Source organism: Pseudomonas sp. NFX98 (assembly GCF_047784845.1).
In the GTDB taxonomy this organism is placed as follows: domain Bacteria; phylum Pseudomonadota; class Gammaproteobacteria; order Pseudomonadales; family Pseudomonadaceae; genus Aquipseudomonas.
The window spans coordinates 1-111264 of sequence record NZ_JBLNNF010000018.1; the positions used below are offsets into that span (position 1 = coordinate 1).

General features: G+C 59.5%; 111 protein-coding genes and 3 pseudogenes (1 of these 114 only partly in view). 54 read left to right on the forward strand and 60 right to left on the reverse strand.

What is annotated here, in order from left to right; genetic code table 11:
* Positions 1-281: 281 nt before the first annotated feature.
* The 6 genes from ACM110_RS22340 to ACM110_RS22365 form a co-directional block, all read right to left on the reverse strand.
* On the reverse strand, positions 282-1022 hold the full coding sequence (locus ACM110_RS22340) for a hypothetical protein (protein ID WP_416129483.1): 741 nt from the start codon (positions 1020-1022) through the stop codon (positions 282-284).
* Between the two features lie 67 nt (positions 1023-1089).
* The gene (locus ACM110_RS22345; RefSeq protein ID WP_003229509.1) at positions 1090-1470 is read right to left on the reverse strand and encodes a RidA family protein; all 381 of its coding nucleotides are present in this window, start codon (positions 1468-1470) and stop codon (positions 1090-1092) included.
* Positions 1471-1491: 21 nt separating this feature from the next.
* Positions 1492-3597 carry a bifunctional GTP diphosphokinase/guanosine-3',5'-bis pyrophosphate 3'-pyrophosphohydrolase gene (gene spoT / locus ACM110_RS22350; RefSeq protein WP_416129484.1) on the reverse strand — a complete coding sequence of 702 codons (2106 nt, stop codon included), beginning with the start codon at positions 3595-3597 and terminating at the stop codon, positions 1492-1494.
* A 57-nt stretch (positions 3598-3654) separates the two neighbouring features.
* On the reverse strand, positions 3655-3918 hold the full coding sequence (gene rpoZ, locus ACM110_RS22355; RefSeq protein ID WP_007921129.1) for a DNA-directed RNA polymerase subunit omega: 264 nt from the start codon (positions 3916-3918) through the stop codon (positions 3655-3657).
* Positions 3919-4085: 167 nt separating this feature from the next.
* Positions 4086-4706, reverse strand: coding sequence for a guanylate kinase (gene gmk, locus ACM110_RS22360; RefSeq protein WP_416129485.1), 621 nt, complete (start codon positions 4704-4706; stop codon positions 4086-4088).
* Positions 4707-4718: 12 nt separating this feature from the next.
* Entirely contained in the window at positions 4719-5582 is an 864-nt protein-coding gene (locus ACM110_RS22365) for a YicC/YloC family endoribonuclease (protein ID WP_416129486.1), read from the reverse strand.
* A gap of 267 nt (positions 5583-5849) precedes the next feature.
* Between ACM110_RS22365 and rph the strand changes: the two genes are divergently transcribed.
* From rph to gltS, 3 genes are all read left to right on the forward strand, one after another.
* Positions 5850-6572 carry a ribonuclease PH gene (gene rph / locus ACM110_RS22370; RefSeq protein ID WP_047535109.1) on the forward strand — a complete coding sequence of 241 codons (723 nt, stop codon included), beginning with the start codon at positions 5850-5852 and terminating at the stop codon, positions 6570-6572.
* A 28-nt stretch (positions 6573-6600) separates the two neighbouring features.
* Positions 6601-6969 (forward strand): DUF4870 domain-containing protein, encoded by a 369-nt coding sequence (locus ACM110_RS22375; protein ID WP_416129487.1) that lies wholly within the window; start codon positions 6601-6603, stop codon positions 6967-6969.
* Positions 6970-7286: 317 nt separating this feature from the next.
* Positions 7287-8495 carry a sodium/glutamate symporter gene (gltS, locus tag ACM110_RS22380; protein WP_416129488.1) on the forward strand — a complete coding sequence of 403 codons (1209 nt, stop codon included), beginning with the start codon at positions 7287-7289 and terminating at the stop codon, positions 8493-8495.
* Between the two features lie 78 nt (positions 8496-8573).
* Here gltS and ACM110_RS22385 read toward each other — a convergent pair whose 3' ends face one another.
* On the reverse strand, positions 8574-9353 hold the full coding sequence (locus tag ACM110_RS22385; protein ID WP_008062840.1) for an exodeoxyribonuclease III: 780 nt from the start codon (positions 9351-9353) through the stop codon (positions 8574-8576).
* A gap of 82 nt (positions 9354-9435) precedes the next feature.
* On the opposite strand from ACM110_RS22385, the gene pyrE reads away from it, so the two are divergent.
* Positions 9436-10080, forward strand: a complete 645-nt coding sequence (gene pyrE, locus ACM110_RS22390; protein WP_007954442.1) for an orotate phosphoribosyltransferase — start codon at positions 9436-9438, stop codon at positions 10078-10080.
* A 52-nt stretch (positions 10081-10132) separates the two neighbouring features.
* Here pyrE and ACM110_RS22395 read toward each other — a convergent pair whose 3' ends face one another.
* The 7 genes and pseudogenes from ACM110_RS22395 to coaBC all read right to left on the reverse strand — a co-directional run bounded on the left by ACM110_RS22395 (position 10133) and on the right by coaBC (position 15761).
* Positions 10133-10516 carry a hypothetical protein gene (locus tag ACM110_RS22395; protein ID WP_416129489.1) on the reverse strand — a complete coding sequence of 128 codons (384 nt, stop codon included), beginning with the start codon at positions 10514-10516 and terminating at the stop codon, positions 10133-10135.
* Positions 10503-11075: a hypothetical protein gene (locus ACM110_RS22400; RefSeq protein ID WP_338583879.1), complete on the reverse strand. Its 573-nt coding sequence runs from the start codon at positions 11073-11075 to the stop codon at positions 10503-10505. Before ACM110_RS22400 ends, ACM110_RS22395 begins: the two co-directional genes overlap by 14 nt.
* Before the next feature lie 17 nt (positions 11076-11092).
* Positions 11093-11305 (reverse strand): hypothetical protein, encoded by a 213-nt coding sequence (locus ACM110_RS22405; protein WP_416129490.1) that lies wholly within the window; start codon positions 11303-11305, stop codon positions 11093-11095.
* 191 nt (positions 11306-11496) lie between these two features.
* Positions 11497-12402: an acetylglutamate kinase gene (argB, locus tag ACM110_RS22410; protein WP_053163877.1), complete on the reverse strand. Its 906-nt coding sequence runs from the start codon at positions 12400-12402 to the stop codon at positions 11497-11499.
* Positions 12403-12441: 39 nt separating this feature from the next.
* Positions 12442-13845, reverse strand: a pseudogene (locus tag ACM110_RS22415) (phosphomannomutase/phosphoglucomutase); the annotation flags it as partial.
* 246 nt (positions 13846-14091) lie between these two features.
* Positions 14092-14547: a dUTP diphosphatase gene (gene dut, locus ACM110_RS22420; RefSeq protein ID WP_007975171.1), complete on the reverse strand. Its 456-nt coding sequence runs from the start codon at positions 14545-14547 to the stop codon at positions 14092-14094.
* A gap of 5 nt (positions 14548-14552) precedes the next feature.
* Positions 14553-15761, reverse strand: coding sequence for a bifunctional phosphopantothenoylcysteine decarboxylase/phosphopantothenate--cysteine ligase CoaBC (coaBC, locus tag ACM110_RS22425; RefSeq protein ID WP_416129491.1), 1209 nt, complete (start codon positions 15759-15761; stop codon positions 14553-14555).
* Positions 15762-15896: 135 nt separating this feature from the next.
* Between coaBC and radC the strand changes: the two genes are divergently transcribed.
* Positions 15897-16571, forward strand: coding sequence for a RadC family protein (gene radC / locus ACM110_RS22430; protein WP_150702380.1), 675 nt, complete (start codon positions 15897-15899; stop codon positions 16569-16571).
* A 132-nt stretch (positions 16572-16703) separates the two neighbouring features.
* On the opposite strand, the gene ACM110_RS22435 is transcribed toward radC, so the two are convergent.
* Entirely contained in the window at positions 16704-18290 is a 1587-nt protein-coding gene (locus ACM110_RS22435; protein ID WP_416129492.1) for an ABC transporter substrate-binding protein, read from the reverse strand.
* A gap of 445 nt (positions 18291-18735) precedes the next feature.
* Between ACM110_RS22435 and rpmB the strand changes: the two genes are divergently transcribed.
* Both rpmB and rpmG read left to right on the forward strand, forming a co-directional pair.
* Positions 18736-18969 (forward strand): 50S ribosomal protein L28, encoded by a 234-nt coding sequence (gene rpmB, locus ACM110_RS22440; protein WP_034147715.1) that lies wholly within the window; start codon positions 18736-18738, stop codon positions 18967-18969.
* An 11-nt stretch (positions 18970-18980) separates the two neighbouring features.
* Positions 18981-19136 (forward strand): 50S ribosomal protein L33, encoded by a 156-nt coding sequence (gene rpmG, locus ACM110_RS22445; protein WP_007894709.1) that lies wholly within the window; start codon positions 18981-18983, stop codon positions 19134-19136.
* An 85-nt stretch (positions 19137-19221) separates the two neighbouring features.
* Here the strand turns inward: rpmG and ACM110_RS22450 are convergent, their stop codons facing one another.
* From ACM110_RS22450 to ACM110_RS22460, 3 genes are all read right to left on the reverse strand, one after another.
* Positions 19222-19497: a peptidase inhibitor gene (locus ACM110_RS22450; RefSeq protein ID WP_416129493.1), complete on the reverse strand. Its 276-nt coding sequence runs from the start codon at positions 19495-19497 to the stop codon at positions 19222-19224.
* 209 nt (positions 19498-19706) lie between these two features.
* Positions 19707-19925 (reverse strand): peptidase inhibitor, encoded by a 219-nt coding sequence (locus tag ACM110_RS22455; RefSeq protein WP_416129494.1) that lies wholly within the window; start codon positions 19923-19925, stop codon positions 19707-19709.
* 172 nt (positions 19926-20097) lie between these two features.
* The gene (locus ACM110_RS22460; protein ID WP_416129495.1) at positions 20098-20460 is read right to left on the reverse strand and encodes a cupin domain-containing protein; all 363 of its coding nucleotides are present in this window, start codon (positions 20458-20460) and stop codon (positions 20098-20100) included.
* Positions 20461-20694: 234 nt separating this feature from the next.
* On the opposite strand from ACM110_RS22460, the gene ACM110_RS22465 reads away from it, so the two are divergent.
* Together ACM110_RS22465 and ACM110_RS22470 are read left to right on the forward strand one after the other, a co-directional pair.
* Complete coding sequence (locus tag ACM110_RS22465) at positions 20695-22188, forward strand: aldehyde dehydrogenase (RefSeq protein ID WP_338583871.1); 1494 nt, start codon at positions 20695-20697, stop codon at positions 22186-22188.
* 186 nt (positions 22189-22374) lie between these two features.
* Positions 22375-23517 (forward strand): MFS transporter, encoded by a 1143-nt coding sequence (locus ACM110_RS22470; protein WP_416129496.1) that lies wholly within the window; start codon positions 22375-22377, stop codon positions 23515-23517.
* Positions 23518-23595: 78 nt separating this feature from the next.
* Here ACM110_RS22470 and ACM110_RS22475 read toward each other — a convergent pair whose 3' ends face one another.
* Together ACM110_RS22475 and ACM110_RS22480 are read right to left on the reverse strand one after the other, a co-directional pair.
* Positions 23596-25164: a phospholipase D family protein gene (locus tag ACM110_RS22475; RefSeq protein WP_416129497.1), complete on the reverse strand. Its 1569-nt coding sequence runs from the start codon at positions 25162-25164 to the stop codon at positions 23596-23598.
* A gap of 60 nt (positions 25165-25224) precedes the next feature.
* On the reverse strand, positions 25225-26658 hold the full coding sequence (locus ACM110_RS22480) for a PLP-dependent aminotransferase family protein (RefSeq protein ID WP_338583867.1): 1434 nt from the start codon (positions 26656-26658) through the stop codon (positions 25225-25227).
* A gap of 179 nt (positions 26659-26837) precedes the next feature.
* On the opposite strand from ACM110_RS22480, the gene ACM110_RS22485 reads away from it, so the two are divergent.
* Complete coding sequence (locus ACM110_RS22485) at positions 26838-27083, forward strand: DUF1127 domain-containing protein (RefSeq protein ID WP_416129498.1); 246 nt, start codon at positions 26838-26840, stop codon at positions 27081-27083.
* 127 nt (positions 27084-27210) lie between these two features.
* Here the strand turns inward: ACM110_RS22485 and ACM110_RS22490 are convergent, their stop codons facing one another.
* The gene (locus ACM110_RS22490; RefSeq protein WP_416129499.1) at positions 27211-28503 is read right to left on the reverse strand and encodes an NAD(P)/FAD-dependent oxidoreductase; all 1293 of its coding nucleotides are present in this window, start codon (positions 28501-28503) and stop codon (positions 27211-27213) included.
* Between the two features lie 147 nt (positions 28504-28650).
* Here ACM110_RS22490 and ACM110_RS22495 point away from each other — a divergent pair, with 147 nt between their 5' ends.
* Positions 28651-29004, forward strand: a complete 354-nt coding sequence (locus ACM110_RS22495) for a YkgJ family cysteine cluster protein (RefSeq protein ID WP_416129500.1) — start codon at positions 28651-28653, stop codon at positions 29002-29004.
* Between the two features lie 79 nt (positions 29005-29083).
* Here ACM110_RS22495 and ACM110_RS22500 read toward each other — a convergent pair whose 3' ends face one another.
* Positions 29084-29572 carry an AsnC family transcriptional regulator gene (locus ACM110_RS22500; protein ID WP_416129501.1) on the reverse strand — a complete coding sequence of 163 codons (489 nt, stop codon included), beginning with the start codon at positions 29570-29572 and terminating at the stop codon, positions 29084-29086.
* A 157-nt stretch (positions 29573-29729) separates the two neighbouring features.
* Here ACM110_RS22500 and dadA point away from each other — a divergent pair, with 157 nt between their 5' ends.
* From dadA to ACM110_RS22530, 6 genes are all read left to right on the forward strand, one after another.
* Entirely contained in the window at positions 29730-31034 is a 1305-nt protein-coding gene (gene dadA / locus ACM110_RS22505; RefSeq protein ID WP_416129502.1) for a D-amino acid dehydrogenase, read from the forward strand.
* Positions 31006-31359, forward strand: coding sequence for a RidA family protein (locus ACM110_RS22510; protein WP_416129503.1), 354 nt, complete (start codon positions 31006-31008; stop codon positions 31357-31359). Before dadA ends, ACM110_RS22510 begins: the two co-directional genes overlap by 29 nt.
* A 96-nt stretch (positions 31360-31455) precedes the next feature.
* Positions 31456-32529: an alanine racemase gene (gene alr / locus ACM110_RS22515; RefSeq protein WP_416129504.1), complete on the forward strand. Its 1074-nt coding sequence runs from the start codon at positions 31456-31458 to the stop codon at positions 32527-32529.
* A gap of 128 nt (positions 32530-32657) precedes the next feature.
* Positions 32658-33206 (forward strand): cupin domain-containing protein, encoded by a 549-nt coding sequence (locus ACM110_RS22520; RefSeq protein WP_007947433.1) that lies wholly within the window; start codon positions 32658-32660, stop codon positions 33204-33206.
* A 182-nt stretch (positions 33207-33388) separates the two neighbouring features.
* Positions 33389-33802 (forward strand): c-type cytochrome, encoded by a 414-nt coding sequence (locus ACM110_RS22525; protein ID WP_416129588.1) that lies wholly within the window; start codon positions 33389-33391, stop codon positions 33800-33802.
* A gap of 236 nt (positions 33803-34038) precedes the next feature.
* Positions 34039-35961 (forward strand): acetyl-CoA hydrolase/transferase C-terminal domain-containing protein, encoded by a 1923-nt coding sequence (locus ACM110_RS22530; protein WP_416129505.1) that lies wholly within the window; start codon positions 34039-34041, stop codon positions 35959-35961.
* Positions 35962-36090: 129 nt separating this feature from the next.
* Here the strand turns inward: ACM110_RS22530 and ACM110_RS22535 are convergent, their stop codons facing one another.
* Positions 36091-36663, reverse strand: a complete 573-nt coding sequence (locus ACM110_RS22535; RefSeq protein WP_008022089.1) for a xanthine phosphoribosyltransferase — start codon at positions 36661-36663, stop codon at positions 36091-36093.
* Between the two features lie 58 nt (positions 36664-36721).
* Positions 36722-38731, reverse strand: a complete 2010-nt coding sequence (rep, locus tag ACM110_RS22540; RefSeq protein ID WP_416129506.1) for a DNA helicase Rep — start codon at positions 38729-38731, stop codon at positions 36722-36724.
* A gap of 264 nt (positions 38732-38995) precedes the next feature.
* Between rep and ACM110_RS22545 the strand changes: the two genes are divergently transcribed.
* Positions 38996-40666, forward strand: a complete 1671-nt coding sequence (locus ACM110_RS22545; protein ID WP_416129507.1) for a putative bifunctional diguanylate cyclase/phosphodiesterase — start codon at positions 38996-38998, stop codon at positions 40664-40666.
* A gap of 76 nt (positions 40667-40742) precedes the next feature.
* Here ACM110_RS22545 and ACM110_RS22550 read toward each other — a convergent pair whose 3' ends face one another.
* Positions 40743-42140, reverse strand: coding sequence for a NorM family multidrug efflux MATE transporter (locus tag ACM110_RS22550; protein ID WP_416129508.1), 1398 nt, complete (start codon positions 42138-42140; stop codon positions 40743-40745).
* 158 nt (positions 42141-42298) lie between these two features.
* On the opposite strand from ACM110_RS22550, the gene ACM110_RS22555 reads away from it, so the two are divergent.
* Both ACM110_RS22555 and ACM110_RS22560 read left to right on the forward strand, forming a co-directional pair.
* Positions 42299-43219: a LysR substrate-binding domain-containing protein gene (locus ACM110_RS22555; protein WP_416129509.1), complete on the forward strand. Its 921-nt coding sequence runs from the start codon at positions 42299-42301 to the stop codon at positions 43217-43219.
* A gap of 184 nt (positions 43220-43403) precedes the next feature.
* Positions 43404-45380 carry a methyl-accepting chemotaxis protein gene (locus ACM110_RS22560; RefSeq protein ID WP_416129510.1) on the forward strand — a complete coding sequence of 659 codons (1977 nt, stop codon included), beginning with the start codon at positions 43404-43406 and terminating at the stop codon, positions 45378-45380.
* A gap of 129 nt (positions 45381-45509) precedes the next feature.
* On the opposite strand, the gene ACM110_RS22565 is transcribed toward ACM110_RS22560, so the two are convergent.
* The 6 genes and pseudogenes from ACM110_RS22565 to ACM110_RS22590 form a co-directional block, all read right to left on the reverse strand.
* Entirely contained in the window at positions 45510-47003 is a 1494-nt protein-coding gene (locus ACM110_RS22565; protein ID WP_338583850.1) for a YifB family Mg chelatase-like AAA ATPase, read from the reverse strand.
* 316 nt (positions 47004-47319) lie between these two features.
* Positions 47320-49008, reverse strand: a complete 1689-nt coding sequence (locus tag ACM110_RS22570) for a UvrD-helicase domain-containing protein (protein WP_416129511.1) — start codon at positions 49006-49008, stop codon at positions 47320-47322.
* Positions 49005-50930, reverse strand: a complete 1926-nt coding sequence (locus ACM110_RS22575; RefSeq protein WP_416129512.1) for an ATP-dependent nuclease — start codon at positions 50928-50930, stop codon at positions 49005-49007. The genes ACM110_RS22570 and ACM110_RS22575 overlap by 4 nt, the downstream gene beginning before the upstream one ends.
* Positions 50931-51446: 516 nt before the next feature.
* The gene (locus ACM110_RS22580) at positions 51447-52100 is read right to left on the reverse strand and encodes a hypothetical protein (protein ID WP_416129513.1); all 654 of its coding nucleotides are present in this window, start codon (positions 52098-52100) and stop codon (positions 51447-51449) included.
* A gap of 21 nt (positions 52101-52121) precedes the next feature.
* Positions 52122-52670: pseudogene (locus tag ACM110_RS22585) on the reverse strand (ATP-binding protein); the annotation flags it as partial.
* A 48-nt stretch (positions 52671-52718) separates the two neighbouring features.
* The gene (locus ACM110_RS22590) at positions 52719-52925 is read right to left on the reverse strand and encodes a hypothetical protein (protein ID WP_416129514.1); all 207 of its coding nucleotides are present in this window, start codon (positions 52923-52925) and stop codon (positions 52719-52721) included.
* Positions 52926-53120: 195 nt separating this feature from the next.
* Between ACM110_RS22590 and ACM110_RS22595 the strand changes: the two genes are divergently transcribed.
* A complete protein-coding gene (locus ACM110_RS22595) occupies positions 53121-53384 on the forward strand; it encodes a HigA family addiction module antitoxin (RefSeq protein WP_416129515.1) in 264 nt (87 codons plus the stop codon).
* An 11-nt stretch (positions 53385-53395) separates the two neighbouring features.
* On the opposite strand, the gene ACM110_RS22600 is transcribed toward ACM110_RS22595, so the two are convergent.
* Both ACM110_RS22600 and ACM110_RS22605 read right to left on the reverse strand, forming a co-directional pair.
* Entirely contained in the window at positions 53396-53920 is a 525-nt protein-coding gene (locus tag ACM110_RS22600) for a Bro-N domain-containing protein (protein WP_416129516.1), read from the reverse strand.
* 380 nt (positions 53921-54300) lie between these two features.
* Entirely contained in the window at positions 54301-54561 is a 261-nt protein-coding gene (locus tag ACM110_RS22605; RefSeq protein ID WP_046038993.1) for an accessory factor UbiK family protein, read from the reverse strand.
* A gap of 419 nt (positions 54562-54980) precedes the next feature.
* Here ACM110_RS22605 and glnK point away from each other — a divergent pair, with 419 nt between their 5' ends.
* From glnK to sutA, 4 genes are all read left to right on the forward strand, one after another.
* On the forward strand, positions 54981-55319 hold the full coding sequence (glnK, locus tag ACM110_RS22610) for a P-II family nitrogen regulator (RefSeq protein ID WP_002555808.1): 339 nt from the start codon (positions 54981-54983) through the stop codon (positions 55317-55319).
* Positions 55320-55354: 35 nt separating this feature from the next.
* Positions 55355-56692: an ammonium transporter gene (locus ACM110_RS22615; protein ID WP_338583844.1), complete on the forward strand. Its 1338-nt coding sequence runs from the start codon at positions 55355-55357 to the stop codon at positions 56690-56692.
* A gap of 215 nt (positions 56693-56907) precedes the next feature.
* The gene (locus ACM110_RS22620) at positions 56908-57333 is read left to right on the forward strand and encodes a secondary thiamine-phosphate synthase enzyme YjbQ (RefSeq protein WP_416129517.1); all 426 of its coding nucleotides are present in this window, start codon (positions 56908-56910) and stop codon (positions 57331-57333) included.
* Positions 57334-57434: 101 nt separating this feature from the next.
* On the forward strand, positions 57435-57758 hold the full coding sequence (gene sutA, locus ACM110_RS22625; protein WP_416129518.1) for a transcriptional regulator SutA: 324 nt from the start codon (positions 57435-57437) through the stop codon (positions 57756-57758).
* Between the two features lie 152 nt (positions 57759-57910).
* Here sutA and ACM110_RS22630 read toward each other — a convergent pair whose 3' ends face one another.
* Genes ACM110_RS22630 through lptM form a run of 6 tightly spaced genes read right to left on the reverse strand, consistent with a single transcriptional unit; the run spans position 57911 to position 62521 of the window.
* Complete coding sequence (locus ACM110_RS22630; protein WP_416129519.1) at positions 57911-58618, reverse strand: HAD family hydrolase; 708 nt, start codon at positions 58616-58618, stop codon at positions 57911-57913.
* The gene (gene xerC, locus ACM110_RS22635; protein WP_416129520.1) at positions 58615-59514 is read right to left on the reverse strand and encodes a tyrosine recombinase XerC; all 900 of its coding nucleotides are present in this window, start codon (positions 59512-59514) and stop codon (positions 58615-58617) included. The genes ACM110_RS22630 and xerC overlap by 4 nt, the downstream gene beginning before the upstream one ends.
* A 2-nt stretch (positions 59515-59516) precedes the next feature.
* On the reverse strand, positions 59517-60242 hold the full coding sequence (locus ACM110_RS22640; RefSeq protein ID WP_416129521.1) for a DUF484 family protein: 726 nt from the start codon (positions 60240-60242) through the stop codon (positions 59517-59519).
* 13 nt (positions 60243-60255) lie between these two features.
* On the reverse strand, positions 60256-61086 hold the full coding sequence (gene dapF, locus ACM110_RS22645) for a diaminopimelate epimerase (protein ID WP_338583835.1): 831 nt from the start codon (positions 61084-61086) through the stop codon (positions 60256-60258).
* A 4-nt stretch (positions 61087-61090) separates the two neighbouring features.
* On the reverse strand, positions 61091-62338 hold the full coding sequence (gene lysA, locus ACM110_RS22650; protein WP_338583834.1) for a diaminopimelate decarboxylase: 1248 nt from the start codon (positions 62336-62338) through the stop codon (positions 61091-61093).
* A gap of 9 nt (positions 62339-62347) precedes the next feature.
* Complete coding sequence (gene lptM, locus ACM110_RS22655; RefSeq protein ID WP_338583833.1) at positions 62348-62521, reverse strand: LPS translocon maturation chaperone LptM; 174 nt, start codon at positions 62519-62521, stop codon at positions 62348-62350.
* Positions 62522-62829: 308 nt separating this feature from the next.
* Here lptM and cyaY point away from each other — a divergent pair, with 308 nt between their 5' ends.
* The 3 genes from cyaY to rnk all read left to right on the forward strand — a co-directional run bounded on the left by cyaY (position 62830) and on the right by rnk (position 64027).
* The gene (gene cyaY, locus ACM110_RS22660; RefSeq protein ID WP_338583832.1) at positions 62830-63162 is read left to right on the forward strand and encodes an iron donor protein CyaY; all 333 of its coding nucleotides are present in this window, start codon (positions 62830-62832) and stop codon (positions 63160-63162) included.
* A gap of 4 nt (positions 63163-63166) precedes the next feature.
* Entirely contained in the window at positions 63167-63391 is a 225-nt protein-coding gene (locus tag ACM110_RS22665) for a DUF1289 domain-containing protein (protein WP_416129522.1), read from the forward strand.
* 225 nt (positions 63392-63616) lie between these two features.
* Positions 63617-64027 carry a nucleoside diphosphate kinase regulator gene (gene rnk / locus ACM110_RS22670; protein ID WP_075946457.1) on the forward strand — a complete coding sequence of 137 codons (411 nt, stop codon included), beginning with the start codon at positions 63617-63619 and terminating at the stop codon, positions 64025-64027.
* A gap of 7 nt (positions 64028-64034) precedes the next feature.
* Here rnk and ACM110_RS22675 read toward each other — a convergent pair whose 3' ends face one another.
* The 3 genes from ACM110_RS22675 to ACM110_RS22685 form a co-directional block, all read right to left on the reverse strand.
* Positions 64035-66881, reverse strand: coding sequence for a class I adenylate cyclase (locus ACM110_RS22675; protein ID WP_416129523.1), 2847 nt, complete (start codon positions 66879-66881; stop codon positions 64035-64037).
* Between the two features lie 194 nt (positions 66882-67075).
* On the reverse strand, positions 67076-67321 hold the full coding sequence (locus ACM110_RS22680; RefSeq protein WP_057712785.1) for a TIGR02647 family protein: 246 nt from the start codon (positions 67319-67321) through the stop codon (positions 67076-67078).
* A 250-nt stretch (positions 67322-67571) separates the two neighbouring features.
* On the reverse strand, positions 67572-67856 hold the full coding sequence (locus ACM110_RS22685) for a hypothetical protein (protein ID WP_338583829.1): 285 nt from the start codon (positions 67854-67856) through the stop codon (positions 67572-67574).
* Between the two features lie 124 nt (positions 67857-67980).
* Here ACM110_RS22685 and ACM110_RS22690 point away from each other — a divergent pair, with 124 nt between their 5' ends.
* Positions 67981-68640, forward strand: a complete 660-nt coding sequence (locus ACM110_RS22690) for a glutathione S-transferase (RefSeq protein ID WP_416129524.1) — start codon at positions 67981-67983, stop codon at positions 68638-68640.
* A gap of 118 nt (positions 68641-68758) precedes the next feature.
* On the opposite strand, the gene argH is transcribed toward ACM110_RS22690, so the two are convergent.
* Entirely contained in the window at positions 68759-70153 is a 1395-nt protein-coding gene (argH, locus tag ACM110_RS22695) for an argininosuccinate lyase (RefSeq protein WP_416129525.1), read from the reverse strand.
* A gap of 454 nt (positions 70154-70607) precedes the next feature.
* On the opposite strand from argH, the gene ACM110_RS22700 reads away from it, so the two are divergent.
* The 7 genes from ACM110_RS22700 to rsd all read left to right on the forward strand — a co-directional run bounded on the left by ACM110_RS22700 (position 70608) and on the right by rsd (position 77013).
* Positions 70608-71354, forward strand: coding sequence for a LytR/AlgR family response regulator transcription factor (locus ACM110_RS22700; protein ID WP_075946453.1), 747 nt, complete (start codon positions 70608-70610; stop codon positions 71352-71354).
* 138 nt (positions 71355-71492) lie between these two features.
* The gene (gene hemC / locus ACM110_RS22705; protein WP_416129526.1) at positions 71493-72434 is read left to right on the forward strand and encodes a hydroxymethylbilane synthase; all 942 of its coding nucleotides are present in this window, start codon (positions 71493-71495) and stop codon (positions 72432-72434) included.
* A complete protein-coding gene (locus ACM110_RS22710) occupies positions 72431-73198 on the forward strand; it encodes a uroporphyrinogen-III synthase (protein WP_416129527.1) in 768 nt (255 codons plus the stop codon). Before hemC ends, ACM110_RS22710 begins: the two co-directional genes overlap by 4 nt.
* A 16-nt stretch (positions 73199-73214) precedes the next feature.
* Positions 73215-74366, forward strand: coding sequence for a uroporphyrinogen-III C-methyltransferase (locus tag ACM110_RS22715; RefSeq protein WP_416129528.1), 1152 nt, complete (start codon positions 73215-73217; stop codon positions 74364-74366).
* Complete coding sequence (locus ACM110_RS22720) at positions 74363-75601, forward strand: heme biosynthesis protein HemY (protein WP_416129529.1); 1239 nt, start codon at positions 74363-74365, stop codon at positions 75599-75601. Before ACM110_RS22715 ends, ACM110_RS22720 begins: the two co-directional genes overlap by 4 nt.
* Before the next feature lie 230 nt (positions 75602-75831).
* Positions 75832-76383, forward strand: coding sequence for a disulfide bond formation protein B (locus ACM110_RS22725; RefSeq protein ID WP_416129530.1), 552 nt, complete (start codon positions 75832-75834; stop codon positions 76381-76383).
* A 171-nt stretch (positions 76384-76554) separates the two neighbouring features.
* A complete protein-coding gene (rsd, locus tag ACM110_RS22730) occupies positions 76555-77013 on the forward strand; it encodes a sigma D regulator (protein ID WP_416129531.1) in 459 nt (152 codons plus the stop codon).
* Positions 77014-77074: 61 nt separating this feature from the next.
* Here the strand turns inward: rsd and ACM110_RS22735 are convergent, their stop codons facing one another.
* Positions 77075-77740: an FKBP-type peptidyl-prolyl cis-trans isomerase gene (locus ACM110_RS22735; protein WP_416129532.1), complete on the reverse strand. Its 666-nt coding sequence runs from the start codon at positions 77738-77740 to the stop codon at positions 77075-77077.
* A gap of 194 nt (positions 77741-77934) precedes the next feature.
* On the opposite strand from ACM110_RS22735, the gene ACM110_RS22740 reads away from it, so the two are divergent.
* Positions 77935-79164: an AlgP family protein gene (locus ACM110_RS22740; RefSeq protein ID WP_416129533.1), complete on the forward strand. Its 1230-nt coding sequence runs from the start codon at positions 77935-77937 to the stop codon at positions 79162-79164.
* Here the strand turns inward: ACM110_RS22740 and ACM110_RS22745 are convergent.
* Positions 79161-79625: a TIGR02444 family protein gene (locus tag ACM110_RS22745; protein WP_416129534.1), complete on the reverse strand. Its 465-nt coding sequence runs from the start codon at positions 79623-79625 to the stop codon at positions 79161-79163. The two genes, ACM110_RS22740 and ACM110_RS22745, sit on opposite strands and share 4 nt — an antisense overlap.
* A 50-nt stretch (positions 79626-79675) precedes the next feature.
* Here ACM110_RS22745 and ACM110_RS22750 point away from each other — a divergent pair, with 50 nt between their 5' ends.
* The 3 genes from ACM110_RS22750 to ACM110_RS22760 all read left to right on the forward strand — a co-directional run bounded on the left by ACM110_RS22750 (position 79676) and on the right by ACM110_RS22760 (position 82983).
* Positions 79676-81586, forward strand: coding sequence for an ATP-binding cassette domain-containing protein (locus ACM110_RS22750; protein ID WP_416129535.1), 1911 nt, complete (start codon positions 79676-79678; stop codon positions 81584-81586).
* The gene (locus ACM110_RS22755; protein WP_169842972.1) at positions 81586-82167 is read left to right on the forward strand and encodes a mechanosensitive ion channel family protein; all 582 of its coding nucleotides are present in this window, start codon (positions 81586-81588) and stop codon (positions 82165-82167) included. Before ACM110_RS22750 ends, ACM110_RS22755 begins: the two co-directional genes overlap by 1 nt.
* Before the next feature lie 183 nt (positions 82168-82350).
* Complete coding sequence (locus ACM110_RS22760) at positions 82351-82983, forward strand: LysE family transporter (protein ID WP_416129536.1); 633 nt, start codon at positions 82351-82353, stop codon at positions 82981-82983.
* A 55-nt stretch (positions 82984-83038) separates the two neighbouring features.
* Here ACM110_RS22760 and ACM110_RS22765 read toward each other — a convergent pair whose 3' ends face one another.
* The 5 genes from ACM110_RS22765 to ACM110_RS22785 all read right to left on the reverse strand — a co-directional run bounded on the left by ACM110_RS22765 (position 83039) and on the right by ACM110_RS22785 (position 87795).
* Complete coding sequence (locus tag ACM110_RS22765) at positions 83039-83779, reverse strand: penicillin-binding protein activator LpoB (RefSeq protein WP_416129537.1); 741 nt, start codon at positions 83777-83779, stop codon at positions 83039-83041.
* A gap of 3 nt (positions 83780-83782) precedes the next feature.
* The gene (lpoB, locus tag ACM110_RS22770; RefSeq protein WP_416129538.1) at positions 83783-84370 is read right to left on the reverse strand and encodes a penicillin-binding protein activator LpoB; all 588 of its coding nucleotides are present in this window, start codon (positions 84368-84370) and stop codon (positions 83783-83785) included.
* A gap of 36 nt (positions 84371-84406) precedes the next feature.
* On the reverse strand, positions 84407-84778 hold the full coding sequence (locus tag ACM110_RS22775) for a DUF1425 domain-containing protein (protein ID WP_416129539.1): 372 nt from the start codon (positions 84776-84778) through the stop codon (positions 84407-84409).
* Positions 84779-84793: 15 nt separating this feature from the next.
* Positions 84794-86191: a COG3014 family protein gene (locus tag ACM110_RS22780; protein WP_416129540.1), complete on the reverse strand. Its 1398-nt coding sequence runs from the start codon at positions 86189-86191 to the stop codon at positions 84794-84796.
* A gap of 206 nt (positions 86192-86397) precedes the next feature.
* Positions 86398-87795, reverse strand: a complete 1398-nt coding sequence (locus ACM110_RS22785; RefSeq protein WP_416129589.1) for a COG3014 family protein — start codon at positions 87793-87795, stop codon at positions 86398-86400.
* Between the two features lie 152 nt (positions 87796-87947).
* On the opposite strand from ACM110_RS22785, the gene ACM110_RS22790 reads away from it, so the two are divergent.
* Positions 87948-89846, forward strand: a complete 1899-nt coding sequence (locus ACM110_RS22790; RefSeq protein WP_416129541.1) for an FTR1 family protein — start codon at positions 87948-87950, stop codon at positions 89844-89846.
* 108 nt (positions 89847-89954) lie between these two features.
* Positions 89955-90410 (forward strand): YaiI/YqxD family protein, encoded by a 456-nt coding sequence (locus ACM110_RS22795; RefSeq protein WP_416129542.1) that lies wholly within the window; start codon positions 89955-89957, stop codon positions 90408-90410.
* A 101-nt stretch (positions 90411-90511) separates the two neighbouring features.
* Here ACM110_RS22795 and elbB read toward each other — a convergent pair whose 3' ends face one another.
* Positions 90512-91180 carry an isoprenoid biosynthesis glyoxalase ElbB gene (elbB, locus tag ACM110_RS22800; protein ID WP_416129543.1) on the reverse strand — a complete coding sequence of 223 codons (669 nt, stop codon included), beginning with the start codon at positions 91178-91180 and terminating at the stop codon, positions 90512-90514.
* Between the two features lie 115 nt (positions 91181-91295).
* Between elbB and ACM110_RS22805 the strand changes: the two genes are divergently transcribed.
* Positions 91296-92528, forward strand: a complete 1233-nt coding sequence (locus ACM110_RS22805) for a sterol desaturase family protein (RefSeq protein ID WP_416129544.1) — start codon at positions 91296-91298, stop codon at positions 92526-92528.
* Here ACM110_RS22805 and ACM110_RS22810 read toward each other — a convergent pair.
* Positions 92512-93141 carry a DedA family protein gene (locus ACM110_RS22810; protein ID WP_416129545.1) on the reverse strand — a complete coding sequence of 210 codons (630 nt, stop codon included), beginning with the start codon at positions 93139-93141 and terminating at the stop codon, positions 92512-92514. The genes ACM110_RS22805 and ACM110_RS22810 overlap by 17 nt on opposite strands.
* 207 nt (positions 93142-93348) lie before the next feature.
* On the opposite strand from ACM110_RS22810, the gene hemB reads away from it, so the two are divergent.
* A complete protein-coding gene (hemB, locus tag ACM110_RS22815; protein WP_416129546.1) occupies positions 93349-94362 on the forward strand; it encodes a porphobilinogen synthase in 1014 nt (337 codons plus the stop codon).
* Positions 94363-94380: 18 nt separating this feature from the next.
* Positions 94381-96603, forward strand: a complete 2223-nt coding sequence (gene ppk1 / locus ACM110_RS22820) for a polyphosphate kinase 1 (protein WP_416129547.1) — start codon at positions 94381-94383, stop codon at positions 96601-96603.
* A 140-nt stretch (positions 96604-96743) separates the two neighbouring features.
* On the opposite strand, the gene ppx is transcribed toward ppk1, so the two are convergent.
* From ppx to ACM110_RS22845, 5 genes are all read right to left on the reverse strand, one after another.
* Positions 96744-98246 carry an exopolyphosphatase gene (gene ppx / locus ACM110_RS22825; protein ID WP_416129548.1) on the reverse strand — a complete coding sequence of 501 codons (1503 nt, stop codon included), beginning with the start codon at positions 98244-98246 and terminating at the stop codon, positions 96744-96746.
* Between the two features lie 207 nt (positions 98247-98453).
* A complete protein-coding gene (locus ACM110_RS22830; RefSeq protein WP_416129549.1) occupies positions 98454-99191 on the reverse strand; it encodes an amino acid ABC transporter ATP-binding protein in 738 nt (245 codons plus the stop codon).
* Positions 99178-99828 carry an amino acid ABC transporter permease gene (locus ACM110_RS22835; RefSeq protein ID WP_416129550.1) on the reverse strand — a complete coding sequence of 217 codons (651 nt, stop codon included), beginning with the start codon at positions 99826-99828 and terminating at the stop codon, positions 99178-99180. The genes ACM110_RS22830 and ACM110_RS22835 overlap by 14 nt, the downstream gene beginning before the upstream one ends.
* Entirely contained in the window at positions 99825-100493 is a 669-nt protein-coding gene (locus ACM110_RS22840; protein WP_130903829.1) for an amino acid ABC transporter permease, read from the reverse strand. Before ACM110_RS22840 ends, ACM110_RS22835 begins: the two co-directional genes overlap by 4 nt.
* Before the next feature lie 22 nt (positions 100494-100515).
* Positions 100516-101301 (reverse strand): transporter substrate-binding domain-containing protein, encoded by a 786-nt coding sequence (locus tag ACM110_RS22845; RefSeq protein ID WP_416129551.1) that lies wholly within the window; start codon positions 101299-101301, stop codon positions 100516-100518.
* Positions 101302-101557: 256 nt separating this feature from the next.
* Between ACM110_RS22845 and ACM110_RS22850 the strand changes: the two genes are divergently transcribed.
* From ACM110_RS22850 to ACM110_RS22875, 6 genes are all read left to right on the forward strand, one after another.
* On the forward strand, positions 101558-102265 hold the full coding sequence (locus ACM110_RS22850) for a FadR/GntR family transcriptional regulator (RefSeq protein WP_416129552.1): 708 nt from the start codon (positions 101558-101560) through the stop codon (positions 102263-102265).
* A 121-nt stretch (positions 102266-102386) separates the two neighbouring features.
* Complete coding sequence (gene trxA, locus ACM110_RS22855) at positions 102387-102716, forward strand: thioredoxin TrxA (protein ID WP_003206727.1); 330 nt, start codon at positions 102387-102389, stop codon at positions 102714-102716.
* 248 nt (positions 102717-102964) lie between these two features.
* Entirely contained in the window at positions 102965-104224 is a 1260-nt protein-coding gene (gene rho / locus ACM110_RS22860) for a transcription termination factor Rho (RefSeq protein WP_046039047.1), read from the forward strand.
* Positions 104225-104365: 141 nt separating this feature from the next.
* Positions 104366-105832 (forward strand): 4-hydroxy-3-polyprenylbenzoate decarboxylase, encoded by a 1467-nt coding sequence (gene ubiD / locus ACM110_RS22865; protein ID WP_338583787.1) that lies wholly within the window; start codon positions 104366-104368, stop codon positions 105830-105832.
* Positions 105832-106800 carry a CDP-6-deoxy-delta-3,4-glucoseen reductase gene (locus ACM110_RS22870; protein ID WP_416129553.1) on the forward strand — a complete coding sequence of 323 codons (969 nt, stop codon included), beginning with the start codon at positions 105832-105834 and terminating at the stop codon, positions 106798-106800. The genes ubiD and ACM110_RS22870 overlap by 1 nt, the downstream gene beginning before the upstream one ends.
* Before the next feature lie 316 nt (positions 106801-107116).
* A complete protein-coding gene (locus tag ACM110_RS22875; protein ID WP_338583785.1) occupies positions 107117-107785 on the forward strand; it encodes a gamma-glutamylcyclotransferase in 669 nt (222 codons plus the stop codon).
* Here ACM110_RS22875 and glpT read toward each other — a convergent pair.
* Positions 107761-107904 (reverse strand): annotated as a pseudogene (gene glpT, locus ACM110_RS22880) (glycerol-3-phosphate transporter); the annotation flags it as partial. The gene ACM110_RS22875 and the pseudogene glpT sit on opposite strands and share 25 nt — an antisense overlap.
* Before the next feature lie 314 nt (positions 107905-108218).
* Here glpT and ACM110_RS22885 point away from each other — a divergent pair.
* Positions 108219-108830: an energy transducer TonB gene (locus ACM110_RS22885; RefSeq protein ID WP_416129554.1), complete on the forward strand. Its 612-nt coding sequence runs from the start codon at positions 108219-108221 to the stop codon at positions 108828-108830.
* A 51-nt stretch (positions 108831-108881) separates the two neighbouring features.
* On the opposite strand, the gene ACM110_RS22890 is transcribed toward ACM110_RS22885, so the two are convergent.
* A complete protein-coding gene (locus tag ACM110_RS22890) occupies positions 108882-109859 on the reverse strand; it encodes an NADPH:quinone oxidoreductase family protein (protein ID WP_416129555.1) in 978 nt (325 codons plus the stop codon).
* 150 nt (positions 109860-110009) lie between these two features.
* Between ACM110_RS22890 and ACM110_RS22895 the strand changes: the two genes are divergently transcribed.
* On the forward strand, positions 110010-110417 hold the full coding sequence (locus ACM110_RS22895) for a flagellar basal body-associated protein FliL (protein ID WP_416129556.1): 408 nt from the start codon (positions 110010-110012) through the stop codon (positions 110415-110417).
* A gap of 142 nt (positions 110418-110559) precedes the next feature.
* Here ACM110_RS22895 and ACM110_RS22900 read toward each other — a convergent pair whose 3' ends face one another.
* Positions 110560-111012, reverse strand: coding sequence for an EVE domain-containing protein (locus ACM110_RS22900; RefSeq protein WP_416129557.1), 453 nt, complete (start codon positions 111010-111012; stop codon positions 110560-110562).
* Between the two features lie 197 nt (positions 111013-111209).
* Here ACM110_RS22900 and ACM110_RS22905 point away from each other — a divergent pair, with 197 nt between their 5' ends.
* Positions 111210-111264 carry the start of a hypothetical protein gene (locus ACM110_RS22905; RefSeq protein ID WP_008048702.1) on the forward strand. 101 nt of this gene lie beyond the right edge of the window, so the window shows 55 of its 156 coding nt (coding positions 1-55); it begins with the start codon at positions 111210-111212; its stop codon lies off the right edge, out of view.

Consider the following 111264-nt stretch of genomic DNA (forward strand, 5'->3'; position numbering starts at 1 on the left):
TTTGAGCACTTGAAGGGCTCACCCAGAGGCGCAGGCTTGTTCCTATCGTCGGTCTAGCCAGATGCATTCTTTATCGGCGCTTGGGTGAAAGGAGGAGGGGCGAAATCTCCCACGGATCTGTACTGCGTCAACAGTCAGAATCGAGCCTTGTCCCTCCTCCTCCCTTCAAGTCCTAGCATACAAGCGAGCTTGCTCGCGATGGCGGCATAACAGTCAACGATGATGTTGGATGTTGCGGACCCATCGCGAGCAAGCTCGCTCCCACAGTTTCTATGCGTTGCTTACTGTTTCTCCAGCAACCACTTGCGATCACCCGGGGTGAACTGCGGCATTTCGTCCGCTTGTGCCGTGTTCACGGCCTGGAAGATTTCCAGCTCTTTGCCTTTGCGCGCAAAGATCCAGGCAGTTCCTTGCCCGTTGAGTTGCAGCCACATGTTGTCGTTGCCGCCACTCATCGACGCGCAGTCGCCGGCCAGGCAAAGCGCATAGCGATCAGCGCCCGGCAGGCCGGCCACCTGGCCGTCGGCCTGGAACTGCACGTTACTGCCTTCGCCGGGGCCGCTGACGACTTTCCAGCTGCCGCCCATGTACGCGGAATACAGTGCGCGTTCGAAGCTGGCGCCAATCGGTGCGCCATCCGGCACGGGGATCAAGGCGCGGTCGAAGACTTGGGCCGGTTCGTTTTCGGTCGCGGCCTGGCTCAATTGTTTGCCGTCGCGCTTCAGTTCACTACCGGAACTGCCATAAAAGTCGACTTTCCAGGCGCCGGACTCTTCGCCCAGCAGCTTGCCGTCGACATTTTCAAAACCATTGGTGTAGCGGGCCTGACCGGCCTTGGTGTTGACGTCCCATTCCAGGTTCGGGCCGTAGGCCTGGAGCGCTTCGCGCAGGGGAACGCCTTTGGATGCGGCATCGATTGCTACCTGGTTGATCCAGGTGCCGCTGATATCACGGTCGGCAGGGTTGCTGGCACAACCGCCCAAAAACAGGGCGAGCAGCGAGAGAGCAAGCGCTTTGCGCATGGTGGAATCCTTTCAAACTTACTTTGCTGCAGAGCAGTCGGCGCAGCGCGAGGCTGCGCCGGACACATTACTCGATGACCAGGATGGCATCCATTTCAACCTGCGAACCCTTTGGCAGGGCTGCTACGCCGATGGCGGCGCGGGCTGGGTAAGGCTGGTCGAAGTACTTGCCCATGATCTCGTTGACCTTGGCGAAGTGGCTCAGGTCGGTGAGGAAGATGTTCAGTTTGACGATGTCCTTGAACGAACCACCGGCGGCTTCAGCCACGGCTTTGAGGTTCTCGAATACCTGGACGGTCTGGGCTTCGAAGCCTTCGACCAGTTCCATGGTTTTTGGGTCCAGAGGAATCTGACCCGACATGTAAACGGTGTTGCCGGCCTTGATCGCCTGGGAGTAAGTACCGATGGCGGCCGGGGCCTTGTCGCTGGTGATAACAGTCTTGGTCATGAATGACTCCTTGTAAGTGGCTTAAGCACGCATGCGGGTGATGCGGATCACCCCGGTCAGGGCGCGCAGTTTCTTGATCACGCGGGCCAGGTGCACACGGTCGTGCACGCTGACCACCAACTGGACCACGCTGATGCGACCATCGCGTTCATCCATGCTGATTTTTTCGATATTGCCGTCGGCTGCGTTGACGCTGCTGGCCAGCAGGGCGATCAGGCCGCGCTGGTGTTCTAGCTCGACGCGCAGCTCGACGTTGAATTCGCCGGTGACATCCTTGGCCCACGAGAGCTGGATGCATTTTTCCGGGTTGTGGCGGATTTCGCTGATGTTGCGGCAGTTGTCCAGGTGCACGACCATGCCTTTGCCCGCAGACAGGTGACCAACAATCGGGTCGCCCGGAATCGGCGTGCAGCACTTGGCGTAGCTGAGCACCAGGCCTTCGGTGCCGCGAATCGCCAGCGGGCCTTCAGGGCTCGGCAACTGTTCGCCTTCGCCGAGCAGTCGGCGTGCCACCACATAGGCCATGCGATTGCCCAGGCCGATGTCTTCGAGCAAATCTTCGATCAGTTCGAGGCGGTACTCGACGAGCATTGCCTTGACGCGTTCGGCCGGGATCTTCTCCAGCGCGCTGTCGAAACCGTTGAGGACTTTGTTCAGCAGACGTTCGCCGAGGCTGATGGACTCGGAGCGGCGTTGCAGCTTCAACGCATGGCGGATGTGCGTACGGGCCTTGCCGGTGACCACGAAGTTGAGCCATGCCGGGTTAGGCCGCGCGCCGGGAGCGCTGACGATCTCGACCGTGGAGCCGCTTTGCAGCGGTTCGGACAGCGGCGCGAGACGACGATTGATCCGACAGGCAATGCAGCTGTTGCCCACGTCGGTGTGCACCGCGTAAGCGAAGTCGACCGCCGTGGAGCCCTTGGGTAGCTCCATGATCCGGCCTTTGGGCGTGAACACGTAGACCTCGTCCGGGAACAGGTCGATCTTCACGCTTTCGATGAACTCCAGCGAGTTGCCGGCGCGTTGCTGCATTTCCAGCACGCCTTTGACCCACTGGCGGGCGCGGGCGTGAGTGCCTTTGGGCTGCTCGTCGCCGCTGGATTTGTACAGCCAATGGGCGGCGATGCCGTTATTGGCCATCTCTTCCATTTCGCGGGTGCGGATCTGGATCTCGATCGGTACACCGTGCATGCCGAACAGCGTGGTGTGCAGCGATTGATAGCCGTTGGCCTTGGGAATCGCGATGTAATCCTTGAAGCGCCCCGGCAACGGTTTGTACAAATTATGCACAGCACCCAGCACGCGGTAGCAGGTATCGACCTTGTCGACGATGATCCGGAACGCATAGACGTCCATGATCTCGTTGAAGGCCCGACGTTTGCCGCGCATTTTCTTGTAGATGCCGTAGAGGTGTTTCTGGCGACCGCTGACCTCGCCCTGAATGCCATCGATGGCCAGACAGTGACTGAGGGATTCTTCGATCTTGTTGACGATTTCCTTGCGGTTGCCCCGGGCGCGTTTGACGGCCTGGTAGATCCGCGCGGAACGCATCGGGTGCATGGCCTTGAAGCCGAGGTCTTCGAACTCTATGCGGATGGCGTGCATGCCCAGCCGGTTGGCGATGGGTGCATAGATTTCCAGGGTTTCCTTGGCGATGCGTCGGCGTTTCTCGCCGGACAGCACTTCCAGCGTGCGCATGTTGTGCAGGCGGTCGGCCAGTTTGACCAGGATCACGCGAATGTCGCGCGCCATGGCCATGGCCATTTTCTGGAAGTTTTCGGCCTGGGCTTCGGCCTTGGTCTCGAAGTTCATCTGGGTCAGTTTGCTGACCCCGTCGACCAGTTCGGCCACGGTTTCGCCGAACTGCGCTTGCAGCGCTTCCTTGGCAATACCGGTGTCTTCGATCACGTCATGCAGCATGGCCGCCATCAGGCTCTGATGGTCCATATGCATGTCGGCAAGAATATTGGCCACGGCAAGAGGATGCGTGACGTACGCCTCACCGCTACGGCGGCGTTGGCCGTCGTGCGCTTGTTCGGCGTAGAAATACGCTCGGCGGACCAGGTTGACCTGGTCATTGCCGAGGTAGGTCGATAAGCGATCGGCGAGGGCGTCTATGCTCGGCATGATGTCTCCTGCCGTAAGCTTTTATCCCGCGCCGTGCTACGTCGACCAGGCATAGGCTTAGACGGCCTCGTTGGACTCGTCCTCAAATGCAGCAAAAAGCGGCTCATCTTCAACGATTTCGGCTTCGGCAATAGCTGCGTAGTCGATCAGGCCTTCAGCGATTTCGCGCAGGGCGACAACGGTAGGCTTGTCGTTTTCCCATGCTACTTTCGGCTCTTTGCCGCCGGTGGCCAGTTGACGGGCACGCTTGGTAGAGAGCATGACCAGCTCAAAGCGGTTATCCACGTGTTCTAGGCAGTCTTCAACGGTTACGCGGGCCATGGTCTTCCTCGTAGCAAATGCAATATGCGCGCTGCCCGGATGGGCGAGCGGACTCAACAGTTTAAAAAATCACCAGCGATTAGGGAAGCGCTGATTTTTTGATCAAGCCCTTCAACGCGCTGCAAGTGCCAATGTAAAGCCCTTGCAGCTGTTTTGGGAAGAGCGGATCAACCGAGCAATTCAGCCAATAATTTGCCGTAGCGCTGCTGCTGACGCTTCTGTTGCAGCTGATTGGCACGGAAAATCGCCTTCAAATCGTGCAAGGCGTGGGCGAAATCGTCATTGATGATCAGGTAGTCGTAGTCGACATAGTGGCTCATTTCGCTGACGGCTTCGCGCATCCGGCCGTCGATGATCTCGTCGCTGTCCTGGCCACGGTTGGTCAGGCGCTGGTGCAAGGCCTGCAATGACGGCGGCAGAATGAAGACCGAACGGGCCTGCGGCATCAGTTTGCGTACTTGCTCGGCGCCTTGCCAGTCGATTTCCAGAATCAGGTCGTGGCCTTCATCCAGGGTCTGCTGCAAGTGACTTTGCGAGGTGCCGTAGAGATTACCGAAGACTTCGGCGCGCTCGAGGAAATCCCCGTGCTCGATCATCTTCACGAACTGTTCGCGCGAGACGAAGTTGTAGTTCACGCCGTCCACTTCGCCCGGGCGCATGGCGCGGGTGGTGTGCGAGACCGAGACACGGATCTCCGGATTGGCGTCGGTCAAGGCCTTGACCAGGCTGCTTTTGCCCGCGCCCGATGGGGCGGAGATGATGTACAGGGTGCCGGTGCTGTGGGTCATGTCAGGGTTGCCTTACTCAATATTCTGCACTTGTTCGCGCATCTGCTCGATCAACACCTTGAGGTTGACCGCCGCTTGGGTGCTGCGCGGGTCGAAGGCTTTGGAGCCCAGTGTATTGGCCTCGCGGTTGAGTTCCTGCATCAGGAAGTCCAGGCGTCGCCCGGCAGCGCCGCCGGATTTGAGTACCCGACGAACTTCGATGATGTGAGTGCTCAGGCGATCCAGTTCTTCGGCGACGTCGCTTTTTTGCGCGAGCATGACCATTTCCTGCTCCAGTCGCTGCGGGTCCATCTCGGCCTTCATGTCGGCGAAACGGTCGAGGACTTTCTGGCGCTGGGTGGCGAGCATCTGCGGAACCAGTTCGCGCAGGGTCACCACGTCCTCTTCAATGGACGTCAGGCGATCGTTGATCAGCCGTGCCAGCTCCGCGCCTTCGCGCTCGCGGCCGGCCTTGAGTTCTTTCAGGCCTTCGTTGAACAACGCCAGTGCTTCGGCGTTCAAGGCTTGCGGGTCGGTCGCATCACCCACCAGCACGCCGGGCCAGGCCAGGACTTCGAGCGGGTTCAGTGCGGCCGGATTCTTGATCAGGCTGGCGATCGTCTCGGCGGCGGCAACCAGTTGTGCGGCGCGGTCCTGATCCACTTGCAGCGCTTTGCCGGCGTTTTCTTCGGTGAACCGCAGGGTGCATTCGAGCTTGCCCCGCGACACGCCCTGGCGCAGGGCTTCACGGACGGCGCCTTCGAGGTCGCGAAAGGAGTCCGGCAGGCGCAGGTGGGGTTCCAGGTAGCGGCTGTTGACCGAGCGCAGTTCCCAGCTCAGGGTGCCCTGGACGCCTGCTTTCTCGACGCGGGCGAAGGCGGTCATGCTATGCACCATGGGGGTACCTCGCAATGCGAATCGGCGCGAAACTGACGTTCCGGCAATCCGCTATCAATGAATTAAAGCCGACTGGCAGCAAAGGCGCAGGATTGTAGCGCAGTGGCGCGGATGCGCCCAAACACACGGTGTGACAAACGGCTGCAGGTCGTCGGGTACGGGCTATTCAGAGCCTTCGCTCGTCAGAGGAATTTTTTAGAAGTGCCCAGTCGAGGCTGGCAGCTCTATAATGCTCCGCAGTTTTCCGTCCCCGTACAGGTATCCCTTATGAAACGTCCAAGTGGTCGCGCTGCCGATCAGCTCCGCTCGATCCGCATTACCCGCAACTACACCAAACACGCCGAGGGATCTGTACTGGTCGAGTTCGGTGACACCAAAGTCATCTGCACGGTCAGCGTCGAAAACGGCGTGCCGCGTTTCCTCAAGGGCCAGGGCCAAGGCTGGTTGACCGCCGAGTACGGCATGCTGCCGCGCGCCACTGGCGAGCGTAACCAGCGTGAAGCGAGCCGCGGCAAGCAAGGCGGCCGCACCCTGGAAATCCAGCGTCTGATCGGCCGTTCCCTGCGCGCTGCGCTGGACATGTCCAAGCTCGGCGACGTGACCCTGTACGTCGACTGCGACGTGATCCAGGCTGACGGCGGCACCCGCACCGCGTCCATCACCGGCGCCATGGTTGCCCTGGTCGATGCCTTGAAAGTGATCAAGAAGCGCGGCGGCCTGAAAGGCGGCGACCCGCTCAAGCAAATGATCGGTGCCGTTTCGGTAGGCATGTACCAGGGCGAGCCGGTACTCGACCTCGACTACCTGGAAGACTCGGCTGCCGAGACCGACCTGAACGTAGTGATGACCAGCACGGGCGGCTTCATCGAAGTTCAGGGCACTGCCGAAGGCGCACCGTTCCAGCCTGAAGAGCTGAACGCGATGCTGGAACTGGCCAAGAAAGGCATGAACGAAATCTTCGATCTGCAAAAGGCTGCACTGGCTGACTGACCGGATTGCCACAGACAAGGAGGACGCCATGAGTGACGAGCAACAGTTGCTTCCCACCCCGAGCAAAGACGTTCGGCAGTGGGCGATGTTTTGTCACTTGTCCGCCTTGCTGGGGATCTGGATTCCGTTCGGTACACTGATCGGACCGCTGATCCTGTGGCAAATGAAGCGTGAGATGGACCCGTTTATCGACGCACAAGGCAAGGAAGCGCTGAACTTTCAGATCACCGTCGCCATTGCCTCCGCCATTTGCTTCCTGCTGATGGTGGTGATTATCGGGTTCTTCCTGTTTGGCCTGATTGCCATCGGTGCGCTGGTGTTGACGATCATTGCCGGCGTGAAAGCCAATGAAGGGTTTCCTTATCGGTATCCGTTCACATGGCGGTTGATTAAGTAAGCCAGGCAATGCGATTAAAAAAAGCCCCGACTTGTTGGGGCTTTTTTTGCTATCAAATTATTTCACCAGACAACTACGCTTACTTTTTCACACTTTTAGTCACAACTGTGTATCCGCATTGCTGCCATATCCTTGGCAATGAGGCTGAGCGGTTGTTAAAGTTCCCCCAAGTAATATTCATTAGAAATATTTCGATATATTCAGACCATTGACGGATACTGAAATTCAAACAATCAGCGTTGAGAGCAATCAACCTGTTCAAGAGGCGTGTCCAGGTTAACAGTTCGCCCCTGAATGAATAATCCAAGAATATCCCAATGTTTCAGCTCGATTTTTATGGAACGCTCGTCGCTGCGTCTTTGGTACTTTTACTGGGTCGCGGGCTTGTCACGCGTGTCGGTTTTTTGCGTGCTTACAACATCCCTGAGCCTGTAGCGGGTGGCCTGATGGTTGCCCTGGTTCTATTGTTTTTGAGATTGTTCGAAATTGAGGTGCGTTTTGACACCTCGCTACAAATACCCTTGATGCTGGCTTTTTTCGCCACCATTGGGTTGAGTGCAGACTTCGCCAGCTTGAAAAAAGGCGGCCGCGTGGTGGGGGTGTTTCTGTTAGCGGTCACCGGGCTGTTGGTGGTTCAGAATGCCATGGGTATCGGGCTCGCGACGGCCTTGGGGCTCGACCCTCTGATGGGGCTGCTGACAGGTTCGGTGACGTTGGCGGGTGGTCATGGAACCGGTGCTGCCTGGGGCGCGACGTTCAGTGAAAAGTACGGTCTGGCCTCCGCCTCCGAGCTTGCAATGGCTTCTGCCACATTTGGCCTGGTGCTGGGCGGTTTGATCGGTGGGCCGGTTGCGCGACTGCTCATTAAGCGTACACAAGTCCCCGGCTGTTCTAATCAAGATAAGCCACGGCTGCCAAAGGGCTTTGAGCAGCCGAATAAAGAACGCTCGATCACGCCATTTTCATTTATCGAGACGCTCGCGTTGATCGCCGTTAGTTTGATGGTGGGTAACCTCATGAATGGCGCGCTTCGCGAGACTGCATTTGAGTTGCCGACATTCGTTTGCGTATTGTTCGTGGGCGTGCTTTTGCGAAACGGACTTTCAGCGCTTGGCTTATATCAAGTGTTTGAGCGGGAAGTTTCTGTACTTGGAAATGTCAGCTTGTCGCTGTTTCTGGCAATCGCGCTGATGTCACTCAAATTGTGGGATCTGGCTGCACTGGCATTACCATTCTTCATTATTCTCGCTGCACAAACGCTGGTCATGGCTCTATTCGCGATATTCGTGACATTCAGAGTCATGGGCAGTAACTATGATGCGGCTGTGCTGGCGGCGGGACACTGTGGTTTTGGGCTGGGTGCAACGCCAACGGCCATCGCCAACATGCAAGCGGTGACGCAGCGCTACGGGCCTTCGCAGATAGCATTTCTGGTCGTGCCGATGGTCGGCGCATTCTTCATCGACATCATCAATGTCATCGTGATCAAGTTGTACCTGATACTGCCATTCTTTGCCGCCGCTTGAAGTTCAGTTCACTGGAATACAGCTCATAAAAAATGCCCGTATCTAGCGATACGGGCATTTTTTTGTCAGCGACAACGTTTAGATCGTCAGCGTCCAGTCGTAGTCCACGATCAGTGGCGCATGCTGCGAGAACCGTGGCTGACGTGGCAAGCGTGCGCTGCGTACAAAGCGGCGCAGGCCCGGCGTCAGGATCTGGTAGTCGAAACGCCAGCCGAGGTTGAGCATTTCGGCCTGTTCGTTATCCGGCCACCAGCTGTACTGGTCGCCTTCACGGCTGACTTCGCGCAAGGCATCGACATAACCCATGTTGCCGACAATCTCGTCCATCCAGGCACGTTCTGGCGCCAGGAAGCCAGGAGATTGCTGGCTGTCGCGCCAGTTCTTGATGTCCAGTTTCTGTTGCGCCACGTACAGCGAGCCACAATAAATGTACTCGCGGCGTTTGCGCCGCTGCTTGTCCAGGTACTTGGCGAAGTCGTCCATGAGCTTGAATTTCTGGTTCAAGTCTTCATCGCCGTTCATGCCGGACGGAAGCAACAAGGTTGCAATACTGACTTTGTCGAAATCGGCTTGCAGGTAGCGCCCGTAGCGGTCGGCCGTCTCGAAACCGAGACCGCTGATGACAGCCTTCGGTTGCAACCGCGAGTACAAAGCCACACCACCTTGGGCGGGAACTTCGGCGTCGCAGGCATAAAGGAAGTATCCATCCAGTTGGAAGGCTGGATCGTCCAGTTCAAAGGCGGAGGCACGGGTGTCCTGCAGGCAGATGACGTCGGCATTCTGTGCTTGCAGCCAACTGAGCAAACCCCGCTCGACTGCAGCCTGAATACCATTGACGTTCACACTGATGATCCGCATAAATGGCCCCAAAAATCGCGTGCGTGTATGATACACGGCGTCAAGCTAATTAGCTAAATCCGTGGTATTTGGGGTTTTTTTCATGCAAGCGTATCAGCGCGATTTCATTCGTTTTGCCATCGATCGCGGCGTTTTGCGCTTCGGTGAGTTCACCCTGAAGTCCGGGCGCACCAGTCCTTACTTCTTCAATGCGGGCCTGTTCAACTCGGGTTCGGCCCTGGCGCAGCTCGGCCGTTTCTACGCCGCAGCCATCGCCGAGAGCGGCATTCCCTTTGACGTGCTGTTTGGCCCTGCCTACAAAGGCATCCCATTGGCGGCGACCACCGCCGTGGCGTTGGCCGAACATCACAACCGTGACCTGCCATGGTGCTTCAACCGCAAGGAAGCCAAGGCCCACGGTGAAGGCGGCAGCCTGGTCGGCGCACCGCTGACAGGTGAAGTGTTGATCATCGACGACGTGATCACCGCCGGCACCGCGATCCGCGAAGTGATGCAGATCATCGCTTCCCAGGACGGCGCCAAGGCCGCAGGCGTGTTGATTGCCCTGAACCGTCAGGAGCGTGGCAACGGTGAGTTGTCGGCGATCCAGGAAGTCGAGCGTGACTTCGGTATTCCGGTGATCAGCATTGTGTCGCTGAACCAGGTACTGGAATTCCTGGCCGATGATCCGCAACTCAAGCAGCATTTGCCGGCGGTTGAGGCCTATCGGGCACAGTTCGGTGTCTGATTTAGTCCGATAAGAAAGGCCCTGTTTACAGGGCCTTTTCTTTGGGCGGTGCTTAACGCAGGTGGTGCCATTTTTCGATCAATCGAATGGTCAGCCAAACGTTGAGTGCTGCAAACGCCAGTAGCGCGCAGACGAGCATCACATACAACGTGCGATCTACGTCGAAATTCCACAGGTCCAGCGTGCTGTTGCTCATGATCCGCACGGCGGCGGGCAAATTGACGTAAAACAGCGCCATGAAGGCGCAAGTCAGCGGCATCGCGCAGCCCAGCAAAACGCTCATTACTTTCCTTTGGCTGCGCTTCCTGGCCAGCGGACCTGTCTGTTTTTCGTCCAGTTCCAGCACTTCGTTCAGTCTGGGCCAAGCCAGATTGAACATGAACGTGGTCAGGGTCAGCAGCAAGCCGCTGACCGCGACGATGTCACTGAACGGCATTCAGGCCCAGTGTCTGGCAGAGCAGCGCGTGGGAATCCTCGCTGATTTCGAACTGCCCGGCGCTGCCTTTGCGTTTGACGATGGGTTTGAAAGTTGGCTCATTCTGTGTGATCAGCATGTTCAGTTCATCGCGGATGACGTCCGAACTGATCACCACCAGATACACGGTCTGAGCGTGCTCCGCAGACTCGATCACGGCTCGCATGCTGTGCTGAAGGATCTCGTCCAATTGATTGCGGAAGCGTGAAACCGTGTTTTTCAGCAGGGTTTTGCTTTGGCTCTGAGTCAGCTGGAAAATCGTCGATATCTGCGACTCGGTCGGCAACGTTTGCCCGAAGTAGCTTTGAATCAGATACAGCAAGCGATCCTGCTTGGCTTCATCGGCCCTGCTTGGCATGCCGCCTTCGACCAGCATTTTCAGGTATTCAGTCAGGCTCGCCTTGGCTATTCGCTGTAGGGCATGGGTGATTTCGGCGTCGGAAATCCGCAACGTCTTTTTGACCGGCTCCTTTTGCTCGAGGTCGAAGGCCTGGGCATCGATCGTGAACGAGATCTGCATGGTTCAGTCTCCCGTGGTCACTTGGAAGACTCGTTTGGGTACGGGTCGGCCACGGCGTCGCCTTGGCCGGCCAGGATCTTCCAGCCATTGAGCACGTGTGTGCCTGGTTTGAAGTCAGGGCACGGCGGAAGCGAAGTCTTTGACTGATTGGTGTATTCGCGTCCGCAGTCTGCGCACTCATAGGTGCCTGCTGAAACATCACTGCCGTAGGGAACGTGGTCTTTTTGCATGGGGAAGATCTCCTGTGGATTCAGGGAAGATCCTATGCAGATTGATACTTTCTGGATGTCGGACGTTTCGCTTACTTAAGTCGGACGATTCCTGCGCGCATAAAAAAGATCGCAGACTTCGTCAGCTCCTACAGGATTTTCGTACATCCGTAGGTGCCGCCGCAGGCTGCGATCTTTTTTGAGGTTTTGAATCAGTGACGCTTGCGATTGCTGATCAGGGTGCCCACACCAGTATCGGTGAAGATTTCCAGCAGGATCGCATTCGGTACACGGCCATCGATGATCAGCGAGCTGCCCACGCCGCCCTGGACCGCTTCCAGTGCGCAGCGGATCTTCGGCAACATGCCGCCGTAGATGGTGCCGTCGGCGATCAGATCGTCGACCTGTTGAGTCGTCAGGCCGGTCAGGACCGTCCCTGACTTGTCCATCAGGCCGGCAATGTTGGTCAGCAGCATCAACTTCTCGGCTTTCAGCGCTTCGGCGACTTTACCGGCCACCAAGTCAGCGTTGATGTTGTACGACTCACCGTTGGCGCCGACGCCGATTGGCGCGATCACCGGGATGAAATCACCTTTGACCAGCAGGTTCAGCAGGTCGGTGTTGATGCCGACCACTTCGCCAACATGGCCGATGTCGATGATTTCCGGGGTGGTCATCTCCGGCGTCTGGCGGGTGACGGTGAGCTTCTTCGCGCGAATCAGCTCGGCGTCTTTACCGGTCAGGCCGATGGCGCTGCCGCCATGACGGTTGATCAGGTTGACGATGTCCTTGTTGACCTGACCGCCGAGAACCATTTCCACCACGTCCATGGTGGCGGCGTCGGTCACGCGCATGCCGTCGACGAAATGGCTTTCGATCGACAGACGCTTGAGCAGGTCACCGATTTGCGGGCCGCCGCCATGAACGACCACTGGGTTGATGCCCACGGCCTTCATCAGCACGATGTCGCGGGCGAAGCCGGTTTTCAGCTCCTCGCTTTCCATCGCGTTGCCGCCGTATTTGATCACCAGCGTCTTGCCGACATAGCGGCGAATGTAAGGCAGCGCTTCGGACAGGACCTTGGCGGTGTTGGCGGCGGCTTCGCGTTCGAGGGTCATTCAGGGCTCCGGCACTTCAAAAGAAGGCGCTTCAATAAATCAAAACGGTAGAAGGAGATCAGGTGCAACACGCTTCAACTGGGCGTGGAAAACGTCCTTGATGCGCGAAAGTTCTGCCTCGTCATCGGCCTCGAAGCGCAGCACCAGCACCGGTGTGGTGTTGGACGCGCGCACCAGGCCCCAGCCTTTGGCATAGTCGACTCGCACGCCGTCAATGGTGGTCAGGTCGGCGCCTGCGCCCCACTGCGCGTCATGCAATGCATCAATGATGCTGAATTTGCTCTCTTCGGTCACATGGATATTGATTTCAGGCGTAGAAATATCGTTCGGGAAGGTTGCGAACAGCTCTTCGGCCGAGGATTTTTCCTTGCTGAGGATCTCCAGCAGCCGCGCGGCGCTGTAGATACCGTCGTCGAAACCGAACCAGCGCTCCTTGAAGAAGATGTGCCCGCTCATTTCGCCGGCCAACAGGGCGCCGGTTTGTTTCATTTTCTTTTTGATCAACGAGTGACCGGTCTTCCACATTAACGACCGGCCGCCATATTCCTTGATCAGCGGTGTCAGGCGGCGGGTGCATTTGACGTCGAAGATGATCTCCGCGCCAGGGTTGCGCGCCACGACGTCACGGGCGAACAGCATCAGCAGGCGGTCTGGATAGACGATGCTGCCAGTGTTGGTCACCACGCCGACGCGGTCGCCGTCGCCGTCGAAGGCCAGGCCGATGTCGGCGTTGGTTTCCTTGACCTTGGCGATCAGGTCGACGAGGTTTTCAGGCTTGCCCGGATCCGGGTGGTGGTTCGGGAAATTGCCGTCGACTTCGCAGAACAGCGGGATGACTTCGCAGTTCAGCGCTTCGATCAATTGCGGGGCGATCACGCCGGCCGCCCCGTTACCGCAATCCACAACCACTTTCAGGCGTCGGGCCAGTTTGATGTCCTGGACGATTTCGGTGGTGTAGCGGTCGAGGATTTCGACCTTGGTGATGCTGCCTTTGCCGCTGCTCAGGTTGTTGGTCTTGAGGCGATCGTGCAGGGCCTGGATCTGTTCGTTGGCCAAGGTGTCGCCGGCGATGACGATCTTGAAGCCGTTGTAGTTCGACGGGTTGTGGCTGCCGGTCAGCATCACACCGGATTTGCCGGCCAACACGTTGGCGGCGTAATACAGCGCCGGGGTCGGCACCAAGCCAACGTCGCTGACGTGGCAACCGCTGTCGGCCAGGCCCTGGATCAATTGCTCCACCAGCTCCGGGCCGGACAGGCGACCGTCACGGCCAACGGAAATGTTCGGCTCATTCTGGGCCAGGGTTTGGGCACCGATGGCGCGACCGAGCCAGTAAGCCGTTTCAGCGTTCAGAAACTCCGGGACGGTGCCGCGAATGTCATAGGCGCGGAAAATGCTGTCGGGGAACTTGGGGGCGAGGCGGGCGGGGGTGCTCATCTGTGGAAATGCTCCATCTTGAAAGTGGCTGGACAGGTCGCCGAAATATTTGGCGACACGTTCAAACTGAAGGGTATGACGGCGTTTTCCACAGAGAGTTCGTGGTGCGAAAGGGCCATGACACCCCAGAGGGCAGGGCAAGGCCCCTGTAGGAGCTGCCGAAGGCTGCGATCTTTTGATCTTGAACTTTAAAAAAACAAAATCAAAAGATCGCAGTCTGCGGCAACTCCCACAGGAATGCAGCGTGTCGGATCAGCGGGTGCCGGTATGGCCAAAACCGCCAGTGCCACGTTCGGTTTCAACAAACTCTTCAACCATCTCGAAGTGAGCCTGCACCACCGGCACCAACACCAGCTGCGCCAGGCGCTCGCCCACCGGCATGGTGAATTCGGTCTGGCCGCGGTTCCAACAGGAAACCATCAGCGGGCCCTGGTAGTCGGAGTCGATCAGGCCGACCAGGTTGCCCAGCACGATGCCGTGCTTATGGCCCATGCCCGAGCGCGGCAGGATCAGTGCGGCGAGGTTCGGGTCACCGATGTACACCGACAGGCCGGTAGGGATCAGCACGGTTTCACCCGGTTTGATCACGGTGTCTTGTTCCAGCATGGCGCGCAGGTCAAGGCCGGCGGAGCCTGGCGTGGCGTACTGCGGCAGCGGGAATTCGGTACCGATGCGTGGGTCGAGGATCTTGGCTTGCAAAGCGTGCATGTAAATTAAACCTGGTTCAGACGTTCGGCGATAAAAGTGATCAGCTGGCGAGCAATCTTGCTCTTGCTGGTCTGGGCGAAAAGTGTGGCGTGCAGCCCACGGTCGATGACGCTGCAGGCGTTTTCTTCGCTGTTGAAGCCAATGCTCGGGTTGGCGACGTCGTTGGCGACGATCAAATCGAGGTTCTTGTCTTTCAACTTGCGGGCAGCGTAATCGAGCAAGTGTTCGGTTTCAGCGGCGAAACCGACACTGAACGGACGGTCGGGACGGGTGGCGATGCTGGCCAGGATGTCCGGGTTGCGCACCATTTGCAGGACGAAGCCGTCGCCGTTTGTAGGGTCTTTCTTGAGTTTTTGCGGGGCAACGACTTCCGGACGGTAGTCCGCGACCGCAGCCGAGGCGATGAAAATGTCACAAGGAATCGCGGCTTCACACGCGGCGAGCATGTCGCGGGCGCTGACCACGTCGATGCGCGTGACGCGATCCGGGGTCGGCAGGTGCACCGGGCCGCTGATCAGCGTGACACGGGCGCCGGCTTCAACCGCCGCTTCGGCCAGGGCGAAGCCCATTTTGCCGGAGCTGTGGTTGGTGATGTAGCGCACCGGGTCGATGTTTTCCTGGGTCGGGCCTGCGGTAATCACCACGTGTTTACCGGTCAGCGCCTGACGCTGGAAGCAGTCCGCCGCGAGTTGCGCGAGGTCGGTGGCTTCGAGCATGCGCCCCAGGCCGACGTCGCCGCAGGCCTGGCTGCCGGAAGCCGGGCCGAAGACCTTCAGGTCACGGCTTTCAAGTGTTTGCAGGTTGGCCTGGGTTGCCGGATCGCGCCACATGGCCTGGTTCATGGCTGGGGCGACGGCGACCACCGCATCGGTGGCCAGCACCAGTGTGGTCAGCAAGTCATCGGCGATGCCTTGGGCCAGACGCGCGATCAGGTCCGCAGTGGCCGGGGCGATCAATACCAGATCGGCCCATTTGGCCAGTTCGATGTGGCCCATCGCGGCTTCGGCCGCGGGGTCCAGCAAGTCCAGGTGCACAGGGTGCCCGGACAAAGCCTGCATGGTCAGCGGGGTGATGAACTCGGCACCGCCACGGGTCATGACCACGCGCACTTCGGCGCCCTGGTCCATCAGGCGGCGAACCAGGTCGGCGCTCTTGTAGGCAGCGATGCCGCCGCCGACGCCCAGAACAATGCGTTTCCGATACAGCCGCTGCATAGGCCTGCCTTTCATTTCGTTGATGACTGCGTGGCGAAACCCCCTCCCCAGGAGTGAATTCGTCCGCAAAAAAGATGGGCTACGATATCACAGCGACCGCTACGGAACAGCGGCGCCCAAAGACAGGGAGGTGTTATGAGTATTCGTGATTGGCCGGCGGCTGAGCGGCCGCGGGAGAGGTTGCTTGAACAGGGCTCGGGAAGTCTTTCTGATGCCGAGTTGCTGGCGATTTTCTTGCGAACAGGCGTAGTGGGTAAAAGCGCCGTGGATCTGGCGCGACATCTATTGAGTGAATTTGGCAGCCTGCGCTCGCTGCTTGAGGCCGATCAGGAAACGTTCAGCAAGCAGTTGGGGCTCGGACCGGCGAAATTTGCCCAGTTGCAGGCTGCTCAAGAAATGAGCAGGCGGCATTTGGCCGAGCGGGCGCGCCAAAAGTCGGCACTGGAAAATCCGCATGCGGTTCGCGAGTACCTGAAGTCGATGCTGCGTCATGAGCCGCATGAGGTGTTTGGTTGTCTGTTTCTCGACTCCAAGCATCAGGTGCTGACGTTTGAGACGCTGTTTCGCGGTTCCATCGACAACACCAGTGTTCATCCGCGAGAGGTGGTCAAGCGTGCCTTGGCCAACAACGCCGCGGCGTTGATCCTCTGTCACAACCACCCGTCGGGCAATTCTGATCCGAGTCAGGCTGATCGGGTGCTGACCAAACGCCTGCAAAAAGCGCTGGAGTTGATCGATGTGCGGGTGCTCGACCATTTCATCATCGGCGACGGCGATCCGTTGTCGATGGCTGAGTATGGGTGGATGTAGATCTGAAGGGAGAATACAAATCCAGTGTAGGAGTGAGCCTGCTCGCGATGGCGTCGTGTCAGTCACTCGGACGGTAACTGAAAGAAAGCAATCGCGAGCAGGCTCACTCCTACAGGTTTTGTGTATGGCGGATTACTTGATGTTGACCTTCGAGTAATCCTGCCGCCCAAACGGGCTCACCGAATAACCTTCAACATCCTTGCGCGTCAGGGCGAAAGCCGTTGGATGGGCCAGTGGCAACCACAGCGCCTGTTGCTGGATCTGCGCCTGCGCCTGTTCGTAGAGCTTGGTCCGCACACCTTGCTCGCCGGTGGTCTTGCCGGCGCTGATCAGCTTGTCCAGGTCCTGATTGCAGTAGCGAGCGAAGTTGGTGCCGGACTTGACCGCCGCGCAGGAAAACTGCGGCGTGAGGAAGTTGTCCGGGTCGCCGTTGTCGCCGGCCCAGCCCATGAACAGGATGTCGTGCTCGCCAGCCTTGGCGCGGCGGATCAGCTCGCCCCATTCGATCACACGGATTTCGGCCTGAACGCCGATCTCGGCGAGATCGGACTGAAGCAGTTGGGCGCCGAGGCTCGGGTTGGGGTTCAGCAAGCTGCCCGACGGGCGGGTCCAGATGGTGGTCTGGAAACCGTCCTTGAGCCCGGCCTTGGCCATTAACGCCTTGGCTTTCTCAACGTCATGGGGATAGCCCGGCAAGCCTTTGGCGTAGCTCCAGGTGTTGGGCGGGTAGGGGCCGCTGGCGGGTTCGGCGGTGTCTTCGAACACCGCTTTGACGTAGTTGGCCTTGTCGAAGGCGAGGTTGATCGCCTGGCGCACTTCTGGCTTGTCCAGCGGTGGATGCTGACTGTTGAGGGCAACGAACGCGGTCATGAAGGCGTCAGTCTTTTCGACTTTCAAGGTCGGTTCTTTCAGCGCGGCCTGTACGTCCAGCGGTTTGGGCGACAGGGCGATCTGGCACTCATTGCGGCGCAGTTTCTGCAGGCGCACGTTGGCATCCGGGGTGATGGCGAAGATCAGCGGATCGACCTCGGGCTTGCCTCGGAAGTAATCGGGATTGGCCTTGTAGCGGATCGACGCGTCTTTCTGGAATCGTGTGAAGACGAACGGGCCGGTGCCGATTGGCTGGTTGTTGAGCTTTTCCGGCGTGCCGGCCTTGAGCAGTTTGTCAGCATATTCCGCCGAATAGATCGAGGCGAAACCCATGCTCAGGGTTGGCAGGAACGTCGAGTCGGGGTGATCCAGGGTGAAACGCACGGTCAACGGGTCCAGTGCGTCGATTTTCTTGATCAGCGCCGGCAACTGCATCGACTGAGCGTGCGGGAAGCCGCTCTGGGCGACTTTGTGCCATGGGTGCGCCGGGTCGAGCATGCGGTCGAAACTGAATTTCACGTCTTCGGCGGTCAACTCACGCGTCGGGCTGAAATACTCGGTGCGGTGAAATTTCACCTGCGGATGCAGTTTGAAGATGTAGACCAGGCCGTCGGGGCTGACTTCCCAGCTATCGGCGAGGCTGGCGACCACTTTGCCGCTGGCGGTGTCGAAGTCCACCAGGCGATTCATCAGCACGTCGGCCGAGGCGTTGGTGGTGGTCAGCGAGTTGTATTGCACCACGTCGAACCCTTCCGGGCTGGCCTCGGTACAGACGCTCAGGGCGGCGGCGAAGGCCTGTGGGCTCAGCAGAAGCGGGGCAAGCAACAGCGGTAAGGCAGCGAGGCGCATGGTCGGATTCCTTTACAGATCGAAGGCCCATCTGCAAGTGCAGTCTGGAAAAGGCTTACCCTAGTGGGCTCCTTTGCAAATGACTATCCCCTTTTTCATTTTGAGGGGACTATAGGCGCCTGATTTGAGTGTGCCTCGATTGGAAAACCCCCTGATTGGCGTGTCGAGCGTTTCTCTGCGACGAGCGGTCGGAATCGACGACAGCCTTTATCCAAAGCGTCTGACGCGCGAAAAGTGGGGTTTTTATCCATTCAGGGCACAGCGAATGTTGTTGCTCTCCAGTCTTTCTGGTATAAAGCAGCGCTCTTTTCTAGGGGCCCGGTTCCTTCACTGTAGGTGTAGCCGGTAAGACCTCTAAAGAAACGCGGCGCCTGGCGCCAAATGACTGAGAGATTAAGCGGCCAACCCATGCCGGGTTGGGCATGTGGTTTTAGAGGGCTGAGGCATGTCTAGAGTATGTCAAGTTACCGGTAAGGGTCCGGTAACTGGGAATAACATTTCCCACGCAAACAACAAAACCCGTCGTCGTTTCCTGCCGAACCTGCAGCATCACCGCTTCTGGGTTGAAGAAGAGAAACGTTTCGTGCGTCTGCGCGTATCTGCCAAAGGCATGCGTATCATCGACAAGCGTGGCATCACTGCCGTGCTGGCCGAAATCCGTAAAGCTGGCAAGATCTAAGGGAGATAATCATGCGTGAATTGATTCGTTTGATTTCGAGCGCCGGTACTGGTCACTTCTACACTACCGACAAGAACAAGCGCACTACTCCGGACAAAATCGAGATCAAGAAATTTGATCCGGTTGTTCGCAAGCACGTGATCTACAAAGAAGGCAAAATCAAGTAATTGATTTTTCCCTCTTACGAAAAAGGCCCGTATCGCGAGATACGGGCCTTTTTTGTTGTCTTTGGAAACGAGTCGTGCCGGATGATCAGCCGCAGTACATGTCACTGATTACATTGTCCCAGTCGGTAAAGATCCGCAGGCGATCGGGTTCAAATTCCGGGGTATGGCGATTGACCACAACCTTGGTCGCATTTGCCTCCGCGCGCGCCTGCTCTTTGATTGCCAGTGTCAGGCGTTGGCCTATGAGTTCCTTTGCATACCGAATATCGCATTGTGTCGATGAGGCATCGGCATGCGCCGGCAACAGACTGGCTGAAAAGGCGAGACTCGCCAGCAGGCAAATGATGAAAAGTTTGCGCATGTTAATTCGCGTCCTTGTGAGTTATGAGTGTGAGCTCCCTTTTGCCGGGAGCGAAAACAGCATCCCTCATGGTCGGTGACTGAGTGCGGTAACTATGTATAGGGTGGCTCAGCCTTCAACAGCGGATGGACGAAACAAGGCCCGTATCGCGAGATACGGGCCTTGTTTGTTGTGCGCGAGCCAGATTGGGTCGTCAGCGACGATTCGGATCAACCGCAGTTGATGCTGACGATGACTCTGTCGGCATTGGTATGCAGGTTGATGCGCCGCGGGCGCACGTCCCAGCTCGAAGGGTACGTCGGTCCTGTGGCGCGCACAGGAGCCCCATTGGCCAGGGCGCGAACTTCTTCGAGCAACTCCGGGGTGCATTTCTGGCCGATGGTGTATTGGGCGATGGCGAGATCGCATTGATCAGGTAAGACGGGCATGTTTGCCTCCTTGCAAATTTATTGGGGCAGGTCGCTCACTTCGCCCGGTGGCTGCATGTCCTGTGCAAACCATCCCGGCGATGAACTGCGTGGCGCCTGCGCGTAGTCTTATCCGGTGCCGCTTGAATTGGCCAGCGGCAGAATATGAGCGCCTGTTTCGATTGGCGGCGGCTTATGCCTTCTGCTCAAACGCCACATAGATCTTGCGGCACGGCTCCAGCACTTCCCAGGTGCCTTTGAAGCCGGCCGGGATGACGAAGCGATCGCCAGCGCGCAGGGTCTTGCTGTTGCCATCGGTGTCACGCAGCACGGAAACGCCCTGCACGATCTCGCAATATTCGTGCTCGGTGAAATTCACCGTCCATTGGCCGACGGCGCCTTCCCATACACCTGCGTTCAACTGGCCGCACGGGCTGTTGTAGTGGTTGTAGACCGCTTGCTCCGGGTCGCCCTTGAGCACTTTGGCCGGGTCCGGGCGGTAGCGCTCGGCGGCGGTGGTGGCTTGGCTGAAGTCGACGACGTTCTGGATGCTCATTGTTTTTATCTCCCGTATTTACGGCGCGAGTGGTTGGTCAGCGCAAAGTCTATGTTTATTAAAATGAACATCGCAAGGCCGTTTGCCGGCGATATGTCAAATATATTGAAACTTCACCTGCCGCTGGTTTAGGGTGACGGTTGCCTTGGGCCGAAAGCAGGCTGGCCGGGCAGAATTCCTGACAGCGCCCGCGAAGATCGCGGGTGTCGTATTCAATAAGAGGAGGACACTCGCATGACCACCCTGACTCGTGCCGACTGGGAACAACGTGCTCGCGATCTGAAGATCGAAGGCCGTGCCTACATCAACGGCGAATACACCGACGCTGTCTCCGCCGAGACCTTCGAGTGCATCAGCCCGGTCGATGGCCGTCTGCTGGGCAAGATTGCCAGCTGTGACGCTGCCGATGCCCAGCGCGCTGTGGAAAACGCTCGCGCCACCTTCAATTCCGGCGTCTGGTCGCGCCTGGCGCCGACCAAACGCAAATCCACCATGATCCGTTTCGCCGGCCTGCTCAAACAGCACGCCGAAGAGCTGGCCCTGCTTGAAACCCTGGACATGGGCAAGCCGATCAGCGACTCCTTGTACATCGACGTTCCCGGCGCGGCGCAAGCCCTGAGCTGGAGCGGCGAAGCCATCGACAAGATCTACGACGAAGTAGCCGCTACTCCGCACGATCAGCTGGGTCTGGTGACCCGCGAGCCGGTCGGCGTGGTGGGCGCCATCGTGCCGTGGAACTTCCCGCTGATGATGGCGTGCTGGAAACTCGGCCCGGCGCTGTCCACCGGTAACTCGGTGATTCTCAAGCCGTCGGAAAAATCGCCGCTGACCGCCATCCGCATCGCGGCGCTGGCCGTTGAAGCCGGCATCCCGAAAGGCGTGCTGAACGTACTGCCAGGTTACGGTCATACCGTCGGCAAGGCCCTGGCCCTGCATAACGACGTCGACACCCTGGTGTTCACCGGTTCGACCAAGATCGCCAAGCAGTTGCTGATCTACTCCGGCGAATCGAACATGAAACGCGTCTGGCTCGAAGCCGGCGGCAAGAGCCCGAACATCGTGTTCGCCGACGCGCCGAACCTGCAAGAAGCTGCCGAAGCCGCTGCCGGTGCCATCGCGTTCAACCAGGGCGAAGTCTGCACCGCCGGCTCGCGCCTGCTGGTGGAGCGTTCGATCAAGGACAAATTCCTGCCGCTGGTGATCGAGGCGCTGAAAACCTGGAAGCCGGGCAACCCATTGGACCCGGCGACCAACGTCGGTGCGCTGGTGGATACCCAGCAGATGAACACTGTGCTGTCTTACATCGAGTCGGGCCACACCGACGGCGCCAAACTGGTCGCTGGCGGCAAGCGCATCCTGCAGGAAACGGGCGGCACGTATGTTGAGCCGACGATTTTCGACGGTGTGAGCAACGCGATGAAAATTGCCCAGGAAGAAATCTTCGGACCAGTGTTGTCGGTCATCACCTTCGACAACGCTGAAGAAGCCGTCGCCATCGCCAACGACACGCCGTACGGCCTGGCCGCTGCGGTCTGGACTGCCGACATCTCCAAGGCTCACCTCACTGCCCGCGCATTGCGTGCCGGTAGCGTGTGGGTCAACCAGTATGACGGCGGCGACATGACGGCACCGTTCGGTGGCTTCAAGCAGTCCGGCAACGGTCGCGACAAGTCGCTGCACGCGTTCGACAAGTACACCGAGCTGAAGGCGACCTGGATCAAGTTGTAAGTCAGTGAGGGAGCCTGCTCCAAATCAGGCTCCCAAACGAAGCTGATCCCCTGTGGGAGCGAGCTTGCTCGCGATAGCGGTGTAACAGTCGACTTCAATGTTGAATGTGAAACCGCTATCGCGAGCAAGCTCGCTCCCACAGTGTTTTGTGCCGTCTGAAAAATAATATCCACAGGAGCGTGGAACATGCGTTGGGCGACGTATTTCGCCGTGTTGGCGTCTGTCTTGAGTGTTGGCCTGGCCCTTGGCGTCAGCATGCCGCTGGTGTCGTTTCGCCTGGAAAGCTGGGGCTACGGCTCGTTTGCCATCGGCGTGATGGCGGCGATGCCGGCCATTGGCGTGTTGCTGGGCGCAAAGATTTCCAGCCATCTGGCAGCGCGCCTGGGCACGGCCAATTTGATGCGCCTGTGCCTGTGGGCGGGTGCCGTGTCCATCGGTTTGCTGGCGCTGTTGCCGAGCTATCCGATCTGGCTGGTACTGCGCTTGATGATCGGCGTGATCCTGACACTGGTTTTCATCCTCGGCGAAAGCTGGATCAACCAACTGGTGGTCGAGGAGTGGCGCGGTCGGTTGGTGGCGCTGTACGGCAGCAGTTATGCGTTGAGTCAGTTGGCCGGGCCGATCCTGTTGGGCGTACTGGGCACCGAGCACGATTACGGTTTCTGGGTTGGAGTTGGTTTACTGGTGGCGGCACCGTTCCTGTTGCTGGGTCGCAGCGGTGCGCCCAGCAGTGAGGCGTGCAGTGTGACCTTTGGTGATCTGCTGACGTTCTGCCGTGGCCTGCCGGCGATTGCCTGGGCGGTGTCGCTGTTCGCGGCGTTTGAAGCGATGATCCTGACGCTGTTGCCGGTGTATTGCCTGCGCCAGGGCTTCACTACGGAAATCGCCTTGGCGATGGTCAGTACGGTGGTGGTCGGCGATGCCTTGCTGCAATTGCCCATTGGTGCGCTGGCGGATCGCGTATCGCGGCGCTCGTTGTTTACGGGCTGCGCGGTCGTCCTGCTGGTGTCGAGTCTGGCGATTCCGCTGCTGATCGACACGTTGCTGATCTGGCCGTTGTGGGTGTTGTTCGGCGCCAGTGCCGGCGGTTTGTTTACCTTGTCATTGATCCTGATTGGCGAGCGTTATCGCGACGATGCGCTGGTCCGCGCCAACGCGCACATCGCGCAGTTGTGGGGCGTCGGCTGCCTGCTCGGGCCGTTGATCGCCGGTGCCGGCAGCCAATGGATCAGCGGGCATGCGTTGCCGTTGTTGATGGCAGCGGGGGCGTTTGGTCTGGTGATTCTGGTCTCGCGACAAGGCGCGTTTGGTGCCACACAGCCTGCATAAGATCAAAAGATCGCAGCCTTCGGCAGCTCCTACAGGTGGCGCGTCTACAATGTAGGAGCTGCCGAAGGCTGCGATCTTTTAAAGCATCCGCTCAAGGCCAACCGTGTTGCTCAGCCACGCATTGAAGCGACGCCACCAACTGGCCGGTTCCTTGGTCAGGGTATGCATTTTGCCGTCGTCTTCCGTGACCCAAACCAGCTGGCCGCCTTCCAGCTTCACCTGATAACTCAGGGGCGGCGACATGCCTTGCAGCGCCAGTTCGCGGACATGAGTCGCAATTTCCGGGCTGTCCACCAGCACCCCGACTTCGGTGTTCCACAGTACCGAGCGCGGGTCGAAGTTGAACGAGCCGATGAAGGATTTTCGCCGGTCGAAGATGATGGCCTTGCTGTGCAGGCTGGAGTCCGAGTCGCCGTACGATTTGCTGGAAAACAGGCGCGGTCCGCTGCCGCTGTCATCACCGGGTTGGCGGCGCAACTCGAAAAGCTGAACACCGTGCTCCAGCAACGCCTTGCGATAAGGCGCGTAGCCGCCATGCACTGGCGGCACGTCGGTGGCTTCCAGTGAGTTGGTCAAGAGTTTCACCGAAACCCCGGCATCGGCGCGACCGGTCAGGTAAACCATCCCCGGCCGACCCGGGACGAAATAGGACGAAACCAGAATCAGCTCTTTGCTGACGCCTTCAAGCTCAGGCGCCAATTGCGTGGTCAGCAGCAGCTGCGGATTCGGCTCGTCCTTGGCCAATACTTTGCTGGGGGCATCCCACAGTGCCTGGTTCCAGGCCCAGATCAGCTCTTTGCGCCAGATATCCAGGCGCGGCTCGGTTTTGAAAGCCATCAGCTGCTGATAGAGCGCGTGGTTCTGCTTGCGGGATTCTTCCAGTGATTCTTCCAGTCGGGTCCGGGTGTTTTCCAGGTCTTTGGCGGTCGGCTTGCTCGACAGGAACTGGTCGATTGGCTTGCTCAGGGCGCTGTTCCAGTATTGGTCGAAACTATGGCCCAGTTGCTCGGCGACCGGCCCGACACCAAGCATGTCGATGTCAGTGAAGTTCATGTTGGGTTCGGCGTCGAAATACTCGTCCCCCAGATTGCGCCCGCCGACGATGGCCATGCTGTTATCCGCCAGCCATAGCTTGTTGTGCATGCGCCGGTGTTGCAGTGACAGGTTGAACAAGCGGCCCATGGTGCGCGTGACGCCGGTGCTGCGCCCAAGGTGCAGCGGGTTGAACACCCGAATCTGAATCTGTGGATGCGCCGCGAGGGTGGCGATGGTGCGGTCCAGACCGTCGCTGGTGGTGTCGTCGAGCAGAATGCGTACGCGCACGCCACGGTCGGCGGCCTTGAGGATTTCTTCCACCAGCATTCGCGTGCTGATGCCGTCGTGCACGATGTAGTACTGCAAATCGAGGCTGGCCTGGGCGTTGCGAATCAGCTCGGCGCGGGCCGTGAAGGCTTCGGTGCTGTCTGAGAGCAGGCGGAAACCCGATTTGCCTTCATAAGGCGCGGCCTGTGCCTGGACCGAACGGCCGAATGCCGAGGCGCTTGCCGGCAAGGCTTGGCTCGGTTCGCGCTGCACGTCGAGACTGGCGCAGCCGCCGAGGAACGAAGCAAGTAACACAAGAGCAAGCAGCGGCTGTCTGACTCTCACGTGGGATCGTTCCGTTTGGCGGCGGTCGTTGGCATATGGACGCTGGTATCCGCAGAAAGGTCAGTCGGTCAGCCCGTCGGTTTCCGCAAGCAGTTTGATGGCGGCGGCGCCGACCTTGCGCACGGCTTCTTCAATCTGTGCCGTTGGTTTGGCAGCGTAGTTCATGCGCAGGCAATTGCGGTATTTGCCCGAGGCGGAAAAGATGCTGCCGACGGCAATCTGTACGCCCTGATCGTGCAGGGCACGATTCAGTTTCAAGGTGTCGAAGCCTTCCGGCAGTTCGACCCACAGCATGAAGCTGCCTTGCGGACGGCTGGCGCGGGTGCCGGCGGGGAAATAGCGCGTGACCCAATCGATCATCGCGTCGCGATTGCGCTGGTATTGCGTGCGCATCCGCCGCAAATGCGGTTCGAAGTGACCACCCTTGAGAAATTCGGCGATGGCGATCTGCGGTTGCGGCGCGGTGGAGCCAGTGCTGATGTATTTCATGTGCAGCACCCGTTCCAGATATCGCCCCGGTGCGACCCAGCCAATGCGCAGGCCCGGCGCCAGGGTTTTGGAAAACGAACTGCACAGCAGGACGCGGCCGTCCTCGTCGAAGGATTTGATCGTGCGCGGGCGCGGATAGGTGTAGGCCAATTCGCCATACACATCGTCTTCGATGATCGCCACGTCGAAACGCTGTGCGAGCGTCAACAACGAGCGTTTACGCGATTCCGGCATGATGTAGCCCAACGGGTTGTTGCAGTTGGGCGTCAACTGTATGGCCCTGATCGGCCATTGTTCCAGGGCCAGCTCCAGCGCCTCGAGACTGATCCCGGTGAGCGGGTCGGTGGGGATTTCCAGCGCCTTCATGCCCAACCCCTTGAGGGTCTGCATGGCGCCGTGAAAGCTCGGCGAGTCCACGGCCACGATGTCGCCCGGCTCGCAGATGGCGCGGATGCTGGTGGACAGCGCTTCGTGGCAACCGGTGGTCACCACCAGATCGCCGGGGCCCAACTGACAGCCGGAATCGAGCATCAGGCGGGCGATTTGCTCGCGCAGTTCGAGGTTGCCGTGGATGTTGTCGTAATACAGGCCGGGCATGTCTTGCCGACGGCTGATCCGGGCGAGGTCGCGCAACAGCGGTTTCATGGTCGGGCTGGTGATGTCGGGCATGCCGCGGCCCAGTTGCACCACGTCTTTGCGCGGCACAGCGCGAATCAACTCCAGCACTTGATCCCACTGCGAGATATCCACAGGCCGTTGCGCCGGGCGGCCAACCGCCGGCAGCTCCGGCAGTTCGCGACTGACCGGAACGAAGTACCCGGACTTGGGCCTTGGCATCGCCAGCCCGCTGTCTTCCAGCACCCGATAAGCCTGCTGCACCGTGCTCAGGCTGACCCCATGCTCGACGCTCAGTGCCCGCACCGACGGCAGCCGGTCACCGGGGCGATAAAAGCCCTGTTCGATACGCGTGCCGAGCAATTCGGCGAGGTTGACGTAAAGGGTCATGGCGCAGTCTCGGATTGAGTGATTCGGTTAACCAGTACAGATGAGGCAAAAATTCAAGATTCAGAGCTGAAAACGGTAAATCTGTATGGAAATAATACAGGTGCTTTGAATCTGTAATGCTTTTCCCTGTTTGCGCATCATGGAATCTCTGGCTACCCAAGTAAACAGGAGCATTCAAAATGAACGGTTTGAGCGATGTGCGGCTGACGTTACACAGTCAGGAACTGGAGACAGGGCAAAAGGACAATGCACGCCATGCGCTCATGCGCAACGCGCCGTCCGGCCTGAGTCGCTGGAATCTGTTCTGGCAACGCCTGCACACGCGCAAGGCGTTGCTGGCCCTGACACCTGACCAGCTCAAGGATATCGGGCTGACGCGGGAACAGGCGCGGGAAGAAGGGCTCAAGCCTTTCTGGCGGATCTGAGTTTTGCGCTGTCCTTCAGGGCCTCATCGCGAGCAAGCTCGCTCCCACATTGGATTTGTGATCGACGTAAATCCCCTGTGGGAGCGAGCTTGCTCGCGATGACGGCATTACACGCGCAGGAAATCTCTCAGACCAACTCTTTAAGCCGATGCCAAAGCATCCCCAACGCCAACAACGGCGAACGCAGATGCTTTCCACCCGGGAAGGTAATGTGCGGCACCTTGGCAAACAAATCGAAACCACCGCTGTGCTGACCGCTGATGGCCTCGGCCAGCAACTTGCCCGCAAGATGCGTGGCGTTCACCCCATGCCCTGAGTAAGCCTGGGCGTAATACACATTCGGCTGATCCTTGAGTCGACCGATCTGCGGCAGGCGGTTGGCGCCAATGCCGATCATGCCGCCCCATTGATAGTCGATCCTCACGTCGCCCAGTTGTGGAAAGACCTCCAGCATCTTCGGCCGCATGTAAGCCGCGATGTCTTTCGGGTCGCGCCCCGAGTAATGGCAGGCACCACCAAACAGCAAGCGACGGTCAGCCGAGAGTCGGTAGTAATCCAGCGCTACTCGCTGATCGCACACCGCCATGTTCTGCGGCAGAAGAGAGTGCGCCAGTTCTTCGCTCAAAGGTTCGGTGGCGATGATGTAGCTGCCGGCGGGCAGAACCTTGCCGCTCAGCTCGGGATAGAGGTGGTTGAGGTAGGCATTGCAGCCCAGTACCAGGGTCTTCGCACGGACCGAGCCTTGGGCGGTATGCGCCTTCACTTCGGGGCCATAATCGATGCGCGTGACGGCGGACTGTTCGAACAGTTTCACGCCCAGTTGCTGCGCGGCAGTCGCTTCACCCAACGCCAGGTTCAGCGGATGCAGGTGCCCGGAGCCCATGTCGATCAAACCGCCGACGTAGCGCTTGGAACCGACGACGGTATGCATTTCACTGGCTTGCAGCAGTCGGGTTTCATAGCGATAACCGAGGCTGCGCAGTTCTTCGGCATCTTCGGCAAAACCTTCAAGGTCTCGGGGCTTGTTGGCCAGATCGCAGTAGCCCCAGGTCAAGTCGCAGGGAATCTGAAAACGCTCGACCCGCTGGCGGACAATTTCCACGGCTTCAAGGCCCATGAGTTTCATCTGACGCACACCATCCGCGCCGATCACGTTGGCGAACTGATCGAGGCCGTGGCCCACGCCGCGAATCAACTGCCCGCCGTTGCGTCCGCTGGCGCCCCAACCGATCTTGTGAGCTTCGAGCAGCACCACGCTGAGGCCGCGCTCGGCGAGTTCCAGCGCCGTGTTCAACCCCGAGAAACCGCCACCAACCACGCATACATCGGCCACCAGATCCCCTGTGAGCACCGGATGATCCGGCTGCGGCAGGCTGTTGTCGGCGTAATAGGAGGCAGTGTGCTGGGCACGGGCGTTCATGCGCGTCATCCTGATTCTTGTGTTTAGAAAATTTGACGGAGCATAAGCCGGACCTTCGCGGACGGGCAACATTGGTCGGTTGCCGCTGTCTGGATCACGGCTTTTGCCTCACAATTGCGCTCTATTCCGCTTTCGGTCACCGCTTCGATGAGCTGCAACAGTCAGAAAATCCGCACGCTGCGCCAGCAGATTCCCTCGTTCGAGTGCGTGCCCGGCTGCCATGACTGCTGCGGTCCGGTGACCACCTCGCCGGAAGAAATGTCGCGCCTGCCGCGCAAGACCCGCGCCGAGCAAGAGGCGGCCATGGACGAACTCAACTGTGTGCATCTCGGCCCGAACGGCTGCACCGTGTATCACGAGCGACCGCTGATTTGCCGGTTGTTCGGCACCACCAAGACGCTGCCATGCCCGAATGGGCGCGGGCCGGTGGAGTTGATTCATCCAAGAGTCGAGAAGCAGATATTCGAATACATAGCTTCCAACCGGCAGGTGTTGGTTTAAAAGATCGCAGCCTGCGGCAGCTCCTACATGGAATCGCGTTCTTCTGTAGGAGCTGCCGCAGGCTGCGATCTTTTGATCTTCAGTCCGGAATCGGCAGGCTCAAGCTCTCTTTCACCTCTTCCATCACGATATAGCTCTTGGATTCGCGCACATGCGGCAGCTTGAGCAGGATGTCGCCCAGCAACTTGCGGTACGAGGCCATCTCGGAAATCCGCGCCTTCACCAGATAGTCGAAATCCCCTGACACCAGGTGGCATTCCAGCACATGGGGCAATTTCAGCACCGCGCATCGGAACTCTTCGAAGGTATCGCCGGATTTGTAGTCGAGGCTGATCTCGACGAACACCAGCAGACTACCCTTGAGGTGCTGCGGGTTGAGCCGCGCGTTGTAGCCCATGATGATCCCTTCGCGCTCAAGACGCCGGACCCGCTCGGTGCAGGGCGTGGTCGAGAGCCCGACCTTTTCCCCAAGCTCGGTGAAAGAGATGCGCCCGTCCGCTTGCAGGATCCGCAGAATGCTGCGGTCGATCTTGTCCAGCTCACGTTTGGTTTGAGTGTTGGTTCGCATAGGGGATGCGCCTCCGTGAAAAGGGTTTTTGCCGAGAATTGTCGCCAAATATAGGCGCTTATATAGTGAAAATCACTGGTCATTCTTTTTTAAACTGCGCACATCTGAAGCTCTGAACAACAAACGCCAGCGGTTCGCCGCGATGAGGGATATGAAAATGCGCGTCATGGTCTTGGGTAGCGGCGTCATCGGTACCACCAGTGCTTACTATCTGGCGCGTGCCGGGTTTGAAGTGGTGGTGGTCGACCGGCAGCCAGCTGCTGCCATGGAGACCAGTTTCGCCAACGCCGGCCAGGTGTCGCCGGGTTATGCCTCGCCGTGGGCCGCGCCGGGCGTGCCGCTTAAAGCCATCAAGTGGCTGTTGCAGCGCCACGCGCCGCTGGCGATCAAGGCCACCGCCGACATCGATCAATACCTGTGGATGGCGCAGATGCTGCGCAACTGCACCGCCAGCCGTTACGCGGTGAACAAGGAGCGCATGGTCCGTCTGTCCGAGTACAGCCGTGACTGCCTCGACGAACTGCGCGCCGAAACCGGCATCGCCTACGAAGGTCGCAGCCTCGGTACGACCCAACTGTTCCGCACCCAGGCTCAGCTCGATGGCGCCGCGAAAGACATCGCCGTGCTGAAAGAGTCCGGCGTACCGTTCGAACTGCTCGACCGCGAAGGCATTGCCCGCGTCGAGCCGGCCCTGGCCAGCGTCACCGACATCCTCGCCGGCGCCCTGCGCCTGCCGAACGACCAGACTGGCGACTGCCAGATGTTCACCACCAAGCTCGCAGAAATGTGCACGAACCTCGGTGTGCAGTTCCGTTTCGGCCAAGACATTCAGCGTCTCGACTTCGCCGGTGATCGCATCAACGGTGTGTGGATCGACGGCAAGCTGGAAACCGCCGATCGCTACGTATTGGCACTCGGCAGCTACTCGCCGCAACTGCTCAAGCCGCTGGGGATCAAGGCGCCGGTGTATCCGCTCAAGGGTTACTCGCTGACCGTGCCGATCACCAACCCGGCGATGGCCCCGACGTCGACCATTCTCGACGAGACCTACAAGGTCGCGATCACCCGTTTCGACAACCGCATCCGCGTCGGCGGCATGGCGGAGATCGCCGGTTTTGACCTGTCGCTGAACCCGCGTCGGCGCGAAACCCTGGAGATGATCGTCAACGACCTTTATCCTCAGGGCGGCAATCTGGCCGAGGCGAGTTTCTGGACCGGCCTGCGTCCGACCACCCCGGACGGTACGCCAATCGTTGGCGCCACCCCGTTCAAGAATCTGTTCCTGAACACCGGTCACGGCACACTCGGCTGGACCATGGCCTGCGGCTCCGGTCGCTTGCTGGCTGACCTGATGGCGAAGAAAACGCCGCAGATCAGCGCCGAAGGCCTCGATATTTCCCGCTATGGCACCAAACGACAGGAGTCCGCAAAGCATGTCAGTCCAGCGCCAGCTCACCAATGAACGCATGAGTCAGATCGTCACCCATAACGGCACGGTGTATTTGGCCGGGCAGGTCGGTGACGACTTCAACGCCGGGATTGAACAGCAGACCCGCGATGTATTGGCCAATATCGAGCGTCTGCTCGATCTGGCCGGGACTGACAAGCAGCATCTGCTGTCGGCAACGATTTACCTGAACGACATCGAAGCGCACTTCGCCGGAATGAACTCGGTGTGGGACCAGTGGCTGCCAAAGGGCGCTGCTCCGGCCCGCGCCACCGTCGAAGCGAAGATGGCCAAGCCAAGCATCCTGGTCGAGATTTCCATCGTCGCCGCGCTGCCGTAAACCGTAGTAAAGATCCCTCTTCCGGCGCTGTTGGCGGTTCACGCCGTCAGCCAGCGCCGGTTTTTCTTCCAAACGACCGACCAGAAGTCTGCCGCCATGCGTCCTGCCCGTGCCCTGATCGACCTTCAAGCCCTGCGTCACAACTACCAAGTCGCCCGTGAAGTCACGGGAGCCAAAGCCCTCGCGGTGATCAAGGCCGATGCCTACGGCCATGGCGCGGTGCGTTGTGCCCAGGCGCTGGAAGCTGACGCGGACGGCTTTGCCGTGGCCTGCATCGAAGAGGCTTTGGAGCTGCGCGCCGCCGGTATTCGCGCGCCGGTGCTGCTGCTGGAAGGCTTTTTCGAAGCCGATGAGCTGGCGCTGATCGTCGAACATGATTTCTGGTGCGTGGTGCATTCGCTGTGGCAACTCGAAGCGATCGAGAAAGCCGCGCTGAGCAAACCGGTCACGGTCTGGCTCAAGCTTGATTCGGGCATGCACCGGGTGGGGCTGCATCCGAAGGATTATCAGAGCGCTTATCAACGGCTGCTGGTCAGCGGCAAAGTGGCGAAGATTGTGCTGATGAGCCACTTCGCCCGGGCCGATGAATTGAACAGCCAGGCCAGCGCCGAGCAGGTCGCGGTGTTCGAAGCGGCGCGTCAAGGTTTGTCCGCTGAAGTCAGCCTGCGCAATTCCCCGGCCGTGCTGGGCTGGCCGCAGATCCCGAGTGACTGGGTGCGTCCGGGCATCATGCTCTACGGCGCCACGCCGTTTGAAGAAGCCAACGCCGTGGCCGCGCGCCTGCAACCGGTGATGACCCTCGAATCGAAAGTCATCAGCGTGCGTGAATTGCCGGCCGGCGAGCCGATCGGTTACGGCGCGAAATTCATCACGCCAAAACCAATGCGCGTTGGCGTGGTGGCCATGGGTTACGCCGATGGCTATCCGCGTCTGGCGCCGACCGGCACGCCGGTGCTTGTGGCCGGGCAACGCAGCCAGTTGATCGGCCGGGTGTCGATGGACATGCTCTGCGTCGACCTGACCGACATTCCGCAAGCCAGCCTGGGCTCGACCGTCGAGCTGTGGGGCAAAAACATCCTCGCCAGCGACGTGGCCATCGCGGCGGGCACGATTCCTTACCAGATCTTCTGCAACCTGCGCCGGGTGCCACTGCTCTATTCCGGGAGCTGACACTCGACGGTGCGAACCGGAAGTCGCTTCACCGAACAGGATTCAGGTCAAAGTGTTGTAAATACTGAACGCTGTCGCCATGATAACGCTCAATATTCCAACAAACCTGAACCCTGGAGGCTCCAGCATTGGACGTCGGTGAACGACTGCAATCGATCCGCAAGCTCAAAGGCCTTTCCCAGCGTGAACTCGCCAAACGCGCGGGCGTCACCAATAGCACCATTTCGATGATCGAGAAGAACAGCGTCAGCCCCTCGATCAGTTCGCTGAGGAAAGTGTTGGGCGGGATTCCCATGTCCATGGTCGAGTTCTTTTCCGAAGAAATCCTGCAGGAAAAACCGACTCAGATCGTCTACAAGGCCAACGAGCTGATCGACATTTCCGATGGTGCAGTGACCATGAAACTGGTCGGCCGGGCGCACCCGAGCCGGGCTATCGCGTTCCTCAATGAAATCTACCCGCCAGGCGCCGACACCGGTGACGAGATGCTCACCCATGAGGGCGAGGAAACCGGAATTCTGGTGGAAGGTCGACTTGAACTGGTGGTCGGGCTGGAAACTTTTGTGCTCGAAGCTGGCGATAGCTACTACTTTGAAAGTACCAAGCCGCATCGTTTCCGTAATCCGTTCGATGCGCCGGCGCGACTAATCAGCGCAGCTACACCCGCGAATTTCTAAGAAAAGAGGCGCCCTGCCAGCATGGCCGAGGCACCCGAGCCGTTTGACCGTTGCGCAACAAGACCCCTTCGACTTTGGGGTTGTTTCAGTGTCGCGGGCTTACCGCTATACTTGCGCCCGCCTGCGAACCGTGGCCGTAGGCGTGACTAGCCACCATTGAGGGTGAACGCGTGAACCTAATTATGAAAATGCTGGCCGTACCAGCAACCGTATTGGCCCTTTGGGCTGTCAGCGCTCAAGCTGCGACGAACGACGAAATTGCCAAACGCCTTGAGCCGGTCGGCCAGGTTTGTGTAACGGGTCAAGAATGCAAGGGCATGGAAGTTGCCGCAGCTTCCGGCGGCGGTGGCGGGGCCAAGGCGCCTAAAGATGTTATTGCCAAACATTGCAACGCTTGCCACGGCACCGGCCTGTTGGGCGCGCCGAAAATCGGCGACAAGGCAGCCTGGAAAGAACGTGCCGATCACCAGGGCGGCCTCGACGGCATCCTGGCCAAAGCCATTACCGGTATCAACTCGATGCCACCAAAAGGCACCTGCGCCGACTGCTCCGACGACGAGCTGAAGGGCGCCATCAAAGAGATGTCCGGCCTGTAACCAGCCGCCTCTTTCGTAAAAAAGCCGCTTTCGAGCGGCTTTTTTGTGCCTGTTATTTCCCTGTAGGAGCTGCCGCAGGCTGCGATCTTTTGATGTTGATAGTTAAAAACAAGATCAAAAGATCGCAGCCTTCGGCAGCTCCTACAGGTCAGTGTGATCTTCAGAGGCTGTTCATTGCAGCAAAGACCCGGCAAGCTCGGTCCAACCCCACGTCATGGAATGTAAGGGAGGATTGGATGGTTCAGCTGTGTTCTATCGAACAGGCGGTCGATGATGTATTGGCGCGGTTGCCGACGCATATTCATATGGGGCTGCCTCTGGGCCTGGGCAAACCCAACCATTTCGTCAACGCGCTGTATCACCGCATCGCGCAGTTGCCCGAGCGGCAGCTGACGATCTATACCGCGTTGTGCCTCGGTCGACCTCCATTGGGTGACGGCTTGCAGAAACGCTTCCTCGAGCCCTTCATCGAGCGGGTGTTCGGCGATTATCCCGAGCTGGATTTTCTCGCCGATCTGCACCGCGACAATCTGCCGGGCAACATCCACATCCAGCAGTTCTTCATGCAGCCCGGCAGCCTGCTCAACAGTGCGGCGGCGCAGCAGGATTACGTCAGCAGCAACTACAGCCACGCGGCCCGGGACATCAACGCTGCCGGGTTGAACCTGGTGGCGCAACTGGTTGCCAGCCATGCCGATCATCCCGATCGCTTGAGCCTGAGCTGCAACCCGGACATCACCCTCGACCTGTTGCCGATGATTGCCAAGCGCCGGGCTGCCGGAGAGACGATCCTGATGGTCGGCCAGGCGCACGACGATTTGCCGTACATGCCCGGTGACGCGGAGGTCGGCATCGATACTTTCGACTTGCTGATCGACGAGAAGGACCGCACCACGCTGTTCTCCACGCCGAACATGCCGGTGGGTTTCCAGGACCATTTCATTGGCCTGCACGCCAGTACGCTGGTGCGCGATGGCGGCACCTTGCAGATCGGCATCGGTTCGATGGGTGATGCGTTGACGGCAGCGTTGCTGGCGCGTCAGGCGGATAACGACGGTTACAAGGCCTTGCTGGCGGACGTGAACCTGAGCCAATGGGCTCAACTGATCGAACGCGAAGGCGGCCTCGAACCGTTCGCCAAGGGCCTTTACGGTTGCAGCGAAATGTTCGTCAACGGCCTGCTGGTGCTGGCCGACGCAGGCATCGTGCGACGCAAGGTGTACCCGGACGTGCCCACCCAGCAGCAGGCGAATGCCGGCACCCTCGACGAAGCGGCGCAAACCGACGGCATCTCGGTGCACGGTGGTTTCTTTCTCGGGCCGCGTAGTTTCTATGAACGCTTGCGTGAGTTGCCGCAAAGCAAGCGCCTCGAATTCAACATGACGCGCATCAGCTACATCAACGAGCTGTACGGCCAGGAAGAACTCAAGCGCTTGCAGCGTCTCGATGCGCGGTTCATCAACACTGCGTTCACCGTGACTTTACTGGGTGCCGCCGTGGCGGATCAGCTGGAAGACGGGCGCGTGCTCAGCGGTGTAGGCGGGCAGTACAACTTCGTGGTGCAGGGGCATGCGCTGCAAGGTGCGCGCTCGGTGCTGTTGGTGCGCAGCTGGCGCGAGTCCGGCGGCGACGTCAGTTCGAACATCGTCTGGGAATACGGCCACTGCACCATCCCCCGGCATCTGCGCGACATCGTGGTCACCGAGTACGGCATCGCCGATCTGCGTGGCAAGACTGATGCGGCGGTGATCGAAGCGTTGCTCAATATCAGTGACTCGCGTTTTCAGGCGGGTCTGATCGAGCAGGCGCAGAAGGTCGGCAAGCTGCCGAAGGATTTCCGTCTCGATCCGCGTTTCACGGACAACAGTCCTCAGCGTTTGCAGGCGATACAGGCACGGCATGCGCAGCTGTTTCCGGAGTATCCGTTGGGGAGTGATTTCACTGAGGCGGAGCGGGATGTGTTGCGGGCGCTGAACTGGTTGAAGAGCAAGTTCAAGCTCAGCGAGGTGTTGGAGTTGGGTAAGGCAGCGTTGGATGCGCCGGAACCTGCGGCGTTTCCCGTGCATCTGGAGCGCATGCGGCTGGCTGAGCCCGAAGGCTTGAAAGAAGACTTGTTTCAGCGCTTGCTGCTCACCGGCCTGAAGGCCACCGCCCAATAACAACCAACACAAAACCTGTAGGAGCCGAGCTTGCTCGCGATGAGGCCATAACATTCAACATCAATATTGACTGTCCGGCCGCCATCGCGAGCAAGCTCGGCTCCTACAGGGATATTGCGGTGTGGCGGCTTACTCGATGAAGGTCACAACACCACCGGCCAGCGACTTGACGCGCGCCAGCGATTCAACGCGATAACCCTGCGAATCCAGCTCCGCACGGCCACCCTGGAACGACTTCTCGATCACGATGCCCAGACCGGCAACGGTGGCGCCAGCCTGTTTGATAATCGAAATCAGTGCCTGGGACGCCTTACCGTTGGCCAAAAAGTCATCGATGATCAGCACGCGGTCGCTGCTGGTCAGGTGACGCGGGGAGATCGCCACGGTGCTTTCGGTCTGCTTGGTGAACGAGTAGACGGTCGCCGACAGCAGGTTTTCGGTCAGGGTCAGGGACTGGTGCTTGCGGGCGAAAATCACCGGCACGCCGAGGTTCAGACCGGTCATGATCGCCGGGGCGATGCCCGAGGCTTCGATGGTGACGATCTTGGTGATGCCCGAGTCCTTGAACAGCGTGGCGAATTCGTCGCCGATCAGCTTCATCAGGGCCGGGTCGATCTGGTGGTTCAGGAAGGCGTCGACCTTCAGGACCTGATCGGAAAGCACGATGCCTTGTTCGCGGATTTTCTGGTGCAGGGCTTCCATGAAGCTGTCCTCTGTTGGCGCTTTGTGCGCCCTAAGGTTTTAAAAAAAGTGGTCAATTCTAGCGCTTTAACATCGCGCGTATATCTGCCAATGCTGTGTTGCCGCGTACGGCTTTGACTTCGGGCGGCGTGTCGTCGTTGCCTTCCCAGGCCAGATCGTCCGGTGGCAGCTCATCGAGGAAGCGGCTCGGCGCGCAATCGATGATTTCGCCGTATTGCTTGCGCTTGGCGGCGAAGGTGAAGGCCAGGGTCTGACGCGCGCGGGTAATGCCCACGTAGGCCAGGCGGCGTTCTTCTTCGATGGTGTCGGCTTCGATGCTGGAGCGATGCGGGAGGATTTCCTCTTCCATGCCCATGATGAACACGTACGGAAATTCCAGGCCCTTGGAGGCGTGCAAGGTCATCATCTGCACGCCTTCGGCGCCGTCTTCCTCTTCCTGCTGACGTTCCAGCATGTCGCGCAGGACGAGTTTGCCGATGGCATCCTCGACGGTCATCTCGCCTTCTTCGTCTTTCTCAAGGGTGTTTTTCAACGCCTCGATCAGGAACCAGACGTTGCCCATGCGGTAGTCCGCGGCTTTGTCGCTGGAGCTGTTGGTGCGTAGCCAGTTCTCGTAGTCGATGTCCATGACCATGCTGCGCAGCGCCGAGATCGGGTCTTCGCCCGCGCACTGCTCGCGCACCCGGTCCATGAAGCGCTTGAAGCGTGACAGGCGATCGGTGAAACGGCTGTCGAGATGCTCGCCCAGGCCGATTTCGTCGGTGGCGGCGTACATCGAGATCTTGCGCTCGGTCGCATAGTTGCCGAGTTTTTCCAGCGTGGTCGAACCGATTTCCCGACGCGGCACGTTGATCACCCGCAGGAAGGCGTTGTCGTCGTCCGGGTTCACGATCAGGCGGAAGTAGGCCATCAGGTCTTTCACTTCCTGGCGGCCGAAGAAGCTGTTGCCGCCGGACAGGCGATACGGCACTTGATGGTGCTGCAATTTCAGCTCGATCAGCTTGGCCTGGTAGTTACCGCGATAGAGGATCGCGAAATCGCTGTAAGGCCGGTCGGTGCGCAAGTGCAGGCTGAGGATTTCCATGGCCACGCGCTCGGCTTCCGCGTCTTCATTGCGGCAACGGATCACGCGGATCTCGTCGCCGTGGCCCATTTCACTCCACAGCTGCTTTTCGAATTCGTGCGGGTTGTTCGAGATCAGCACGTTGGCGCAGCGCAGGATGCGGCTGGTGGAGCGGTAGTTCTGCTCCAGCATCACCACTTTCAGGGACGGGTAGTCGTCCTTGAGCAGCATCAGGTTTTCCGGCCGTGCGCCGCGCCAGGCGTAGATCGACTGGTCGTCGTCGCCCACCACGGTGAACTGGTTGCGTTTGCCGATGAGCATTTTCACCAGCAGATATTGGCTGGCGTTGGTGTCCTGGTATTCGTCCACCAGCAGGTAGCGCACCTTGTTCTGCCACTTTTCCAGGATGTCGGCGTGTTCTTCGAACAGCTTCACCGGCAGCAGGATCAGATCGTCGAAGTCCACCGCGTTGAACGCCTTGAGCGTGCGTTGGTAGTGGGTGTAGACGATGGCCGCGGTCTGTTCCTTGGGATTGCGCGCGTTTTCCAGGGCCTGGGCCGGCAGGATCAGTTCGTTTTTCCAGGCGCCGATCATGTTCTTGATCTCGTCGACGCCGTCGTCGCCCGAGTATTCCTTCTGCATGATGTCGGTCATCAGGGCCTTGACGTCGGTCTCGTCGAAGATCGAGAAGCCCGGTTTGTAGCCCAGCCGCACGTGTTCCTTGCGGATGATGTTGAGGCCCAGGTTGTGGAAGGTGCACACCGTCAAGCCACGACCTTCACCGGCGCGCAGCAGGGTGCCGACCCGTTCCTTCATCTCGCGCGCGGCCTTGTTGGTGAAGGTCATGGCGACGATGTACTGGGCGCGGATGCCGCAGTTCTGGATCAGGTGCGCAATCTTGCGCGTGATCACGCTGGTCTTGCCGGAGCCTGCACCGGCGAGCACCAAAAGAGGGCCGCCGACGTAGCTCACGGCTTCTTGCTGCCGGGGATTGAGTCGGGACATAGGTAAATTCAGGAGTCAGTCACGAAATGGGCCGGCATTTTAACAGGCTCAGCAATTTGTGCTGCTCTCTCCGACTTGTGACGTACAACGCGATCTCTAATTGCCGGTTTTGTTACTTTCACGCAGGATGCGCAACGGATTTGCGTCTAAAGTTCGTAATTCCGGATACAAAGGCCTCGTTTGATAACTGATGTCATTGGTCATTGGTTATCAGCACGGCATAATGCCCGTCGCCTACATCTTTGCAGAGTCTAGGGAGCTAGCTTGTCTACGCCTGTCGAACCCTTGCGTTTGCTGCTACTGGCCGAAGAGCCAGCGTGGGCAGCGTTGTTGCGCGAGTGTCTGGCTCCGATGGGGAGCTCGGCCGTGCTCATCAGCGCGCCGAGTTGGGAGTCGGTCAGCAGTCTGTTCGATGACAACCGCAGTGCGGTGTTGTTGACGATCCCGGCCCTTCAGCCGGCGCCGGGCCGTTGCTGTCTGCCGACGGTGTTGCTGCTCGAACATGAGCCGCTGACCCCGCCCGATGGTGTAAGCGACTGGCTGGTCCGCGATCATCTCGACCCGGGCATGCTGCGCCGTTGCCTGCGCCATGTGCGTGAGCGCGGCGTGCTGGAAACCACCCTGCAACGCCTGGCCGAGCAAGATCCGCTCACGGGCATCGCCAACCGCCAGGGGTTCCAGACCTTGCTGACGGCACGATTGGCGGAAAACGACGGTCGCGGCCTGGCCCTCGGTCATCTCGACCTCGACAACTTCCGCTACGCCAACGATGCCCTCGGCCACCAGGCCGGTGACCGCCTGATCCTGCAAGTGGTTGCGCGGCTCAAGAGTCAGCTGGAGGCCGGTGATCAATTGGCACGGCTGGGCAGCGACGAATTCGCCTTGCTCATCGACACCCGTCGCGCCCCGCAGCGCGCCGAATGGATGGCCGAGCGCATCACCGAAGCGTTGGCCGAGCCCTATTGGGTCGACGGCGAGAGCCTGCTGATCGGGTCCAGCCTGGGCATCGCCCACGCCCGCGCCCAGGCCGGCGCCGACCCGCTGATGTGGCACGCACACATCGCCATGCAGCAGGCCAAGAGCACCCAGGGCTGCACCTTTCACATCTTCAACGAACGCATCAACCGCAATGCCCGCAGCATCGCCGACCTCGAAACCGAGCTGCGCCGGGCATTGCGCCGTGACGAACTGGAACTGCATTACCAGCCACGCCTGAACCTCGAAGACGGGCAGATTGTCGGCCTCGAAGCCTTGGTGCGCTGGCGTCATGCCGAGCGTGGCTTGTTACCTCCGAGCGAATTCGTGCCGCTGGCCGAGCAAAGCGGTTTGATCGTGCCGCTGGGTTACTGGGTGATTTCCCGGGCCTTGCGTGACATGCAGGCGTTGCTGGAACTAGGCTTGCCGCCGCTGCACATGGCGATCAACCTGTCGTTCCGCCAATTCCAGGACAGCCAGTTGCTGTCGACCCTGAGCCGGTTGATTGCCGAACGCGGCGTCGAGGCGCAGTGGCTGGAATTCGAACTGACCGAAACCGCAGTCATGCGCCGCAGCGACCTGGTCAAGCAGACCATGGACGCCCTCGGGCGCCTGGGTGTGCGCTTTTCCCTCGACGACTTCGGTACCGGGTTCTCTTCGTTCGTGCACCTCAACAGCCTGCCGATCACCTTGCTGAAGATCGACAAAAGCTTTGTCGGTGGCATGGAGCAACGCGAAGAGAACCGCAAACTGGTCCACGCGATGATCAACCTGGCGCATAACCTCAACCTTGAGGTCGTCGCTGAAGGCGTGGAAACGCCGGAGCAGATGGACCTGTTGCGCGGCTTCGATTGCGATCAGGTGCAGGGCTACCTGATCAGCAAACCGCTGCCGCTGGCGGAGCTGGTGGATTATCTGATGTTTGGTTCCGGCGAGCAGAGCATCGTCGAGGCCATTTAAAAGATCGCAGCCTGCGGCAGCTCCTACAGGGTTATGCATTCCAATGGAAGCTGCCGCAGGCTGCGATCTTTTGATCCTAATCCGGCTGAATCACCCGAAAACTGCCTCGTGCCGAAGGCTCCCGCCGAATCATCCGCTTCATCTTCCACTCAAACGCCAGCGTCAGGCTCACCGCCGAGCATGCCAGCCCCAGCGCCAACCCCCACCAGACACCCGTCGGCCCCCAGTTCAAGTGGAACGCCATCCACCACGCCGCCGGTGCGCCGATCAGCCAATAGCAGGCCAGGCCAACCAGGAACGTGGTCTTGGCATCCTTGAGCCCGCGAATGCAGCCCATGGCGATGGTTTGCGTCCCGTCGAACAGTTCGAACCATGCCGCCACCGCCAGCAGGCTCACGGCCAGGTTGATGACTTCGCGAAACGCCGGATCGTTGTGATCGAGGAACAGACCGATCAATTGATTCGGCAGCAACCAGAACACCATCGCGAAGCACAGCATCGCCACCGCACCGAAGGCGATGCCGACCCGTCCGGCCAGTCGCGCATCCAGCAGTTGCCCGGCGCCGTAATGCTGGCCGATGCGCATGGTGATCGCGTAGGAAATGCCCGCCGGGACCATGAACGCCACCGAGACGATTTGCAGGGCGATCTGGTGCGCCGCCAGTTGCGTACTGCCCATGGTGCCCATGCACAGCGCCGCGAAGGCAAACAGCCCGACTTCCACCGCGTAGGTGCCGCCAATTGGCAGGCCCAGGCGCCACAGTTCTTTCAAGTACTGCCGGTTGAGCCGCAGCAGCCCCGCGCGCAGCGGATAGGCGTCGTAAGCCGGGTGCCGGCGAATGTGCCACGCCAGCGCCAGTGCCATGAGGTTGGCCACGATTGCGGTGACCAGGCCGATGCCCATCAAGCCGAGTTTCGGCAGGCCGAACATGCCGGTGATCAACGCGTAATTGAGCAGGAAGTTGGCCACCGTGCCGCCCAGGCTGATGACCATCACTGGCGTTGCACGGCCGATGGCACTGGTGAAGCCACGCAAGGCCATGAAGCTCAGGTAGCCGGGCAGGGCGAAGGGCAAGAAGATCAGGAATTGCCCGGCGGCCTGGACGTTGCTTTCCGTCTGGCCGAACAACAGCAGAACCGGTTTGAGGTTCCACAGCAGCAGCCCGCCACCCAACGCCATCAACCACGCCAGCCACACCCCGGCCTGGGTCAACCGGGCCGCGCCAAGAATATCGCCCGCGCCCTGACGGATCGCCACCAAGGTGCCGACGGCCGCGATCACGCCGATGCAGAAAATCGACACGAACGAATAGGTCGCTGCGCCAAGTCCGCCACCGGCCAGCGCTTCGGGACTCAGGCGCGCCATCATCAAGGTGTCGGTGAGGACCATCAGCATGTGCGCCAACTGCGAGGCAATCAACGGCCCCGACAGCCGCAGGATGGCCCAGAGTTCAATACGTGCTGGATGCTGCATGGTCATCACGCTCGATTTTCAAAGAGAACAGGAAAGCACCGATTCTCGGCGCTCTGGTGCGTTTGCACAAAGGGATAAAAAGGATGGGTGGCATGATTCAAACTCATGCTGGAGAGTTTCTGGTAGGGTGACTCGATCCCGCTATAGGAGCTTTCTGAATGTCACGTCGTCTTCCTCCCTTGTATGCCCTGCGCGCATTCGAAGCGGCGGCGCGACACAGTTCGTTCACCCGCGCCGCCGAAGAACTGTCGATTACCCAAAGTGCGGTCAGTCGGCATATTCGTACCCTCGAGGAGCATTTTGCCTGCCGCTTGTTTCACCGCAGTGGCCGTAACTTGCAGCTAACCGAGTCGGCGCGCTTGCTGTTACCGGGCATTCGCGAAGGCTTCACCGCCCTGGAACGCGCCTGCAATACCTTGCGCGCCGAAGATGACATCCTGCGCATGAAAGCCCCGTCGACTTTGACCATGCGCTGGTTGCTGGCGCGCCTCAGCCGCTTCCGCCATTTGCAGCCGGGCAACGAGGTGCAATTGACCAGCGCCTGGATGGATATCGACTCGGTGGATTTCAACGATGAGCCGTTCGACTGTGCTGTGTTGTTGAGCAACGGCCATTTCCCGCCGGACTGGGAGGCGAGCTTCCTGTTTCCCGAGGAATTGATTCCGGTGGGCGCGCCCAACTTGCGCGACGACCAGCCATGGGACGTCACGCGCCTGGCCAACACCGAACTGCTGCACCCGACCCCGGACCGGCGCGACTGGCGCAACTGGCTGGAGCGCATGGGCCTGGCGGATCAGGTGTCGCTCAAGGGCGGGCAGGTGTTCGACACGCTGGAACTGGGCATGATCGCTGCGGCCCGAGGCTATGGCGTGTCGATGGGCGATCTGCTGATGGTGGCGGAAGACGTGGCGCAAGGGCGCTTGAGCCTGCCATGGCCGACCGCCGTCGCCAGCGGCGAAAAGTATTACCTGGTGTGGCCGAAAACCCGCCCTGGCGGCGAGCGCATGCGTCGGCTCAGCGACTTCCTGCAAGGCGAAGTCCGGGCGATGGAATTGCCGGATGTCGTGCACCTGAGCTGAAACGATGAAGCCGCTGCAATAGCGGCTTTGAGCCATATCCTGCCTCGCTGCTCAAGTATTGCCGTTCGCCGCCGAAAATCTTCACGTAGGACCTTCGTGCAGGTTCGACGCTATCCCCATTATTAGAAATTTGCTGAGTGTGCGTCGCGATCAGGATGATCCGATTGCTCGGCCAGGAGCTGTCATGTCTCAACCTCGTGCCCGGATCGCCTCACAGCTTGGTCTTGCGCTCGCCGTGATTCTGGCGATTGTCATCACCGGCAGTACTCTGTTCGCCCTGCGTTCGCTGGACTCGGCCAACCTCGCCACCCGCGAAGAGCATCTGGCGAGTGAAGCCCGGCTGCTGGCCGATCAGCTGAGCACCTTTCACAGCACATTGCGTGAAAGCACCCAGCGCCTGGCGGGGTTGTTCGAGACGCGCTTCAGCAGTGGGCTGAGCGTGCACGCGGACGAGCCGGTGGTTGTGGCAGGCACGCAGACGCCGGGCCTGCACCTGGGCAACGTGGTGCTCAACAACAACTTCAAGGAAGTGGACGAATTCAAGCAGATGACCGCGGGTGTGGCCACGGTATTTGTGCGCAGCGGTGAAGACTTCATTCGAGTCAGCACAAACGTCACCAAACAAGACGGCAACCGCGCCATCGGTACTGTGCTCGATCACGCGAACCCGGCTTACGCCCGATTGATGGCGGGGCAGAGCTTCGTGGGTCGATCGCTGCTGTTTGAACGCTTCTACATGTCGCAGTACACCCCGGTGCGCGACAGCAGTGGCAAGGTCATTGCGGTGTTGTACGTCGGTTTCGATTACACCGACGCGCAGAAAGCCCAGTTCGAAAACCTCAAGCGCTTCCGCATCGGCCAGACCGGCTCCCTTGCGCTGCTGGATGAGCAGAACAAATGGCTGGTGCCGATTGCTGGCGTAGAGGCGCTGGACCAAGCCGTCCCGGCCATCAACGCGCTGGCGAAAAACCCGGGCAAGGGCGATTTCTGGAGCGACAAGGCGGAAGATTTCTACAGCATCGCCGTGCCGTTCCAGGACGGGCCGTGGTCGGTGGTGGCGAGCATGCCGAAATCCGAAATCAGCGCCGTGACCTGGAGCGTCGGCATTCAGTTGGCTATCGGCAGCCTGTTGGCGATGTTGCTGGCGGTGGGTTCGGCAGTCTGGCTGTTGCGCAGCAAACTCGCGCCACTGGGTGATCTGGTGCGTCAGGCTGAAGCCTTGGGCGCCGGTGATCTGAGCGTGCGCCTGAGCGTGTCGAGCAACGACGAAATCGGCCAACTGGCCCGTGCCTTCAACCAGATGAGCCAGGCACTGTCGACCATGGTCGAGCACATCCGCAACGCCTCGATGGAGGTCAACAGCCGCGCCCAGGCCTTGTCCGGCTTGTCCGGCGGCGCTTACGAAGGCATGGAACAGCAGTCGGGCGAAATCACCAGCATGGCCGGTGCCGTGGAAGAGTTCAGCGCCACGTCCCTGAACATCGCCGACAACATGGGCAGCACTCAGCGTCTGGCCCAGGAAAACGCACAGCAAACGCAGATCGGTCGTACGTCGATGGACGAAGCGTCCTCGTCGCTGGAGCAAATCGCCGGCGCATTGAACAGCACCGCGACCGTGATCAACACCCTAGGCCAGCGTTCCCAGGAAATCGGTGGCATCGTCGGTGTGATTACCTCGATCGCCGAACAGACCAACCTGCTGGCGCTGAACGCCGCAATTGAAGCCGCCCGTGCCGGCGAGCAGGGTCGCGGTTTTGCGGTGGTGGCGGACGAGGTCCGCAATCTTGCATCGCGTACCCGCCAGGCGACGGACGAAATCTCCGGCATGATCCAAAGCATTCAGCAGGAAACCGGCAACGCCATCAGCACCATGGAACAGGGCAATGTGCTGATGCAGGAAGGCCTTTCGCGTAACGCCAATGTCGCTTCGGCGCTCGCGCGAATCGACGAGCAAAGCCGTTCGGCCGGTCAGCAATTCGCCGCAATCACCACCGCCACCCAGGAACAGAGCAGCACCGCGACCTTGCTCAGCAGCAACCTGCAAAGCATCGCCCTGGCGAACAGCGAGCAGCGCGAAGTGGTTTCCAACCTGGCGGTTACCGCCAAAGAGCTGGAGAAGCTGGCGGCAGATTTGCGTTCCGAGGTTGACCGCTTCCGTTGAGGCGCCTTTGAAATAGCCATCGTCGGAACGGCGCCCGGAACAGGCTCGCTCCTACAGTTGATCTCGGGTGTTCACCGATCCACTGTAGGAGTGAGCCTGCTCGCGATAGGGGCGCCCCGATCTCTATTCTTACTGCGTAGCCGGCCGATACTGCAACGCCTCGGCCAGATGCTCCCGCGTGATCCCGTCTACCTGCTCAAGATCCGCCAGTGTTCGCGCCACCTTGAGCAGCCGATGCGCCGAACGCAACGACAGCGTCAATCGTTCACACGCCGTTTCCAGCCAGTGCTCATCCACTGTGGATAACTTGCAGTGCCGACGTAGCCCCGGTAAATCCAGGAAGGCATTCGCGCAGCCCTGGCGCTTCTGTTGCCGTTCACGAGCGTCGGCTACCAGCGCTGCCGCGCTGGCGCTGTCTTCACCTGGTTTCGGCGTCGGGTTCAACGCCGTCGCTTCGCGCGCAACCGTCAGGTGCAAATCAATCCGGTCCAGTAACGGTCCCGACAGCTTGTTACGGTACCGCTGCACCATGTCCGGGGTGCAAGAACACTTGCCGCTTGGCTCGCCAAGATATCCACAGGGACACGGGTTCATGGCTGCGACCAACTGAAAACGCGCCGGAAACCGAACGCGGTCCTTGGCCCGGGAAATCACGATATGCCCAGACTCCAGTGGCTCCCTGAGTACCTCCAACACCTTTCGATCAAATTCCGGCAGTTCATCGAGGAACAGCACACCGTGATGGGCCAGGGTAATTTCGCCGGGTTGGGGCTTGGAGCTGCCCCCCACCAAGGCCGGGCCTGAGGCGGAGTGATGTGGCTGGCGAAACGGACGTTGCGGCCAATGGGTCAACGGTACGCAACTGGCGACCGACTGGATTGCCGCCACTTCCAGCGCTTCGCATTCGGCAAGCGGAGGCAACAGCCCTGGCAGGCGACTCGCCAGCAACGTTTTGCCCGTACCGGGCGGCCCACTGAACAACAGGTTATGCGCACCCGCCGCCGCAATCAGCAATGCGCGTTTGGCGGCTTGCTGGCCCTGCACTTCACTCAGGTCCGGATAAGGTTTGCTGGCATGCATCAAGCCATCGGAAACATACGGCTCAACCGGCGTGTGCCCATTGAAATGGGCCACGGCTTCCAGCAAATGGTCCACTGCAATCACCTTCAACCCTGATGCCAGGCACGCCTCCTCGGCATTCGCCCGCGGCACCATCAACGAACGCCCGGCCTTGCGCGCCGCCAACGCCGCCGGCAACACACCGCGTACTGCCCGCACCGCGCCCGACAGTGCCAACTCACCCAAACATTCCACATCATCGAGCGTCAGTGTCGGCACCTGAACACTGGCGGAAAGAATCCCCAACGCAATCGCCAGATCGAACCGTCCACCATCCTTGGGCAGATCCGCCGGCGCCAGATTCAAGGTGATCCGCCGCGCCGGAAATTGCAGCCCCGAATTGATGATCGCACTGCGCACCCGATCCTTGCTCTCCTTCACCGCCGCCTCAGGCAGGCCGACCATGGTCAGCGACGGCAAGCCATTGGCCAGATGGACTTCAACAGTAACGGCAGGCGCCTCCACGCCGACCTGGGCGCGGCTGTGGACGATGGAGAGGGACATGGTCGTTCCTTGAGGTAAACGGGGCCGCTTCCTGCGGTTTCTGAAGGGTAGATGGGAGAAAGGGGGTTGGTGGAGTGGTTATGCAGGCAAATTTTCACTGGATGTTGCGAATGTCTTGGCAAAAGGTCGGCGAAAAAACCGCCTTGAGAAGACGGTTTTTTTGATTTCAGGATTTGGTGAAGCCAAGGCCTGCGCACCCTCAGTGGACTCACTCGCGTGTGTTGAAGTTATGCATGTTTCATCGTCGATGCAAATATCGCACACGCTTTAAATAGATCTGTCCCGTATGCAGTCCTTCTATTTCGAACGTCGACAGCTAGGTTCCGAATCTAGTGGGCAGTGTTGGGGTCACGAAAGGCGTGCTGTAGGAGAAAAACTCCGTCTGCTCAGTTCGATGGACATTCCACCGTTTAGCATATCCTTCTGGTTTTTCCCGTACATCAGCGTATGTGAGAACCAAGCGCCTCTTCGCGCGCGAGACTCCTACAAAAAAAGCACACCGATTCGCGTCCATATCGCCGAAGAAAATCTCATTGTCTACGGCCATGATGATGACAGAATCGAACTCCAATCCTTTGCTTTTATGGATGGTTAATATTCTGACTGCTTGGTCGTCAGAGAAGCGCACCAATGCCTTGGGAAGGTCAGGTTCAAGCTTGAGCAAATCTTGAATACGGGCTTTTGTGTCACGCAATACCTCCCTTAGTCGATCCTGTGTTTCATAGTCGGGGGAGAGCGCAGACAGCGTCTCTAAACCGATATGCTTTAGAAACGCCTTAACTGTTTCCCACCACCCTTCGAATGGTTCACCAAGTAAGTCAGCTATTGCAACATTCTTGCGCTGTGCTTTGATGAATCGGCCTAGGTCCTGTCGTACATTGGCCTGTAATTCGTCATCGGCGTATGGAATCAACTGGCCCATCAGTCTGATCCACGCCTTGGGCTCGCGTTCGCCATAAATGCACGATAGGTAGTCCACAACCAAACGTGCAGCAGGCTCCACGGTGATGTCCTGCATTTGCTGTTCATTTCGGTAAGGGATGCCTCGGGCCTCCAACGCATTCATTAAATGATTGGCGTATTGGTCCAGCATTTTTGAAACCAGAATGGCAATTTCCGAAATAGGTACGGACTCTTTGCGGACCCATTCAGAAATCAGATCTGCCAGGCTCTCAGCTTCTATCTGGCTATTTTCATATCGGTAGGCAAAAACCTCTCCTTCCTCACCCTCAAGCTGGTCGTCAGTCATGACCGAAGCTGGGTCAAGCACTCGGATAATCTCGTTCTGCATCCGCAGCAAGCGGGGTTTTGAACGAAAGTTGCGGTACATATTGAGGGGGATTGCATTGAAGTCTTCGGCAAATGTCTTAAAAATGCCATCAAGTGCGCCTGCCCAACCCATAATTTTCTGCTTGGTATCTCCAACCGCTGTCAGTCGAATAGACGTGCCCTTGAATGCAGTCTTAATCAGCTGGTATTGGTGATCAGTGCAGTCCTGGAATTCATCCAGGAAGACATCGCTATAAGTTTGGCGAATCGCATTTCGCGCTATGGCGGATTTCTGGAGTATCTGAATAGCCAGTGGAACGAGATTTTCGAATTCGATCTGCTTACGGCTAATTTTTCTGTCACCGATTTTGTAGCCAGGATCGAGACAGTCGTTACCTGTAAGCACGGGCCGAAATCTATCGATGATACGTTTTGCGAAGGCGTGGAACGTGTGGCTATCGAAGCGTGACGAAAGGTCGGTCCCGCAACGCCGCTGAACACGCTCCTTGAGATTTTTACTCGCATCTACCTTGAAGGAGATTGCCAAAATCCGCTTTGGATACCGACAGGTGCCGGTTCTTAATAAGAAGTCTGCGCGCTGAGCGAGCATTTCTGTCTTGCCCGCCCCAGGGCCTGCGGTAAGGGCCAGACAGCGCTCTTGTTCCCGCGCAGCGAGGGACGCATTAGGTTCGAGCGTCAGGCCGTCTGCTGGTTGCCACGATTCAATGGAGATCACTCAGGAATCTCCTCAAGCATAACGATGACAGCATCGGCCAAGTCATTGAGTGACCTAGGCATTCCAGCAAGCAATTGATCATCGGTTAGCTTGGCCAGCGCCTCAAGGTGTGCTGCTGGCTTGCTGCCTAGCTTGAAGCTTTGATGATATGTGCCAAATAATTTCAGCTCTTCAGGGGTGTATTGGGCTGAGTTGTGATGGCTCTTCCCCAAGACCGCTTTGATGGTCTGGGCATCTGGATTTTCTTTGACCACCTGGTAGGCATCTGGGTACGCAATAAGCAATGCAAAATCCAGATCCATCGGGAAAGAGAAGAAAACACCACGCTCTTGTAATGCGGCGAAGAAGTCCTTTTTGTCCTCACCAAAATAATGATGGGTGCGCAAAGGCTTCGCGTCATCATCCCACTTCGGAATTGTCACTAGATCGGAAAGTACCTTTGCCGGCTCGAACTTGGCGAACTGATCGTTCACATATTTTATCCGCCCCCATCCGGCCGCGTAACGAGCAACATCTAGATCCAAGAGAGTCACGTAAGGGATTTTCAGCGCTGACAGCAAGCGCCAGAAGTGATTCACATGTCTGCCACCCAGTGGCGCGATCGTGATCGCTGATTCATCCACCGGTGTGCCTTTTGCGCGCAGCAGGCGGGGTAAAACGATCTCTTCACTATCTCCTTCACCCAAGACGACCAACCGGGAAAAATAGACTTCCGGAAATGCTTGGACGGCCTCTCGCACATACTTGTGAGCATCGTCAGTCTTCTCAGGAAGCGTGATACATGAGACTCGCGTTTGCCGGGCTTCCGTTAGACGGAGGTAGCGAATGTGTTCCGGCTCCACTCTGCGTAGCATGGATGGCGCATGCGTAGCTATCAACGCCTGTGCATCGGGATGCTTCACCATTGAGTTCAATGCATTGACGATACGGCCCAAGTAATGGGGAGAAAGACTGTTCTCAGGCTCCTCAACGGCAATAAGGGTGAAAACAGGTGGCCGCAATCTGTCGGGGTCGAAAGACGTATTCTCTCCAGACAAGACTGCCCGTCCAATTGCCTGGGATGACAGAACCAACGACAGATAGAGCATCGACTTCTGGCCGTCGCTCAGGCGGGCAAAGTCAACGAGATTATCGTCATGTCCTGGGGAAAAGGAGACGGACAAATGTCGAAGCAGAGACTCGATTTCGGAGGCTACGAACGTAATTTTTGGATCCGTGAAGAAGCGGCCCTTATGCAGCTCGCCCCATACAGCTCTGAGACTGGTGCTAAATGTGTCAATGCAAGGGTTGGCGGACAAGCTTTCACTGATCTGATCAGTGAGTCCCTTGATGGTGGATCGCTCACTGTCCCATTGCACTGAACGCAAAATACGCCCGAGTAATGCATTGGCGCCATAGGCGATATGGTCTGCGGGATCGCGTCTGGCTGGGAGGTAGTGCACGTGGATGTGGTTACGTTCTGGACGTGCAACCTGCGCCGTGTTGAGCGGAGTTCCACCAGTATCTACATCGAGCACATACACCAAGCTTTCTTCAATATCGCCATCTATGCCCATAGTTGCTTCGAGGCGATACCGAACACGAGGAATGCCATCTAGCTCATCAAGCCGCATGTGCCCGAAATGGGGAGCAACGGTGCTGTTGTCTTCGTCTTTGGTCAGCTCGGGAAAAAGGAAGTCGGCTTCTATCCAGAGCTTTCGCTCTTCCGGTACTTCAACTTCAATGTGGGGGACATGGAAGTCAGAACGCTGGATGCGACGCAGTGAAGGATCGAAAGCGAAAAGTCGGCATAGAGCCTGTAGAGCAGCCGTTTTACCTGAGCCGTTCGGACCAATCAGATAGGTGATTTTGTCAAAAGCCAGCTCAGTAGGTTCCACTCCAAAGGATTGAAAGTTCGACAGGCGTATAGATTGTAATTTCATAGCTCGACTGGACCATCCCTTCCAAATTCACCATGGGTTCGCTTCAATTCGAGCCGCCCGCCGCTTAATTTCCCATAGCTGCTGTCAAAGTGCCATACCGCCTTGTGAGTAGTATCAGCGAAAATTGCAGGTCAGTAGAGCTAGCCGTTTAGCTATCGCGTACTGGATGAAACGGCTGAAATGGTGCCGGGAGTGAGGAACATTTCTAGCAATATGTGGTGGCTTGGATAGCCCTGAAATGGGGCGTTTTCAAGGAGGATTTACACTGAAAGTGTTGACTATAGGCCAGCATTAACGGATCATCGTTTTTGAGGACTGCAACTGCGCATTCGTCGGGACTGGGCACCAGCAAAGGCCCCCCCGCATTTTTGGCAGCAGAGAAAGCTGGTTTCTCTGAAGTAGTGACGACGGGCTAGCCTGTCGGATTCTGAACCCAAGGTCGCGAGGCTGGGAGCTAAAGAATCGCTGCGACTACTCCTCAAAAATACTGAAAAGGCGTCCATTGGACGCCTTTTTTTATTTCTGATTTTGTAGTGCTCGCGGCATCTGCCCGACTAACGTGCCATGTGCACGCTTTTGCGGATACCAAGTCACTACGTAGTAACCAAAGCCTGTGACGCGTTCGTGTCTCGGCTCGAGGATCAGTGTTCCCATGGATGTCCTCAACACTGCGATCCGGTTTCCGCCACGTTGTTCTTTGAATTCGCAGTAGATCTGCGCTCCAGGAACAATCATTTTCGACAGAAGAGTTGCTACCCCGTCGATAGTCTGGCAACCATGTTTGAGCAGATCGCCCTTATGGGCTTCCCACACGTGTATTACGCCAAAGCCGCTGTTTACTCGACGGTGAACACCTACACGTAGGTAGATCTCCCCTCCCGGCAAGCCGAATTTAGGCATGTCGGGAATAGTGCCAAAGCTAAAACCGCCATCTGGGTGTGGGACTAACGCGTTTTCTTTGAGTTTGAGCAGTTCAGACAAGAACGAATCCAGAGCCAGAATGACGGTTGTAAAGGGATCAATGGCCATCATTGTGACACGTCTAAAATTCGACGTGTTGGACAGACCGGCGCAAGCGAAGGTCGTCCCTCTGAAAAGACCTTGATATTCTCGCGAATAGGCGAAGGCATTAATGCTGTAGCGAAGGGCGCGCGTGTTAGTCAGTCGCATTTAATTCCCAAACCTACAGCGGCCGTCGACCAGCGCCGGCCCAGACGCGGAATGATGTGGCTGACGAAAAGGCCGCTGTGGCCAATGGCTCAATGGTACGCAACAGGTGACCGATTGAATCGCCGCCACCTCCAGCGCTTCACTTTCGGCCAGCGACGGCAGCAGCCCTGGCAGACGATCGGCTAACAGCGTTTTTCCGGTCACCGGCGGCCTGCGGAGCAACGGACTGTGGGCACCTGAGGCAGCAATAAACAGCGCACGTTTTGCCGCGAGTTGTCCCTGCACCTCATTCAAATCGGGATAGGGTTTACTGGCGTAGAGCAAGCCATTGGAAACATAAGGCTCAATCGGCGTATGCCGATTGAAGTGCGCGATAACCTTCAGCAAATGATCCCCCGCACTCACTTTCAAGCCCGATGCCAAGCACGCATCCTCGGCATTGGCTCGCGGCACCACCAACGAACGTTGGGCCTTGCGCGCCGTCAATGCCGCCTCGTCCAGTCTGGCCATGGTTAGTGACGGCAAACCAGTGGCCAGATGGACTTCAATGATGGCAGCGGGTGCATCCATGCCAATCTGGGCGCGGCTGTGGATGATGGAAAGGAAATTGGTGGGGTGTTAAGCGGGCAAACTTTCACGGGATATTCGGTTGCGAACCAGGGCGCCACCGGCCAACCAACCACTTGGCTCAAGTTCTTTACCACGCAAGAAGCCGACTTCAATAACGCGTCGTTGATTGGCAGATAAATTTCCAGCCAGCCGACGTGCTTCGGCGTGAAACTCAGCAATTTGTAGTAGCTTCGCCTTTCGCTTTTTTGGGCTCATTGCACACCTCGTCTATCGAAGATCAAGGTGAGGAGCGTAGAGGAACGGGTGCGAGCCAATCAATCAGTCCGGAGAGCCGCTTTTTGTAGGACCGTGCCGAGAAAGATGAAGGACGTCAGTGAAAGAGCGTGGATGGTCTTGCCGGATGAAGGTTGCTGCTTATGATCTCGCTGAATGCAGTTTTAGGAGGTGTGTATGAACAGGAATGGGATGCGCCCGATTCATCCTGGCGAAACTCTCAGCGAGGAGTTTTTGAAGCCATTGGGCGTTACAACCGATGCTCTGGCTCGCTCGCTGAACGAGCCAGAGGCGGAAATAAGCGATGTTGTGAATCAGCGGAGCGGTGTCAGTGTTGGTCTGGCGCAAAAGCTATCCATCCACCTGAACACCACACCCGATTTCTGGCTGAATCTGCAATCGACCTACGAATTGCGCGCAGCCTGTATCGAGCGTGGTTGAACGTTAAATATTCAAAGCGACGGCAAGACACGTGAAGCCCGCTTCCACCACGGTTTTACTGGGCGTCTTGCCTGCGCCCGCTCAGTCATCATCTGCGGCACATCCTGCAGCCGAATCCACGGCTGGTTGTTCCAGTGCAGCAGGCTCAACGACATTTCCGGCCAATTGAGCAGGCTCAGTTGTGGGCGTTCGGTTGTGGTGGGGTGTTGAGCGTCTCGCAGGGCGGGGATGACTTCATGGGTGAGCCATTCGCGCAAGCCACGGTATTCGGGGCAGTAGTGGTAGACGAGCATGGCATAGACGCCGGATTCGCTGATCAGCAGGGTGTTTTCGATGCTGCCGTGGATGAGCATTTTTACGGTTTGGCGCTGGTCGGGGTCGAGCTTTCGGACGGCGCGTTCGTCGAGGTAGAGGCGCAGGAGGCGGCCGAGGTCGCGGGCACTGAACCAGGGTTGGTTTTGCAGGAGAAGTGCATGGAGTTGGAGTTTGTGGCGGTTGAAGACGTGAGGGACCAGGTAAGCGTCATCGCTATTCATTGATACAGCTCCTTTTGCTTAAGGGCTGCCAGTAATTGTCGCCAAACAATTGGGTGGCAGTTGTACGCGGGTTGGCGAACCGGAGCAAAAGGAACCCGGCAGACCCGAAGATCTCCCACGCACAACCGCCATGACTCGATGTGGCGGAGTAAATACCGCCATCGGATAGTAGTCGTACGCCTTAAGCTTCCGGGTCGCCAAACCCAGTGCTGAACATTCAGCAGGGGGATGAGCTTAGAGACCGGATACTTAGCGACGCAATCGGACGGCGGTGTGATGTTTGTAGGACGTTGCCGGGATTTTTGCGGGGCTTAGGATCAAAAGATCGCAGCCTTCGGCAGCTTCTACAGGGGGCTGTGTTTCAAATCAGGATTGATGAGTTATTCGGTCGGCGGATTCAGCTTCGCTTCCAACTCCGCCACCTTCGCCTCAAGGCTCTCCAGCCGCGCCCGAGTGCGCGCCAATACAACCATCTGGCTATCGAACTCTTCCCGACTCACCAGATCCAGTTTGCTGAAGCCGCTCTGCAGCAACATTTTGAACTGGCTTTCTATTTCGGCTTTCGGCAGAGGGGTGTCGCCACTGAAGAGGCGGGAGGCGGTGCCGGTGAGGGCGTCGAGGAAATCTTTTGGCGCGAGCATGGGCAATGTCCTGGAAACAATGGCGGGCAGTGTACCACGCAGTGTCTATAGTCATTTTCGCAGCCGGAAGGTGCACGCTTTTCGCGCATGGAGACGGACGGTGTCGCACCGTTGTTGTGCGTAACGTGCAGGGTGTTGTCGCGATGTCTCCATCATCACCCGGTAAACACTTGAAAACAGTCAGTTTTGTCGACATGGCAAGCTTTCTGCTTAGACGCTAGTGACCCATGCACTGATGCAGTCGCTGTGACGAATGCAGTGCGCCGAGCGAAACGGGGGAGAGTTTCGCAAGGAGCGGTTAACTGGCGTCGGACCGGCAGGTTTGGGCCGACGATGCGTTACAAAGCCAGGCACTGCGCTTAGACTTGAGACGGGTTTGTTTTCCTGGGGCAAGTCCACCAATTCGGGAGAGAGTTTTCATGAAGCTAGTCACTGCCATCATCAAGCCGTTCAAGTTGGACGACGTGCGCGAGTCGTTGTCCGAGATCGGCGTGCAGGGCATTACCGTTACTGAAGTCAAAGGCTTCGGTCGGCAGAAGGGTCACACCGAGCTGTATCGCGGCGCGGAGTACGTGGTCGATTTCCTGCCAAAGGTGAAGATTGATGTCGCCATTGACGACAAGGATCTCGACCGGGTTATCGAGGCGATAACCAAGGCCGCCAACACCGGCAAGATCGGTGACGGCAAGATCTTCGTGGTCAATCTGGAACAGGCGATTCGCATCCGTACCGGCGAAACCGATACCGACGCAATCTAAGCCGCCACAAACCCAACGCCCCAGGAGAAAACAATATGACTCTGCGTAAATTCGCAGGGCTAGGAGCCCTGTTGTCCATCGTAATGCCCAGCCTTGCTTTGGCGGCAGACGAAGTGGCGGCCCCAGTCCTCAACTCCGGCGATACCGCCTGGATGTTGACCTCGACAGCCCTCGTGCTGTTCATGACCATTCCCGGCCTCGCGCTGTTCTACGGCGGCATGGTTCGGTCGAAAAACATTCTTTCCGTGATGATGCAGTGCTTCGCCATTACCGGTCTGATCAGCATCCTGTGGGTCATTTATGGCTACAGCATTGCGTTCGACACCACCGGCATGGAGCAGGGCGTCGTCAACTTCAACTCGTTCTTCGGCGGCATGGGCAAGGCTTTCCTCGCCGGTGTCACGCCAGCCAGCATTACTGGCCCGGCGGCGCTGTTCCCTGAAGCGGTGTTCATCACCTTCCAGATGACCTTCGCCATCATCACCCCGGCGCTGATCGTCGGTGCCTTCGCCGAGCGGATGAAGTTCTCCGCGATGCTGATCTTCATGGGCATCTGGTTCACCCTGGTTTATGCGCCGATCGCGCACATGGTCTGGTCCGGCAACGGCGGCCTGATGTGGGACTGGGGCGTGCTGGACTTCGCCGGTGGCACCGTAGTGCACATCAACGCCGGTGTGGCCGGTCTGATTGCCTGCCTGGTACTGGGCAAGCGCAAAGGCTTCCCGACCACCCCGATGGCGCCGCACAACCTCGGTTACACCTTGATGGGCGCGGCCATGCTGTGGATCGGCTGGTTCGGTTTCAACGCCGGTTCCGCCGCAGCCGCCAACGGCACCGCCGGCATGGCGATGCTGGTGACCCAGATCGCAACCGCCGCTGCTGCACTGGGCTGGATGTTCGCCGAGTGGATCACCCACGGTAAGCCAAGCGCACTGGGCATTGCTTCGGGTGTGGTTGCCGGTCTGGTCGCCATCACTCCGGCCGCCGGCACCGTTGGCCCGATGGGCGCACTGGTGATCGGCCTGGCCGCTGGCGTGGTGTGCTTCTTCTGCGCCACGACCCTGAAACGCAAACTTGGTTATGACGACTCCCTGGATGCCTTCGGCGTGCACGGTATCGGCGGTATCCTCGGCGCTATCCTGACCGGTGTATTCGCTGCACCGTCGCTGGGTGGCTTCGGCACCGTGACCGACATCGCCGCACAAGTGTGGATTCAGTGCAAAGGCGTGGGCTTCACGGTGATCTACACCGCGATCGTCACTTACATCATCCTCAAGGTCCTGGACGCTGTCATGGGCCTGCGGATCACCGAAGAAGAAGAGGCTGTCGGCATCGACCTGGCGCTTCACAACGAACGCGGCTACAACTTGTAAGCACGCGCACGAAAAAACTTGCCCGGCTTGCCGGGCATTTTTTTGTCCGCGATTTATCATTGAAAGGTTGGCTGAAAGGTTTTTTCTTACAGGTTTATGACCGTTTACGACGGGCGTTTTTGTGCCGCCGATGGCTTACAAAACAGAAGGAGTATTAGGGCCTTTGTTTTTTCCCAGAGCGCGCTAGAATGCGCCCCGAACGTGCGGAGAACTGTATGTGGCAACAGACTCTGATAACCCTGCGGGCGAGGCCCCGGGGCTTTCATCTGGTAACGGACGAGTTACTCGCCGGCCTGCCTGAACTCAAGGCGTGTCGGGTTGGTCTGTTGCATTTGTGGCTGCAGCATACCTCGGCGTCGTTGACCATCAACGAGAACGCCGATCCGGCGGTACGTCGCGACTTCGAACGATTTTTCAATCGTCTGATCCCACAAGGAACAGACGGCTATGAGCATAACGACGAAGGCCTGGACGACCTCCCGGCGCACTTCAAGGCCAGCGTACTTGGCTGTCAGCTCAGTTTGCCGATCTCGGCAGGCCGACTGGCGTTAGGGACCTGGCAAGGCATTTATCTGGGCGAGCACCGTGATCATGGCGGTGCCCGTAAAGTCCTCGCCACCGTGCACGGTGATGGGGCATAGCCGCTGGTCAGCAGCAGCTATTGATTTTTTTCCGGCAGCCTTCGACAGAAGGCAAAGCTGGGCTATAACTAATCTGCTTTTCGCAAGTCATGAGGTAGAACATGAGCGACGATGATCTGGAAAACGACGACCTCGAAGTAGGCGACGAAGACGAGGCCGAAGAAGGCCTGGAAGCAGCGGCGGAAGACGTCGCTGAAGACGACGGCGGTGATGCGCCCGTTCCGACCGCCAAAGGCAAGGCCAAGGCAGCGGTATCGGTCGATGAGCTGCCGAGTGTCGAAGCCAAGAACAAGGAACGCGATGCTCTCGCGCGGGCCATGGAAGAGTTTTTGGCCAAAGGCGGCAAGGTGCAGGAAGTGGAGGCCAATGTGGTCGCCGATCCTCCCAAGAAGCCTGACAACAAGTACGGCAGCCGGCCTATCTGAGCCTGCTTCGCGCTTGCTGAAAAAGCCCGCCGTCGCTGCGGGCTTTTTCATGTCGGAAACAAAAGCAAAAGATCGCAGCCTTCGGCAGCTCCTACAAGGTTATGTGTACACCTGTAGGAGCTGCCGAAGGCTGCGATCTTTTCAGGACACCATCAATATTTGGGTGCGTTCCACTGCGCCAACAACGCCGGCAACTCGGTCAAACTGCGGATTTCCGCATCCGGCAAGCGCTCAGCCTCCCAGACCTTGCCCGCCGGATTGAACCAGATCGCGCGCAATCCAGCCTGCTGCGCCCCGGCAATATCGTCGCCGGGATGATCGCCGATATGCACAGCTGTCTCCGGCGTCGCGCCACCACGTTGCAGCGCCTCATGAAACAATCGCGCATCAGGTTTGGCGATGCCGATGTCTTCGGCGCACAACGCAAACTTGAAGTAGTCCGCCAGCCCGAGGCGCCGCACATCAGCATTGCCGTTGGTGACCACACCGAGGGCGTAGTGGTTGGCCAGCACTTCCAGGGTCGGTTGCACCTCGGGGAAGATTTCCAGTTGGTGCCGGGCATGCAGGAACACTTCGAAACTCTGGTCGGCCAGGTCTGACGCTTGCGCGTGGGCGTAACCGGCTTCTTCCAGGGCCTGGAACAGCACGCGCCGGCGCAGGGCACTGATGCGGTGCTTGAGGTTCGGCTCGATGCTCAGGATGCGTTCGCGGATGGCCCACAAATGTTCTACCGGCACCGCTCCCAGGTTGGGCGCATGCTCGGTCAGCCATGCACGCAAAACGGCCTCGGCGCTGACGATCACCGGGGCGGTGTCCCACAGGGTGTCGTCGAGGTCAAAGGTGATCAACTGAATACTCATGAATCATCGCCCTTAATGCGTTTGGCCCGTGGATGGGCGCTGTCGTAGACCGAGGCCAGGTGCTGGAAGTCCAGATGGGTGTAGATCTGCGTGGTCTTGATGTCCGAGTGGCCGAGCAGTTCCTGTACGGCGCGCAGATCCTGCGAGGATTCCAGCAAATGACTGGCGAACGAATGCCGCAACATGTGCGGGTGCAGGTTCTGCCCCAGTTCACGTTCGCCGGCAGCCTTGACCCGCACCTGTATCGCCCGAGGGCCGAGACGTCGGCCTTGCTGGCTGATAAATACCGCGTCGTCTGCCGGATTGGCCATGGCCCGCAGCGGCAGCCATTGTTCCAATGCCTCGCGAGCCTTCTTGCCGACCGGCAGCAGCCGGGTCTTGCTGCCTTTACCGAGCACCTGGACCATGCCGTCCGCCAGGTCCAGTTGATCGAGATTGAGCCCGGTCAGCTCTGACAGGCGCAACCCGGAGGAATAGAACAGTTCGAGAATCGCCTGATCCCGGCGTGCCAGGAAATCATCCTCCACCCCGCCTTCAAGCAGTTGCAGCGCGCGGTCGGTGTCGAGGGTCTTCGGCAGGCGGCGTTCACCTTTGGGTGGCGCCAGGCCGTTGGCCGGGTCGTGATCGCAAAGGCCTTCGCGGTTCAGGTAATGATAGAGCCCGCGCACCGCCGACAGCAGTCGCGCCAGGCTGCGCGAGGATTGGCCTTGGGCATGCAGGCGGGCGATCAGGCTGCGCAGGCGCTGGATGTCCAGTGCGGTCCAGCTGCCGATGTTCTGTTTGACGCACCAGCCCAGCACTTTGTCGAGGTCGCGGCGATAGGCCGACAGCGTGTGGGGCGACACCTGGCGCTCACTGCGCAGGTGTTCGCAATAAGCGTCCAGTTGCCGTTCCATGATCAGCGTACCGAGCGCAGGGAGCTGTTGACCCGAGGCAGCACGCGGCCCATGACTTCGGCGATGTAGCTCAGGAACAGCGTGCCCACCGAGCTTTTGTAATGCTGCGGGTCACGGCTGGCGATGGCCAGGATGCCGTGAATGCCCTGATGACTGATGGCGACCACGGCGGTGGAGCCGATCTGCTTGCGCTGCTCTTCGCCGAACAGGAAGTCCAGCTCATGCTCGCGCAGGCTGCCACTGACGCTTTTGTCCTCCTGCAAGAGGCCGCCAATCGCCACTTGTGCTTCGGCGTGAGTGACCCAGCGGCCAACAGGCGTCGGATTATCACCCAGCAGGATGAGGCTGACGAAGGGCACCTGGAAGTCCTGGCGCAGGCTGTCTTCGACGCAGATCACCACGTCTTCCAGGCTGGTGGCATCCATCAGCGCGAGAATCAGGCGGCGGGTCTTGTCGAAGAGGCGATCGTTGTCGCGGGCAACATCCATCAAGTGCGAAAGGCGATGACGCAACTCGATGTTGCGGTCGCGCAGGATGGTCATCTGCCGTTCGACCAGGGACACGGTGTCGCCGCGCCGGTGAGGAATGCGCAAGGCCGGCAGCAGTTCTTCGTGCTCGACGAAAAAGTCCGGATGAGCCTCCAGGTATGCGGCAATTGCCGCTGCCTCGAGGCTTTCGGACGCTGATTCGTCGGCTTGTCGTGCGGGTACCTGAGGCTTATCGGTCATGGCTTTGGCTCACTCAAAGACGCACTTGTCCTTCGTATACGCGCACTGCCGGGCCGGTCATCATCACCGGTTGGCCAGGACCCGCCCATTCAATGGACAGGCGCCCGCCAGGCAGGTCGATCAATAGCGGCGAATCCATCCACCCCTGGCTGATCGCGGCCACTGCGGCGGCACAGGCGCCGGTTCCGCACGCCTGGGTTTCCCCGGCCCCGCGTTCCCAGACGCGCAACTGCGCGCGGTTGCGGTCGATGACCTGGATAAACCCGACATTGACCCGCGCTGGAAAACGCGGGTGATGTTCGATTTTCGGCCCCAGTTCATGCACCGGTGCGCTGTTGATATCGCTCACTCGCAGCACGGCATGGGGGTTGCCCATGGATACGGCGGCCAGCTCGACCGGCGTGCCATCGACGTCGACCTGATAACTCAGGGCCTGCTCCGGTGCCTGGAACGGAATATCCGCCGGCACCAGGCGCGGGGCGCCCATGTTGACGCCGATTTGCCCATCGTTGCGAACATCCAGCTCGATGATGCCGCTTTTGGTTTCGACGCGGATCAGGCGCTTGGCGGTCAGGCGCTTGTCGAGCACGAAGCGCGCGAAGCAGCGTGCACCGTTGCCGCACTGTTCAACTTCGGAGCCGTCGGAGTTGAAGATCCGATAGCGGAAATCCACATCCGGGTTGCTCGGCGCTTCGACGATCAGCAACTGGTCGAAACCGATTCCCGTATGCCGATCACCCCACAGCTTGGCGTGCTTGGGCAGAATATGCGCGTGCTGGCTGACCAGGTCGAGGACCATGAAGTCATTGCCCAGGCCGTGCATCTTGGTAAAACGCAGCAGCATGGGTTTACTCCGGCAGCAGGCTTTCGCCAGCAAACAACTCGGCTACCGTCTCACGGCGTCGCACTTCAAATGCCTGATCACCGTCCACCAACACTTCGGCGGCACGGCCGCGGGTGTTGTAGTTGGAACTCATGACAAACCCGTAGGCGCCAGCCGAATGCACGGCCAGCAGGTCGCCTTCTTCCAGTGCCAGCTGACGATCCTTGGCCAGGAAGTCGCCGGTCTCGCAGATCGGGCCGACGATGTCGTAGGCGCGGGCAGCGGTGGTGCGCGGGCGCACGGCGGTGACGTCCATCCAGGCTTGATACAGCGCCGGGCGGATCAGGTCGTTCATGGCCGCGTCGACAATGGCGAAATCTTTGTGTTCGGTGTGCTTGAGGTATTCGACCTGAGTCAGCAGCACGCCGGCGTTGGCCACGATGAAGCGGCCCGGCTCGAACACCAGTGCCAGGTCGCGACCGTCGAGACGCTCGCGCACGGCTTTGATGTAGTCAGCGGCCAATGGCGGCTCTTCATCCCGATAACGCACGCCCAGACCGCCGCCGAGATCGATGTGGCGCAGGTAGATGCCGCAATCGCCGAGGCGGTCGACCAAGCCCAGCAGGCGATCGAGAGCGTCGATGAAGGGTGGCAGGGTGGTCAGTTGCGAACCGATGTGGCAATCGACGCCGACCACTTCCAGGTTCGGCAGCTGCGCGGCGCGTACGTACACGTCTTCGGCGTCGGCAATGGCGATGCCGAACTTGTTCTCTTTGAGACCGGTGGAAATGTATGGATGGGTGCCGGCATCAACGTCCGGGTTCACGCGCAGCGAAATCGGCGCACGAACGCCCAGCTCGGCGGCCACCACTTGCAGGCGTTCGAGTTCGTCGGTGGATTCAACGTTGAAGCAGTGCACGCCGACTTCCAGGGCGCGACGCATGTCGTCACGGGTCTTGCCGACGCCGGAGAACACGATCTTGTCGGCACTGCCGCCAGCGGCCAGTACGCGTTCCAGCTCGCCACGGGAAACGATGTCAAAACCGGCGCCGAGGCGCGCCAGGACATTCAATACACCCAGGTTGGAGTTGGCCTTGACCGCAAAGCACACCAGGTGCGGCATGCCGGCCAGCGCGTCGGCGTAAGCCAGGTACTGGGCTTCGATGTGCGCGCGCGAGTAAACGTAGGTCGGTGTACCAAAGCGATCGGCGATAGCAGACAGGGCAACACCTTCCGCGAACAGTTCACCGTCACGGTAGTTAAAAGCGTCCATGGCGATCCCTTATTGGAAGACGTCGTGCTTGTGTGCTTTTGACGGCTGCTTTTGTGACGACTGGGCCTGCTCTGCAGGGTCCTGGTCGTCATCGGGCAGGTACAGCGGGCCTTTTTGGCCGCAGGCCGACACGAGACAGGCAACCGCGAGGAGCGCAGCAAGGGAAGAGATCAGGCGCTTCATGGCGAAATCCTTGAAAATGCATTAATTGCGCCGGAGTATACCGGCCACCCGGCAGCTTGCCTATGCGATGGGGCTCCCGTCCGGCGGGCCTGGGCCGCAAGCACATCGAACCCTGTGGGAGCGGGCTTGCCCGCGATAGCGGCGGTTCAGTCGACATTGATGTTGGATTTGCCGGCCCCATCGCGGGCAAGCCCGCTCCCACAGGGTGAAGTGTTAGGGCCCCTTGGTCGTTATCCTTTGCAATCACCGGTGCTCGGTCGTATCTTGCGGCGCTTGAGCCTGATCAGACACTTTTTGAGGTTGCCGTAATGAGTTTGTCCGAAGCGCGTTTCCACGATCTGGTCGATGCCACCCAGCAAACGCTGGAGGACATCTTTGACGACAGCGACCTGGATATCGATCTGGAGAGCTCGGCCGGTGTGCTCACCGTCAAGTTCGAGAACGGCAGCCAGTTGATCTTCAGCCGCCAGGAACCTTTGCGCCAGTTGTGGCTGGCAGCGGTATCCGGCGGTTTCCACTTCGATTACGACGAAGAAAGCGAGCGCTGGATGTGCGACAAGAGCGAAGAGCAACTGGGCGAAATGCTTGAGCGCATCGTCAAGCAGCAGGCCGGTGCCGATTTCGATTTCGAAGGCCTGTAACGTCGTGACCCAGCCCGCTCCCGTCCGTCCGCCCAAGCCGCTCTACAGCAATGTCAGCCCGGCGGTGCCGTCACCGTGCAGCGGTGTCTGTCGGCTGGATGAGCAGAAAGTCTGCCTCGGATGTTTCCGCCATGTCGAAGACATCCGCGAATGGCGCTCGGCGGATGACGAGCGTCGGCGGGTGATTTGCGCGCAAGCTTCGAATCGCAAGGCAGCCGCCCCCCTGTAGGAGCTGTCGGAGGCTGCGATCTTCTGATCTTCAGGTGGCGCGGTTCGCAAAGATCAAAAGATCGCAGCCTCCGGCAGCTCCTACGCCGCCGGGTGGCGGCTTGTATATTTTTTGAGCTGTGATAGTGTCCGGATACGCCTCAACCCATCGAGGCTTGTGAAAACCCCGCCTTTTTCTGGCGGGGTTTTGCTTTTTTCGTGCAGAAGAAAGGAGTCTGCCCTGATCATGACCGCACCTTCCATCACCCTTACCCGTCTGGACGTTCAACGTCTGGAGCGTCTGATCGACAGCCTGGATGACACGCTGCCGGGCGTTATCGCGCTGCAAACCGAACTGGATCGCGCCGATACACTGGTCGGTCACGATGAAGTGCCCGCCGATGTCGTGACCATGAATTCCCGCGTTCACTGCCGTGAAGAGAGCAGTGGCAAGGACTACCACCTGACGCTGGTGTACCCCAAGGATGCCAATGCCGACGAAGGCAAAATCTCGATTCTGGCACCGGTCGGCAGCGCGTTGCTGGGCTTGAAAGTCGGTCAACACATCGACTGGCCGGCACCGGGTGGCAAGACCTTGAAGCTGACCCTGCTGGAAGTCGAATCACAGCCAGCCCAAGGCGGCCACTTCCCGGAATGACTCCCCGTCAGACCTGCTCGAGCGCCTCGTTCAATGCGCGCTCCAGGTCGGCCTTGTAACGCAGATACAGATTGCTTGAACCCTGACCATCACCGAGCAGGCCCGACAGGTCCAGATCGGTGATGTAGCAGCGGTAGCGTTCGGTCTCGCGGCGTTGCCCGACGATTTCCCGGGCGACCACACTGAACAGCTGGTCGCCATGCTCCAGCTCTGAAAACTCCCGCTGATTGCAATACAACGTGACCTGCACCCTGCCTGGTGCGGCTTTGCCGACGATCGCCTGTACGTCGTAGAACGGTTTGTTGACCGGGGTTTGCGGCGCCGGACGAGCTTCGACGCGACGCGCGCGGCCAGTGCCTGAGGGCAGCAGCTGGTAATACAGTGTTTCCAGGCTCGGAGGTTGTACGGCGTCCATGGGCTGCAAGGCGTCGCGTCGGTACTGAATCGATTGCAGGAACCGTTGCAACGGCACCAGCAGGCTTTGCTCGTCATGCCACGGTAAACGCTGGTGCCACAAGGCATTGAATTCATCGAGTACATACAGGTCGGCCTGATCTTCGTTGATCCGGTAGAACACCTGAATGCACTCGGGCTGGCCCATGGGCAGGAGCAGCGCCAGGTCGTGATCTTCCAATGCCATCGGGTCCAGGTGCAGCGGGCTGTAACGGGGCAATTCTTCACCCAGGTAATCGAACAGCGCGGGCAGCGTGGCGGCGGCGACGTGTTCGACCTTGCCGGGCACCAATTCCAGCACGTGGTAATGCTGCTGGACCTGAATCACGTAGCGATGATTGAGTTTGCTCAGCAGCAGGTTTTGCGCCGTGTCGAGGATGTCTTCGACGCGCTGGGCAATGAACTGCGCACGGTTGTGGCAGAAACAACGCACGCGCAACCGGGGTTGTCGCGGGCCGTCCGGCAAGTTGTTGAGGTAGTCGCGCATGCAGTCGAGCAGGGCGTGGGGGCCGTCGTAACGGTTGACCAGCACTTCGTTCCAGCTGTTGAGCGTGACCTGATCCAGGGTCAGTACCAGGTTTTCCCGAACGCCGGCGTAGCTCAGGGAGTCGGTACGCTCGGTGGTCATCAGGATATTCAAGTCGCGGTGGTGCTTGAGCGGATCGACGCCGACGTTCACCAGGATCAGCACTTCGCTGGGCACGCTGGCGCGCAGCAACGGTTCTTCGGCGACGGTCGGCAAAGGCAAGGGGATGCTCTGTTGCAGGCTGCCGAGCAGGTTGAACAACTCGAATTCGCTCAAGTCGCTGCTGCCCGGGTGCAAGGCCAGGCGGGTGCTGCTGTCGATCACGCCGTTGCGGTGGCACCAGGTGAGCAGTTCGAGCAACTGCCGGCTGCGCTTGATCGGCGCGAAATGTTCCCACTCAAGCGCCGTCAGGCTGCCGTTGTAAAGGCCCCATTGGCTTTGTCCCGGTTCTTTTTTGTCGGCCGAATGGACCAGCGTCAGGGTGTCTTCGGCCAGGTCCGGGGCGATGCCGGGGTTGATGAACTCGACCTTGTCCGCCTTGCGTTCGAAGGCCGCATACAGGCGTCGGCCGAGCACGCTGAGGTCGCGCTTGTTGATCAGGCTGACGGTTTGTTCATTACGGGCAAACTGGGTCAGGAAGCGATAGCTGTAATTCAGTTCGTTGACCAAGGCTCGACGTTCGGAGCTGACCTGGCGGACTTTCCATTGGCTGCGACTATCGAGCAGGGCCAACTGGCGATGGTCCCATTGCCATTCGTGGGCCAGGCGTTCGAGCAGCGCGCGTTGCCAGCCCTGGGTGCGACCGCTGTTGCCGGTGAGCTTGCGATTGACCTTCAGGTACAGCGCACGCCGCACCAGCTCCAACCGTTCAGGTTCGTTGCGGCCAATCAGGTATTCCTCGATGCGCCGGTACACCACGACGTACGGGTCCAGTTCATCGAGGTCGAGCCGGTTGGCAAACACCGCCTGCTTGAAGCGCAGGCTCAGGCACTGGACCTTGGGGTGTTCGCTGGCGTAAACCTCGGTCAGCAGCAGCTTGAGCACCGACTTGTAGGGCGACTCGATGCCCTTGAACAACTGCCAGAGCCCGGCACCAATGAACTCGCCGGGCGGGATAAAGGCCAGATGCCCAAGGTCCAGCGTTTCGTCGGCGCGAATGAAACGCTTGGATAGCAGCGTATGGGTATAGCGGTCGTAGCTTGCCTCTTCATAGACCGGCACCAGCCACCAGATGGGTGTGCGCCCGGCCAGCCAGATGGCGGTGCGATAGAACTCGTCCAGCAACAGATAATGCTGGGTGGTGCCGCAGTCTTCCGAGCTCAACTGGTTATCGCGCTCGCCCCGCACGAAACGCACCGGATCGATCAGGAAAAAGTGTGCCTCGGCGCCTTGGCTGGCGGCCCATGCTTCAAGCAACTGACATTTCTTGCGCAGCTCGGCCAGCTCGGTTTCGCTCAGGTCCGACCCGTGACAAACCCACACGTCCATATCGCTCTGGTCAGCCTGGGCCAGGGTGCCGAGGCTGCCCATCAGGAACAAACCGTGAATCGGTCGTGGCGGATTGCTGCCGTGACGTGGCTTGTAGGAAAACGAACGAGTCAGGCGTTGGGCTTCGGCGAGGACGTTGGCGTCCGGCTCGTAATTCGACAACCCGGCGGGCGTGCTGCCTGAGACGTAGCCCGGCAACAGCGGATGGTTGACGTGGAAAAACAGCGGCAGGAGGCTCAACACCCCCTGTTGACGGGTCGACAAGCCTTCCATGGCACGCGCCATGCGGCCCTCGTTGAGCTTCAGGAAACGCGCGCGCAGCTGACTGAGAACCTTGCGGTCGATTCCTTCGTCCAGATCGGGGCGGATTTCATGGGTGCGGGTCATGTCAGCTCAAACCGGCTCGCAGGGCTCGGATGTGGGGCTCTCGGAATGAGTGGCAGTTTAGCGCCTCGACCCCGGGACATTTAAGCTGATTTTGTTTTTTTGGCGTCAGATTTCTACCGTACGACAACAGTAGATAACCGAGTCTGCCCGCGGAAATCCCGTGGCAGGGGTTCCCGTGGGCGATGCGGGGGAATTCAGGCTGTTACTTCGGCATTAAGAATGGTCAGCACGGTTTGCACATTTTGCGCGGCGTCACGACCCAGGCTGGTCAGGTAACCGCCATCAGGCTGGTCTGTGAGTTCTTTTTCAAAGAGGCGTTTGGCAGCGGCAATGTGTTTCGGGGCAGCGGTCTGATGAATTTTCAAACCTTCCTGGGAACTGTCCAGGTTGAAGAGTGCGAGGACTTCCAGTTCGGCAACCAACTCAGGGGTAAGCGACATAAGGACTCCAGACTTTCTAGGAATTGGACGACAGCGCCCCTAAGGTGATCCCACTCGTGCGGCATGTCCAGTGCTCGCGACAGGGTTTTTTCGATTGGGGCGGCATTCCCCCGGTAGCGGGGCGGTCTGAAGTGTAGTCGTTACTTGTAGGAGCAAGGCTTGCCCGCGATGAACGATTACGCGGTTCATCTGATAGACCGCGGTGCAGCAATCGCGGGCAAGCCTTGCTCCTACAGTATGGGTGCTCGATTTACTTCTTTTCCGGCGGCAATTCTGGCAACGCCCGCAACGCAGCTTCGTACCATTCGGTGTTGAACGCGCGGTCTTCTTCGAGGATTGCGTCGATTTCTACCGCCAGGACGTGGGCCATCAGATTGAGAATTTCATCGCGCTCGTAACCCACCAGCGTCAGCTTGTTGAAGGTGGCTTTGGCGGCTGGCGGATTGTCGCTTTCGATCTGGTTCTCGATGGCTTCGATCAGCGTGTTCTCGGCGAACTCTTCTTCGTCGGCGTCGATATCGTTTGGCTCGCTCATGGCAGGCTCCTCAAGGAAAGGCGGCCAGTTTACCCGCATTCAGCCGCGTGATGCTGCTGGCAAGAAACACGGGAGCGTTCTATAAACAGGCACTGCCCACCCCGCACGGCCTGGAGGCTTTGTGATGCTTAAGCTTTACGGATTTTCTGTCAGCAACTACTACAACATGGTGAAACTGGCGCTGCTCGAAAAGGGACTGCCGTTCGAAGAGGTGCCGTTCTACGGCGGCCAAACGCCGGAAGCGCTGGCCATCAGCCCGCGCGGCAAGGTGCCGGTGCTGGGCGTTGAGCAGGGTTTCATCAATGAAACCAGTGTGATTCTCGAATACATCGAGCAAAGCCAGAAAGGTACGCCGCTGCTGCCGGTTGATCCTTTGGCGCGGGCACATGTGCTGGCGCTGGCCAAGGAGATCGAGTTGTACATCGAGTTGCCGGGCCGGGCGTGCTACCCGGAAGCGTTTTTCGGCATGACGCTGCCAGACGCGATCAAGGAAAAGACCAAAACCGAATTGCTGCTGGGCATTGCATCACTGGCCAGGCACGGCAAATTCAGCCCTTACGTGGCGGGCGACAGCCTGAGCGTGGCGGATTTGTATTTCCTGTACAGCGTGCCGCTGGCCTGTGGCGTGGCGAAAAAGCTGTTCGGCATTGACTTGTTGGCTGAGATGCCAGCGGCGAAGGCACTGCTGGAACGACTGGAGCAGAATCCGAATGTGCAACGGATCGCGAACGACAAGGAAGCGGCGATGCCGGCGTTTATGGCGATGGTCGCGTCCAAGAAGTAGATTTGTAGCGTTCTTGTGAATGTCATCGCGGGCAAGCCATGCTCCTACAGGTTTTGTGTCGTTCATGTGCTTGTGGCAGGACACAAATCTGTAGGAGCAAGGCTTGCCCGCGATGCTTTTAGCGGCTGGCGAGCAACGCCTGACCGCGCACCACGGCTGCCTTCACCTGCGCTGGCGCAGTGCCGCCGATGTGGTTCCGGGCATTGACCGAACCTTCCAGGGTCAGCACGGCGAACACGTCCTGGTCGATCTGTTCGCTGAACTTGCGCAGTTCTTCCAGGCTCATTTCCGCCAGGTCCTTGCCGCTCTCCACGCCGTATTTCACGGCATGACCAACGATTTCGTGGCAGTCACGGAACGGCAGGCCGCGGCGCACCAGGTAGTCGGCCAGGTCGGTGGCGGTGGAGAAACCGCGCAGGGCTGCTTCGCGCATCATCGCGTGCTTGGGCTTGATTGCCGGGATCATGTCGGCGAAGGCGCGCAGCGAGTCGCGCAGGGTATCGGCGGCGTCGAACAGCGGCTCCTTGTCTTCCTGGTTGTCCTTGTTGTAGGCCAGAGGCTGCCCTTTCATCAGGGTCAGCAGGCCCATCAGTGCACCGAATACCCGGCCGGTCTTGCCACGCACCAGCTCCGGCACGTCCGGGTTTTTCTTTTGCGGCATGATCGAGCTGCCGGTGCAGAAGCGGTCTGGCAGATCGATGAACTGGAACTGCGCGCTGGTCCACAGCACCAGCTCTTCGGAGAAACGCGACAGGTGCATCATCGCGATGCTGGCAGCCGAGCAGAATTCGATAGCGAAGTCACGATCGGACACGTTGTCCAGCGAGTTGCCGCCGACGGCGTCGAAGCCCAGCAGTTGTGCGGTGTATTCGCGATCGATCGGGTAGGTCGTGCCCGCCAGCGCAGCGCTGCCCAAAGGCATGCGGTTGGTGCGCTTGCGGCAGTCGACCAGACGCTCGTAGTCACGGCTGAGCATTTCGAACCAGGCCAGCATGTGGTGCCCGAAGGTCACTGGCTGCGCGGTTTGCAGGTGGGTGAACCCCGGCATGATGCTGCCGGCTTCGCGCTCGGCCTGTTCCAGCAAGCCTTTTTGCAGGCGGGTGATTTCGCCCAGGATCAGGTCAATCTCGTCACGCAGCCACAGGCGGATATCGGTGGCGACCTGGTCGTTACGGCTACGTCCGGTGTGCAACTTTTTGCCGGTCACGCCGATACGGTCGGTCAGGCGTGCCTCGATGTTCATGTGCACGTCTTCGAGGTCGATGCGCCAGTCGAACTGGCCGGCCTCGATTTCACCCTGGATGGTCTTCAGGCCATCAGCGATGCTGTCGCGCTCGGCATCGGTCAGCACACCGACCTTGGCCAGCATGGTGGCGTGGGCGATCGAGCCCATGATGTCGTGGCGATACAGGCGCTGGTCGAAAGTGACGGAGGCGGTGAAGCGGGCGACGAAGGCGTCGACGGGTTCACTGAAGCGGCCGCCCCAGGACTGATTGGTCTTGTCAGTGCTCATGAATTCGCTCGTATCGGCTGAAGAAGAATGGCGTTGAAAGCTGGCGCGGATAATAACAGGGTTGCCAATCCTGTCGCTGACACTGGTCGACTGGTTTTTGCAGCGTGCGCCATGCCCAGGGCGGCGTCTCAACATTTTGCACAATGATATTTTCCATTTGAGCAATATCGTTCCGGCAACCGTCTACAGTTGGTCAGTAGGAACAGTGCACTTCTCGGTGCAGCCGCTGACTATAAGAAGAGGGGGTGTTCATATTGCGTATCAGCAAACCCTGTGGCGATGTGTCGCCAAAGCGGGCCTGGGCCGCTAATCGCCCGGCAGATGAAAATTTAGCTGCCCGACCAGCGGCACTTTTTGACGCTCGCGCTAGTCTTAGCGTGGATCGCGGTGACGGACGTCACTTCACCTGTCTACGCTATCCTTGTGCGAGACTCACGCAGGAATCCAGCGCAATATGAATGTCCTGATCGTTGATGACGACCCCCTTGCCCGCGAGCGCCTGAGCCGAATGGTTGGCGAACTCGAGGGATACAGTGTCCTGGAGCCCAGCGCCACGAACGGCGAAGAAGCGTTGGCACTGATCGACAGCCACAAGCCGGATATCGTGCTGCTCGATATCCGCATGCCAGGCCTCGATGGCCTGCAAGTGGCCGCGCGATTGTGCGAACGCGAAACCCCGCCCGCCGTGGTGTTTTGCACCGGGCCCGATGAATTTGCCGTGGAAGCCTTACAGGCCAGCGCCGTAGGCTATCTGGTGAAACCTGTGAGAACTGAACATTTACATGACGCGTTAAAAAAGGCCGAACGCCCCAATCGTGTTCAACTCTCGGCCCTGACACGGCCGGCCGCCGAAAGTGGCAGTGGCCCACGCAGCCATATCAGCGCCCGCACCCGCAAAGGGATCGAGCTGATTCCGCTGGATCAAGTGGTCTACTTCATTGCCGATCACAAATACGTGACCTTGCGCCACGAAGCCGGCGAAGTGTTGCTCGATGAACCGCTCAAGGCCCTTGAAGACGAATTCGGTGACCGTTTCGTGCGCATCCACCGCAACGCACTGGTCGCTCGCGAGCGCATCGAACGCTTGCAACGAACGCCTCTGGGGCATTTTCAGCTGTTCCTCAAAGGCTTGAACGGCGATGCATTGATCGTCAGTCGGCGCCATGTGGCCGGCGTACGGAAGATGATGCAACAGCTTTAATTCGCTGGGCGCAGACGAATTTCACACCCGATTGCCGGACATCCGGGGCCAGGGAGGCCGAGTAGTTTCTGATACAAGTCAAAGTGGATTTGGCTGAGCTGTTATTATCCGCCGTATCTATTCAGTACGGATTTATCCATGTCCTCTCGCCAAATCCGCATCGCCACCCGCAAAAGTGCTCTCGCCCTGTGGCAGGCCGAATACGTCAAAGCCCGCCTGGAGGAGGCCCACCCGGGTCTGCTCGTGACCTTGGTGCCCATGGTCAGTCGCGGCGACAAGCTGCTCGACTCGCCGCTGTCGAAAATCGGCGGCAAGGGCCTGTTCGTCAAGGAACTGGAAACCGCGCTGCTGGAAAACGAAGCCGACATCGCCGTGCACTCCATGAAAGACGTGCCGATGGACTTCCCCGAAGGCCTCGGTCTGTTCTGCATCTGCGAGCGCGAAGACCCGCGCGACGCATTTGTCTCCAATACCTACGCCAGCCTCGATGAGTTGCCGCAAGGCAGCATCGTCGGCACGTCGAGCCTGCGCCGTCAGGCCCAGTTGCTGACCCGTCGCCCGGACCTGGAAATCCGCTTCCTGCGCGGTAATGTGAACACGCGCCTGGCCAAGCTCGATGCCGGTGAATACGACGCCATTATTCTCGCCGCGGCCGGTTTGATCCGACTGGGTTTTGAAGATCGCATCACCTCGGCCATCAGCGTCGACGACAGCCTGCCGGCCGGTGGCCAAGGCGCGGTGGGGATCGAGTGCCGGACTGCCGACAGCGAAATTCACGCCCTGCTGGCGCCGCTGCACCATCTGGACACCGCCACTCGCGTGACCGCCGAACGTGCCCTCAACAAACATCTGAATGGCGGTTGCCAGGTGCCGATCGCCTGCTACGCCGTGCTGGAGGGCGAGCAGGTCTGGTTGCGTGGCCTGGTGGGCGATCCGAGCGGCGGTCTGTTGCTCAGTGCCCAGGCTCGCGCGCCGCGTGGCGATGCCGAAGCTTTGGGTGTGCAAGTGGCCGAAGACCTTTTGAGCCAGGGCGCCGCCGACATCCTCAAAGCGGTTTACGGCGAGGCAGGTCACGAGTGACAGGCTGGCGCCTACTGCTGACGCGTCCCGCGGATGAGTCGGCGGCGCTGGGCGATCTGTTGGCCGGGCAGGGGATTTTCAGCAGCAGCCTGCCGCTTTTGGACATCGTGCCGATCCCGGCCTCTGACACAATGCGCGATGTGATCCGGGCGCTGGATCGCTACTGCGCGGTGATCGTGGTCAGCAAACCCGCTGCGCGAATCGGTGTCGACCTGATCGAGCAGTTTGGCGCGCAAGCACCGTTAGTGAAGTGGTTCAGTGTCGGCGCGGCGACGGCGCAGATCCTTGAGGATCACGGCCTGGACGTGAGCTTCCCCGAGGGCGGCGATGACAGCGAAGCCTTGCTCGAACTCGCAGCGTTGCTCGAGGCTATCGCGTGCCCTGATCCGCGGGTATTGATCCTGCGCGGCGAGGGCGGGCGCGAACTGCTGGCCGAGCGCTTGCGCGAGCGAGGTGCTAGTGTCGAGTATCTGGAACTGTATCGTCGCGAGCTGCCGCAATACCCGCCGGCAGCGCTGCCGGACCTGATTGAAGCGGAACACCTGAACGCACTGGTGGTCAGCAGTGGACAGGGTTTTGGGCACCTGCATCAACTGGCTGGCGATGCCTGGCCGCAGTTGGCGCGGTTGCCGTTGTTTGTACCAAGCCCCAGGGTCGCCGAGCTGGCACAAGCTGCCGGTGCCCTGACAGTTGTGGATTGTCGTGGCGCGAGTGCCGCGGCTTTGCTGACGGCGTTACGGGAGTATCCCGAACCCGTTCTCTAATGCAAAGGATGGATACGTGAGCGAAACAGCCTTGCCTAAAGATGACTCGCGGCCTGTGCTTGATGCACCGGTTGATGCTCCTGTTAATGAAATGCCGCCTCCCCCTGCTGCACAGCCTGGGCGAGGCAATGGGCTGGCAATCGTCGCGCTGCTGCTGGGCGCCGCCGGTGTTGCGGTAGGTGGTTGGGGAGTCTGGCAGGTGCGTCACCTGCAAACGAGCAACCAGCAGCAGTTGAGCCAGGTTCAGGCGTTGAGCGATGAGGCGCAAAGCCTGAAGCTCAATGAACAGCGCCTGAGCGCGCGTCTTGAGCAACTGCCCGGCGCCGATGTGCTGGAAGAGCGCAGCCGTCTGGTGATCCAGTTGCAGGGTGATCAGCAGCGACTCAATCAACGTCTGGAAACCGTCCTCGGCGCCAGCCGCAAGGACTGGCGTCTGGCTGAAGCCGAGCACCTGTTGCGTCTGGCCAGCCTGCGTCTTTCGGCGTTGCAGGACATCAGCAGCGCCCAGGCCCTGGTGCAGGGCGCCGATGAAATTCTCCGCGAACAGAATGACCCCGGTTCCTTCGCCGCCCGCGAGCAAGTGGCCAAGACGCTGGTGGCCTTGCGCAGCACCGAGCAGCCGGATCGCACCGGTTTGTTCCTGCGCCTGGGTGCGCTGCGCGATCAAGTCATCAGCCTCACCGAGCTGGCACCCGAGTACAAGGATCGCGGCGAATCGCTGCTGGGCCTGACCGCCGATGGCGATGGCGCCAGCCGCTGGGCGCAATGGTGGGATCAGATCTCGCGCTACATCCGCATCGATTTCAACGCCGACAAAAATGTACGCCCACTCTTGGCCGGGCAGAGCCTGAGCCAGGTGCGCCTGGCGCTGAGCCTGGCACTGGAGCAGGCGCAATGGGCCGCGCTCAACGGTCAGGCCGCGGTTTACAGCCAGGCGCTGGATGAGGCGCGGGATGTGCTCAAGGGCAACTTCAACCCGGACAACCCGCAGAGCAAAGTGATGCTTGAACAGGTGGCGGAGCTGAGCAAGCAACCGGTCACTGTGGTCACCCCGGACCTGACCGGCACGCTGAGCGCGGTTCAGGGTTATCTGGAGCGACGTAACGTCAATGCCGAAGACTCGATCAAACCGCTGGCCAAACCTGCCACCCAGGAGGCCACGCCATGAAACGCCTCTATGTGATCGTGTTCCTGGTCATTGCCGCCGCCGCTGCGTTGGGGCTGGCGATCGCCGAGCATTCCGGTTACGTGCTGATCGCCTACAAGAGCTTCCGCTTCGAATCGAGCCTGTGGGCAACCCTGGCGCTGCTGGCGGTTCTCTGGCTGGTGTTCTGGGGCATCAAGGCGTTGATCGAACTGGTGACGACCTCCGGTGGCGTGGTCAATCCCTGGTCGCGGCGTAATCGCAGTCGCCGGGTTCAGGTAGCGATCGAACATGGTCAACTGGACCTGGCCGAAGGTCGCTGGGCCAGCGCGCAGCGTCATTTGCATCGAGCTGCGGAAGCCGAGCGGCAACCGTTGCTGTACTACCTCGGTGCAGCGCGTGCGGCGAACGAACAAGGACATTACGAGGAGAGCGACAACCTGCTGGAGCGCGCGCTTGAGCGTCAGCCTCAGGCGGAATTGGCAATTGCCTTGAACCACGCACAATTGCAGACCGATCGCGGCGATACCGACGGCGCCCTGTCGACCCTGCAAGCGATGCACGAGCGTCACCCTCATAACGCCCAGACCCTGCGCCAGTTGCAACGCCTGCATCAGCAGCGGGGCGACTGGTCGGCAGTCATTCGCCTGCTGCCGGAACTGCGCAAGGACAAAGTTCTGCCACCCGCGGAACTGGCCGAACTGGAGCGCCGCGCCTGGGGCAAGAATCTGTCCTTGGCGGCGCATCAGGAAGAGGACGGCACCGTCGGCTTGCAATCGCTCAATCGCGCCTGGCAGCAACTGACGTCGGCTCAGCGTCAGGAGCCTCAGTTGGTGCTCGCCTATGCCGAACAGCTGCGGCAACTGGGTGCGCAGGTCGAGGCCGAAGAAGTCTTGCGCACAGCCCTCAAGCGCAACTACGACAGTCACCTGGCGCGCCTCTACGGATTGGTTCGCGGCAGTGATCCGACTCGTCAGCTTCAGCTTGCCGAAGGTTGGCTCAAGGATCATCCCGCCGATCCGAGCCTGTTGCTGACTTTGGGGCGTCTGTGTCTGCAATCCAGCCTGTGGGGCAAGGCCCGGGACTATCTGGAAAGCAGTCTGCGCGCACAACGCAACCCTGAAGCCTGCGCCGAACTCGCGCGGCTGCTCGCGCAAATGGGTGATACCGAGCGTAGCAACCAACTGTTCCAGGAAGGCCTGGGCCTGCTGGATGAGCGCTTGTTGTCGGCGCCGCTGCCGGTGCCGGTTCACGCTTGATAGCTATTCAAAGGCATTGCATGGAAGGCAGTTCAGAGCGGTGAAATTCGCTCTGTTTTTGTCTTCCTATTGCCTCTTAAGCAAAGTCCTACAAAGGACTACATCTGATCCTGTAGCTCCTGTCGGGATTTCCCTACATTCCCGCTGAAGTGTCGCTGGCGACCCGCCTTGAAAGGCTGGCGCGCTTTCCTCTACCGTAGCCGTCGGTCCTTAATTGTTACGGAAAAGCCATGTCGTTGGCCTGCTCACGCTCCTTGTTCTTCACGGTTTTCGTTACGGGCGCCCTGGTGCTGGGCGCGTCTTACTATCTGGAATATGCCGTCGGCCTCACGCCCTGTGGCTTGTGTCTGTTGCAACGGGTTTGCCTGGCGTTGCTGACCGGTGTCAGCCTGATGGCTGCCGTGCAGGGGCCTGGTCAACTCGGTGCCTTCCTGTATTGGTTGTTGGGTCTGCTCTGCAGCCTGGCAGGTACGGCCACGGCGTGGCGGCAGGTGTTGTTGCAAAGTGACCCGGTGCATCAGCTGTCGGCCTGCGCGCCGAATCTGACAGAGCCGTTCGCCAACGCGCCGTGGACGTGTGTCATGCAGCAGATGTTCAAAGGCACGGTCGACTGTGTGCAGATCACCTGGACGCTGTTCGACTTGAGCATTCCGGAGTGGAGTCTGCTGTTCTTCGTCGCGATGATGATTCTGTGTGTTTACCAGCTGCTGCGCCTTGTCTGGACCGCTTTGCAACGACCGCTCAGCGGCGAGTCGTCGCACCGGGCCTTTGTGCGTGATTAAACACTTGTATGAACTTTATCGCGTGCGTACCTTGAAGCCACAGTCGCGCGGGCATAATCTGGCCCGCACGTGTCATTGGAATTCTGTTGCTCGATGACGCTCTGTCCGACCGCCCATTACAAGAGGCGAGCGGGCATAGAGCAGCTGACCCACAAGGGAAGAGAGATCACCATGCTCGAAAGTTGTCAGAATGCTCAGGAACGCTGGGGTGGAGTGCACCTTCTGATCGATCGCTGGTTGCAGGAACGCAAAGAGCTGATCGATGCATACGACAAGCTCGGCGCCACACCTGAAACGCTGGGCGAGAACCGAAAGCCTTTGCAGGAATTCTGCGGCGTGCTGGTCGATTACGTCTCTGCCGGGCACTTCGAGATCTATGAGCAGCTGACGGGGGAGGCCAAGGCCTTCAACGACAAGCGAGGCCTGGAACTCGCCGAGACCATCTACCCGCGCATCGACGTCATCACCGAGAAGCTTCTCGCGTTCAACGACCTGTGCGATGAAGGAAAGTGTGTCGCAGAGAAGTTCAAGGAACTCGGCGGCCTGTTGCATGAACGCTTCGAACTGGAAGATTGCCTGATCGAAGTGCTGCACACCGCTCACAAGGAAACCGATTCGGTCCAGGCCTGAAGCGCTTTCCCGCAAGCCCCCGAAACGGCGTGCCAAGGCACGCCGTTTTTCATTTGCGCTGTCAGCTGGTAGCGCCGCGTAATTCGACTTCAAATACCAATGGGGTGAACGGCGCGATCAGGTCGCCGGCGCCATCTGCGCCATAGGCTTGTGCCGATGGAATCACCAGACGCCATTTCGCGCCGACCGGCATGTTCTGCAATGCGCTGCGCCAGCCGCTGATCACGCTGTCGAGACTGAACCATTGTGGCTGGCTGTTCTGGTCGAACACGGTGCCGTCGGGAAGGCGTCCGATGTACAGCACCTGCACTTTTCCGTTCGGTCCGGCCTTGGCGCCAGTACCGGGCGCCAACTCGGTCAGCAGAATTCCATCAGCCAGTTCACGAACGCCGGGCTTGGCTTTTTCCTCGGTGAGAAAACGTTGCTCGTTTTCCAGCGCCCGCTCGCTTTGTGGTGCGGGTGTCTGCATGGCGACCCGGGCTTCGTGCTCTGTGAGAATCTGCTCGATCTGCTCGTCTTTCAACGCCAGTGGCTTGCCTTGATAGGCTTGCTGCAAACCTTCGACCAGCGCCTTGAGTTGCAGGTCGGGAACCTCCTGGCGCAGGCGTTCACCCAGGCTCGCACCCAGGCTGTAAGCGAGATCGTGGGCGTCATTTTCCTGGGTTTTTTCGGCGGCCTGAGCAGCCGAAAAAATTACGCACAGCGATAAAAAAAGGTAGCGCGACATGGGCACTCTCCAGCCTGAGATGCGGGCGATTATGCCAGTGTGAATGCCCACAAAGGTGAACTGCTTTTTGCGTCGACGAAGAAGATTTTCGTTCGTTTGCAACGCACCGCTTTCGATAGTGTCAACATGCCCTAGCGGCGGTTGCAGCAGAGGTCTAGTATGAGCCGCAACTCACTTCAGCCAGGAGGTAAACCATGTCGGCCACCAAGAAGCCAGTAAACACTCCGTTGCACCTGCTCCAACAACTCTCGAGCAGCCTGCTCGAGCATCTGGAAACCGCTTGTTCCGAAGCCTTGGCTGATGCTGAAAAACTGCTCGCCAAGCTGGAAAAGCAGCGCGGAAAAGCGCAGGAGAAATTGCACAAATCCCGCACCAAATTGCAGGACGCTGCAGCGGCCGGCAAGGCCAAGGCACAAGCCAAAGCCAAGGACGGAGTGAAAGAACTTGAGGACCTGCTCGATGCTCTCAAAGAGCGTCAGTCGGACACTCGCGGCTACATCCTGCAACTCAAGCGCGACGCTCAAGAAAGCCTGAAACTGGCCCAGGGTGTCGGTCGTGTACAAGAGGCTGTCGGCAAGGCGCTGTCCCTGCGTGCGGCCAAGCCTGCTGCGGCTCCTGTGAAGAAAGCCGCTGCCAAACCGGCTGCTGCAAAAGCACCGGCCAAGCCTGCCGCCAAACCGGTTGCCAAGGCACCGGTGAAAGCCGCAGCCAAGTCTGCTGCCAAACCTGCAGCGAAAAAACCAGCTGCGGCCAGCGCTGCAAAACCAGCGGCTAGAACTGCCGCTGCGAAGCCTGCTGCTGCCAAACCGACTGCTGCAAAAACAGCGGCTGCCAAACCTGCCACGGCGAAAACCGCTGCAGCAAAACCAGCGGCAAAACCGGCTGTAAAAACTGCTGCCAAACCAGCGGCAAAACCTGCCGTAAAAGCCGCTGCAAAACCTGCTGCTAAAACCGCTGCGGCGAAGCCTGCTGCCAAGCCGGCCGCCAAACCTGTTGCAGCCAAAACCGCAGCCAAGTCGGCGGCAAAAACCGCAGCCAAACCAGCAGCCAAACCTGCTGCGAAAGCAGCGGCTAAACCAGCTGCCAAACCGGCCGCTAAAACCGCTGCCGCGAAACCTGCCACTGCCGCCAAACCGGCAACTGCCAGCGCCGCGAAACCTGCCGCATCCAAACCCGCTGCCAAGCCAGCCGCTGCCAAGCCTGCTGCAAAACCCGCGGCCAAACCTGCTGCTAAACCAGCAGCCAAACCGGCAGTGAAAAAACCGGTTGTTGCCAAGCCAGCGACTGCCCCTGTTGCCAAGCCGGCTACCCCGGCTCCAGCTGCGGCACCTGCTTCGACAGCCTCCACCTCGACAGCTTCGCCAGCACCAACGCCGGCCGCTGTTCCGAGCGCAGCAATCTCCACCCCAACCAGCGCTTCCTAAGTGCCGGTTACCGCGACGCGCAGCTGATGCAGCGCGTCGCGGTCGAGGTGGGCGGCGTCCGCCGCCACACCTTCCAGCCAGGCCGATAGATCGGTCTTCTCTTCTTGCGGCCAGTTCTGCGCCGATCGTCCCAGTCGCTGTAACAGATGCCGCTCGGCTTCCAGCTCCAACGACTTCACTTGCTCACGCAATCTGCTCAGCTCGGCGTCCTTCGTGGAGGCGTCTTTCCATTGCATGCGCAATGCCCGCAACGGTCGCACGACATCAGCGTCCCAGGACGTGGTTTCACTGCGAAGTTGCTGCAAGCGTTGTTCGTTGCAGGCGATGCCTCGTTGGCCAAGCCATGCCGCGCACAGCAACAGACACACATTGACCCCCGTCGACTGTAATTGCAGGCAAGCCTGCTCGACGCCCGGTTTGGCGTAAGTGCTGAGGGAAAAGCTCCACAGGTCAGAGGACATAGTGCTACTCGCGCCAGTTGCGAGCGAAGCTGGTAGACTCCGCCGCCATTATGATTCGACTTCAGAACCTGACTTTACAGCGTGGCCCGCAACGTCTGCTAGAAGACGCCGAGTTGACGCTGCACGCCGGCCAGAAAGCCGGCCTCATCGGTGCCAACGGCGCCGGCAAATCGAGCCTGTTCGCCTTGCTTCGGGGTGAGTTGCACCCGGACTCGGGCGATTGCTTCCTGCCGGCCGACTGGCGTATCGCCCACATGCGCCAGGAGGTCGACACGCTCGAACGCCTGGCGGTCGACTACGTGCTCGATGGCGACCTGCGCCTGCGCCAGGTGCAACACGACCTGGCGGCAGCCGAAGCGGCCCATGATGGTGTCGCTCAGGCCCGCCTGCACTCCGAACTCGACAGCGCCGACGGTTACACCGCCGACGCCCGGGCGCGCAAGTTGCTGGCCGGTCTGGGCTTCACCAATGAGCAGATGGATCGTCAGGTCGGAGATTTCTCCGGTGGCTGGCGGATGCGTCTGAACCTGGCGCAGGCGTTGATGTGTCCTTCGGACCTGTTGCTGCTCGACGAACCGACCAACCACTTGGACCTCGACGCCATCATCTGGCTCGAAGAGTGGCTCAAAAGCTATCCCGGCACCTTGATGCTGATTTCCCACGACCGGGATTTCCTCGATGCCGTGGTCGATCATGTCGCGCACGTTGATCAGCGCAAAATCACTCTTTATCGCGGTGGCTACAGCGCCTTCGAGCGTGCCCGTGCCGAACGTCTGGCCCAGCAACAGCAGGCTTACGAGAAGCAGCAAGTGCAACGTGCGCACATGGAAAGCTACATCGCCCGCTTCAAGGCCCAGGCCACCAAGGCCCGGCAGGCCCAGAGCCGGATCAAGGCACTGGAGCGGATGGAAGAGCTGACCGCGGCCCACGTCGATTCGCCGTTCGACTTCGTTTTCCGCGAATCGCAGAAAATCTCCAGTCCGCTGATCGACCTGTCCGATGCCCGTCTGGGTTACGGCGACAAAGCCGTACTGGAGAAGGTCAAGCTGCAACTGACCCCGGGTGCGCGGATCGGCTTGCTTGGCCCGAATGGCGCCGGTAAATCGACCCTGATCAAAAACCTTGCTGGCGAACTGTCGCCGCTGGCCGGCCGGTTGACCCGTGGCGAGAACACCGTCGTCGGTTACTTCGCCCAACATCAGCTCGACTCGCTGGATTCCAAGGCGAGCCCGCTGCTGCACTTGCAACGCCTGGCACCGACCGAGCGCGAGCAGACCTTGCGCGACTTCCTCGGTGGTTTCGACTTCCGTGGCGCGCGGATCGACGAGCCGGTGCTGAATTTCTCCGGTGGCGAGAAAGCACGTCTGGCCCTGGCGTTGATCGCCTGGGATCGTCCGAACCTGCTTCTGCTCGACGAACCGACCAACCACCTGGACCTGGAAATGCGTCTGGCGCTGACCATGGCCCTGCAGGAATTCAGTGGTGCGGTATTGGTGGTCTCCCACGACCGTCACCTGCTCAAAAGCACCACCGACAATTTCTATCTGGTGGCGGACGGCAAAGTCGAGGAATTCGACGGCGATCTGGAGGACTACACCCGCTGGTTGGTGGAGTATCGCCAGCGCAATGCGCCGGTCAGCAACACGCCGGTCAACCCGGACAAGACTGACAAGAAAGCCCAGCGTCAGGCCGCTGCTGCATTGCGTCAGCAACTGGCGCCGCACAAGCGCGAAGCTGACAAGCTTGAAGCCGAACTCGGCAAGCTCCACGAAAAACTGGCGAAGATCGATACCAGCCTCGGCGACAGCGATATCTATGAGCCAGCGCGCAAGAACGACTTGCGTGACCTGTTGGCGGAGCAAGCCAAGCTGAAGGTGCGTGAAGCGGAACTGGAAGAAGCCTGGATGGAAGCGCTGGAACTGCTGGAAAGCATGCAGGCGGAGCTGGAGGCGCTGTCCTGATGGACGCCTTCAAGCTGCCGCTGCCGGCCATGTGGGTCGAGCCGATCTGGCTCGGCGTGCAAATCCTGCTGATTCTGCTGGCCGGCTACATCGCCCAGCGTTTCGTTGCCAAATGCCTGACTCGTCTCGGTGAGCGCTACCCGTTTCCGCCACAGTTGCTGATGCCGCTACGCGGTGGCCTGCGCTGGCTGATCATGGGCAGTGCGCTGATTTTCGTGCTGGAGCGCCTCGGGGTTTCGGCCACGGTGCTGTGGACTGCGTTGTCGGGGTTTGTCGCGGTCGCGGCGGTGGCGTTTTTCGCCATGTGGAGCGTGCTCTCCAATCTGCTGTGCGCGATCCTGATTTTCACCGTCGGCCCGTTCCGTCTCGGCGATGTGGTCGAGTTGGTGGACACCACCGACAAGCCCGGCGTCAAAGGTCGGGTGGTAGCGATCAATCTGCTTTACACCACATTGATCGAGGCTGAAGAGCTGGGCACCGGCAGCGCCATGGTGCAAGTGCCCAATAGCCTGTTCTTCCAGCGTTCGGTTCGGCGCTGGCGCGGGACGGATGTTTTCCCGTCGAGCGGTTTTGAGAAGTAGGCCAACTAAAGGTCAAAAACCTAAAGATCGCAGCCTTCGGCAGCTCCTACAGGGAAACGCGTTCCAATGTAGGAGCTGCCGAAGGCTGCGATCTTTTGCTTTTGACCTGCAAAAAATCAGTAGTCATCGCCCCAAAGCCGCATTAGCTTAGACGTCTGTTACGAGTCCGAGTCGAGGTGTGCAATGGAGCTTCAAACATGGCTGGCGTTTTTTGCCGCCTGCTGGGTGATCAGCCTGTCTCCCGGTGCCGGCGCCATTGCGTCGATGTCCAGTGGTCTGCAATACGGGTTCTGGCGCGGTTACTGGAACGCCCTGGGCCTGCAATTGGGCCTTGCGGTGCAGATCGCCATTGTCGGCGCCGGTGTGGGCGCGATTCTTACAGCTTCGGCCTCTGCCTTCTACGCGATCAAATGGTTCGGTGTGGCGTACCTGGTCTATCTCGCCATCAAGCAATGGCGCGCGCTGCCCAGCGACATGAGCGATGACGCGGCCGTGCGCCAGATCGGCAAGCCGATGGCCCTGGTGTTCCGTGGTTTCCTGGTGAACATCAGCAACCCCAAGGCACTGGTGTTCATGCTCGCGGTGTTGCCGCAGTTCATCGATCCGCATGCGCCACTGCTGATCCAGTACGTGATCATCGGTGTGACCATGATCTGCGTCGATCTGATCGTCATGGCCGGGTACACCGGGTTGGCGTCCAAGGTGCTGCGCCTGTTGCGCACGCCCAAACAGCAGAAGCGCATGAACCGCACTTTTGCCGGCTTGTTCATCGGCGCGGCCGCGTTCATGGCAACGTTGCGCAAAGCGGCGGTATAAAAGCGTCAGGCACAAAAAAGGCGACCTTTTCAGGTCGCCTTTTTCATTTCGGGCATCAGCGCAAAATGACCGGTGCGGTATCCGCCGGCAGGTTGTTGCGCAATGGGGCCTGCCCAGGTTGCTCGTAACCGCCGCCGAGCTGTTGGCTCAATTGCGCCGCAACGTCCTCACCGAGCGCCTTGGACACATCGCGCACGACGCGCGGGCGGTTCAGGGAGACCTTGATGTCGCGACCGTTTACCAGCTTGGTGTCCTGACCTTCGCCCATCGCCGTGAAGGCCGAGGTGATTTCGTAGGTACGGGTGTTGATCAGGCTGAAATCCGCCACCAGTGTCAGCCCCAGCACCGCGGAATGACTGTCGGTGTTGGCCAGTTCGGTAACGTCGCGGGTGAAGTCGATGTCCGACACCGTGCCGAACAGCACGTAATCGGCACCTTTGAAGTTGCCAGCCTTGATGCGCTTGATCACATCGTAGATGTCACCCTTGGACGCGGCCGTGTATGGCGTGCCCTGCACCAGCTGGAACATTCCGGTACGAAGGATTTCGCCCTTGATATCGCCGGTGAATTTGCGCAGCTCGGCTTGTTCGATGTAGCTGGTGGTGGCCTCGATCTCGTTGTAGTTCGACGACCCGCTGGCACCGTAGTAACTATGGTTGTAGTTGTTCTGGGCCGAGACGATGTGGATGTACTGTTCCACCCGCTCTTGATACGCCAGATCCGTGACCGCGACCTTCGGGGCTGCCTGCACGCCGAACGCACAGGCCAGGGCCATCAAGCCAATCCATGCACGCATTGATTAGCGCTCCGTGGTCTTGCGGATCTCTTTTTCGTCCATCCACTCGGCCAGACCGCTTTCAACGTCGATCAGTTGCAGGCTGAATTTGTAGAAGACGTCCTTGTAGTCGCTGCTGCGCTTGACGATCGAGCTGATCGAACCTTCAAGGCGATACTTGGCAGCGACCATGTTGCCGGTCTTGGCTACGGTGCTCTTCTTGTACAGGCCGCTCTGGTTTTGCAGCTTCAGCTGGTCAACCTGGCTCTGCATCTGGGTGTTGTCGCTGGCGAAGCGGGCGGTGCCGGTCTTCATCAGTTGAGTCTTGATGCTGGTGGTGATTTCGCGGGTGTCGATGTACTCGCTGGTCTTGTTCTTCACGTCATAGACCTGCACCACCGGGCGGCCCTGCAGAATGCCGGACTGGGCCAGGGAACGGGTCATGGTTTCGGCGATCATTTGCAGATCGGTCGAACCGAATTCGTTGGTCACGGTTTCAACCGCTTTGGTGTCGCCGTAGCTGATGTTCTTGCTGCCCAGGGTTGGCGAGGTATTGGCGCAACCACTGGCGAGCAGGGCGATGACAGCGATGAAAGAAAAGCGTGCAAACATGGGAGTGCTCTCTAAAACGGGAATAGGGTGTCGTGCTTAAGGCGTCTTGATTTCCAGACGGAAATCCACGGCTTTGGCAGTCGGTGCGATGGCCTGAATGAAACTGGTCTGTTCGCCGTACATCAACTGGCTCTTCCAGGTTTCCTCTTCGGCAATCGGAAAGCCTTCAGGGCCGAGCCAGGCGAAGCGGTAGTAGAAGGTCTTGTTGTTGTAGCTGGTGTTGCTCAGCTGCGTATTGACCGTCATGAAGCCGTTTTCCCGGGCCACGCGCATGGCACCGACCACGATGTTCTTCAGTTTGCCTTGGGCCACGACTTTGCTGGCGGCACTGCCCGGCTCCGGTGGTGGCGGGGTGGCGCAGCCGGCCAGCAGGGCCAGACCGAGGACAGCGATGAATTTGAAGCGCATGCAAAGACTCCGTTCTTAAGGTTTGGCGAGGCTGGCCACGGCGGTCGGGCTGGCGCTCGGGGTCACATGGGCGGCGACGCCGCTGGCGAACACCTGGTTGCCCACGGCACGCAGGCTGATCACCTGATAACGCTGATCGACCGTGACTTTCACCGTCGAGCCACCCACCACGTTCGGTAGTGTGACTTGGTGTTCGCCCTTTTTCAGACGCAGACGCACCACTTGGGTGTTGTCGGGCAGCGTGCGCCACGTACGGGTATCGGCGCCTTCGAGCACAGCTGAAGTGATGCCGACCGCCAGACCCGCCAGCGGGTTGGTTTCGTTGATCTTCTTCTGCGCCACGCCACGGGTCACCGCGCGAACGGTAGTGCGCACGATGATGCCCGGCATATCGTCTCGCAGGGCGCGTTGGGACATGGCCGTGGTGCTGTTGAGTTGCGTCAGGTAGAGCTGCTGACCGTCCACGCCGATCTGGGCAAACGTGGCGGTGGAGGTGTCAGGCTTGATGACCGGGAACGACAATGGGGTGATCACCACGCTACCGCTGATCGGCAGCGGCAGCGGAATGCGGATCGAATCCCGGGCCGGCGCCAGACCGCTTTGCACGACGATCAGGATATCGCTGTCTTCATCCTTGGTGCCTTTCTTGTCGAGGTCCTTCAACGCCTGCTCCAGCAGTGGAGTGTTCGGGCGTAGTTCGGCGGCTTTGCGATAACCCGGCGCGGCCAGGTCTTTTTCACCCAGGGCTTCATAGACGAAACCGGCCAGATAATGGCTGAACGCGCTCTGGTAGCTGTTTTTCAGGCCGACCACTTCCGGCGCATCGAGGCTGGCGACCGGGTAACCCTGCAAGTCCTTGTACTGAGTGGTGATGCCTTCTTTCTCGGCTTCCTCTTCACTCTTGAGGTATTCCTTGTCCCGCAGATCGGCGATCACGGCTTCGCGTTCATGGGTTTTCTTGATCGCGGTACGCGCGCCGTCGAAGTCGTTCAGCGCCAGAAGGTTGAGGGCCATCTGCGTGGTCAACATCACTTTTTCGTAGTCGTAGCCTTCGTAGCGACGAACCTTGTCGTTCACCAGGAAACTGCCGAACTGGGCCAGATACTTGGCCGAATCAATCTTGACCGAGTCCTCCCACTTGCCCACCACCTGATCGGCGCTGGTCCAGGCATTCTGGCTACCCGACAGGTCACCCTTGGCGCGCAGCAGCTCGCCTTTCTCGAAGTAATAGAGCAGATCCTTGTCTTCGCCGGTGTTGTTCTTTTCCAGCAGGGTCAGGGCGGCGTCGACATTGCCGGTGGCCAATTGCTGGTTGGTCTGTGCGAGTTCGGAATCGTAGTTACGGAAGGCGGAACAGCCGGAGAGCAGCGTGACAGCGCTGAGCGCGATCGCGGTAAGGGCGCGGGATGCCATGGCGGGTACTTCTTCCCTGAGTTTTTGCAGCCACGCGTGCTGGTCGGGCTGATGGGACCCACTGACGAGGATGTTGGCGTCCTGCCAGTTCCTCAAACATGAGGAGCTTTAATGCCGTCTCGCGGTCGCGAGGGCGCGGCATTATAAACATGGATAGTGGCAATGCAGTGGCTTTTTGCTTTTATTTTATCGTCTTGTGCCACCACTCATTCCCGACCGGACACACGGCTTTCAGGGGAAAGGGCTGGCTGAAAGGCAATGCCGTTGACGTAAATCCGATCACCCAAAGCCCGTAGACCGATGACCTGATGGTTCTGATCGATGCGGACTTTTAGCGGCGCAGCGCCGGGGGCATTTGGCAGGCTGAGCAGATGGTCGCCTTTTTTCAGGCGCAGTCGTGCCACCAGCGTGAGATTCGGCAAAGTACGCCAGGTTCGGGTGTCTGCGTGTTCGAAGCCGTCATAGTGAGTGACATACGACGCTTTGCTCGGGTCGCGTCGATTGTCAGTGCCCTGCACAGACGCGGCCAGATAGGCGCGATAGGCCGTGCGCTGAATGATGCCTGGCATGTCGTCGCGCAACGTGCGCAGCGACATATCGGTGATGCTGTTCACGGGGATCAGCTTCTGTTTGCGGCCATCGATGCTCATCTGGGTGAAGGCCGAGGTTGAGGTGTCGGGCACCATGACCGGAAAAGAAACGTTGGCAACAATGACCTGATTGTCCTCCAGGCGCACCGGGTACGGGACGCGAACCGAACTGCGCGCTGGCGCCAGTCCACTTTGGACGATGATCAGGACATCGCTTTCATCAGCCTTGGCTCGGGGCTTGTCGAGATCGCGCAATGCCTGTTCGAAGAAAGGCAGGTCGGGTCGCAGTTCAATGGCATGGCGATAACCCGGGGCGGCGAGATCGCGTTCGCCGAGGGCTTCATAGGTAAACCCGGCCAGATAGTGGCTGAACGCACTTTGGTAGCCGTTTTTCAGGGCGATCACTGCGGGGGCGTCGAGGGTCAGCACCGGATAGCCCTGCAAATCCTTGTAATGCACGCGAACGCCCCGGGCCTTGGCTTCCTCTTCTATCCGCTCGTATTCCTGTTCCCGTTGCCGGGCAATAAGGGCCTCGCGTTCGTGGGTTTTTTTGATGTCGGCCCTGGCGCCGTCGAAGTCATTGACCGCTAACTGGTTGAGCGCCATTTGTGTGGTCAGCATGACTTTTTCGTAGTCGTAGCCATCGTAGCGACGCAGCTTGTCGTTGATGATACTGCCCCAGTGATCACCCATCGCGGACAGGAGTTTCGTCCCGGTGGACTCGACCGTGTCCTGGCGCTGGATCACCATCTGTTCGGCGCTGCGCCAGGCCACCTGACTTTGCGGCAGAGCCCCTGCCGCACTCAGCACAGCGCCCTTTTCGAAATAATAAAGCAGGTCTTTTTCTTCTCCAGGATTGTGCACTTCAAGCAACGAGAGGGCGCCTTGAGGATTACCGGATTTAAGCTGCTCGGTAGTTTGCTCCAGCTCGAGATCGTAGTTGCGGTAGGCAGCACAACCGCTCAGTTGCAGGGCAGTGCAGAGCAGCAGAGAGAAAAAGACGCGTGATCCCATGAGCGATGATTCTTCCTTGAGCATGACCAGCGGATGGTGGCAATTTGAGGTCAAATGTACACGCCGCTGCGCAGGAAATGCCAACAAAGCTTGAGTGAAAGTCATTGGGAGGGAACAATATGTTACTTCGTGTTTCCAATTGAGATTCATTCATGATTGCCCCCTCTCGTTTCCTGGCCTGGCTGCTAGCGCCGGTGTTTGCCTTGTGCAGTTTCAACCTGCTGGCGGACACGGTGGAAGGCGCACCGCAAGCCCTGCATTTACTCGACTACATCGGTGCGGACTACCCGGAAGCGGTGCAGGCAGGCAAGGTCGTCAACGAGTCCGAATATCGCGAGCAACTTGAGTTCGCCCAGGCTTTGCAAGGATTGGTGGCGGCAATGCCGGCCAAACCGGAAAAGGCCGCGCTGGAGCAGGGCATCGGCGCGCTGCGCAACGCGATCGCCGCGCGCCAGGAGGGCGCTGACGTCGCCCGTCAGGCGCGGCAACTCGGCGCGAAACTGGCCGTGGCCTATGAGGTCAGCCAGGCGCCGATCATTACCCCGGACCCGACCCGTGGTGCGCCGCTGTACGCTCAGCACTGTTCGGTGTGCCATGGCGATACTGGTGCGGGCGACGGCCCGGCAGGCGTCGGCCTGACGCCACCACCGGCCAATCTGCGCGATAACGCACGTCTTGATCACCTGAGTCTCTACGCGATCTACAACACCCTCGGCCTCGGGGTTGAAGGCACCGACATGCCGGCCTTCGCCGATCAGCTGGATGATCGTCAGCGTTGGGACCTGGCCACTTACATCGCCAGCTTCAGTGCCGATCCGGCTACCGCCAATGGCGACAAGGTCTACAACATTGCCGATCTGGCCCGTCAGACGCCGTCCGAAGTGCAGGCCGCTGACGGCCCGCAAGCCGCCGCGACGTTCCGCGCGCAACGGGCGCAGCCGCCGCAGGTCAAGCGTGGCCCGGCGCAGTTGCTCGACTACACCGCTGCGACCCTGGACAAGAGCGTCACGGCCTACCGCGCCGGCGATCACGATCAGGCCTATGACCTGTCGGTAGCGGCGTACCTGGAAGGCTTCGAACTGGTCGAAAGCTCCCTGGACAACGTCGACGCCAACGTGCGCAAGGACACCGAAAAGTCGCTGATGGCTTATCGTCAGTCGCTGCAGGACGGCCTGCCGATCGATCAGGTCGAGCAGCGTCTGGAAGCAGCCAAGGCGAAGTTGAAGACGTCTGCCGGTTTGCTGGGCAGCGATGGCTTGAGCTGGTCGCTGAGCTACATCTCCGGCTTGCTGATTCTGCTGCGTGAAGGCCTGGAAGCGATTCTGGTGCTGGCGGCGATCCTCGCTTTCCTGCGCAACACTGGCCAGCAGTCGGCGGTGCGCAGCGTTAACGTCGGTTGGGGGCTGGCGCTGCTGGCCGGTCTGGGAACCTGGGCACTGGCGGCTTATGTGATCGATGTCAGCGGTTCACAGCGTGAATTGCTGGAAGGTGCGACGGCGCTGTTCGCCAGCGTCATGGTGCTGTGGCTCGGCGTGTGGATGCACGACCGTCGTCACGCCGCGGCCTGGCAGGATTACATCAAGAGCAGCCTGGTGGGCGGCGGCGGGCGCTTCGGCTTTGCGATCCTGGCGTTCTTCTCGGTCTATCGCGAACTGTTCGAAGTGATCCTGTTCTACGAAACCCTGTGGTTGCAGGCAGGTCCGGCAGGCCATGACGCGGTGCTGGCCGGTGGTGCCACGGCGCTGGTGCTGTTGGTAGGTCTGGCGTGGGTGATCCTGCGCGGTTCGGCAAAACTGCCGTTGACGCTGTTCTTCAGCATCAACGCCGCGCTGCTCTGCGCATTGTCGGTGGTGTTCGCCGGGCATGGCGTGAAAGCGTTGCAGGAAGCCGGGATCTTTGGCACGCGACCTGTGCCGTTCTTCGAGTTCGACTGGCTGGGGATTCATGCGGATGCGTATTCGCTGACGGCTCAAGCGGTGGCGATCGCTGCGATTGTTGTGTTGTATGGTCGTAGCTGGGTGACTGAGAAGCGTCGGGTGCAGGTTTCCTGATCGAGTAATTCTTTAAAAGATCGCAGCCTTCGGCAGCTCCTACAGGTGTACGTTAACCCCTGTAGGAGCTGCCGAAGGCTGCGATCTTTTGCTTTTAGGAGGAAAAACATGCGCGTGTGGATCGATGCCGACGCCTGCCCCCGGGCGGCCAAGGATCTGGTGGTGAAATTCGCCCTCAAGCGTAGCTTTGAAGTGGTGCTGGTGGCCGGGCAGCCGCAGATAAAGCCGGGGCTGGCGCTGGTCAAGCTGGTCGTGGTGCCGAGCGGCCCGGACGCTGCCGATGACTATCTGGTGGAGCACGCGGTTCCCGGTGAACTGGTCATTTGCAGCGATGTGCCGCTGGCCGACCGTCTGGTGAAGAAGGGCGTTGCTGCGCTGGACCCACGGGGCAAGGAGTTCGATGCGCAGAACATGGGTGATCGGTTGGCGGTGCGCAACCTGTTCACCGATTTGCGCGAGCAAGGGCAGATGAGCGGCGGCCCGGCGCCCTTTGGCGAGCGCGAGAAGCAGGCGTTTGCCAATGCGCTGGACCGGATTTTGACCCGGTTGTCGCGCAAAGCCTGAAAAGATCGCAGCCTTCGGCAGCTCCTACAGGTGTACGGCAATCCCTTGTAGGAGCTGCCGAAGGCTCGGGCCGCGATCGGACGATCTTTTGATCTTGTTTTTTACTCGTCGTTTTCGTGGGTCAGTTCGAGCACGCGGTCGACCAGTTTGTTGATCCCGCCCGCTGCTTCACTGATCGATTGCGCCAGCATGTACGCCGGAGTACTCACCAGTTTGCGTGCCTTGTCTTCAACGATGTCGCTGACGCCGCACTCTTTGTGGGTGGCACCCATCTTGTTCAGCGCTGCCGCCGTTTCGGTATCGTTGCCGATAGTGCAGGTCACGCCAGGACCGTAGATTTTCGCCGCCAGTGCCGGCGAAATGCAGATCAGGCCGACCGGTTTGCCGGCTTCGGCAAATGCTTCGGTCAGGGCCAGGACTTCCGGTTGCACGGTGCAACCGGTGCCTTCGATGGCGAAGTTGGAGAGGTTCTTGGCCGAACCGAAACCGCCAGGAATGATCAGCGCATCGAAATCCTCGGCGTCTGCTTCGCGGATGTCCTTGATCTCGCCGCGAGCGATGCGCGCCGACTCCACCAGCACATTGCGCGACTCGGGCATTTCTTCGCCGGTCAGGTGGTTGATCACGTGCAACTGCGCGATGTTCGGTGCGAAGCACTGCACCTGCGCGCCACGCTGGTCCAGGCGCAGCAGCGTAATGACGCTCTCATAGATCTCGGCGCCGTCGTACACGCCACAACCGGAAAGGATCACTGCAACTTTTTTGCTCATGGGCTTTTCTCCAGATTCATGGCGTTAAATGTCCACTAATTTGTCACTCGTTGCCATAGGGTTAATTCGCGGCTACACATAGCATCTGTCCTCAAGATTCCGATCAGGGCGCGTCATGGACTTCATTCTGTATGCGGTGCCGTTTTTCTTTGTGCTGATTGCCGTCGAATTGTTGGCCGACCGTTGGCGCGGGGTCAGCAACTATCGGGTGGCGGACGCGATCAACAGCATTAGCACCGGCGTGCTCTCGACCACCACGGGCCTGCTGACCAAGGGCGTGGGCCTGCTGACCTACGCGTTTACCCTCAAGCATCTGGCGCTGTTCGAGCTTTCGGCCGACAGCGTGTGGGTCTGGGTGTTTGCCTTCGTCTTTTATGACTTCTGCTACTACTGGCTGCACCGCATGGGCCACGAGCGCAACATCCTCTGGGCGGCGCATTCGGTGCATCACCAGAGCGAGGACTACAACCTCTCCACGGCATTGCGCCAGACCAGTACCGGGTTTCTGTTGAGCTGGATTTTCTACCTGCCCATGGCGGTCGTCGGCGTGCCGTTGCTGGTGTTCGTCAGCGTCGCGGCGCTGAACCTGCTGTACCAGTTCTGGGTGCATACCCGGCACATTCCCAAGCTCGGCTGGTTCGAGTGGTTCTTCGTCACGCCATCCAATCATCGGGCCCACCATGCACAGAACGCTCTCTACATGGATCGCAACTACGGCGGGGTGTTCATTATTTGGGACCGTCTGTTCGGCTCGTTCCAGGAAGAAGACGACAACGAACCGGTGATTTTCGGCGTGACCACGCCGCTGGCGAGCTGGAATCCGATATGGGCGAACGTGCAGTTCTACGCGCAGTTGTCGGCGGATGCGCGACGGACGGAAAGCACCTGGGACAAGCTGCGGATCTGGTTCATGCGTACCGGTTGGCGACCGGCGGACGTGGCGGTGAAATACCCGATGAACAAGCCGGATTTGAGCCAGTTCCGCAAATTCGAAGTGCCGCTGGACGGACGTCAGCAGCTCTACGTGCTGTTGCAGTTCTGCGTCTACATCGCGCTGGGCAGCTATCTGATGAACCTGGAACCGAGCCTGCCAACCGCCGCCCTGGTGTTGGGCTGGAGTGCAGTGGCGCTGGGATTGTTTGTCTTGGGCGTGGCCCTGGAGAATCGCCCGTGGGCGTTGAAGCTGGAGCTGCTGCGGCTGGCGTCGAATGTGCCGCTGGTGTGGCTGGCGCCGCTGGTTGGGCTGTGGCCGGCCAGCGCGGTGGGCTGGATCGGCCTGCTCAGCTACAGCTTGCTCAGCGGGATCGGTCTCTATTGCTGTAGAAACCGCTTCACTCGACTGGCTTAGTTTCGCTGGTCTTGGCCTGCTCGGCTTTCAGGGCTTGCTCGTCGGCATAGATCTGTTTGGCCAGACGGGCGTTCTTGAAGCGCCGGCGCAGCCACAGGCCAAGGCCCAGCAGGAGAAGGGCGCCGAGGACCCATAGCTCGTATTTCTTGATGCTGCCCAGCATGCCTTCCAGCACCGCGCCGAAGTGATAGGCGGCGGCCGCCAGCGCGGTGGCCCAGATCGCCGCGCCAATCCCGTTGAGCAACAGGTAGCGTCCCGGTGGATAGCCCGACAGGCCGATCGCCACCGGCATCACCGTGCGCAGACCGTAGACGAAGCGGAAGCTCAGGACCCAGATGTCCGGGTGCTTGCGGATGTGTTCCAGCGCCCGGTCACCCATCAACTGCCAGCGCGGCTTGCGTGCCAGCAACTTGCGCCCGTGCTTGCGTCCCAGGAAGTACCACAGCTGATCGCCGGCATAACTGCCGAAGAAGGCCACGACCACCACCAGGTTGATGTCCATGTATCCACGGAACGCGAGGAAGCCTGCGAGCACCAGAATGGTTTCGCCTTCGAAAAACGTGCCGAGGAACAAGGCAAAGTAGCCGAAGTCATGCAGAAATTGTTGGAGCATTGTCTGGGTGCTGGCGAAATGAACGCGCAGCCTAACCCTTCGGACACATTCAGGAAAGTGTCCAAATGTGTCTCGACGTGAACATTTCCTACAACGACAATGGAATGCGGCTACACGTCGCAGTGTGCGCACAACTGTCATCTGTTCGTCATAATGGCCGCTTATAACTGTCACGCTCGCCCGTCTGCGCGGGCTCAGGAGTCTGCCGTGAGCTTTACCCCCGCCAACCGTTTGTTTCCTGCAACCCGCCTGCGCCGTAACCGTCGTGACGATTTCTCGCGTCGACTGGTCCGTGAAAACGTGCTGACCGTCGATGACCTGATCCTGCCGGTGTTCGTGCTGGACGGTGAAAACCGTCGTGAAGCGGTGGCCTCGATGCCAGGCGTCGAACGGATGACCATCGACCTGTTGCTTGAAGAAGCGGCCAAATGGGTCGAGTTGGGGATTCCGGCGCTGGCACTGTTCCCGGTGACGCCGTCGGAACTGAAGTCGCTGGACGCCGCCGAAGCCTGGAACCCTGAAGGCATCGCCCAACGCGCCACCCGTGCCTTGCGCGCGCAGTTCCCTGAGCTGGGTGTGATCACCGACGTCGCGCTGGACCCGTTCACCACGCACGGTCAGGACGGCATTCTCGACGAAGAAGGCTATGTGCAGAACGACATCACCGTCGACGCTCTGGTCAGGCAAGCCTTGTCCCATGCCGAAGCCGGCGCTCAGGTGGTGGCCCCGTCGGACATGATGGACGGCCGCATCCAGGCGATCCGCGAAGCCCTCGAAGTGGCCGGTCACGTCAATGTGCGGATCATGGCTTATTCGGCGAAGTACGCCAGCGCCTATTACGGGCCGTTCCGCGATGCGGTCGGTTCGGCGCTGAACCTGGGCAAGGCCAACAAGGCCTCCTATCAGATGGACCCGGCCAACAGCAACGAAGCCCTGCACGAAGTGGCGGCAGACTTGTCAGAAGGCGCAGACATGGTCATGGTCAAGCCAGGCATGCCATATCTGGACATCCTTTGCCGGGTCAAAGAAGAATTCAAAGTGCCGACTTTTGTTTATCAAGTCAGCGGCGAATACGCCATGCACATGGCGGCGATCCAGAATGGCTGGTTGAGCGAAGGGGTTATCCTCGAATCCCTGACCGCCTTTAAACGTGCAGGCGCTGATGGCATCCTGACGTACTTTGCCGTTCGTGCCGCTCAATTGTTACGAGAGCAAAAATAGCCCTCCCAGGAACATGTGATGAATACCGAAGGACTCGCTGAAGTTGCCGTACAAGACGCTCAACCCGTGGTCGAGCAAATCGCCGAAACCCCGCCGGAGCTGGAGCCTGCTCCACCCGCGGTGGTAGCCGAAGCCGCTGCGGCGGCACCGGCGATTGCCATTCCCGGTCTGGATGACAGCAGCCTGTACATCCACCGCGAGCTGTCGCAACTGCAGTTCAACATCCGCGTGCTGGAACAGGCGCTGGACGAGTCCTATCCATTGCTGGAGCGGCTGAAGTTTCTGCTGATCTTCTCCAGCAACCTGGACGAGTTCTTCGAGATTCGCGTCGCCGGCCTGAAGAAGCAGATCACCTTCGCCCGTGAACAGGCGGGCGCCGATGGCCTGCAACCGCATCAGGCGCTGGCACGCATTAGCGAACTGGTACACGGTCACGTTGACCGTCAGTACGCGATCCTCAACGACATTCTGTTGCCGGAACTGGAAAAACATCAGGTCCGCTTCATCCGTCGCCGTAACTGGACGACCAAGCTCAAGACCTGGGTCCGCCGTTATTTCCGCGACGAGATCGCGCCGATCATCACCCCGATCGGCCTCGACCCGACGCACCCGTTCCCGTTGCTGGTGAACAAGAGCCTGAACTTCATTGTCGAGCTCGAAGGCATCGACGCCTTCGGTCGCGATTCGGGTCTGGCGATCATCCCGGCACCGCGCCTGCTGCCGCGCATCATCAAGGTGCCGGAAGAAGTCGGCGGCGCGGGCGACAACTACGTGTTCCTGTCGTCGATGATCCACGCCCACGCCGATGACCTGTTCCAGGGCATGAAAGTGAAGGGCTGCTACCAGTTCCGCCTGACCCGTAACGCCGACCTGGCGCTGGATTCCGAGGACGTCGAAGACTTGGCTCGTGCTCTGCGCGGCGAACTGTTCTCGCGTCGTTACGGTGACGCAGTGCGTCTGGAAGTGGCCGACACTTGCCCGAAACACCTGTCCGACTACCTGCTCAAGCAGTTCAACCTGGGCGAGACGGAGCTGTATCAGGTCAACGGTCCGGTGAACCTGACGCGGCTGTTCAGCATCACCGGTCTGGATAGCCAGCGTGAACTGCAATACCTGCCGTTCACCCCGCAGATCCCGAAACTGCTGCAAAACAGCGAGAACATTTTCAGCGTGATCAGCAAGCAGGACATCCTGCTGCTGCACCCGTTCGAGTCGTTCACCCCGGTGGTCGACCTGCTGCGCCAGGCCGCCAAGGACCCGCATGTGTTGGCGGTGCGCCAGACGCTGTACCGCTCCGGCGCCAACTCGGAAATCGTCGACGCGCTGGTGGATGCGGCCCGTAACGGCAAGGAGGTCACCGCGGTGATCGAATTGCGTGCGCGGTTCGACGAAGAATCCAACCTGCAACTGGCCAGCCGTCTGCAAGCGGCCGGTGCGGTGGTTATCTATGGCGTGGTCGGCTTCAAGACCCACGCCAAGATGATGCTGATCCTGCGTCGCGAGGCCGGCGAAATCGTCCGTTACGCGCACTTGGGCACGGGCAACTACCACGCTGGCAACGCCCGTCTGTACACCGACTACAGCTTGCTGACCTCCGACGACGCCTTGTGCGAAGACGTCGGCAAACTGTTCAGCCAGTTGATCGGCATGGGTAAAACCCTGCGCATGAAGAAACTGCTGCATGCGCCGTTCACCCTGAAAAAGGGCATGCTCGACATGATTGCCCGCGAGACGCAGTTCGCCCTCGACGGCAAACCGGCGCACATCATTGCCAAGTTCAACTCGCTGACCGATCCGAAGATCATCCGCGCGCTGTACAAGGCCAGTCAGTCGGGCGTGCGTATCGACCTCGTCGTGCGCGGCATGTGCTGCCTGCGACCGGGCATCGCCGGGGTTTCGCACAACATCCACGTGCGTTCGATCATCGGGCGTTTCCTGGAACACACCCGGGTCTTCTACTTCCTCAATGGTGGCGACGAGCAGATGTTCCTGTCCAGCGCCGACTGGATGGAGCGCAACCTCGACAAGCGCGTCGAGACTTGCTTCCCGGTTGAGGGCAAGAAGCTGATCATGCGGGTCAAGAAGGAGCTGGAGCTGTATCTCACGGATAACACCCACAGCTGGAGCCTGCAGTCGGATGGCCGTTACATCCGCAACACGCCGACCGGCAACCAGAACCCGCGTAGTGCTCAGGCGACGTTGTTGGAGCGGTTGGGCAGTCCGATTCTGGCTGTGCGTTAACGCTGGCTAGTTGTAAAAAAATGGCGATCCAAAAGGATCGCCATTTTTGTTTGTGTCATCCCCTGTAGGAGCACAGCTTGCTGGCGATGGCGCCTTCGAGATCGCCATCGCCGGCAAGCCGTGCTCCTACAGGATCGAATTCAGCGAACGCTGAGGACGACATCCACCCGCGTCAGCCATTGCGCTTCGATTTCGAAGTCGGCCTGGGTCAGCTGGTTTTCATCCAGCCAGTTTTTCGGGAACACCACTTCCAGGTGATTGCCTTTGGCGTTGAGTTCTACCTGAGGCATTTGCTGGGTGCCGCGGATGTGGTGGAACAGGATCGCAAAGCGCAGCAGCACGCACAGGCGAATCAGCTTGATGCCGTCATCGTCGAAATCGGCGAACTTGTCCTTGGGAATATTGCGGCGGTGGCCACGCACCAGCAGTGCGAGCATCAACTGGTCTTCGCGGGAGAAGCCGGCCAGGTCGGAATGCTCGATCAGGTAAGCGCCGTGCTTGTGATACTGATAGTGAGCGATGTCCAGGCCGACTTCATGGACCTTGGCCGCCCAGCCAAGCAGTTCGCGCCAGACGCCGTCTTTCAGATCCCAATCCTTGGCTACCTGATCGAAGGCATGCAGGGCTTTGCGCTCGACGCGCACGGCCTGTTCCAGATCCACGTGATAACGCTCCATCAGCGAGGTCAGGGTGCGTTCGCGCACGTCTTCGTGGTGATGGCGGCCCAGCAGGTCATACAGCACGCCTTCACGCAGGGCACCTTCGCAGTGATCCATGCGTTGCAGTTCGAGGGAGTCGAAGATCGCTTCGAGAATCGCCAGGCCCGCCGGGAAGATCGCCCGGCGATCAGGCTTGATGCCTTCGAAGTCGATTTTGTCGACATCGCCGAGTTTGATCAGCTTGCGCTTGAGCCAGGCCAGGCCTTCGGCGTTGACTTCGCCACTGCCGTGGCCGCCGGCCTTCAGCGCCAGACCGATGGCGCGGATGGTGCCCGAGGAGCCGATGGCTTCATCCCAGGTCAGGCGGTGCAGGGCGTGTTCGATGCTCATGATCTCCAGCCGCGCTGCGGTGTACGCCTGGGCGTAGCGGGCCGGAGTGATCTTGCCGTCCTTGAAATAACGCTGGGTGTAGCTGACGCAGCCCATTTGCAGGCTCTCGCGCAGCAACGGTTCGAAGCGCTGGCCGATGATGAATTCGGTACTGCCGCCGCCAATGTCGGCCACCAGGCGCTTGCCCGGCGTGTCGGCGAGGGTGTGGGACACGCCGAGGTAAATCAGGCGCGCCTCTTCACGGCCGGAAATGACTTCCACCGGATGGCCGAGGATTTCTTCGGCGCGGTGGATGAATTCGGCGCGGTTACGGGCTTCGCGCAGGGCGTTGGTGCCGACGATCCGTACGGCGCCGAGCGGCATACCGTTGATCAGTTGGGCGAAACGCTTGAGGCAGTCGAGCCCGCGTTGCATCGATTCTTCGCTGAGACGGCGCTCTTCGTCGATGCCGGCGGCCAGCTGAACCTTCTCCCCGAGACGCTCGAGAATACGGATTTCGCCGTTCTGGGCCTTGGCCACGACCATGTGAAAGCTGTTGGAGCCCAGGTCGATTGCGGCGATCAGGGACAGATTCTTGGCTTGGGATTGCGGCATGGTCTGGGGGTCTCGGTCGATAACCTCGACATCGTGCCACGATCAAACGCTGCCGCCAACGCGCATGGTTCAAACCGTTGATTCAGCGCAGAAAGTCTGTGACCGCTGCGCGGTCAATCGCGAGCAGGCTCACTCCTACAGGTGACCGCATTCCAATGTAGGAGTGAGCCTGCTCGCGATGAGGCCTTAAAGGCCCCGGCATTTCTCTCAGCCCGCCGCTTCGACGGTGCCAATGAAGTTCGCCAGCTCCGCGGTCTGCGGATTGGCAAACAAAACCTTCGGATCACCCACCTCATGCACCTTGCCCATGTGCATGAACACCAACTTATCCCCAACCTCCCGGGCAAAGCGCATTTCGTGGGTCACCATGATCAGCGTCATGCCTTCCTTGGCCAGTTGCCGGACCACGCTCAACACTTCGTTGACCAGCTCCGGGTCCAGCGCCGAGGTGATTTCGTCGCACAGCAATACCTTTGGCGACATCGCCAGAGCGCGGGCAATCGCCACCCGCTGTTGCTGCCCGCCGGACAGCCGATCGGGAAACGCGTCGAACTTTTCCCCCAGCCCGACTCGCTCCAGCATCTCTCGCGCCAGCTCGGCGGCCTTGGCTTTCGGGACCTTTTGCACCACTTGCGGCGCAAGCATCACGTTTTCGCCCACGGTCAGGTGCGGGAACAGATTGAACTGCTGGAACACCATGCCGACTTTCTGCCGCAGGCTGCGCAGATCGGCGCGGGCGGCGTCGAGGTATTCGCCGTCGACTTCGATGACGCCGTCGTTGATCGACTCCAGGCCGTTGAGCGTGCGCAGCAACGTCGACTTTCCCGAGCCGCTGCGGCCGATGATCGCTACCACCTGGCCTTCCTCGACGCTCAGGTCGATGCCTTTGAGCACGTGGTGATCGCCGTAGTATTTATGCAGGGCGGAAATTCTAAGCAGAGGCATGCAGTCTCCTTTCCAGGTAGCGCGCACTGAGCGACAAGGGGTAGCAAAGCAGGAAATAGCCGAGGGCCACGAGGCCGTAGACCATGAACGGTTCGAAGGTGGCGTTGGCGAGCATGCCGCCGGTCTTGGTCAGTTCGGTGAAACCGATGATCGAGGTGACGGCGGTGCCTTTGACCACTTGCACCGAGAAGCCCACGGTCGGCGCCACGGCGATGCGCAGGGCTTGCGGCAGAATCACGTAGCGCAGTTGCTCCAGCGGGTTGAGCGCCAGGCTCGACGAGGCTTCCCACTGGCCGTGGGGGATCGAATCGACGCAACCGCGCCAGATCTCAGCCAGGTAGGCGCTGGTGAACAGCGTCAGTGCGATCGCTGCCGCCATCCACGGCGAAATCTCCAGCCCGGCCAGGGCAACGCCGAAAAACACCAGGAACAACTGCATCAACAGCGGTGTGCCCTGGAATAGCTCGATGTACGTGCGGGCGAAACTGCGCGGCAGGGATTTTTTCGAGATGCGCATGACCATGATCAGCAAGCCGATCAGCCCGCCGCCAATGAATGCCACCAGCGACAGCGCCAGCGTCCATTGCAGGCCCGTGAGCAGGTTGCGCACGATGTCCCAGAAAGTGAAGTCGCTCATCGGCTGCTCCTGGAGATATAGCGCGTTCCGATCCAATTCAGGAGCTGGCGGATCAACAGGGCCATGCACAAATACAGCAGTGTGGTCAGCGCATAGGTTTCAAAGGCGCGGAAGTTGCGCGATTGAATGAAGTTGGCGGCGAAGCTCAGCTCTTCAGTGGCGATCTGCGAGCAGACTGCCGAGCCGAGCATGACGATGATGATCTGGCTACTCAGGGCCGGCCAGACCTTGCCCAGCGCCGGCAGCAGCACCACGTGGCGGAACGCCTCGAAGCGCGTCATCGCCAACGCCGCCGCAGCTTCCAGTTGACCCCGGGGGATCGCCTGGATGCCGGCACGGATAATCTCGGTGGAATAGGCGCCGAGGTTGATCACCATCGCCAGCACCGCCGCCTGCCATTCGGAAATCTGCACGCCCAGCGACGGCAAGCCGAAGAAGATGAAAAACAACTGCACCAGAAACGGCGTGTTGCGGATCAACTCGACGTAGACCGCGAAAATCCCGGCGAACGGGCGGATGTTCCACGCCCGCACCAACGCCCCGACAATGCCCAGCCCCACGCCGAGCACCGCGCCGATGGCCGTCAGCTCAAGGGTGAACAACGCACCGCGCAGCAACAGATCGGTGTTGTGTACCACTGGCAAGAAATCGAACTGATAAGCCATAGCGTGTCTCCTGCGCGCCGAATCAGAGATCGGCCGGCAGCGGTTCTTTCAGCCAGGTCAGGGCGTTCTTTTCCAGCGCGCCGTCGCCCTTGGCGGTGACGAGGATCTGGTTGACCTTGTCCAGCAGCGCCGGCTCGTTCTTGTTCACGCCGACGTAGACCGGAGAGTCCTTGAGCTTCACTTTCAGCGCCGGCACGCGTTTCGGGTTCTTCTCGCTGATCGCCACCATCACCACGTTGCCGCTGGCGATCAGGTCGACTTGCCCAGCCAGGTACGCAGCGATGGTCGAGTTGTTGTCTTCGAAACGCTTGATGGTCACGCCTTCGGGGGCGACCTTGGTCAGCTCGATGTCTTCGATGGCGCCGCGGGTGACGCTGATGGTCTTGCCCTTGAGGTCATCGAGGCTCTTGATGTCGGCGTCTGGCGGACCGAACACGGCGAGGTAGAACGGTGCGTAGGCGCGGGAGAAGTCGATGACTTTTTCACGCTCTGGGTTTTTGCCGAGGCTGGAAATCACCAGGTCGACTTTGCCGGTGGTCAGGAACGGGATGCGGTTGGTGCTGTTGACCGGGGTCAGTTCAAGTTTGACCTTGAGCTGGTCGGCCAGCAGTTTGGCGGTGTCGATGTCCAGGCCACGGGGCTTCATGTCCGGGCCGACCGAGCCGAACGGCGGGAAGTCCTGGGGCACGGCAACCTTGAGTACGCCGCGCTTGACCACATCCTCCAGACCGTCGGCGTGGGCGGGTGCCTGGCTCAGCATCAGGCTGGCAAACAGGGCGGCGAGGAGGGCGCTGTAACGCTGGGTCATGGCAAATCTCCGAATCGGCGAGAAGTAATTTCTGCGGATCGACAGAGCATGGGCCATGCCAACATAGGGTTTTGGGGGCGCCAGAGCGCGGTTTTGCTGGCGTCGCACGGTCTTACTGGTCTGAACAGTAGACTTGCGTTTCGCACCCCGATGGCGCAGCCGTGAAAATGTTCGAACCCCCATGGGGCACGACTTGCCGGGCGTCGCGAATAGCTTTACAACTGAGCGCACATTGGCCTGGTTCGTCTGGAAAACCATGAACTCGATCTCCCGCGCCGTACCCGAAGTGGCGCTGCAAGCCATCCGCAAACTGATCACCGAACAGGGCTTCGGGGCGGGGGACGCCTTGCCCTCGCAACGGGACCTGGCGGTGCAGTTGGGCGTGAGTCGGGCGTCGTTGCGCGAGGCGTTGTCATCGTTGAGTGCGCTGGGCGTAATCAGCATCCAACCGGGCAAAGGCGTGTTCGTGCAGTCGCCGGTGGAGCTGCCGCGAGGCGACGCGGCGCCGGGTTGGCCTTTCGCGGCGCAAGCTTCGCCACTGGACATCTTCCAGTTGCGCTATGCGCTGGAGGGATTCGCTGCGGGATTGGCGGCGGTGACGCTGAGCACCGATGAGCTTGATGCGCTGGAAGACAATGTCGCGGCCATGCGCAACGAGCTGAAGGCCGGCGACTTCGAAGCCGCGGCGCGCCTCGACTTCGAATTCCACCGCCGCATTCTTCTGGCCAGCGGTAATCAGGCGATGCTGAGCATCCTCACCGCCAGTGCCGACATCTTTTTGGAGAGCCAGAAGCTACCGTTCATCCGGGCCGAACGGGCCATGGAAACCTGGCAGGAACACCGCAAAATCCTTCGTGCACTGGCGCGCCGGGCATCCGGGGCCGCGCAGAAAGCCATGCATGAACATGTGCGCAATGCCGCGTTGCGCACCGGAATTGCCTTCGTCGCTCCCGCCACGGCGTGACCTGGGCTATACCCAAACTCATGGAACACCATAGCGAGACTCAATCATCTGCACCTTCCTGAACGAGGGAAGGGCAGCTATGATGGGCCACGTTTTTTTGCTTACAACCCTGGAGAATTCCATGAGCAGCGATCTTATCAAACACGTTAGCGACGCTAGCTTCGAGGCCGACGTACTCAAGGCTGAAGGCGCTGTACTGGTCGACTACTGGGCTGAATGGTGCGGCCCTTGCAAAATGATCGCTCCTGTTCTGGACGAAATTGCCGAGACCTACAAAGGCAAGCTGACCGTTGCCAAACTGAACATCGACGAAAACCAGGAAACCCCGGCCAAGCATGGCGTGCGTGGTATCCCGACCCTGATGCTGTTCAAGAACGGCAACGTTGAAGCGACCAAGGTCGGCGCACTGTCGAAGTCGCAACTGGCGGCTTTCCTCGACGCCAACATCTAAGCGTCGTTGTAGCGTGTCAAAAAAAGGCCCCGCAAATAGCGGGGCCTTTTTCGTTATTGAGGGCTAGACGCTCCGAAACTCAGGTGATACATTCGGCCCCGCACTGGTTTCTCCATTGCCCCCTGCTAGCCGTCGCCGACGCTCTCCTTTTCGAATAAGTACGCGATCCTGTCGCCTTCTCCGCGGCGCGGCCTCATTAAGCCAAAAGCTTAATTTCCCCCCTCCATAAATGATTACGTCATTCCTATATGAATCTGACTGAACTCAAGCAAAAGCCGATTACCGAACTGCTCGAATTGGCCGAACAGATGGGCATAGAAAATATGGCCCGTTCGCGCAAGCAGGACGTGATTTTCTCCCTGCTGAAAAAGCACGCGAAAAGCGGCGAGGAAATCTCCGGTGATGGCGTGCTGGAGATTCTCCAGGACGGCTTCGGCTTCCTCCGCTCTGCAGACGCCTCCTATCTTGCCGGCCCAGACGATATCTACGTCTCGCCGAGCCAGATCCGTCGCTTCAACTTGCGCACCGGTGACACCATCGTTGGCAAGATCCGCCCTCCAAAGGAAGGCGAGCGTTATTTCGCGCTGCTCAAGGTCGACACGATCAACTATGACCGTCCGGAAAACGCGAAAAACAAGATTCTCTTCGAGAACCTGACCCCGCTGTTCCCGACCGTGCGCATGAAGATGGAAGCCGGTAACGGTTCCACCGAAGACTTGACCGGTCGTGTCATCGACCTGTGCGCTCCGATCGGCAAAGGCCAGCGCGGTCTGATCGTTGCACCGCCGAAAGCCGGTAAGACGATCATGCTGCAGAACATTGCCGCGAACATCGCGCGTAACAATCCTGAAGTTCATCTGATCGTGCTGCTGATCGACGAACGTCCGGAAGAAGTAACCGAAATGCAGCGCACCGTGCGCGGCGAAGTGGTTGCCTCGACGTTCGATGAGCCGCCAACCCGCCACGTGCAGGTTGCCGAGATGGTGATCGAGAAGGCCAAGCGCCTGGTCGAACACAAGAAGGACGTGGTGATCCTGCTCGACTCCATCACCCGTCTGGCCCGTGCCTACAACACCGTAATCCCGAGCTCCGGCAAGGTACTCACCGGTGGTGTCGATGCTCACGCCCTGGAGAAACCGAAGCGTTTCTTCGGTGCCGCGCGGAACATCGAAGAAGGCGGCTCGCTGACCATCATCGCCACCGCGCTGGTTGAAACCGGCTCGAAGATGGACGAAGTGATCTACGAAGAATTCAAAGGCACCGGCAACATGGAGCTGCCTCTGGATCGTCGTATCGCGGAAAAACGCGTTTTCCCGGCCATCAACATTAACCGTTCCGGTACCCGCCGCGAAGAGTTGCTGACGGCCGACGACGAGTTGCAGCGCATGTGGATTCTGCGCAAGCTGCTGCATCCGATGGACGAAGTGGCTGCCATCGAGTTCCTGGTCGACAAGCTGAAAACGACCAAGACCAACGATGAGTTCTTCCTGTCGATGAAGCGCAAGTAAGTCGAGCAGACACAAAAAGCCGGGGAAACCCGGCTTTTTGCTATCCGATTTTTGATCAAAGCGGCAGTTCGTGGTTCTGAACCGCAGGGTTCGGCGCTAAACTGCCTGCCCCGAACGCCACGGCCAACACGAGGCTCACGCATGCAGTATCGCGACTTGCGCGACTTTATCAGCGGGCTGGAACAGCGCGGCGAACTCAAGCGCATCCAGGTTCCCGTGTCCCCAGTGCTCGAAATGACCGAGGTCTGCGACCGCACTTTGCGCGCCAAAGGCCCGGCCCTGCTATTCGAAAAGCCAACGGGTTACGACATTCCCGTGCTCGGCAACCTGTTCGGCACCCCCGAGCGCGTCGCGTTGGGCATGGGCGCCGAAGCGGTCAGCGAACTGCGCGAAATCGGCAAGCTGCTGGCGTTCCTCAAGGAACCCGAGCCGCCGAAGGGGCTGAAAGACGCCTGGTCCAAGCTGCCGATCTTCCGCAAGATCATCTCGATGGCGCCCAAGGTCGTCAAAGATGCGATCTGCCAGGAAGTGGTCATCGAAGGCGACGACGTCGACCTTTCGACGCTGCCGGTGCAGACCTGCTGGCCGGGCGACGTTGCGCCACTGATCACCTGGGGCCTGACCGTCACCAAAGGTCCGAACAAGGACCGGCAGAACCTCGGTATTTACCGTCAGCAAGTGATCGGCCGCAACAAAGTCATCATGCGCTGGCTCAGCCACCGTGGTGGCGCGCTGGATTATCGCGAGTGGTGCGAGAAACATCCGGGCCAACCGTTCCCGGTGGCCGTGGCGCTGGGCGCTGACCCCGCGACCATTCTCGGTGCCGTGACGCCAGTGCCCGACAGCCTCTCCGAGTACGCCTTCGCCGGCCTGCTGCGCGGCAACCGTACCGAACTGGTGAAGTGCCGCGGCAACGACCTGCAAGTGCCGGCCACCGCCGAGATCATCCTAGAAGGCGTGATTCATCCGGGCGAGATGGCCGATGAAGGTCCGTACGGCGACCACACCGGTTACTACAACGAAGTCGACAGCTTCCCGGTGTTCACCGTCGAGCGCATCACCCACCGGATCAAACCGATCTACCACAGCACCTACACCGGCCGTCCACCGGATGAACCGGCGATTCTCGGTGTGGCGCTGAATGAAGTGTTCGTGCCGATCCTGCAGAAGCAGTTCCCGGAGATCACCGACTTCTACTTGCCGCCCGAAGGCTGCTCGTATCGCATGGCCATCGTGACCATGAAGAAGTCGTATCCGGGGCATGCCAAGCGGGTAATGCTCGGTGTCTGGTCGTTTTTGCGACAGTTCATGTACACCAAGTTCGTTATCGTCACTGACGACGATATCAACGCCCGGGACTGGAACGATGTGATCTGGGCCATCACCACGCGCATGGACCCCAAGCGCGACACGGTGATGATCGAGAACACGCCGATCGACTACCTCGACTTTGCCTCGCCGGTCTCCGGCCTGGGTTCGAAGATGGGGCTCGATGCCACGCATAAATGGCCTGGCGAAACCACGCGCGAGTGGGGCCGGGTGATCGTCAAGGACGACGCCGTGACCCAGCGGATCGATGCCATCTGGAATCAGTTAGGAATAGATTGATGCGTGTAACCTTGCAGCCCTCCGGAGCAGTGCTTGAGATTCTGCCCGGCGAGCGGATTCTCGATGGCGCACGCCGTCTGGGCTATGAATGCCCGCAAAGCTGTCGCAACGGCAACTGCCACGTCTGTGCCGCGCTGCTGGTGGAAGGGCGAGTCGAGCAGGGCGGCCATGTGCGTGACCATGGCGAGTTCTACACTTGCATAGCAGAGCCGCTGGAAGACTGCATCGTGCTGTGGGATGGCGTGCTCGCGCTGGGAGAATTGCCGGTGCGCAGTCTGTCGTGTCAGGTCACCAGTTGCACCGATGTCGGCGGTGATACCTGGCGAGTGCGGCTGCGGGCGCCGGCCGGCAAGCCACCGCGTTACCACGCTGGCCAGTACCTGATGATCCATCGGGACAACGGCGAGAAGTCGTCCTTCTCCCTGGCGTCGGCTCCTTCGGGCGGGCGTGATCTGGAAATTCACGTGCTGGCGCGCGAAGCCAGTGCGATAAACCTGATCAAGCAACTGCAAGGCAACACGATGGTGCGGATCGACATGCCGTTCGGTGATGCGCATCTGGCCGAGTTACCGGACGGTCCGCTGGTGCTGATCGCGGCAGGGACGGGAATGGGCCAGATCCACGGCCTGATCGAGCATTGCCGCGCCGAAGGCTTCAAGCATCCTGTGCACCTGTACTGGGGCGTGCGTCGACCTGAAGACTTTTATGAAGTCGAACATTGGGATGAATGGCTGAAGTTACCGAACCTATTTTTGCATAAAGTCGTCAGCGATCAATGCGGCTGGCAGGGGCGTTGCGGCATGTTGCATGAAGCGGTGTGCGAAGACTTTCCCGATCTGAAGACCTTGCACGTGTATGCCAGCGGCTCCCCGGCGATGGTCTATGGCACGCTCGATGCGTTGGTCGAGGCGGGAATGGACGCCCATCAGATGCGCGCCGACGTGTTTGCGTACGCGCCACGATCTTGATCCGCGATCTTGATCCGCGATCTTGAGTCTGCCCTTTGTAGGAGCTGCCGGAGGCTGCGATCTTTTGACTTTGTCTTGAAAATCAAAAGATCGCAGCCTGCGGCAGCTCCTACGGTTTGTATCCTTATGCCTCTCTATATAGCCTATCGGTATTTATACAATCGTATAAATGTCGGTAGGTTATATGTCACTCAGGCAATTAATTAATAACTGTGCCATGGCACTTAAATTGCCTTAAAACTTATGTGCCTTATTGTTACAACGGTGCGTTCTATTAAGTAATACTTTGATCGCGGGGAGCTGAACGCTATTCGCCATGAGCGCCATTGAATCTTCGTTTTTGAACCTGGCTTACCCGCCGCAGCTCGATCTGGGGCCGCAGCTCACTCACGAACAATTACTCGGCTCGATGCAATCGACCATGGCTCGCCACAAGGGTGGGCCGGTGTGGCTCTTTGCGTACGGTTCGCTGATCTGGCGCCCCGAGTGCACCGCGGTCGAGCGCGTTCGCGGGCGGGTGCATGGCTATCATCGCGGATTGTATTTGTGGTCCCACGAACATCGCGGTACCCCGGAAATGCCGGGGCTGGTGTTCGGTCTGGATCGCGGCGGTTCATGCAGTGGTTTTGCCTACCGCTTGCCGGAAGAGCAACTGGACGCTTCGTTGTATGCGCTCTGGAAGCGGGAAATGCCGTTTCCGTCCTATCGCCCACACTGGCTCAATTGCCGGCTCGAAGACGGCACACAGGTTCAGGCGTTGGGGTTTGTTCTGGAGCGGCACTTGCCCAGCTATGCCGGAAACTTGCCGGACCACGTGCTGAGCCACGTGTTCGAAAACGCTTGCGGGCGTTACGGCACCACTCGCGATTATGTCGAGCAGACCGCACACGCCCTGCGTAGCCACGCCATGCCAGACCGGAATCTGGAGGCGCGGCTCAAGCGCTGCAAATCAAAAGCTGATCAAGCGATCGCTTCGCGGCTCTGACTGGCGACTTGCTTGTGCCGCAGCGTTGGCGCAAGGAAGGCCATCGCCAGCAGGCACGCACCGATCAGCAAGACGAAACCGCCGTCCCAGCCGAAATGGTCCACGGTGTAGCCCTTGGCTTCCTTCAGGTAGGTCGGTGCCCAGTCGTTGAACAAGCCCATGCCCATCAAGAACAGCGGGCCGATCAGGCCACCGCCGACGTTATCGGAAACGATCCCCGTCAATGAACATGTCGCTCAGATGTAAATGAACGACGTTGTAGGAAACGTTAACCGTTTCCGTTTTTATGCCGCTGATCCGTCCGAGGTAGGGCAGGTCTTTGGGAAATGTCCTTCGCGTTTACCGGAAGTCGTGATCTACAGCTCAGGGGCGTCAATCTGTAGCCTTTGCGCTGCTGCCAAGGTCTGGCATTTAGTTACGAAAGGGAGGGGTTATGCGGTGGTTCGCGTTGATTTTCATGTTGGTGGTTGCTGGCGTTCGGGCTGAGGAGTTCTTGCTGATACCGGAACACAATCCCCGGCCCATTTATCCACTGACGCTGCAAAGGGCCGGGGTCATCGGGGATGTACGGGTCAGGTTTTCGGTCAGTGCCGATGGTTCAGTCAGCAAGGTGAGCATCCTGCAAAGCGATCACCCCGACCTGGCTGAAGCGACAAGGGTTGCGATAGCGCAGTGGCGGTTCAAGTCGTGGGTGGTTGAAGGCGACAAACCCGCCGAGCAGGAAGTGATCGCCCCGATGCAGTTTCGGTTTGACTCGACTTTGCCGATCCACACCAATCAATGGCTCAAAGAGTTGAGATGTCGCGATCTCAACGAAGTCTTTGTTCACACTGCAGAGCAGTCGTGGATTGATTCCGCTGCATTTCATTACACCCGCGCCTATCTGTCGAACTCGATCTCTACGACAGTATTATCAAATGAGCGACGTCTTGAACTGATAGCCAAGATGAACAGGAAAGTGCCATTTATTGTCAGGCAGTGCCTGAGCAACCCGGTTTCCCGGTATGTGAGGTATTTGCCCGAGGATATTCGTAAGTTGCTTTAGTTTTGGGTGGGTCTGGACAACGTTGGTTGAAGTCCAGACCTGATGGAATGCTCAGCGAACCTGAACCACCACCTTCCCCACCGCCTTGCGCTGGCCCAGATCATTGATCGCCTGCGCAGCATTGCTCAGCGGATAAACCTGCGACACCAGCGGCTTCAGCTTGCCTTCGGCAAACCAGCCAAACAGTTGCTGGAAGTTTGCGGCGTTGTCCTGCGGTTGGCGCTGGGCGAAGGAGCCCCAGAACACGCCAAGGACGGCTGCGCCTTTGAGCAATGCCAGGTTCACAGGCAGTTCGGGGATGCGCCCGCTGGCGAAGCCGACCACCAGCAGGCGGCCGTTCCAGGCGATGGCGCGGATGGCCTGGTCGAACAGGTCGCCGCCCACCGGGTCGTAGATCACGTCGGCGCCCTGGCCATCGGTCAGCCGTTTGATTTCGTCCTTGAGGCTGGTTTCGCTGTAGTTGATCAGTTCATCGGCACCTGCAGCCTTGGCCACGGCAAGTTTTTCGGTGCTGCTGGCGGCGGCGATTACACGGGCGCCCATGGCTTTGCCGATTTCCACGGCGGCGAGACCGACGCCACCGGAGGCACCGAGCACCAGCAGGGTTTCGCCCGGTTGCAGGTTGCCGCGCTGCTTGAGGGCGTGCATCGACGTGCCGTAGGTCATGCTGAACGCAGCAGCGGTGTTGAAGTCCATGGACGGCGGGTATGGCAGCACGTTGTAACCCGGCACTGCGACCTGTTCGGCGAAGCTGCCCCAGCCTGTGAGGGCCATGACCCGGTCGCCGACTTTCAGGTGGCTGACCTTTTCACCCACTTCGCGGACCACACCGGCCGCTTCGCCGCCCGGGGAAAACGGGAAGGGCGGCTTGAACTGGTACTTGCCCTCGATGATCAGCGTGTCGGGGAAGTTGACCCCGGCGGCGTGCACATCCAGCAGGATTTCGTTCTTCTTCGCGACAGGACTGGCGACGTCTTCCAGCACCAGCGATTCGGCAGGGCCGAAGGCTTTGCACAGCACGGCTTTCATCAGGGCTATTCCTTTGGGAGTGATGGCCGATAAGTGTAGGTGTGTGAGTCGACGGGTCAACGAGCATGCCCGGCCCTGATAATCAGCCATAAGCTTGTGCTTGCGCGGCGGGTCGTTATGCTAGGCCGCAAACCGGATAAGGAGCGAATTGTGAAAGCGTGGATCATGTTGATGCTGGCCCTGTCTCTGCCTGTGGCAGCGGTGGCCGAAGAAACCAAAGAAAATGCGGCGCCGAAGGTCAATTACATCACCCTGAGCCCGCCGTTCGTGGGTAACTACGGGCTGGACGGTACGCAGAAGCTCAAAGTCTACAAGGCCGATGTGGCATTGCGGGTGACCGGTGAGGAGGCGACCAAGGCGGTCAAGGCCAACGAGCCGCTGATTCGTAATCAGCTGGTGGCGCTGTTTGCCCAGCAGACCACCGAGACGATGAACAACGTCGAGGCCAAAGAGAAGCTGCGTCAGGAAGCGTTGAAGCAGACCCAGCAGATCTTGAATGATGAAACCGGCAAGCCGGTGGTTGAGGATTTGTTGTTCAACAACCTGATTATCCAATAAGCCGCCTATTGTTTGGGCGGGCCTCATCGCGGGCAAGCCCGCTCCCACAGGATTTTGTGGTGGACAAATAATTGTGTTCCAACACCAATCCACTGTGGGAGCGGGCTTGCCCGCGATGAGGCCGGTTCAGTCAGCCAATTATTCAAGGCTTTAAAGCAATCACCGCCGCCCACTGCTCCGGCGTCACCGGCATCACCGACAGGCGCGAACCCTTCTGCACCAACGGCATCTCGGCCAGCGCCGTCTGCTGCTTTAAATAGTCCAGCTTCAACACCCAGGAAAACGTCTCGACATGCGCGACATCAATCGCGCTCCAGGCGTTTTTTTCTGCCGTTGCCTTGGGGTCGTAGTAATGACTCTCAGGGTCCAGCGCCGTCGGGTCCGGGTACGCGGCTTCGACAATCTTGCCGATTCCGGCAATCCCCGGCTCCGGGCAGCTGGAGTGATAGAAGAAAAACTCGTCCCCGACCGCCATGGCTCGCAGGAAATTTCGCGCCTGATAGTTGCGAACCCCGTCCCAGCGCGCTTTGCCCAGCTTCTCCAGGCCTTTGATCGAGAGTTCGTCGGGCTCGGATTTCATCAGCCAATAGGCCATGTTTTTTGCTCCTTGCGAAGTGAGTGGGCAGGTTGTCCGGCAATTTTATGACAAACCGACAGTCGGTTGACGCCAGCATTTGCGTGCCGGTTCACGTTGCCGCAAAATGCCGGCCTTTAAAGCTTGACGCTGCTGCACGGCCTACAAAACGGAAACCGCTGCTGTCATCGTGTTGATATGCCTTTGGGGGGCAGTCGATGAAACGCAAACCGGATTTACTATGGATTTTGGTCATTTTGTTCGGCCTCGGCG

Bases quoted from the DNA above. Each gene is read 5' to 3' on its own strand.
- ACM110_RS22900 (WP_416129557.1), bottom strand. From the start codon at position 111,012: ATGGCCTATTGGCTGATGAAATCCGAGCCCGACGAACTCTCGATCAAA.
- rho (WP_046039047.1), top strand. From the start codon at position 102,965: ATGAATCTGACTGAACTCAAGCAAAAGCCGATTACCGAACTGCTCGAA.
- ACM110_RS22395 (WP_416129489.1), bottom strand. From the start codon at position 10,516: ATGCCGTTCAGTGACATCGTCGCGGTCAGCGGCTTGCTGCTGACCCTG.
- ACM110_RS22850 (WP_416129552.1), top strand. From the start codon at position 101,558: ATGAACTCGATCTCCCGCGCCGTACCCGAAGTGGCGCTGCAAGCCATC.
- ACM110_RS22875 (WP_338583785.1), top strand. From the start codon at position 107,117: ATGAGCGCCATTGAATCTTCGTTTTTGAACCTGGCTTACCCGCCGCAG.
- dut (WP_007975171.1), bottom strand. From the start codon at position 14,547: ATGCACGCTTTGCAAGCCAAGATCCTCGACCCACGCATCGGTACCGAA.
- argB (WP_053163877.1), bottom strand. From the start codon at position 12,402: ATGACCCTCGAACGCGAAGCCGCCGCCAACACCGCCAAGGTCCTGTCC.
- glnK (WP_002555808.1), top strand. From the start codon at position 54,981: ATGAAGCTAGTCACTGCCATCATCAAGCCGTTCAAGTTGGACGACGTG.
- dapF (WP_338583835.1), bottom strand. From the start codon at position 61,086: ATGCTGCTGCGTTTTACCAAGATGCACGGCCTGGGCAATGACTTCATG.
- ACM110_RS22620 (WP_416129517.1), top strand. From the start codon at position 56,908: ATGTGGCAACAGACTCTGATAACCCTGCGGGCGAGGCCCCGGGGCTTT.
- ACM110_RS22435 (WP_416129492.1), bottom strand. From the start codon at position 18,290: ATGCGCCTCGCTGCCTTACCGCTGTTGCTTGCCCCGCTTCTGCTGAGC.
- ACM110_RS22365 (WP_416129486.1), bottom strand. From the start codon at position 5,582: ATGGTGCATAGCATGACCGCCTTCGCCCGCGTCGAGAAAGCAGGCGTC.
- ubiD (WP_338583787.1), top strand. From the start codon at position 104,366: ATGCAGTATCGCGACTTGCGCGACTTTATCAGCGGGCTGGAACAGCGC.
- dadA (WP_416129502.1), top strand. From the start codon at position 29,730: ATGCGCGTCATGGTCTTGGGTAGCGGCGTCATCGGTACCACCAGTGCT.
- ACM110_RS22455 (WP_416129494.1), bottom strand. From the start codon at position 19,925: ATGCCCGTCTTACCTGATCAATGCGATCTCGCCATCGCCCAATACACC.
- ACM110_RS22885 (WP_416129554.1), top strand. From the start codon at position 108,219: ATGCGGTGGTTCGCGTTGATTTTCATGTTGGTGGTTGCTGGCGTTCGG.
- sutA (WP_416129518.1), top strand. From the start codon at position 57,435: ATGAGCGACGATGATCTGGAAAACGACGACCTCGAAGTAGGCGACGAA.
- ACM110_RS22595 (WP_416129515.1), top strand. From the start codon at position 53,121: ATGAACAGGAATGGGATGCGCCCGATTCATCCTGGCGAAACTCTCAGC.
- ACM110_RS22485 (WP_416129498.1), top strand. From the start codon at position 26,838: ATGAACGGTTTGAGCGATGTGCGGCTGACGTTACACAGTCAGGAACTG.
- trxA (WP_003206727.1), top strand. From the start codon at position 102,387: ATGAGCAGCGATCTTATCAAACACGTTAGCGACGCTAGCTTCGAGGCC.
- argH (WP_416129525.1), bottom strand. From the start codon at position 70,153: ATGAGCACTGACAAGACCAATCAGTCCTGGGGCGGCCGCTTCAGTGAA.
- ACM110_RS22830 (WP_416129549.1), bottom strand. From the start codon at position 99,191: ATGCCTCTGCTTAGAATTTCCGCCCTGCATAAATACTACGGCGATCAC.
- ACM110_RS22580 (WP_416129513.1), bottom strand. From the start codon at position 52,100: ATGCGACTGACTAACACGCGCGCCCTTCGCTACAGCATTAATGCCTTC.
- ACM110_RS22835 (WP_416129550.1), bottom strand. From the start codon at position 99,828: ATGAGCGACTTCACTTTCTGGGACATCGTGCGCAACCTGCTCACGGGC.
- ACM110_RS22400 (WP_338583879.1), bottom strand. From the start codon at position 11,075: ATGCAGATCTCGTTCACGATCGATGCCCAGGCCTTCGACCTCGAGCAA.
- lptM (WP_338583833.1), bottom strand. From the start codon at position 62,521: ATGAAGCGCCTGATCTCTTCCCTTGCTGCGCTCCTCGCGGTTGCCTGT.
- ACM110_RS22530 (WP_416129505.1), top strand. From the start codon at position 34,039: ATGGTTCAGCTGTGTTCTATCGAACAGGCGGTCGATGATGTATTGGCG.
- ACM110_RS22555 (WP_416129509.1), top strand. From the start codon at position 42,299: ATGTCACGTCGTCTTCCTCCCTTGTATGCCCTGCGCGCATTCGAAGCG.
- ACM110_RS22460 (WP_416129495.1), bottom strand. From the start codon at position 20,460: ATGAGCATCCAGAACGTCGTCGACTTCAGCCAAGCCACCACCGCCGCC.
- ACM110_RS22550 (WP_416129508.1), bottom strand. From the start codon at position 42,140: ATGCAGCATCCAGCACGTATTGAACTCTGGGCCATCCTGCGGCTGTCG.
- elbB (WP_416129543.1), bottom strand. From the start codon at position 91,180: ATGAGCAAAAAAGTTGCAGTGATCCTTTCCGGTTGTGGCGTGTACGAC.
- ACM110_RS22735 (WP_416129532.1), bottom strand. From the start codon at position 77,740: ATGTCGCGCTACCTTTTTTTATCGCTGTGCGTAATTTTTTCGGCTGCT.
- ACM110_RS22765 (WP_416129537.1), bottom strand. From the start codon at position 83,779: ATGCGTGCATGGATTGGCTTGATGGCCCTGGCCTGTGCGTTCGGCGTG.
- ACM110_RS22500 (WP_416129501.1), bottom strand. From the start codon at position 29,572: ATGCGAACCAACACTCAAACCAAACGTGAGCTGGACAAGATCGACCGC.
- ACM110_RS22535 (WP_008022089.1), bottom strand. From the start codon at position 36,663: ATGGAAGCCCTGCACCAGAAAATCCGCGAACAAGGCATCGTGCTTTCC.
- ACM110_RS22805 (WP_416129544.1), top strand. From the start codon at position 91,296: ATGGACTTCATTCTGTATGCGGTGCCGTTTTTCTTTGTGCTGATTGCC.
- radC (WP_150702380.1), top strand. From the start codon at position 15,897: ATGAGTATTCGTGATTGGCCGGCGGCTGAGCGGCCGCGGGAGAGGTTG.
- ACM110_RS22725 (WP_416129530.1), top strand. From the start codon at position 75,832: ATGTCGTTGGCCTGCTCACGCTCCTTGTTCTTCACGGTTTTCGTTACG.
- rph (WP_047535109.1), top strand. From the start codon at position 5,850: ATGAAACGTCCAAGTGGTCGCGCTGCCGATCAGCTCCGCTCGATCCGC.
- ACM110_RS22780 (WP_416129540.1), bottom strand. From the start codon at position 86,191: ATGGCATCCCGCGCCCTTACCGCGATCGCGCTCAGCGCTGTCACGCTG.
- ACM110_RS22870 (WP_416129553.1), top strand. From the start codon at position 105,832: ATGCGTGTAACCTTGCAGCCCTCCGGAGCAGTGCTTGAGATTCTGCCC.
- ACM110_RS22630 (WP_416129519.1), bottom strand. From the start codon at position 58,618: ATGAGTATTCAGTTGATCACCTTTGACCTCGACGACACCCTGTGGGAC.
- ACM110_RS22675 (WP_416129523.1), bottom strand. From the start codon at position 66,881: ATGACCCGCACCCATGAAATCCGCCCCGATCTGGACGAAGGAATCGAC.
- rpmG (WP_007894709.1), top strand. From the start codon at position 18,981: ATGCGTGAATTGATTCGTTTGATTTCGAGCGCCGGTACTGGTCACTTC.
- rep (WP_416129506.1), bottom strand. From the start codon at position 38,731: ATGTCCCGACTCAATCCCCGGCAGCAAGAAGCCGTGAGCTACGTCGGC.
- ACM110_RS22490 (WP_416129499.1), bottom strand. From the start codon at position 28,503: ATGAACGCCCGTGCCCAGCACACTGCCTCCTATTACGCCGACAACAGC.
- ACM110_RS22495 (WP_416129500.1), top strand. From the start codon at position 28,651: ATGAGCTGCAACAGTCAGAAAATCCGCACGCTGCGCCAGCAGATTCCC.
- ACM110_RS22565 (WP_338583850.1), bottom strand. From the start codon at position 47,003: ATGTCCCTCTCCATCGTCCACAGCCGCGCCCAGGTCGGCGTGGAGGCG.
- ACM110_RS22510 (WP_416129503.1), top strand. From the start codon at position 31,006: ATGTCAGTCCAGCGCCAGCTCACCAATGAACGCATGAGTCAGATCGTC.
- ACM110_RS22685 (WP_338583829.1), bottom strand. From the start codon at position 67,856: ATGAGCGAGCCAAACGATATCGACGCCGACGAAGAAGAGTTCGCCGAG.
- spoT (WP_416129484.1), bottom strand. From the start codon at position 3,597: ATGCCGAGCATAGACGCCCTCGCCGATCGCTTATCGACCTACCTCGGC.
- ppx (WP_416129548.1), bottom strand. From the start codon at position 98,246: ATGCCGCAATCCCAAGCCAAGAATCTGTCCCTGATCGCCGCAATCGAC.
- alr (WP_416129504.1), top strand. From the start codon at position 31,456: ATGCGTCCTGCCCGTGCCCTGATCGACCTTCAAGCCCTGCGTCACAAC.
- ACM110_RS22840 (WP_130903829.1), bottom strand. From the start codon at position 100,493: ATGGCTTATCAGTTCGATTTCTTGCCAGTGGTACACAACACCGATCTG.
- lpoB (WP_416129538.1), bottom strand. From the start codon at position 84,370: ATGTTTGCACGCTTTTCTTTCATCGCTGTCATCGCCCTGCTCGCCAGT.
- ACM110_RS22640 (WP_416129521.1), bottom strand. From the start codon at position 60,242: ATGACCGATAAGCCTCAGGTACCCGCACGACAAGCCGACGAATCAGCG.
- ACM110_RS22575 (WP_416129512.1), bottom strand. From the start codon at position 50,930: ATGAAATTACAATCTATACGCCTGTCGAACTTTCAATCCTTTGGAGTG.
- ACM110_RS22525 (WP_416129588.1), top strand. From the start codon at position 33,389: ATGAAAATGCTGGCCGTACCAGCAACCGTATTGGCCCTTTGGGCTGTC.
- ACM110_RS22755 (WP_169842972.1), top strand. From the start codon at position 81,586: ATGGACGCCTTCAAGCTGCCGCTGCCGGCCATGTGGGTCGAGCCGATC.
- ACM110_RS22740 (WP_416129533.1), top strand. From the start codon at position 77,935: ATGTCGGCCACCAAGAAGCCAGTAAACACTCCGTTGCACCTGCTCCAA.
- rsd (WP_416129531.1), top strand. From the start codon at position 76,555: ATGCTCGAAAGTTGTCAGAATGCTCAGGAACGCTGGGGTGGAGTGCAC.
- pyrE (WP_007954442.1), top strand. From the start codon at position 9,436: ATGCAAGCGTATCAGCGCGATTTCATTCGTTTTGCCATCGATCGCGGC.
- ACM110_RS22790 (WP_416129541.1), top strand. From the start codon at position 87,948: ATGATTGCCCCCTCTCGTTTCCTGGCCTGGCTGCTAGCGCCGGTGTTT.
- ACM110_RS22605 (WP_046038993.1), bottom strand. From the start codon at position 54,561: ATGCTCGCGCCAAAAGATTTCCTCGACGCCCTCACCGGCACCGCCTCC.
- gltS (WP_416129488.1), top strand. From the start codon at position 7,287: ATGTTTCAGCTCGATTTTTATGGAACGCTCGTCGCTGCGTCTTTGGTA.
- ACM110_RS22720 (WP_416129529.1), top strand. From the start codon at position 74,363: ATGAAACGCCTCTATGTGATCGTGTTCCTGGTCATTGCCGCCGCCGCT.
- gmk (WP_416129485.1), bottom strand. From the start codon at position 4,706: ATGACCCACAGCACCGGCACCCTGTACATCATCTCCGCCCCATCGGGC.
- ACM110_RS22480 (WP_338583867.1), bottom strand. From the start codon at position 26,658: ATGACCCTTTACGTCAACCTCGCCGAATTGCTCGGCACGCGTATCGAA.
- ACM110_RS22615 (WP_338583844.1), top strand. From the start codon at position 55,355: ATGACTCTGCGTAAATTCGCAGGGCTAGGAGCCCTGTTGTCCATCGTA.
- ACM110_RS22690 (WP_416129524.1), top strand. From the start codon at position 67,981: ATGCTTAAGCTTTACGGATTTTCTGTCAGCAACTACTACAACATGGTG.
- ACM110_RS22745 (WP_416129534.1), bottom strand. From the start codon at position 79,625: ATGTCCTCTGACCTGTGGAGCTTTTCCCTCAGCACTTACGCCAAACCG.
- ACM110_RS22345 (WP_003229509.1), bottom strand. From the start codon at position 1,470: ATGACCAAGACTGTTATCACCAGCGACAAGGCCCCGGCCGCCATCGGT.
- hemC (WP_416129526.1), top strand. From the start codon at position 71,493: ATGTCCTCTCGCCAAATCCGCATCGCCACCCGCAAAAGTGCTCTCGCC.
- rpoZ (WP_007921129.1), bottom strand. From the start codon at position 3,918: ATGGCCCGCGTAACCGTTGAAGACTGCCTAGAACACGTGGATAACCGC.
- ACM110_RS22845 (WP_416129551.1), bottom strand. From the start codon at position 101,301: ATGACCCAGCGTTACAGCGCCCTCCTCGCCGCCCTGTTTGCCAGCCTG.
- xerC (WP_416129520.1), bottom strand. From the start codon at position 59,514: ATGGAACGGCAACTGGACGCTTATTGCGAACACCTGCGCAGTGAGCGC.
- ACM110_RS22450 (WP_416129493.1), bottom strand. From the start codon at position 19,497: ATGCGCAAACTTTTCATCATTTGCCTGCTGGCGAGTCTCGCCTTTTCA.
- ACM110_RS22700 (WP_075946453.1), top strand. From the start codon at position 70,608: ATGAATGTCCTGATCGTTGATGACGACCCCCTTGCCCGCGAGCGCCTG.
- ACM110_RS22890 (WP_416129555.1), bottom strand. From the start codon at position 109,859: ATGAAAGCCGTGCTGTGCAAAGCCTTCGGCCCTGCCGAATCGCTGGTG.
- lysA (WP_338583834.1), bottom strand. From the start codon at position 62,338: ATGGACGCTTTTAACTACCGTGACGGTGAACTGTTCGCGGAAGGTGTT.
- ACM110_RS22405 (WP_416129490.1), bottom strand. From the start codon at position 11,305: ATGCAAAAAGACCACGTTCCCTACGGCAGTGATGTTTCAGCAGGCACC.
- ACM110_RS22590 (WP_416129514.1), bottom strand. From the start codon at position 52,925: ATGAGCCCAAAAAAGCGAAAGGCGAAGCTACTACAAATTGCTGAGTTT.
- ACM110_RS22760 (WP_416129536.1), top strand. From the start codon at position 82,351: ATGGAGCTTCAAACATGGCTGGCGTTTTTTGCCGCCTGCTGGGTGATC.
- ACM110_RS22680 (WP_057712785.1), bottom strand. From the start codon at position 67,321: ATGTCGCTTACCCCTGAGTTGGTTGCCGAACTGGAAGTCCTCGCACTC.
- ACM110_RS22795 (WP_416129542.1), top strand. From the start codon at position 89,955: ATGCGCGTGTGGATCGATGCCGACGCCTGCCCCCGGGCGGCCAAGGAT.
- ACM110_RS22470 (WP_416129496.1), top strand. From the start codon at position 22,375: ATGCGTTGGGCGACGTATTTCGCCGTGTTGGCGTCTGTCTTGAGTGTT.
- ACM110_RS22775 (WP_416129539.1), bottom strand. From the start codon at position 84,778: ATGCGCTTCAAATTCATCGCTGTCCTCGGTCTGGCCCTGCTGGCCGGC.
- ACM110_RS22750 (WP_416129535.1), top strand. From the start codon at position 79,676: ATGATTCGACTTCAGAACCTGACTTTACAGCGTGGCCCGCAACGTCTG.
- ACM110_RS22465 (WP_338583871.1), top strand. From the start codon at position 20,695: ATGACCACCCTGACTCGTGCCGACTGGGAACAACGTGCTCGCGATCTG.
- ACM110_RS22375 (WP_416129487.1), top strand. From the start codon at position 6,601: ATGAGTGACGAGCAACAGTTGCTTCCCACCCCGAGCAAAGACGTTCGG.
- ppk1 (WP_416129547.1), top strand. From the start codon at position 94,381: ATGAATACCGAAGGACTCGCTGAAGTTGCCGTACAAGACGCTCAACCC.
- ACM110_RS22785 (WP_416129589.1), bottom strand. From the start codon at position 87,795: ATGGGATCACGCGTCTTTTTCTCTCTGCTGCTCTGCACTGCCCTGCAA.
- ACM110_RS22560 (WP_416129510.1), top strand. From the start codon at position 43,404: ATGTCTCAACCTCGTGCCCGGATCGCCTCACAGCTTGGTCTTGCGCTC.
- rnk (WP_075946457.1), top strand. From the start codon at position 63,617: ATGACCGCACCTTCCATCACCCTTACCCGTCTGGACGTTCAACGTCTG.
- coaBC (WP_416129491.1), bottom strand. From the start codon at position 15,761: ATGCAGCGGCTGTATCGGAAACGCATTGTTCTGGGCGTCGGCGGCGGC.
- ACM110_RS22600 (WP_416129516.1), bottom strand. From the start codon at position 53,920: ATGAATAGCGATGACGCTTACCTGGTCCCTCACGTCTTCAACCGCCAC.
- ACM110_RS22810 (WP_416129545.1), bottom strand. From the start codon at position 93,141: ATGCTCCAACAATTTCTGCATGACTTCGGCTACTTTGCCTTGTTCCTC.
- rpmB (WP_034147715.1), top strand. From the start codon at position 18,736: ATGTCTAGAGTATGTCAAGTTACCGGTAAGGGTCCGGTAACTGGGAAT.
- cyaY (WP_338583832.1), top strand. From the start codon at position 62,830: ATGAGTTTGTCCGAAGCGCGTTTCCACGATCTGGTCGATGCCACCCAG.
- ACM110_RS22340 (WP_416129483.1), bottom strand. From the start codon at position 1,022: ATGCGCAAAGCGCTTGCTCTCTCGCTGCTCGCCCTGTTTTTGGGCGGT.
- ACM110_RS22385 (WP_008062840.1), bottom strand. From the start codon at position 9,353: ATGCGGATCATCAGTGTGAACGTCAATGGTATTCAGGCTGCAGTCGAG.